The organism is Eisenbergiella massiliensis, assembly GCF_003435485.1.
This window is the reverse complement of sequence record NZ_QVLV01000013.1, coordinates 58,866-143,246: the sequence shown is the minus strand read 5'-3', so window position 1 is coordinate 143,246 and position 84,381 is coordinate 58,866. Positions and strand designations below refer to the sequence as shown.

Annotated in this window: 67 protein-coding genes and 1 other annotated feature (1 of these 68 cut by a window edge); of the genes, 59 read left to right on the top strand and 8 right to left on the bottom strand. The window is 50.2% G+C overall.

Annotation, left to right across the window (positions count from 1 at the left end; all coding sequences use genetic code 11):
- Positions 1–521: 521 nt before the first annotated feature.
- Complete coding sequence (locus tag DXC51_RS30080; protein ID WP_243003227.1) at positions 522–659, bottom strand: hypothetical protein; 138 nt, start codon at positions 657–659, stop codon at positions 522–524.
- Here DXC51_RS30080 and DXC51_RS30770 point away from each other — a divergent pair.
- The 8 genes from DXC51_RS30770 to DXC51_RS18295 all read left to right on the top strand — a co-directional run bounded on the left by DXC51_RS30770 (position 625) and on the right by DXC51_RS18295 (position 10,274).
- Positions 625–999, top strand: coding sequence for a VanZ family protein (locus tag DXC51_RS30770; RefSeq protein ID WP_408608867.1), 375 nt, complete (start codon positions 625–627; stop codon positions 997–999). The two genes, DXC51_RS30080 and DXC51_RS30770, sit on opposite strands and share 35 nt — an antisense overlap.
- Positions 1,000–1,464: 465 nt before the next feature.
- Entirely contained in the window at positions 1,465–2,919 is a 1,455-nt protein-coding gene (locus DXC51_RS18325) for a sugar transferase (protein ID WP_102288719.1), read from the top strand.
- Between the two features lie 109 nt (positions 2,920–3,028).
- On the top strand, positions 3,029–4,141 hold the full coding sequence (locus DXC51_RS18320) for an LCP family protein (RefSeq protein WP_102288720.1): 1,113 nt from the start codon (positions 3,029–3,031) through the stop codon (positions 4,139–4,141).
- Between the two features lie 39 nt (positions 4,142–4,180).
- Positions 4,181–4,891, top strand: coding sequence for a class B sortase (locus DXC51_RS18315; RefSeq protein ID WP_102288721.1), 711 nt, complete (start codon positions 4,181–4,183; stop codon positions 4,889–4,891).
- Positions 4,892–4,914: 23 nt separating this feature from the next.
- Positions 4,915–6,072: an LCP family protein gene (locus tag DXC51_RS18310; RefSeq protein ID WP_180998226.1), complete on the top strand. Its 1,158-nt coding sequence runs from the start codon at positions 4,915–4,917 to the stop codon at positions 6,070–6,072.
- Between the two features lie 80 nt (positions 6,073–6,152).
- On the top strand, positions 6,153–6,854 hold the full coding sequence (locus DXC51_RS18305) for a hypothetical protein (RefSeq protein ID WP_025490139.1): 702 nt from the start codon (positions 6,153–6,155) through the stop codon (positions 6,852–6,854).
- A 601-nt stretch (positions 6,855–7,455) separates the two neighbouring features.
- Positions 7,456–7,722, top strand: a complete 267-nt coding sequence (locus tag DXC51_RS18300) for a helix-turn-helix domain-containing protein (protein ID WP_021636779.1) — start codon at positions 7,456–7,458, stop codon at positions 7,720–7,722.
- Between the two features lie 203 nt (positions 7,723–7,925).
- On the top strand, positions 7,926–10,274 hold the full coding sequence (locus tag DXC51_RS18295) for a type I phosphomannose isomerase catalytic subunit (RefSeq protein WP_025490137.1): 2,349 nt from the start codon (positions 7,926–7,928) through the stop codon (positions 10,272–10,274).
- Between the two features lie 155 nt (positions 10,275–10,429).
- On the opposite strand, the gene DXC51_RS18290 is transcribed toward DXC51_RS18295, so the two are convergent.
- The gene (locus tag DXC51_RS18290) at positions 10,430–11,554 is read right to left on the bottom strand and encodes a prephenate dehydrogenase (RefSeq protein ID WP_102288723.1); all 1,125 of its coding nucleotides are present in this window, start codon (positions 11,552–11,554) and stop codon (positions 10,430–10,432) included.
- 130 nt (positions 11,555–11,684) lie between these two features.
- Positions 11,685–12,701 (bottom strand): 3-deoxy-7-phosphoheptulonate synthase, encoded by a 1,017-nt coding sequence (gene aroF / locus DXC51_RS18285; protein ID WP_021636775.1) that lies wholly within the window; start codon positions 12,699–12,701, stop codon positions 11,685–11,687.
- A 476-nt stretch (positions 12,702–13,177) separates the two neighbouring features.
- On the opposite strand from aroF, the gene DXC51_RS18280 reads away from it, so the two are divergent.
- The 4 genes from DXC51_RS18280 to DXC51_RS18260 all read left to right on the top strand — a co-directional run bounded on the left by DXC51_RS18280 (position 13,178) and on the right by DXC51_RS18260 (position 22,189).
- Entirely contained in the window at positions 13,178–15,268 is a 2,091-nt protein-coding gene (locus tag DXC51_RS18280) for an elongation factor G (protein WP_021636773.1), read from the top strand.
- Between the two features lie 357 nt (positions 15,269–15,625).
- Positions 15,626–16,459 (top strand): rhamnulose-1-phosphate aldolase, encoded by an 834-nt coding sequence (rhaD, locus tag DXC51_RS18275; protein WP_025490135.1) that lies wholly within the window; start codon positions 15,626–15,628, stop codon positions 16,457–16,459.
- A 461-nt stretch (positions 16,460–16,920) separates the two neighbouring features.
- Positions 16,921–18,927 (top strand): beta-galactosidase, encoded by a 2,007-nt coding sequence (locus DXC51_RS18265; protein ID WP_117545114.1) that lies wholly within the window; start codon positions 16,921–16,923, stop codon positions 18,925–18,927.
- Positions 18,928–18,931: 4 nt separating this feature from the next.
- Positions 18,932–22,189 (top strand): glycoside hydrolase family 2 protein, encoded by a 3,258-nt coding sequence (locus DXC51_RS18260; protein ID WP_117545113.1) that lies wholly within the window; start codon positions 18,932–18,934, stop codon positions 22,187–22,189.
- Between the two features lie 30 nt (positions 22,190–22,219).
- Here DXC51_RS18260 and DXC51_RS18255 read toward each other — a convergent pair whose 3' ends face one another.
- Entirely contained in the window at positions 22,220–23,143 is a 924-nt protein-coding gene (locus DXC51_RS18255) for a glycosyltransferase family 2 protein (RefSeq protein ID WP_243003226.1), read from the bottom strand.
- Positions 23,144–23,370: 227 nt separating this feature from the next.
- Here DXC51_RS18255 and DXC51_RS30305 point away from each other — a divergent pair, with 227 nt between their 5' ends.
- The 11 genes from DXC51_RS30305 (at position 23,371) to DXC51_RS18190 (ending at position 38,996) form a co-directional block, all read left to right on the top strand.
- The gene (locus DXC51_RS30305) at positions 23,371–23,493 is read left to right on the top strand and encodes a hypothetical protein (RefSeq protein ID WP_268890977.1); all 123 of its coding nucleotides are present in this window, start codon (positions 23,371–23,373) and stop codon (positions 23,491–23,493) included.
- Entirely contained in the window at positions 23,490–25,121 is a 1,632-nt protein-coding gene (locus DXC51_RS18245) for a hypothetical protein (RefSeq protein ID WP_021636763.1), read from the top strand. Before DXC51_RS30305 ends, DXC51_RS18245 begins: the two co-directional genes overlap by 4 nt.
- Before the next feature lie 121 nt (positions 25,122–25,242).
- Positions 25,243–25,491 (top strand) — a binding site (T-box leader).
- Between the two features lie 121 nt (positions 25,492–25,612).
- Complete coding sequence (gene leuS / locus DXC51_RS18240) at positions 25,613–28,036, top strand: leucine--tRNA ligase (RefSeq protein ID WP_025490129.1); 2,424 nt, start codon at positions 25,613–25,615, stop codon at positions 28,034–28,036.
- 172 nt (positions 28,037–28,208) lie between these two features.
- Complete coding sequence (locus DXC51_RS18235) at positions 28,209–28,880, top strand: response regulator transcription factor (RefSeq protein ID WP_102290237.1); 672 nt, start codon at positions 28,209–28,211, stop codon at positions 28,878–28,880.
- Positions 28,877–29,803 (top strand): sensor histidine kinase, encoded by a 927-nt coding sequence (locus tag DXC51_RS18230; protein ID WP_243003225.1) that lies wholly within the window; start codon positions 28,877–28,879, stop codon positions 29,801–29,803. The genes DXC51_RS18235 and DXC51_RS18230 overlap by 4 nt, the downstream gene beginning before the upstream one ends.
- A gap of 105 nt (positions 29,804–29,908) precedes the next feature.
- Entirely contained in the window at positions 29,909–30,595 is a 687-nt protein-coding gene (locus tag DXC51_RS18225) for an ABC transporter ATP-binding protein (protein ID WP_117545111.1), read from the top strand.
- Complete coding sequence (locus tag DXC51_RS18220; RefSeq protein ID WP_117545110.1) at positions 30,592–33,261, top strand: ABC transporter permease; 2,670 nt, start codon at positions 30,592–30,594, stop codon at positions 33,259–33,261. Before DXC51_RS18225 ends, DXC51_RS18220 begins: the two co-directional genes overlap by 4 nt.
- Before the next feature lie 560 nt (positions 33,262–33,821).
- On the top strand, positions 33,822–34,886 hold the full coding sequence (locus DXC51_RS18210) for an ABC transporter ATP-binding protein (RefSeq protein WP_117545108.1): 1,065 nt from the start codon (positions 33,822–33,824) through the stop codon (positions 34,884–34,886).
- Positions 34,870–36,984: an ABC transporter permease gene (locus DXC51_RS18205; RefSeq protein ID WP_117545107.1), complete on the top strand. Its 2,115-nt coding sequence runs from the start codon at positions 34,870–34,872 to the stop codon at positions 36,982–36,984. The genes DXC51_RS18210 and DXC51_RS18205 overlap by 17 nt, the downstream gene beginning before the upstream one ends.
- Positions 36,984–37,607, top strand: a complete 624-nt coding sequence (locus DXC51_RS18200; RefSeq protein WP_181970135.1) for a DUF4340 domain-containing protein — start codon at positions 36,984–36,986, stop codon at positions 37,605–37,607. The genes DXC51_RS18205 and DXC51_RS18200 overlap by 1 nt, the downstream gene beginning before the upstream one ends.
- Positions 37,608–37,829: 222 nt before the next feature.
- Entirely contained in the window at positions 37,830–38,996 is a 1,167-nt protein-coding gene (locus DXC51_RS18190) for an FprA family A-type flavoprotein (RefSeq protein WP_117545104.1), read from the top strand.
- A gap of 50 nt (positions 38,997–39,046) precedes the next feature.
- Here DXC51_RS18190 and DXC51_RS18185 read toward each other — a convergent pair whose 3' ends face one another.
- The 3 genes from DXC51_RS18185 to DXC51_RS18175 all read right to left on the bottom strand — a co-directional run bounded on the left by DXC51_RS18185 (position 39,047) and on the right by DXC51_RS18175 (position 40,386).
- The gene (locus DXC51_RS18185; RefSeq protein ID WP_021636750.1) at positions 39,047–39,352 is read right to left on the bottom strand and encodes a hypothetical protein; all 306 of its coding nucleotides are present in this window, start codon (positions 39,350–39,352) and stop codon (positions 39,047–39,049) included.
- Positions 39,353–39,354: 2 nt separating this feature from the next.
- The gene (locus tag DXC51_RS18180) at positions 39,355–39,957 is read right to left on the bottom strand and encodes a hypothetical protein (protein WP_102288730.1); all 603 of its coding nucleotides are present in this window, start codon (positions 39,955–39,957) and stop codon (positions 39,355–39,357) included.
- A 120-nt stretch (positions 39,958–40,077) separates the two neighbouring features.
- Positions 40,078–40,386 carry a hypothetical protein gene (locus DXC51_RS18175; protein WP_025490118.1) on the bottom strand — a complete coding sequence of 103 codons (309 nt, stop codon included), beginning with the start codon at positions 40,384–40,386 and terminating at the stop codon, positions 40,078–40,080.
- 265 nt (positions 40,387–40,651) lie between these two features.
- Here DXC51_RS18175 and DXC51_RS18170 point away from each other — a divergent pair, with 265 nt between their 5' ends.
- The 9 genes from DXC51_RS18170 (at position 40,652) to DXC51_RS18130 (ending at position 49,340) form a co-directional block, all read left to right on the top strand.
- The gene (locus DXC51_RS18170) at positions 40,652–41,617 is read left to right on the top strand and encodes a S8 family peptidase (protein ID WP_117545103.1); all 966 of its coding nucleotides are present in this window, start codon (positions 40,652–40,654) and stop codon (positions 41,615–41,617) included.
- A 295-nt stretch (positions 41,618–41,912) separates the two neighbouring features.
- A complete protein-coding gene (locus DXC51_RS18165; protein WP_021636744.1) occupies positions 41,913–43,358 on the top strand; it encodes a hydroxymethylglutaryl-CoA lyase-like TIM-barrel protein in 1,446 nt (481 codons plus the stop codon).
- Positions 43,359–43,360: 2 nt separating this feature from the next.
- On the top strand, positions 43,361–44,086 hold the full coding sequence (locus DXC51_RS18160) for a GntR family transcriptional regulator (RefSeq protein ID WP_021636743.1): 726 nt from the start codon (positions 43,361–43,363) through the stop codon (positions 44,084–44,086).
- Between the two features lie 3 nt (positions 44,087–44,089).
- A complete protein-coding gene (locus tag DXC51_RS18155; protein ID WP_117545102.1) occupies positions 44,090–45,292 on the top strand; it encodes an NADP-dependent isocitrate dehydrogenase in 1,203 nt (400 codons plus the stop codon).
- A gap of 154 nt (positions 45,293–45,446) precedes the next feature.
- Positions 45,447–45,854, top strand: a complete 408-nt coding sequence (locus DXC51_RS18150; RefSeq protein ID WP_025490115.1) for a GtrA family protein — start codon at positions 45,447–45,449, stop codon at positions 45,852–45,854.
- A gap of 211 nt (positions 45,855–46,065) precedes the next feature.
- A complete protein-coding gene (locus DXC51_RS18145) occupies positions 46,066–46,404 on the top strand; it encodes a cysteine hydrolase family protein (protein ID WP_117545101.1) in 339 nt (112 codons plus the stop codon).
- Positions 46,392–47,210 carry a MerR family transcriptional regulator gene (locus DXC51_RS18140; protein ID WP_117545100.1) on the top strand — a complete coding sequence of 273 codons (819 nt, stop codon included), beginning with the start codon at positions 46,392–46,394 and terminating at the stop codon, positions 47,208–47,210. Before DXC51_RS18145 ends, DXC51_RS18140 begins: the two co-directional genes overlap by 13 nt.
- A 117-nt stretch (positions 47,211–47,327) precedes the next feature.
- Positions 47,328–47,804: a tRNA (N6-threonylcarbamoyladenosine(37)-N6)-methyltransferase TrmO gene (gene tsaA, locus DXC51_RS18135; RefSeq protein ID WP_035322078.1), complete on the top strand. Its 477-nt coding sequence runs from the start codon at positions 47,328–47,330 to the stop codon at positions 47,802–47,804.
- Positions 47,805–48,188: 384 nt separating this feature from the next.
- Positions 48,189–49,340, top strand: coding sequence for a glycosyl hydrolase family 18 protein (locus tag DXC51_RS18130; protein WP_117545099.1), 1,152 nt, complete (start codon positions 48,189–48,191; stop codon positions 49,338–49,340).
- Here DXC51_RS18130 and abc-f read toward each other — a convergent pair.
- Positions 49,337–51,277, bottom strand: a complete 1,941-nt coding sequence (gene abc-f / locus DXC51_RS18125; RefSeq protein ID WP_117545098.1) for a ribosomal protection-like ABC-F family protein — start codon at positions 51,275–51,277, stop codon at positions 49,337–49,339. The two genes, DXC51_RS18130 and abc-f, sit on opposite strands and share 4 nt — an antisense overlap.
- Positions 51,278–51,650: 373 nt before the next feature.
- Between abc-f and DXC51_RS18120 the strand changes: the two genes are divergently transcribed.
- The 27 genes from DXC51_RS18120 to DXC51_RS17985 all read left to right on the top strand — a co-directional run.
- Entirely contained in the window at positions 51,651–52,319 is a 669-nt protein-coding gene (locus DXC51_RS18120) for a redox-sensing transcriptional repressor Rex (RefSeq protein WP_025490110.1), read from the top strand.
- A gap of 136 nt (positions 52,320–52,455) precedes the next feature.
- A complete protein-coding gene (locus tag DXC51_RS18115; protein WP_102288735.1) occupies positions 52,456–54,030 on the top strand; it encodes an NAD(P)H-hydrate dehydratase in 1,575 nt (524 codons plus the stop codon).
- Positions 54,031–54,163: 133 nt separating this feature from the next.
- Positions 54,164–55,342 (top strand): alanine racemase, encoded by a 1,179-nt coding sequence (alr, locus tag DXC51_RS18110; RefSeq protein ID WP_044915539.1) that lies wholly within the window; start codon positions 54,164–54,166, stop codon positions 55,340–55,342.
- Positions 55,343–55,496: 154 nt separating this feature from the next.
- Positions 55,497–55,838, top strand: a complete 342-nt coding sequence (locus tag DXC51_RS18105) for a type II toxin-antitoxin system PemK/MazF family toxin (RefSeq protein WP_021636724.1) — start codon at positions 55,497–55,499, stop codon at positions 55,836–55,838.
- A 72-nt stretch (positions 55,839–55,910) separates the two neighbouring features.
- The gene (locus tag DXC51_RS18100; protein WP_102288736.1) at positions 55,911–57,353 is read left to right on the top strand and encodes a hemolysin family protein; all 1,443 of its coding nucleotides are present in this window, start codon (positions 55,911–55,913) and stop codon (positions 57,351–57,353) included.
- 24 nt (positions 57,354–57,377) lie between these two features.
- Positions 57,378–58,106: a YebC/PmpR family DNA-binding transcriptional regulator gene (locus DXC51_RS18095; RefSeq protein ID WP_021636722.1), complete on the top strand. Its 729-nt coding sequence runs from the start codon at positions 57,378–57,380 to the stop codon at positions 58,104–58,106.
- A 20-nt stretch (positions 58,107–58,126) separates the two neighbouring features.
- The gene (locus tag DXC51_RS18090; protein ID WP_021636721.1) at positions 58,127–59,410 is read left to right on the top strand and encodes an O-acetylhomoserine aminocarboxypropyltransferase/cysteine synthase family protein; all 1,284 of its coding nucleotides are present in this window, start codon (positions 58,127–58,129) and stop codon (positions 59,408–59,410) included.
- A 199-nt stretch (positions 59,411–59,609) separates the two neighbouring features.
- Complete coding sequence (locus DXC51_RS18085; protein WP_102288737.1) at positions 59,610–61,139, top strand: hypothetical protein; 1,530 nt, start codon at positions 59,610–59,612, stop codon at positions 61,137–61,139.
- Between the two features lie 269 nt (positions 61,140–61,408).
- The gene (locus DXC51_RS18080) at positions 61,409–62,095 is read left to right on the top strand and encodes a ClpP family protease (protein ID WP_021636717.1); all 687 of its coding nucleotides are present in this window, start codon (positions 61,409–61,411) and stop codon (positions 62,093–62,095) included.
- Between the two features lie 504 nt (positions 62,096–62,599).
- Complete coding sequence (locus DXC51_RS18075) at positions 62,600–65,605, top strand: FtsK/SpoIIIE family DNA translocase (RefSeq protein WP_117545097.1); 3,006 nt, start codon at positions 62,600–62,602, stop codon at positions 65,603–65,605.
- 57 nt (positions 65,606–65,662) lie between these two features.
- Positions 65,663–67,333 (top strand): formate--tetrahydrofolate ligase, encoded by a 1,671-nt coding sequence (locus DXC51_RS18070; RefSeq protein WP_117545096.1) that lies wholly within the window; start codon positions 65,663–65,665, stop codon positions 67,331–67,333.
- A gap of 67 nt (positions 67,334–67,400) precedes the next feature.
- Positions 67,401–68,249, top strand: a complete 849-nt coding sequence (gene folD, locus DXC51_RS18065) for a bifunctional methylenetetrahydrofolate dehydrogenase/methenyltetrahydrofolate cyclohydrolase FolD (RefSeq protein WP_117545095.1) — start codon at positions 67,401–67,403, stop codon at positions 68,247–68,249.
- Positions 68,250–68,264: 15 nt separating this feature from the next.
- On the top strand, positions 68,265–69,872 hold the full coding sequence (locus DXC51_RS18060; RefSeq protein ID WP_117545094.1) for a chitobiase/beta-hexosaminidase C-terminal domain-containing protein: 1,608 nt from the start codon (positions 68,265–68,267) through the stop codon (positions 69,870–69,872).
- A 40-nt stretch (positions 69,873–69,912) separates the two neighbouring features.
- Positions 69,913–70,794, top strand: a complete 882-nt coding sequence (locus DXC51_RS18055) for a sulfide/dihydroorotate dehydrogenase-like FAD/NAD-binding protein (RefSeq protein WP_117545093.1) — start codon at positions 69,913–69,915, stop codon at positions 70,792–70,794.
- 84 nt (positions 70,795–70,878) lie between these two features.
- On the top strand, positions 70,879–72,261 hold the full coding sequence (gene gltA / locus DXC51_RS18050; RefSeq protein ID WP_181970134.1) for an NADPH-dependent glutamate synthase: 1,383 nt from the start codon (positions 70,879–70,881) through the stop codon (positions 72,259–72,261).
- Between the two features lie 166 nt (positions 72,262–72,427).
- Entirely contained in the window at positions 72,428–72,727 is a 300-nt protein-coding gene (locus DXC51_RS18045; protein ID WP_021638968.1) for a Dabb family protein, read from the top strand.
- A gap of 60 nt (positions 72,728–72,787) precedes the next feature.
- Entirely contained in the window at positions 72,788–73,663 is an 876-nt protein-coding gene (locus tag DXC51_RS18040; RefSeq protein ID WP_117545091.1) for a hypothetical protein, read from the top strand.
- Positions 73,664–73,829: 166 nt separating this feature from the next.
- Positions 73,830–74,309, top strand: coding sequence for a 23S rRNA (pseudouridine(1915)-N(3))-methyltransferase RlmH (rlmH, locus tag DXC51_RS18035; protein WP_035323513.1), 480 nt, complete (start codon positions 73,830–73,832; stop codon positions 74,307–74,309).
- A 57-nt stretch (positions 74,310–74,366) separates the two neighbouring features.
- On the top strand, positions 74,367–75,173 hold the full coding sequence (locus DXC51_RS18030; RefSeq protein ID WP_021638971.1) for an MBL fold metallo-hydrolase: 807 nt from the start codon (positions 74,367–74,369) through the stop codon (positions 75,171–75,173).
- On the top strand, positions 75,124–75,537 hold the full coding sequence (locus DXC51_RS18025; protein ID WP_243003224.1) for a YabP/YqfC family sporulation protein: 414 nt from the start codon (positions 75,124–75,126) through the stop codon (positions 75,535–75,537). The genes DXC51_RS18030 and DXC51_RS18025 overlap by 50 nt, the downstream gene beginning before the upstream one ends.
- A gap of 21 nt (positions 75,538–75,558) precedes the next feature.
- Positions 75,559–76,809 (top strand): sporulation protein YqfD, encoded by a 1,251-nt coding sequence (locus DXC51_RS18020; protein ID WP_025490098.1) that lies wholly within the window; start codon positions 75,559–75,561, stop codon positions 76,807–76,809.
- A gap of 4 nt (positions 76,810–76,813) precedes the next feature.
- A complete protein-coding gene (locus DXC51_RS18015; protein ID WP_025490097.1) occupies positions 76,814–77,851 on the top strand; it encodes a PhoH family protein in 1,038 nt (345 codons plus the stop codon).
- Positions 77,848–78,357: an rRNA maturation RNase YbeY gene (gene ybeY, locus DXC51_RS18010; RefSeq protein WP_021638975.1), complete on the top strand. Its 510-nt coding sequence runs from the start codon at positions 77,848–77,850 to the stop codon at positions 78,355–78,357. The genes DXC51_RS18015 and ybeY overlap by 4 nt, the downstream gene beginning before the upstream one ends.
- Before the next feature lie 137 nt (positions 78,358–78,494).
- Positions 78,495–80,159: an oligosaccharide flippase family protein gene (locus DXC51_RS18005; RefSeq protein WP_117545090.1), complete on the top strand. Its 1,665-nt coding sequence runs from the start codon at positions 78,495–78,497 to the stop codon at positions 80,157–80,159.
- Positions 80,160–80,299: 140 nt separating this feature from the next.
- Positions 80,300–82,318 carry a heparinase II/III domain-containing protein gene (locus tag DXC51_RS18000; protein WP_181970133.1) on the top strand — a complete coding sequence of 673 codons (2,019 nt, stop codon included), beginning with the start codon at positions 80,300–80,302 and terminating at the stop codon, positions 82,316–82,318.
- Between the two features lie 525 nt (positions 82,319–82,843).
- Positions 82,844–83,470: a hypothetical protein gene (locus DXC51_RS17990; RefSeq protein WP_117545087.1), complete on the top strand. Its 627-nt coding sequence runs from the start codon at positions 82,844–82,846 to the stop codon at positions 83,468–83,470.
- 125 nt (positions 83,471–83,595) lie between these two features.
- A protein-coding gene (locus tag DXC51_RS17985; RefSeq protein ID WP_181970132.1) for an aminoacetone oxidase family FAD-binding enzyme crosses the window boundary here: on the top strand, positions 83,596–84,381 show its 5' portion. 528 nt of this gene lie beyond the right edge of the window; 786 of the gene's 1,314 nt are visible here — the first part of the coding sequence; its start codon is at positions 83,596–83,598; the stop codon falls past the right edge of the window.

The following is an 84,381-nucleotide window of genomic DNA, read 5'->3' as shown; positions in this document are numbered from 1 at the left end:
AGAGGTGTGTCGAATAATCTGCACGTGATACACAGTTTATTTGACACACCCGAATTGTAATTCCTGATACAGTTTGCTGCCCCTGAGCTGATTTAAAGAAAGATATTCGACTTCCTGTTCTGATATTGTTATTACACTCGTCAACCTGTGGACAGGCCAGTCGGTATTTTTCGGAAAAAAGATGGTGACTATAACATTACCATTCCTTACATTTCCCCAACAATTTTAATCTCCCCCCTAGAATTTTTCTCCCAACTATGCTATAGTATCCAAGATAGAGCAATAAACGTATAAAAAATACCAGTTTTAAAAAACTAAGTAACAACCCTTGTAACATTTACCAATAAAAACCAGTCAAACCACCATTTGATTTGCCGTAAAATCTATTGACATAATAGAACATAACATCATATACTAATAATCAGAAATTTTACATATTTTCGTAATTTCCATATTTGAGCATTACGAAATGTACCTATATATAATAAGGAAGACAATATGAACCAACCCCAAGTCCCAAGTCATACCCCAAGATGGCTGCCACCCACAATGTGGGCCATTTTTACAATAATCCTGCTGGTTACATTAACATTGTCCTTCCAAACCGGCACTGCCACAAAGGCTCTGGAGAAGCCCCTGGTATCCCAGGTAACCAACACAATGACAACCCTTCCTTCCGAGGAAGCAATCCTGACAATCACCTATTACATCAGGCAGATAGGACGTGCTCTGTTATTTTTTTTGCTCGGCCTTACCGGAAGCTGGTCAATCCACCTTACCTTCCGCAAAGCTGCCGCCAGGAACCGGTTCTTTGGAACCGTTCTTATGTTGTTTATGATATCGTATTTCACAGAAAAAATGAAAATATTTATCCCCGGAAGGCACTATTCCTTCCCGGAATGCCTTGAAAGCTTTCTTTTCGGCATACTAGGCTGTATCTGCATAACCTTTCTGCTATACCATTTGCGCCGCATAGCAAGCCGGCCGCCGGAAAAGTAATATAAATAAAACTGCCTAAGGATGTGCGAAATATTATTAATGCATCCGATATTATTTCTGTGTATACTGATTTTAGTTTCTATCACAGAAAACCAGGTACCAGGTTCCACTGGAGACTCATATTCGCAGAGCGGATATGGTATAATATCATCAGAAAGTATGAATTACACAATTAACAAAAACGCCACAGAAAATGCAGCATAAAATTCCTTTATTATTTTTTAGAACAAGAAAAAATTTCCCATCACAGGGAAATAAAAATCAAATACAAAAGCAGGTCACAGCGCATACTTAAATCAAGCACTGATTATATCCAACACACAATTTTCATTAATCTTCATTATGTCGGATTTAACCATACTTTAACTGCAGCACAAATCGCATTACACAAACACACAAAAGGTTCCCAACCTTAACACGGTTTCTAACCCGGCCCCAAACGCGTCGCCTGCCCCCTGGAGGAATATGTACCAGAAAAAGTCCAACCTACAAAATCTCATAATAATATCAATAGACTGCCTTGTCCTTGTACTTAGCTTGGGCATTGCCAATTACATCCGGCATCAGAAGTTCTTCAAAGGTCTAAACAACCCGATGGATATGAAGGTTCTGATTGCCATTTTTTTGGTGGTCTTTCTGATAATCAACCTGTTTAAGAACTGGTACAAGCAGATGCTTCTGCGCGGGCCGTTCCAGGAACTGGTTGAAATTGTAAAGCTCAACCTGGTCACCCTGGCCGGAGCTACCTTTGCCCTGTATTTCACCCGTGTTATCGACGAGTATTCCAGAAAGGTATTATTTTACTTCGTTCTGATAGATGTGGTGCTGATGTTCATCGTCCATCAGCTGTATAAGAAGTACCTGCCGGTATTCTACCGTATGGCCGGCAATGCCAGACAGCTTCTGCTGGTAGCTACCAGCGACGAAGCAGACCTGCTCGTTTCCGAAATGAAAAACAGCAAGGACTACAGTTATGCCATTAAAGGCATCATACTCCTTGACAGCGGAAAGAAAGAAAACAGCAGCAGAAAAAGTAAAGGAACCCCTGACAGAAAAGAAGTAGGCGGCATTCCAGTAGTTGCTTCCAGCAGTGAGCTTGTGGACTACTGCCTGACCGCATCCCTGGATGAAGTAATCATCTGCGCCGACAGGAAAACCCAGGAAGAACGGAAAGACGATATGGAAAATCTTGCAGCCATGGGACTTACCATCCATCTGCAGATTCCCGTTCTGGAGCTGGACGAGGCGCCGCAGCGTATCCTTTCCCAGTTCGGCCAGTTCCATACCGTAACCTATGCCAATAAGGTGGCGCCTTTCGGACAGCTCATGCTGAAGCGCCTTATCGATATTGCAGGAGCGCTGGTGGGAACGATAGTTCTTATTATCCTGACTATTTTTGTCGCTCCGTTAATTAAGCTGGATTCTCCCGGCCCGATATTCTTTGCGCAGAAGAGGGTGGGACGCAACGGTCGTATCTTTAAGATGTACAAGTTCCGTTCTATGTACATTGATGCGGAGGAGCGGAAGAAGGAACTCATGGCCCAGAATGAAATGGACGGCCTGATGTTCAAGATGGAGGATGATCCCCGTATTACGAAGGTAGGAAAATTCCTGCGGAAAACCAGCCTGGATGAGTTCCCACAGTTTATTAACATTTTAAAAGGCGATATGAGTCTTGTTGGGACAAGACCGCCGACGCTGGATGAATTTGAGCATTATCAGTCTTATCATAAGAAGAGACTCAGCTTCCGTCCCGGCCTGACCGGTATGTGGCAGGTAAGCGGCAGAAGCGATATAACGGACTTTGAAGAAATCGTAAGGCTTGACGTTGAGTATATTGATAACTGGTCTGTCGGCCTTGATATTAAAATCCTGATTAAAACCGTTCTGGCCGTTTTTTCCGAAAGCGGAGCTAGATGATTTTTTTGTGCCCTGAACTCCTGTTTTGAACGGATATTAAGTTCTGTTTAAAAATGCCGATAAGCTATAAGGAGACAGGAAAACCAAAATAACGAATGAGGATAATTCTATGGAAAAAATGAGTAAAGCGGATCTGGAGAAAGAAGAGATTCTGAATCCGGAAAAAGCGGAGAAAAGACGGCGCAGAAAGAAAAAAGCCCGTATTATGGCTGTGGTGACTGTAATCTGCATGATTCTGGTGGTATGCTGCACCGGTTTTATCGTAGTCAGGGCCATGGGAAAGAACAGTATTATGAGTAAGGCAACAAGCCCGTCGCCGTCGCTGTCCACGGATTTGAACGTAATGGATAAGGTGGAGCAGTGGCAGGACGGCTGGGTCGGCTACAACGGTAAGGTATATGAGTATAATGACGATATCATGACCTTCCTGGTCATGGGTATTGATAAGAAGAGTACTTCACCGCAGACGGGCAGCGGTATCAGCAACAGCCAGGCGGATGCCATTTATCTGGTAGTGATGAATCCGCATACGAAAAAAGTGGATTTGATTGCGGTTAACCGGGATACGATTGCAGATGTGGATGTATATTCCCAGCCCGGCGCTTATGCGAATACGATTAAAACACAGATCGCCCTGCAGTATACCTATGGCGATGGCAAGGCCAAGAGCGCACAGCTGATGGAAAAAGCAGTTTCTAAGCTGTTTTACCAGCTGCCTATACATGGCTATGTGGCCATCAGTATGGATGCCATCCCTACGATTAATGATACTATCGGAGGGGTAGAGGTGCAGTGTCTGCAGGATTTGACGGAGGTGGATCCCCTGTTGAAGCAGGGAGAGACGCTGAAGCTGGAAGGACAGTCCGCATTCTGGTATGTGAAATATAAAGATATGAATGCTTCCCACGGAAGCAGCGACAGGCTGGAACGTCAGACACAATATATCCAGTCGTTTGTAGGCCAGGCCAAGTCTGCGTTTAAGGCGGATGTTGCCATGCCTCTTACACTGTTTAAGAAGCTCAGCCCTTACATGGTGACGGATATCAAAGCGGACGAGGTAACCTATCTTGTTTCAACAGCCGCTGCTTATAAGTTCAGCGGTGAGGTGCACAATCTGGCGGGAGAATCCAAAACCGAAGAAGGAAACGAAGCCTTTTATGTGGATGATAATGCACTTTATCAGCTGGTAATTGACCTTTTTTACAATGAAGTACCACAATAATATCCCCACAATACATTATATGACAAAGGTAAAGATAAAATGATACGAAAAAAGAACTGCCTGTTGCTAACGACTCTGATTTTGCTTTCAGCCGTACTTGCCGGCTGCGGCAGCACTGCCGCCCAGCCTGAAGAAAGCACGGTGCCGGCTGAGACTGCCTTGGAAGATTTTAAAAGCGCCGGCGATAAAACCGATATAGCTGCCCTGCAGCAAATCAATCCGGAGGCTTATGCCTGGCTGGAAATCACCGGCACGGATATCAGCTTCCCCATACTGCAGTCTGCGGAGGATGAAACTTTTTATCTGACCCATAATATTTACGGGGAAGAGGATGACAACGGAAGCATCTATACGGAGTATTACAATAATACGGATTTTGCCGATCCCAACACGGTTATTTATGGCCGCAACAGGGATGAAATGTTCGGCAAGCTCCATCAGTTCCAGGACAGGGATTTTTTTGATACCCATCGTGAGATAAAGATTTACACGGCGGGAAAAACTTTGACCTATAAAATCTTTGCCGCGTATACCTATGATGACCGGCATTTGATTGCCACCTATGATTTCTGGGATCAGCTTGTTTTCTCCAATTACCTGGAGGATGTATTTGCGATTCGGGCGATGGATGCCTTTATCGATGATTCGGTGGAAGTGACAGCTGAAAACAAGATTATAACCTTATCCACCGGAGTGACGGGGCAGGATGACAAGCGTTACCTTGTGCAGGCTGTGCTGGTAACGGAATAGGCCTGGAAAGGCAGATGGCAGGAATGGAACAGAAGAAAAAAAAGAGAAAAAGAAGAAAAAAGAAAATGTCCGGTGCCGCAAAATTCGGTATTGGCGTACTGATAGCTGCAGGCATTCTGCTCATGCTGGCCCTGATTGTACTCATTGCCTATTTTTGGATGGACAGCCATGGGAAAAGCGCGTTTGCCGAGAAGCAGGAAGCGGTTCCTGAACAGATGCAGCAGGCTGCGTCTGCGTCGGATGTGTCGGGCAATGATGCGGATGAGGCGCTGGAGGCAGGAAGTATCCGCTATAACGGGAAAACATATGCCTATAAAAGCGATGTCCTGACCTTTTTGTGCATGGGAATTGATAAAACGGGGGAAGTAAAGGCCTCCAAGGATTTATACAGAGGCGGGCAGGCAGACGCGCTGTTCCTGGCGGTGCTGGATCCCGGCGATAAGAAAATTAATATCATCGGTATCAACCGTGATACCATGACTGAAATAAAAACCTTCGATCCCAATGGCTTATATGCGGGAAAAGAGGTGGCGCAGATTGCGCTTGCCCATGCTTACGGCGAGGGGCTGGAGGAGAGCTGTGAGAATACGGTGGAGGCTGTGTCCAACCTGTTTTACGGACTGCCGATTCACGGCTACTGCGCACTGAATATGAGCGTAATAAGCACTATCAATGATGCCGTGGGAGGCGTGGAGGTTACCATTCCGGAATCCCTGGCAGGCGTGGGAATGAAAATCAACGGGAAGGGCTATGGCTATAACTGGTCGGCAGGGGACAGAATCCATCTGCAGGGAGAGGAAGCCTATGTCTACATAAAATACAGAGACACCAGGGTAGCCCAGAGCGCGGATGAACGTCTGATCCGCCAGAAGACTTATCTGCAGGGCTTTGTGAATCAGGCCAAGGCGGCGGTGAAGCAGGATATGACGCTTCCGCTGAAGCTATATACGCAGGTTTTGCCATACATGGTAACGGATATTTCTGCCGATGAGGCGGTATATCTGGCCGGACAGGCTTTATCATACAGTTTTGATGAAAATGACATTTATACAATGGAAGGGCATGTGGAAATGGGTGAAGTGTTTGAAGAATTTTACCAGGATGACACCGCCCTGTATGAATTGATTTTAAAGATTTTTTACGATGAGGTGACTCCACCCGGTACTGCGTCAGGCAGTTAAATAATGGTATTAGCGTCCGGGCAGCCGGACGTTGATATATAGAAGCCACACACAAAAACTAAGAAAGGGGGATGATTGACATGAAAAAGAAAGTGGCAATTGTTCTTTCAGTAATTCTCGCATGCTCTATGAGCATGACCGCGATGGCGGCTCCCAGCCCGTCCATCCAGAAAGAGCCCGTTGCGCAGGTAGTAGTTAACCCTACTGTCGGCACAGCAGGCAACAATGTTGCAGTACAGGCTACAACTGTTAACAGTGAAAAGTCAGCAGTTCTTCCTGGTACAACCTTCAAGACCGCTAGCGGACAGGTTGTAGATCCTGCTGCAGTAGCAATGGTGGTAGCACCTTCTACAGCAGAGCAGGCTCAGGCAGCAGCAGCATCTCTGGTTGCCGCACTGGCTTCCAGCAAAATGCAGGTAGTTAACTTTACCGGCAAGAGTGCTCTGTCTCTGACAGACACAAAGGGCAATCTGAATGTTGTTAACAACATTACAATTGGCCTGACAACAGCTTCTGGTGAAGCAGTTGCTCAGAACGGATCTGTTTCCGCAGCATTTGCGCTGACAGAAATCCTTGGCGGCACTGCACTGGCTGAAGGGGAAACCATTCAGGCATTATATCAGAGAGCTGACGGTACATGGGTAGCTGTACCTGTAGTTATTAAGAACGGTACGGTTGCAATCGCACTTCCTGCATTCGGCGGTGCTGTAAATGTAACCTTCGTAGTAGCAAAGGGCGCTTCTCTTGAAGATGTTCCGGCTACAACTTCACCCAGAACCTGATAGTTCCGGGCTGAATATTATTTCCAATCAATAAATCAATTTGTGTGGTTTCAAAAACGTCTGGATACCTGAACATCGGGTCCAGGCGTTTTTCCTTTTCAGGGGTGGATTTGGCGCCTGATGTTTTCCAATGATACTTTTAATGATACTCCGTAACTGTTGTACAATTAGGTTTGCACTTAAAATGAACGAAATAGTAATAGTTTGACACAGAGACGCAGCAGTGGAATGAATTGGCAAAAGATACAGAATAGCGTTTTATTGGATTGGAATTATTAGAAAATATGCGATAATACCAATGCCTTTTCTATAATATAGCATAGATTTTCTTTGAAAAAATTATGTGCATAAAGGTATAAATCAAAATGGATAATCATTTTTTTTGTGCACAATAACGGAACAGGTACATGCTGATTGGCAGATGTGCCATATATGGCACATCATTTTCTTCTTCATCAAATCAGAATCTATCGTCTGTAGTAATAAATTAAAAAGTTCGGTAAAATACTACTACAGTTCAGTGGAAAAAGCAATTCTTGCCTGAGGAATATGCTAAACTGAAAAAAATCGAAGTTTGGTAAATTTTGGGAGCAAGGTGCTAATGATGATGGATTATGTAGTTATTATGCGTGGCTTAAGAGAAGACAACGATGTAAAACAAAGGGAGGTGGCGGAGTATCTGAACATAGACCAAAGAGTCTATTCCAGGTATGAGCGCGGGCAGAATGCCATGCCGGTGCGTTTCATTCCTCTGCTTTGTGACTACTATAATGTATCAGCTGATTATCTCTTGGGCAGGACAAGGGAAAAGGATTTCCCCGGAGCCGACAGAAGCCGCAAGCTGGGGACCACCAGGAAAAACGGGTAAGACAAAACTGAAGAGGGTGCATGAAAGCTGGCTCGCTGTGCAAAGCGGCTTTGATGCAGTAAAAAAGAACGGCGCGCGCCGTTCTTTTTTCTGTGCATCATTCTTTTTTCTTGAGAAAAAACGGATGATCGGATATAGTATTAGATATGACGCTTTCTACAGGCAGCGTCATACAACAATCAGAAAAGCAGGAGCAGATGCATATGAAATGTCTTGTGCTGGCGGGCGGCAGGGGAGACCGGCTGTGGCCGCTGTCCAGGAAAAATTATCCCAAGCAGTTTATCAGTATCCAGAAGGATCATTCCATTTTTCAGGAAACGATTGCCAGGAATATTCCCTTCTGTGATGAATTTATCATAGTGACCAATAAAGAATACCAGTTTATCGTGGAAAACCAGATGAAGGCCTTCCAGGGCATCACCTACCGGCTGGTGCTGGAGGAGGTGGGGCGCAAGACGACGGCGGCCATTGTGCTCTCCTGTCTGCAGTTCCCTTTTTCCGAGCTGATGTTTGTGGTGGCAAGCGATCATCTCATCGACGGCCCTACCTACAAGGATGATGTGACGAAGGCTGCGGAGCTGGCAAAGGAAGGGTGGCTTATTACCTTCGGGATGGATATCCGTAAGCCGGAGACCCGTTTCGGATATATCCGCTGTCAGGGTGAGGATGTGGTGTCCTTCATTGAAAAGCCGGATGCGCAGACAGCGGCCTCTTATTTTCAGGCAGGGGATTATCTGATCAACAGCGGCATGTTTTTATTCCGCGTGGGAACGCTGATTCAGGAAATCAGGAAATTCTACCCGTGGCTGTATAATTCCTGTGAGGCGGCTTTTTATATGCGGAAGGTGAAGGGGCGCCATACCTTTTATCCCGCCGGGGTGCTGGAGGGGATACAGGCCGTTCCCATCGAAAAAAGCGTCTTTGAAAAGACCGGGAAAGGGAAGGTGATTCACAGCTCCTTCCAGTGGCAGGATATCGGCAGCCTGGAGGATTTGTCCCTTACCGGTATCCAGAGGGATGAGAGCAATCAGATCGTATACGAAAGCAGGAATACCACGGTGCTCAATCAGAGCGCCCGTCAGATTGTGGTGGCCAATAACCTGGAGGATATCACCATTATCAATACGGAGGATGCCGTTTATGTGGGCCGGACCGGGGAATCTGAAAAGCTGAAGGATATCATGCGGGAGAATCCGGAGGAGCAGCATTATTTTGACCAGGGGCGGGTGATATACAAGCCCTGGGGGACATATGAGCTTCTGAACGTAAATCCCATGTATGTAGTCCGTAAGGTAGTGGTTACCGAAGGAAAGACCATATACGCCCATCAGCATGCCCACCGGACGGAGCACTGGATCCTTGTATGCGGCCGGGCGCGGATTATCCTGGAGGGCGTGGAAGGGGAATATGGGGCCAATGACAGCATTGAGGTCCCGCGGAATACCACGCACCAGATTTCAAATATCGGGAATGAGCCGTTGGTTTTCATGGAGATTTCCACCGGTACCATGGTAGAGGAGCGGGATTTGATTTCCATCCGTTCCCGGGACCTGACGGAGGCGGAGCTGGGGTATCAGACGGAGCCCTTTGTGCGTCTGCTGCCTGCCTTCAAGGATTACCTCTGGGGCGGCACCAGGCTGCGGGATATCTATGGCAAAAAATGTGATTATGAGATTATCGCTGAAAGCTGGGAGCTGTCGGCGCATAAGGAGGGGCAGAGCATTGTGGCCTCAGGAAGGCATAAGGGCCTTCTTTTCTCAGAATACCTGGATCGCATCGGCAAAGAGGGCTGGGGCTGGAAATGCCAGCCTCTGGAGAGGTTTCCGCTTCTGGTCAAGCTCATTGACGCCAGGGAGAACCTGTCCGTGCAGGTGCATCCTGATGATGCCTATGCGCTGGAAAAGGAAAATGAATACGGTAAAAATGAGATGTGGTATATCCTGCAGTGTGAGCCGGATTCCTGCATTTACTGCGGCTTCCGGCGGGATGTGACCCGGGAGGAGGTGGAGCAGGCCGTCCGGGACGATACCATTCTTTCCCTGCTAAACCGCGTGCCCATCAGACAGGGGGAGGCATTCTTTATCCCGGCGGGAACGGTGCATGCCATCGGCAGGGGAAGCCTGATCTGCGAAATCCAGCAAAGCTCCAACTGCACATACCGTCTGTATGATTATAAACGTAAGGACAAGTATGGAAATTACCGGGAGCTTCATCTGGACAAGGCTCTGGCGGTAATGGATTATAACCGGTATGAGGTACAGCGTTTTGACAGCGAGACGATAGAAACACCTGCATATGTGTGCCATATTTTAAGCCGTTGCAAGTATTTTGAATGCATCAGCTGCAGGCTCCATGGAACCTATCAGCTGGAAGGGGACGGAAACTCCTTCTATTCCGTGTTATGTGTGCAGGGAGAGGCGTCCCTGCGATGCGGGGAAGGCGGAAACGGCGCGGAGCTGGCGATGAAGGCCGGCGACAGTGTCTTTATTCCCGCCGGGGAAAGAAAATTCCTGCTGGAAGGTGACGGAGAGCTGATTATCACTCATATTTAAAAAGCTGTTCCGGCGAACCTGCATGTGCCGGAAATGATACTGGCCGGAAATACATCGGTTGGAAACTGACCAGCCGGAAACCGTAACCGGTCGACCTATCTGTAATCAAAGACTGCGCCGAATCCCTTTCCCTGGATTCGGCGCAGCCTTTCATGTTATTTTTTCAAAAAAACCGTATATCCCCTGCTGTTCAGCAGCTTCGCCGCCTTTTCAATAGCAGCTTCTTCATAAAACTCAATCCTCAGGACACCGTCCTCCGATTCTCTGTTATGTACAATCCCTATATTTTTGATGCTGATGTTGTTGAGGGCCAGCAGCGTGGCCACAGACGCCAGGGAACCGGCTTCGTCGGGAATTTCCACATTTACCGTATAAACCTTCTTAATCGGCCCGCTGGAGGCGTCTATGAAGGAATCCCGGTAATTCCGGGCGCAGTCAAAGAAGTCATACAGATGGCCGGCGTCGTGCCTGTCAATTTCATCCTTTACCTTTTCCAGGGAGCTGATATAGCGTTCCAGCAGCCGGGAGATATTTTCTCCGTTGGTGAGGCAGATCTGCTGCCACATGACGGTGGAGGAGGAAGCGATGCGGGTGATATCCTTAAAGCCTCCTGCCGCAACCAGCTTCATGATGCCGTCCTCATTGTCGCTCGACTTTACCAGATTTACCAGGGAGGAGGCGATTACATGTGGCAGATGGCTGATGGCCGCCGTCACATAATCGTGCTGCCTGTAGTCCAGAATCAGAGGAATGGCGCCCATGGCCTTTACCAGCGCGGCATAGCGTTCCAGCTGCCTGCGGGGGACATCCCGGGTGGGGGTCAGGATATAATAGGCATTTTCAAGAAGAGAAGCTTTGGAGTTCTGGTAGCCAATCCGCTCGCTGCCAGCCATGGGATGCCCGCCGATGAAGCAGGAGGTCAGGCCCAGCTGTTCGATGTGCTCGTGGATCGTGGTTTTTACGCTTCCCACATCGGTGAGGATACAGCCGTTCTCTTCCGCATTCAGAAGAAAAGAACGGATGAGCAGCAGATTACTGTCATTCTGGGAGACGGGGGCGCATAAAAATAAAAAGTCGCAGCTGGTAAATGCAGCGCCGTTGTCTTCTCCGATATGATCTGTGATTTCGTCTGCAGTGCCCTCTGCAAGGGCCAGCTTCAGCGTTGCAGGATCGGTGTCGCAGGCGCGGATAAAGCAGCCGGGATAAGCGGCGCGGATTGCTTTGGCGATGGAGCCGCCGATCAGACCAAGCCCCAAAAAGGCAAAAGTCATTTGTTCCATGGATGTTTACTCCTTCATTTCCGCACAGACAGCGGGCAGGGAGAGTTTCCTCCTTTACCCGTCCGCGCAGGGTATTTGGCTTCTGATGCGCGGGCCCGCAGAAGAGCCGTCACACGAAAGGAAAGCTTTGTTACCGGAAAGTCCGGCCAGCCAGCCTTGCGTAAGGTGTGAGCTCTTCTGTGAGCCGGGCAAATTTTTCAAAGGTCAGTGACTGAGGGCCGTCGGAGAGCGCATGGGCGGGATCATTATGTACCTCGATCATCAGCCCGTCCGCGCCGCAGGCCACGGCAGCCTTGGCGAGAGGTGAAACATATTTGTATACGCCGGTGGCGTGGGAGGGATCTACGATGACAGGAAGGTGGGTCTTTTCCTTCAGTACGGGAACCGCGCTGAGATCCAGTGTGTTCCTGGTAGTGGTCTCAAAGGTACGGATGCCTCTTTCACATAATACTACATTGGGGTTGCCCTCCGCAATAATATATTCTGCGGCGTTGAGCCATTCGTCGATGGTGGCGCTCAGGCCTCTTTTCAGAAGGACGGGAAGACCGGAACGGCCCGCTTCCTTTAAAAGGATGAAGTTCTGCATGTTTCGGGCGCCGATTTGAATCATGTCCACGTACTTTACTGCGGCTTCAATGGCTTCATTGCTCACCACCTCGCATATGGTTGCCAGCCCGGTTTCCTTTTTGGCTTCCTGCATGTAGCGCAGGCCTTCTTCCTCCAGGCCCTGGAAGGAGTAGGGGGAGGTCCTGGGCTTGTAGGCGCCGCCGCGGAGTATGGTGGCGCCGGCGGCCTTCACCGCATGGGCGATGGACATGAGCTGCTCCTGGGTTTCCACGGCGCAGGGACCTGCCATGATGGTCAGGTTGTCAGGGCCGATTACCGTGGGGCCGACCTGGACGACGGACGGTTCGGGATGGAATTTTTTATTGGCCAGCTTGTAGGTTTCCGTTACGGGGACGATTCGGTCCACATCCTTGAAGCTGATGAGGTTTTCGGTGGACAGACGGCTTTTGTCGCCGACAACGCCGATGATGGTTACCTCTGTGCCCTGGGAAAGATGGGCGTTCAGCCCGCTTCCCTCAATATATTCCTTGATTGCCGTGATACTGGACTCGGCGGCCTGGGGTTTCATTACAATAATCATGGGACGGCTTCCTTTCTTTGATAAAATGCAGATGCGAAGGTATCTAACAGCTGCAAATGTTTTTTAGTCAGTAATAATGCATGCAGCTATTAATATAGCACTTTAACGCGCGAAAGTCAACCGGTTGAGGAAACAGATTCTTGTTAAACAGGAACCGGCCGGAGAAACGGATACTTTTTAAATAAAAACGGATGATTTTTATTTAAAAAAAGCGCAGCGGTTTATGCATTCGGCTGAGGCGGCAGCATGGTATAAGTGGCTTTTCCCTGATTTTACGGGCTTTCGCAGGCCCTTGTGAGAGGCTGGAGATGAAAGAGCGGAATGTCCAAAAAATAACTTGTATAAAATGTTGAAAATTGCTTGTAAAATTTTCTGACATTTAGTAAAATATACCCATGGGGTTCTGGAAGAGAATTTAAGTGGATTGGGGACTTTGACAGAAAACCCGGAAATCGCATAATACGGAGGAATTCAGTATGAACATTTACACAACAGACAAGATTCGTAACGTTGTTCTTCTGGGACATGGCGGATCAGGCAAGACTAGTTTAGTAGAAGCAATGGCGTATTTGTCCGGAATCACATCCAGGATGGGAAAGGTGGCCGATGGAAATACGGTCAGCGATTTTGGCAAGGAAGAGCAGAAGAGAAAATTTTCAATCAGCACGTCCGTTGTCCCGATTGAATGGGAGGGTGTGAAGATTAATATATTGGATACCCCCGGTTTCTTTGATTTTGTCGGTGAAGTGGAAGAAGCAGTCAGCGCTGCGGATGCGGCTATCATCGTTATTTCCGGTAAGGCCGGCGTGGAAGTGGGAACCCAGAAGGCATGGGAGCTGTGTGACAGATACAAGCTGCCCCGTATGGTGTTCGTAACGGATATGGATATCGATAACGCTTCCTACCGTCAGATCGTGGAGGATATGACCAATCTTTACGGAAAGAAGATTGCACCGTTCCATCTTCCCATCCGTGAAAATGAGAAATTTGTGGGATACATCAACGTTATTTCCGAGACCGGCTACAGATGGCAGGGCAAGGAGGTTGTGGAATGTGACATTCCTGAATACAATAAGCCGAATCTTCAGATTTGCCGTGATACGCTGATGGAAGCGGTTGCGGAGACCAGTGAAGAATTCATGGAAAGATATTTTGGCGGCGATACCTTCTCCGAAGCGGAGATCAGAGCGGCGCTGCGTACCAATATCAATGACGGAAGCATCGTTCCCATGTCCATGGGCTCCAACATCCTGGGACAGGGCATCTATACGCTGCTGGATGATATCGTAAAATACCTGCCCAGTCCGGAGGGACGTGAAATCGCAGGCATTAATATGAAGACAAAGGATATTTACCAGGCGAATTATGATTTTGCAAAGGCAAAGAGCGCATTTATTTTCAAGACCATCGTAGATCCTTTTATCGGGAAATATTCTCTGATTAAGGTTTGCTCCGGTGTCCTTAAGACGGATGATACGATGCTCAATTACGATAAGGATATAGAAGAAAGAATCGGCAAGCTTTACGTGCTGCAGGGAAGCAAGCCCATTGAGGTGAGTGAGCTTCATGCCGGGGATATCGGCGCTCTGGCCAAGCTGACGGGAGCGAGAACGGGAAATACTCTTTCCACCAAGGCTACTCCCATTGAATTCGGCAAGGCGGAAATCTCCGTCCCTTATACCTCCAAGAGATATAAGGCTAAGAACAAAGCCGATATTGACAAGATTTCACAGTCTCTGACCAAGATGACCCATGAGGATCTGACACTGAAGGTAGTGAATGATTCTGAGAACCACCAGTCACTGCTTTACGGCATGGGCGATCAGCATCTGGATGTTGTGGTGAGCAGGCTCCTGAATGAATATAAGGTGGAAATCGAACTGAGCCAGCCCAAGGTTGCGTTCCGTGAGACTATCCGCAAGAAATCGGATGTGGAATATAAATATAAAAAGCAGACCGGCGGACATGGACAGTACGGCCATGTTAAGATGAAATTTGAGCCGCTGGGAGATCTGGAAAAGCAGTATGAATTTGCCCAGGAGGTAGTAGGCGGCGCTGTGCCGAAGAACTATTATCCCGCAGTGGAAAAGGGACTTCAGGAATCCGTCCAGAAGGGCCCGCTGGCCGCTTATCCGGTGGTAGGCGTGAAGGCTATTCTGTACGATGGCTCCTACCATCCTGTGGACTCTTCCGAAATGGCATTTAAGATGGCCACAATCCAGGCCTTCAAGAAAGGCTTCATGGATGCGGGACCGATTCTTCTTGAGCCGATTGCTTCTTTGAAGGTTACCGTGCCGGATCAGTATACCGGTGATGTTATGGGTGATTTGAACAAGCGCCGCGGCCGTGTCCTGGGAATGACTCCTATTGCAGGCGGAAAGCAGATCGTTGAGGCGGATGTGCCTATGACGGAGCTGTACGGCTATTGTACGGATCTTCGCTCTATGACAGGCGGCAGGGGAGATTACTCCTTCGCATTTGCCCGTTACGAGCAGGCGCCTTCCGATATTCAGGAGAAGGAAGTAGCAGCGAGAGCCGCTAAGGTTGCGGAAGGAAGCGATGAATAAAGTCTTTTTTAGAGAAGAAAAGCAGTAACTGTGAAGGAAGAACAGTTACGAAAAGGATTATAATATTGGGGTAAGGACGCCGAAGCTGTTGGGGGACAGCTTCGGCGTCCTTTTTTAGTAAATCTATACAAATATGACTGATTGATTCCGAAGTTTAATGCAAAACAAATAAAAACAATAAAAACCACAAATATAATGTTGATTTATGAATGATTTGGGTATATGATAGGAAGGTAAAAAGAAACGTAACTGCGAATGTATTTAACAGCTGCAAAGAAATGAACATATGATGCCCGCGGCCGTCAAACCATGGTACGGCGGGAAGCAGTCTTGTATATGACAGGAAAGGAGATTCCCATGAAGGTTTTGGATTCTAAATTTGTAAAGGATTTTATTAAGATGGCGGACGATGGTTATCATGAAGGCTGGCATGAACGAAACGGCGGCAATCTTTCTTACCGGATTCGGCCGGAAGAGGTGGAGACCATCCGCAGCAGGCTGAGCGACCGCGGCGAATGGACGCCAATCGGCGTGAGCGTACCGGATTTGGCAGGAGAATTTTTCCTGGTGACGGGCACCGGAAAATATTTCCGTAACATCATTGTAGATCCGGAGGCCTGCATTACCATTATAGAGATTGATGAAAAGGGTGAAAATTACCGCATCCGCTGGGGCCTGGTGGAGGGCGGCGGCCCTACCAGCGAACTGCCCACCCATCTGATGAACCATGAGGTGAAGAAGCGGGTGAGCAACGGTAAACACCGGGTTATTTACCATGCCCATACCACCAATGTCATCGCCCTCACCTTTGTCCTTCCGCTGAAGGATGAAATCTTCACCAGGGAGCTGTGGGAAATGGCTACGGAATGTCCGGTGGTGTTTCCTGACGGCGTAGGCGTAATCGGCTGGATGGTTCCGGGAGGAAGGGAAATCGCGCTGGAGACAGGAAAGCTGATGGAGAAGTACGATGCGGTTATCTGGGCACACCATGGCATGTTCTGCTCCGGAGAAAACTTTGACCTGACCTTCGGCCTGATGCATACCATAGAAAAATCCGCTGAGATTTTGATCAAGGTATTGTCCATGAAGCCTGACAAGCTTCAGACGATTACGCCTGACAATTTCCGGGATCTGGCCGGGGCCTTCCATTTACAGCTTCCGGAAAGATTCCTTTATGAAAAAGAAGAGTAACTGTAACCGGACGGTTACCAAGAAGCTGAATATGCTGTGATTATTTGGGAAACTGCCTGTAGGCGCAGCCTTTTCCTGCCGTGGGACGGCAGAAAAGAGGCATGCCGTACAGGCGGTTTTTTTATATGGGAAATCCCTGCCCCATTTTGGTAGCGCATCCGATGATTCCGGGGTTATCAACGGAAAGTGGACGGCAGCAGATGGCAGAATGTGAAAAACATCGCTTTTATATAAAAATGGAAATAAAAAAAGTCTGTATTCTTTTCATAAAAACGGAATTGTATAAAAAAACAAGGAATCTCACATTGCATTTCAGACTGATTTTTATATGATAGAAATAGAGGAACTGTGAGTAGCGGACAGTTGCAAAATGCAGGAAAGGGGACGGGCCCGTAAGGTCTGCCCGGTTCTTCGGCTGCAAAAATATAAGCCTGTATATACGGGCGGACAGGAGAGATGGGATGAAGATAGACTGGAGACAGGCAGAGGCCAGGGATGCTGAAATACTGAGTACAGACGGTGACAGCTGTACCGTACTGTTGGGAGCCGGCGGGGGAGGCATTTCCCTCCCTCAGATAAAGGGGACGGAGGAACGTTATCTCACAGGAGATGTGGAGGTGCTGGAGGAGCATTCCACGGCAATGATGTTCCGCTGCTTTCTTCCGGGGCAGGAGAAGGAGAACCTTTTTATGCGCTTCGGAATCCTGCCGCAGTTCAAAACGAGAATCTGCCTGGATCTGGATTTGCTGGATAACAGGACAATATTTACGAACCGCACGCCGGGCACGCTGAAGCTGGTGGTGCATGGGCAGCGCACGCAGCGGGAAGAGGTGGAACGTTTTGAACTGGGCATGGATGAAATGTTCCATGATGTAAAGGTGCGTTTTGAGAACTTTACCATGTCGGATACCATGCCGGAGGAATTCCCGGTGCCTTCAAAAAAGCTGGTGGATGAATTCGGCCAGTGGCTGGGGAAGGAATGGCCGGGAAAAATCCATTCCAGGGAGGAACTGAAGGAAAAGTATCAGGCGCTGGAAGGAAAGGCTGAGTATCCGTTCCCCGAATGGAATGTGTGGGGCGGTGATAAGACGAGGAAGCTGAAAGAGGGAACCGGCTTTTTCTCTACCTGCAAAACACCGGACGGCAGATGGCATCTTACCGATCCGGAGGGCTGCGATTATTTTTCTCTTGGCCCCTGCGGAACGCGGGCAGGTGAGTGGGGAAGGATTGACAGCTTTGAAAACTGCTGCGAATGGCTTCCGGAGGAGGATGCGCAGTATGCGGAATTTTTTGAGGAAGGCAGCAGGAGGAGGACTGCTTATATGCCGGTGGATCATTACAGGATGGCCAATTTCTCCGGCATGAATCTGAAAAAAATCTATGGGGATGACTGGAAGGAAAAATGGGAAGAGATTTCCTGCCATATCCTGATGAATAACGGTATTAATTCCCAGGGGAATTTTCCGGGGATCGCAGTGAATAACGGCAGAAGCAAAATGGCCTATGTGCGGGAGCTTCCTGATTTCCCGGTTACGGATACGCTGATCTTCAGGGATTTCCCGGATGTGCTGTCTCCGGAATATGAGGAAAAATCCCGCATCTATGCAGAGAAGCTGGAGGAATGGAAGCACGACCCCTGGCTGATTGGATATTTCCTGAGAAATGAACCGGAATTTAATTTTGTGGAAAATCTGGCAATTGCGGACGAGGTGCTGCGTAATCCGGCCCAGACCTTCTGCCGGAAGGGGCTGATTGCATTTTTAAAGGAAAGATATGTGACGATAGAGGCGCTCAATCAGGCCTGGAAAACGGATTTTGGCAGCTTTGCCGCGCTGGAGGGGCCTGTTGCGGACTGCTCCGCCCGTTATCCGGGTTCGCGGAAGGATATCCGGGAATTTTCCGGGAAGCTGATTACGGAGTATATCCGTGTACCGTCCGTGGCCTGCCGGAAAGTGGATCCCAACCATCTGAATCTGGGGCTTCGCTGGTCCAAGGCCTATAACGCGGATATGATGAAGGGGTGGGAGTATTTTGATGTGTTTTCCATCAACTGCTATGACTTCGACCCCACAAGGGACATGGATTTTGTGAAAAATGCGGGCGTGGATCTTCCCATCCTTCTGGGTGAGTATCATTGCGGCGCTCTGGATCGGGGGCTGACGGCCACCGGCCTGAAGGGCGTGGCAAATCAGGAGGAGCGCGGCGTGATGTGGCGGTATTTTGTGGAAAAGGTGGCGGCGCATCCTTACGGCGTGGCCGCACACTGGTTCCAGTATAACGATCAATTCTGCCTTGGCAGGTATGACGGGGAAAATTATCAGATTGGCATGGTGGATGTATGTATGCAGCCCTATCCGGAGCTGATGGATGCTGTATATGAAACCTCAAAGGTGCTGTACCAGGTAAAAAACGGGGAAAAACAGCCCTGTGGCAGAAAACCGCAGCCCATCCCCATGATAGGGTATTAAGCTTATGAGAGAAGAACGTATTTGGCGAAGGCCGCAGATAGTGCCGATGCCGCTGCAGACCGGGGAAATCAGTGAGCCGCAGATATGCTTAAACGGAACTGGCTGGAAGCTGTGCAGTGAGCCAGGAGAAGAATTCTGGAACAGGGAAGCGTCCGGGACCGTATGGGAGGATACACAGGTGCCCATGCAGCGGACTCCTTCCGAACGGGAATATGCGTATGCCTTTGAGCTGGAGATCCCGGAGGCGTGGAAGGGACACCGGATTTTCCTGCGTTTTGACGGGGTGAACTGCAGGACGCGCGTTTTTGTTGACGGCAGGCCTGCGGGAGAGCACTACGGCGGTTTTGTAAGCTGGGATTGTGAGATAACGGAGGAAGCCGCATGCGGAGGGCGGCACTGGCTGGTTTTGGGGGTGACGGATGATCCGGGCGGAATCTGTCCGTTCCATTTCGGGGGTATCATCCGGGATGTGACGCTGTTTGCGCTGCCCCGGACGTATCTGTCCCGGCTGCATGCGGATGTTTCCTTCGACGATACTTATACGGATGCCGGGCTTACGGTTTATACGCAGCTGCAGGGCGGCGGGGGATGCATTTCGCTCTCCTTATGTTCTCCTTCCGGTGAAGAAATCCTTCTGGAAAAGCAGGAGCTGCAGGCCGGGCAGGAGCATACGGAAACTTACCGGGCAGCAAGGCCGCTGAAATGGGACAGTGAACATCCCTATTTGTATACGCTGACGGCCAGCGTGTGGGAGGATGGCCTCTGCACGGAAAAAGCTTCCCGCCGTATCGGCTTCCGTGAGATAAAAAGGGTGGGAAACCAGGTGTTCCTCAACGGCGCTCCCCTGAAGCTGCGGGGGATTAACCGGCACGATATCCATCCCGTAACCGGCAGGGCCATAACCCATGAACTGGTGGAAGCGGATGTGCGGCTTTTCCGGGAGGCCAATATCAATTTTATACGCACCAGCCATTATCCGCCGCGGCCGGACTTCCTGGAGCTGTGCGATGAATACGGGATTTATGTGGAGGATGAAACCGCTGTTGCCTTTCTGGGGCAGGAAATTGACTGCAGGGAAAATGATCCGGAATTTACCTCCCGATTTATGGACCAGTTTGCAGAGCTGATCGAACGGGACAGATCACATCCCTGTGTTATTTTGTGGTCCCTGGCCAATGAGAGCTTCTGGGGAACCAATATCGCCATGCAGAATGCATATGCCCATCAGGAGGATCCCTCCCGTCTCACTATCTTCAGCTATCCAATCACCCAGCATGAGGAGGATGATCGGGCGGATATCTGGAGCATGCATTATGCGGCCTGGGATCAGGCATCCGATGCTTTGGTGGACAGCTTTAACCGCAGCTGCCATGAGCCGCTTCCCTGGCCGGTGCTGCATGACGAATCCACGCATATTCCCTGTTATGACAGAACGGATCAAAGGAGAGATCCGGGGGTGCGGGATTTCTGGGGAGAGACTATAAGCCGTTTCTGGGATAAAATCTGGAATACGCAGGGAGCGCTGGGCTGCGCCATCTGGGCCGGCCTGGATGAGGTGTGGCTTGCTTCCGGCCGCCGTAACCACTGGGGAGCCCCCTGGGGGATCCTGGACGGCTGGCGGCGGAAAAAACCGGAGTTCTGGCATGTGCGTAAGGCTTATTCTCCTATCCATATTACGGGGGAGCCGGCGGCAGAGGGGGACTTTGTTTCTCTTGGCATCGAGAACCGGTTCAATCATACTAACCTGCAGGAGGTGGGGATTGCCTGGCGTCTGGGAGATAGCTCAGGCAGGATGCAGGGGCCGGATCTGCCTCCGGGGGGAAAAGGAAGCCTGTTGATCCCGGCGCCCTTTCTTGCAGGAGAGCAGCTGACTCTGGAATTTACAGATCCCTTCGGCAATCTGGTGGATGATGGGTGCTGGCAGCTGGCGGCCCCTGCTTTGACCCTGCCCGCATTTTCCGGAGGCGCGCCGTCCCTTCGGGAAGCCTGCGGCGGACTGCTGGTGGAGGGCAGACGGTTCCGGTTGTATTTTTCAGGGAAAACGGGACTGATTTCTGCAGGCTATGTAAATGATGTACCTGTGGTTACAGGAGGCCCCTTCCTGCAGCTGACCGGCCTGGCGCTTGCGCCCTGGAAGCTGGAAAAGCTGGAATCGGAAACCGCGGAGAGCTGTGCGGCAGTCAGCATTTCCGGCAGCTATGGAAAGGTGAGTGTACGTTTCCGGATTGCCATCGATAATGAAGGGCTGATGGAAACAACATACGAAATCCTGGAGATGCCTTATCCCAGCCCGCGGAAGCTGGCCATGCGGGTGGGGGATGATACGGATTCCGGCGGTTATGAGGAGGTGGGGATCTGCTTTATGGTGCCCCGGGAGATGGATCTGCTCTCCTGGAGCCGCAGGGGCCTGTGGAATACGTATCCTGACTGGCATATCGGCCGTCTGCAGGGCAGCGCTTTAAAGCATAATCCTTACGGCGTATGCCGGACCGGCGTGGCGCCGGAATGGGATTGGCAGCTGGATGAAAAGGATACGGTACTGTTTGGAAAATATGATACAGGGCGCAGGGGGACGAGAGATTTTTGCAGCATGAAGGCGCATGTCATCAGGGCGGCCATGAGCGCGCAAAACGGCGGTCAGGCATTTACAGTGCTGTCGGACGGAACGGATTGTGTACGCGCACAGCTGACCCACAATCCGGAGGCAGTCATTGGAAAAACAGATGGCCTGGTATCCTATCAGGGCAGCTGGCTTTGCCAGAAAACAGGAAATCTGAGCAGGGAAGGAACGGAAATGTGGTCCAACACCGAAGGGGATGCCTGTATCTGCCATTTTACAGGAACAGGCATTGCCTGGATTTCCAGCTATGATATCCTGGGAGGCATGGCTGAAGTCTATGTGGACGGGGAATTGATGGATGATTCCATTTCCCTGGGCGTGCGTCTGCTGACACCGGGAATTGCGCGGGGCTATGAGAAGGATGCCGGACGTCTCGTTTATGCGGCGGAAGGACTTGCGATGGGAGAGCATACCCTGAAAATTGTTGTGAAGGGAGAACGGGCGCCGGGCTCCATGGGAGCCTATGTCTTTATCGATCATTTCCTTGTTTTCGGGGAAAATGATTATGGGGATACACGGTTGATTATAGACAGCGAGTTTAATTATCCCGAGCTTTCCTGGGGATGCTATACGAAAGAGCCGGTCACCGTTTCCACCGGATACTCCCGGAAGGTTTATACGAAGCTGGGCAATGAGGAATAGGTCAAAAAAAGTCGGATATCCCGCAGAATATTACGGGGTATCTGACTTTGTTTTTTTACCGGAATGAAGTCTGGGCGGGGAGGCTTTCTTTTTGGGGATTTTTTCTCCTTTTGATATAAGCGGCGGCTCCGGCAGTACGGGGGATTTGATTTTATCCCGTGCGAATTCCAGGTAGAAGCTCTGAATTTTCAGCTTATTTTCCTCGTACATATCCAGAGCCTGGTAAAGCTCCTTGTAATAGCCGAACAGGATACGTTTAGTGCGGATGGTTTCCCGCAGGTCGATTTTGCTGTCCACCAGACTGCCCTTTGTTTTTACATAGTAATAAATGGGCCTGGTCTCCACGCGGATATTGGAAACGTATTTCAGGTATTCCAGATTGAATTTGAAATCCTCGCACCAGTCCAGCTCACGGGAAAAGAACAATGCGTTGTCCCGTATGATATCCATGCGGTAAAATTTATTCCAGGTGACGCCATAATAGAAATTGGCGGGGGATTTCATCATATATCTGGCAAACTCCGCCCTGCTCATCAGGCTGGACTCTGGGATATGGCCCTTGATCCAGATTTTTCTGCCAATGACGCGGTAATAATCGGTGATTACCATTTCCGAACCGGTCTGCATGGCCTTCAGCAGGATTTCAGTAGCGTCCCGTGTAATCCAGTCGTCCGCATCCACAAACTGTATGTATTCCCCGCGGGCCAGCTGCAGCCCCAGGTTCCGGCTTTCCGACACACCGGAATTTTCTTTGCGTACAACGCGCAGGCGGGAATCCTTTTTCTGGTATTTGTCAAGGATGACGCGACTGTGATCGGTGCTGCCGTCGTCCACAGCGATAATTTCCAGATGGGTATAGGTCTGCCTGAGCACGCTGCACAGACAGCGTTCCAGGGTTTGCTCCCGGTTATATATGGGAATAATAATGGTAATCAGAGGATTTTCCAATTCCATGCTCTGCCTTTCTTAGTTTTATTTTGCTGTTAAAGCCGCAGTTTTGTTCACGTCCCGCTTTGCTGATGCGGTATGGCTTCGTAACTGTTGCGCTGAACGGACAGTTATATGGCCTGAATTAATGCTGTATCTATTTTAGCATGAGGGAGGGGAAGGAAACAAGAAGAAAAGATGTATGCAACAGCGCGGCATCCCGGTGTGGGCTGGCCGGGTGCGGAAGCATTGCTATGGGAGGAAGATTGTGGTACAATGAACTGGTTTACAGGAACCGCACCAGTTCCTGGCAGGAACTGGTGGAAAGTAATTGCCGGCCCTTTGGCTGCCGGCAGGGAGGAGCTTTTATTATATGAAGAAAGGCGTTTTATACACGATTTTAGGAGTGTTGGCGGCTGCTGTAGCGTTCATTTATTATTATGTGACACTGCCGGCCATCAATATTCATTCCAGCGGGTTCTGGTTTTTCATCATGGCGGCGATTGTGGCTGTGATGGTGGTTTATACGATCCGCAAGGCGGGAAAGGATATGGCGGGAACGGGAGGCGTGGCCCTGCGTTTCAGCCTGAAGGAGCATAAGCCTTTAAAATTTTTGGGAATCCTGCTGCTTTTACTGCTGGCTGCTTACGTAATCGGAAGCATTCTGTCTTCCCCTATCGTCAATGCGAAGAAGTACCAGCAGCTTTTAACGTTGGAAACCCGGAATTTTACGGATGATATCAAGGAAGTGGATTACCGCACGATCCCCCTTTTGGATAAGGATTCGGCGGCGCTTCTGGGAGACAGGAAAATGGGCAGCCTGGTGGAGATGGTGTCCCAGTTTGAGGTGGCTGATGACTATACCCAGATTAACGTAAACGGCGTTCCGGTACGTGTGACGCCGCTGGTATATGCCAGCCCTATTAAGTGGCTGACCAACCAGAAGAACGGAATCCCGGCTTATATGCGTATTGATATGACCACTCAGGATACGGAATGTGTGATGCTGGACGAGGGAATTAAATATTCCAAATCCGAATATTTTAACCGCAATCTTTACAGGCATCTTCGCTTCCAGTTCCCGACCTATATTTTCGGTGATCAGATTTTCTTTGAAATCGATGATAACGGCGTGCCATACTGGGTATGCCCCGTGAAGAAATTCAATATCGGGCTGTTTGGCGGCGAGACCGTGGGAAGAGTAGTGCTCTGCAATGCGGTAACCGGCGAATGCACGGATTATGACGTAGAGGATGTTCCACAGTGGATTGATAAGGTGTATTCCGCAGAGCTTCTGATGCAGCTGTATGATTATCATGGCATGTACCAGCATGGCTTCTTCAACAGCGTGCTGGGACAGAAGGACTGCCTAGTGACCACCAATGGCTACAACTATATTGCGCTGGATGACGATGTCTGGGTATATACGGGCATTACCTCCGTAAACGGTGACCAGTCTAATGTAGGCTTTGTGCTCATAAATCAGAGAACCATGGAAACCAGATTTTACAGGGTGGAGGGCGCCACGGAAATGTCCGCCATGTCCTCCGCGGAAGGGCAGGTACAGAACCTGGGCTACCGGGCCACCTTCCCCCTGCTTTTGAACATTGCGGATGAACCCACTTATTTCATGGCTCTGAAGGATGCCGCAGGCCTGGTGAAAAAATACGCCATGGTAAACGTGCAGAAGTACCAGTGGGTGGCCATCGGAGATACTATACAGGCCTGTGAGAAGAGTTACAACGAACTGCTGAGCACCAACGGCATCGTAAGCCAGAATACTGAAGCATATGTGGATGTTTCCGGCATAATTGAATCCATTTCCCCCGTAGTTCTGGAAGGAACCACCCATTATTACATCTGCATCAAGGGAAATGAGAATATTTTTGATGTGGATCTGTCGGATGACAGCCTGATTGGAATCGTCCGCTATAATCCCGGAGACTCTATCAAATTCCAGTATAAAGACGAAGGCGGCCTGAATCCGGTTAAGACCCTGGAGTAAATTGACTGCCAGGCGCCGGATAAGAGTGACAAAGCTATTGACATTTCCCGGGAAAAAGGATAGAATAATCCCTAGTTTCCGGGAAATTTCAGAAGATTTTCACCGGCAGAAGTAAAAAGAGCAAGAGACATGGAAGAGGAGTAATAAGGAACCTGGCCTTTTCAGAGAGCCGCCGGATGGTGTGAGGCGGTAAGGAGAAGTCCCCAACTCGCCTTGGAGTCCTCCGGGGGAAGCCTGTTCATGCAGGAGCAGGAAAGTAGTCCGGAGCGGGAATTCCCGTTACAGAACAATAAGTGCGTACCGGTTTGCAGTCAAAGCAGACGGTACGAATTAGAGTGGTACCACGGAAACAAGCCCTTTCGTCTCTAACCAGGAAGAAAGGGCTTTTGTTATGCGGCGGGACAGCCTGTATGCGGTTATTAATACGAGGTAATTTTAACAGCGCGGCAGTTGCCCGCCAGCTTTTAAACGGCAGTAAAAAGGAGGAAGCTATGGCAGCACCATACAATCACAGAGAGATTGAAGAAAAATGGCGTAAGGAATGGGAGGCCCATCCCATCAACGTCAACGACGGAAAGAAACCCAAATACTACTGTCTGGACATGTTTCCCTATCCTTCAGGAAACGGACTTCATGTAGGGCATTGGAGAGGCTATGTCATTTCCGATGTGTGGAGCCGTTATAAAATGTTAAACGGCGGCCATTATATCATTCATCCCATGGGCTGGGACGCATTCGGCCTTCCCGCAGAAAATTATGCGATTAAAATGGGAGTTCATCCCGCTGTATCCACGGCGGATAACGTATCCAAAATCAAGAGCCAGATCAAGCAGATCGCCGCTCTGTATGACTGGGATATGGAAGTCAATACCACCGATCCGAATTTCTATAAGTGGACCCAGTGGATTTTTGTAAAAATGTTCAAGGCAGGGCTGGCATATGAGAAGGAAATGCCCATCAACTGGTGTCCTTCCTGTAAGACGGGCCTGGCCAACGAAGAAGTGGTAAACGGTAAATGTGAACGCTGCGGCGCCGAGGTTACCAAGAAGAACCTGAAGCAGTGGATGCTGAAAATCACAGCCTATGCGGATCGCCTGCTGAACGATCTGGACAAGCTTGACTGGCCGGAAAAGGTAAAGAAGATGCAGACCGACTGGATCGGTAAATCCTACGGCGCTGAAGTGGACTTCCCGGTAGAGGGCAGCGATGAGAAGATCACCGTTTACACCACAAGGCCGGATACCCTCCATGGGGCGACCTTTATGGTCCTGGCTCCGGAGCATGCGCTGGCGGCAAAGCTTGCCACCCCTGAAAATAAGGAAGCCGTGGAAAAATATATCTACGAGGCATCCATGAAATCCAACGTGGACAGGCTTCAGGATAAGGAAAAAACAGGCGTGTTTACGGGAACCTATGCCATCAATCCTTTAAACGGCGCAAAGGTTCCGATCTGGCTTTCCGATTACGTGCTTGCAGATTATGGCACGGGCGCGATTATGTGCGTTCCCGCCCATGATGACAGAGACTTTGAATTTGCCAGAAAATTCAATATTCCTATAATCCAGGTAATTGCCAAGGATGGTAAGGAAATCGAAAATATGGAAGAAGCCTATACGGATGCTTCCGGCACCATGATCAATTCCGGCGAATGGAACGGCATGGAAAGCGCGGTGCTCAAGAAAGAAGCACCTGTGATGATTGAAAAAATGGGAATTGGCCGCAAAACAGTTAATTATAAGCTGCGTGACTGGGTATTCTCCCGCCAGCGTTACTGGGGCGAGCCTATCCCGATTGTTCACTGCCCGAAGTGCGGCTGCGTACCGGTGCCGGAGGATCAGCTTCCGCTGCTTCTTCCCGAGGTGGAATCCTATCAGCCTACAGGAACGGGAGAATCCCCTCTGGCCGACATTGACTGGTGGGTAAATACCACCTGCCCTGTCTGCGGCGCGCCTGCGAAGCGAGAGACCAATACCATGCCTCAGTGGGCCGGCTCCTCCTGGTACTTCCTCCGCTATGTGGACAATAAAAACGACAAGGAACTGGTGAGCCGCGAGAAAGCGGACAAATATCTGCCGGTTGATATGTATATCGGCGGTGTTGAGCATGCGGTGCTTCATCTGCTGTATTCCCGTTTCTACACCAAGTTCCTGTGTGATATCGGCGTAATCGATTTTGACGAACCTTTTGTCAAGCTGTTCAATCAGGGTATGATTACCGGAAAGAACGGCATCAAGATGAGCAAGTCCAAAGGAAACGTGGTGTCCCCGGATGATCTGGTAAGAGATTACGGCTGTGACTCCCTGCGTATGTACGAACTGTTCGTAGGGCCGCCGGAGCTTGACAGCGAATGGGACGACAGAGGAATCGACGGCGTAAATCGTTTCCTGAACCGTTTCTGGAATCTGGTTATGGACAATAAGGACAGCGGCGTGCAGGCCACGAAGGAAATGGTGAAGGTACGCCACAAAATGATCCATGAAATCACCACCAGACTGGAAAACTTCAGCCTCAATACGGTAATTTCCGGCTTTATGGAATATACCAACAAAATGGTGGATATGGCAAGAAACGGCGGTATCGACAAGGAAACACTGCAGACGGCGGTAATCCTTCTGGCTCCTTTTGCACCGCATATCGGCGAAGAGCTGTGGCGCCAGCTGGGCGGAACCGATTCCGTATTCCATGCGGTATGGCCGGTAGCCGACAAGGCGGCCATGGCGGATGACGAAAAGGAAGTGGCAGTTCAGGTGAACGGCAAAACCAAGCTGGTTGTCACCGTACCCGTTGATATCAGCAAGGAAGACGCCATTGCGGAAGGCAAGAAAGCGCTGGAAGCAGCAGGCAAGCTGAGCGGCACTGTGGTAAAGGAAATTTATGTTCCGGGCAAGATTATTAATATTGTTGTGAAGCCTTAATATGGCTGAATAAAAGGGCTTACCGGAAACTCTCCGGCAGGCCCTTTTGTATCTGCTGAGGAAATAAATACGGCTCATGGACGGCAGAGAGAATGCCGCAAGCCGGAGATTAAGCAGTAAAGGCAGGTTTCGTAAAATGTCGGAGACAGGAGCTGTTATGAAGGGAGCAAAAATGAGTACAGTACTTATAATAGAGGATGATATGGATCTGCAGGAGGGGCTTGCCTACTCCCTGGAAGCAGAAGGCTATTCGATCATTGCGGCTTCGACCATGGAAGAGGGGGAAGGGCAGTTTAGAAAAAACGCCTGTGATCTCATTCTTCTGGACTGCAACCTGCCTGACGGGAGCGGCTTTGAGTTCTGCGAACGGATCCGCCGCCTGGCACAGACGCCTGTGCTGATGCTCACCGCCCGGGATTCCGAGCTGGACGAGGTGAAGGCCCTGAATCTGGGAGCGGACGACTACCTGACCAAGCCCTTTTCCCTTTCGGTGCTGAAAGCGAGAATCCACAGCCTTCTGCGCCGCAGCCCGGAGCCGCAGAAGCTGTATTCCAACGGTATCACACTGGATAAAGCCGCATGCAGGGTATGGAGGGGAGAGGAAGAGCTTGCCTTCAGCTATCAGGAATACCGGCTGCTGCTTTATCTCATGGAAAATAAAGGGCAGGTGCTGAGTAAGGAGCAGATCCTGTCGCAGCTGTGGGACGGCCAGGGTAGATTTGTGGACGAAAATACGGTGTCTGTGAACATACGCAGGCTGCGGCTGAAAATAGAAAAGGATCCGGCCAGCCCTGAAATCATCCGCACGGTACATGGGCTGGGCTATTTCTGGAGGGAAGGATGATGACTATGCTTTGGTGGTGTATCTGCGGCGCACTGGCGGTCGCAGCCTTTTGGTATTACCGGAAATACAACGAACTTTACCGTGCAGCGGACGGAATGCTGGAGCAGGTGCTCTCGGAAGAACGGATAGAAATCAGCGGGCTGGAAGAGGGCAGGCTGTCCGCGCTGGCGGCCAAATGCCTGCGGGTTCAGGAAAAGCTGAATCTGGAAATCGGGAGGGCGCAGGAAGAAAAGGAGCAGGTAAAGCAGCTGATTTCCGATATGTCCCATCAGCTTAAGACACCGCTGGCCAATGTGCTGCTTTATGTGGAAATGCTCTGCAGGCAGGAGCTTCCTGAGGGCAGGCGGCAGGACTTCCTGGAGAAGCTGCGCAGACAGACGGAAAAAATAGACTGGCTGACAGCTTCCCTGTTCAAGATGGTGAAGCTCGAACAGGGCGTGATTTCTTTCCGGGAAGAGAACGCGGACATCTGCGCCGCGGTCCGCATGGCCGTATTCGCTGTTTATGAAAAAGCCGAAAAGAAGGAGATTGCCATAGAAGCGGAAGGCCTGAGAGAAACGATGCTGTGGCATAACCCGGAATGGACGGCGGAGATCCTGGTGAACCTCCTGGAAAATGCGGTCAAATATTCCCCGCCTCATTCCAAAATAAAAATTGGCCTGCAGCGCTATGAAACCTACAGCCGGATTCTGGTGACGGATCAGGGGATAGGTGTGCGAAGGGACGAGCAGTCCCTGGTTTTTCAGCGGTTTTACCGGGGAAAGGAGGTCCGGGCCCGGGAAGGGGCAGGAATCGGCCTGTATCTGTCCCGCCTGATTGCGGAACAGGAAAAGGGCTATCTGACGGTGGAACCTGCGCCCGGCGGAGGAAGCTGTTTTTCCCTGTTCTTGCAAAACTGTAAGAATCCAGCCCCGGCTTTGTAGCATTTCTGCAAGAAATCCCTGTTACAATAAGTTATGTAACAATTGTGAAAAAGAGGTAACAGCTCAGTCCAGCCTGAGCTGTTACAAAAAGAGGGAGAGCCAACCATGAATGCAGTGGAGACAACAGGACTGGGAAAAATCTACGGCCGGGGCGAAAATGCGGTAAGGGCGCTGCAAGATGTAACCTTCAGCGTAAAACAGGGGGAATTTGCCGCGCTGTGCGGTACGTCCGGCTCCGGAAAAACAACGCTTTTAAATCTGCTGGGCGGCCTGGATACGCCCACGGAAGGGAATATTATCATCCGCGGCCATTCCCTGGCGGGTATGTCTTCTGCGCGCAGGACGGTTTTCCGCAGGAGGAATATCGGTTTTGTTTTCCAGAACTACAGCCTGATGCCGGTGCTGAACGTGTATGATAATGTGGCTCTTCCTTTAAGCTTTGATAAAGGGAGGCATATGGATCATGCCTATATCCGGGAACTGCTGGAGGGACTGGGTCTGTGGGAAAAAAGGATGAAGCTTCCGGAGGAGCTTTCCGGCGGGCAGCAGCAGCGGGCTGCAATCGCCAGGGCTCTGGCAAACAGGCCGGCGGTCCTGCTTGCGGATGAGCCCACGGGAAATCTGGATTCCGCCACAGCGGCGGATGTGATAGGCCTTCTGAAGGCAAGCTCCCGGAAATATTCCCAGACGGTGCTTATGGTCACCCACAATGAGGTGATCGCCCAGTCCTGTAACCGGATCTTCAGAATAGAAGACGGCAGACTGTGCCCGGAAGGAGGGATGCTCCTGTGAAAACCATATGCGCCTTCGTCCGGCAGAATATGAGCTATTATAAAAGGGATACCGCGGCCTGCCTTGCCGCCGTTATTTTTGTGGCCGCCCTGCTTTCCGGGACAGGCTCCCTTCTGTACAGCAGCCGTATGGGAAATCTGGAAAACAACCGGCTTATTTACGGCGACTGGAATTATTATACGTTAAAAACCGGGCCTTTGATGCAGGAGCTGCGGGAAGGAGGGCGGCATCCGGATTACGATATTGTTTCCTATGGCTGCGTGGAAATGAAAAAGGTGCTCACTCAGCCCGGCCGGATCACCCTTCTGTATGGAGATGAAAATTACCGGAGCATGCTTCACCGCGAACTGCTGGAGGGCGTCTACCCCCAAGACAGAAACCAGGTGGCAATGGATCGTTATACCCTGCGTAATCTGGGGATTACAGGCGGCCCGGGCACACAGGTGGAGCTGGACGGCAGAACCTATACCCTTACGGGGATTCTGAGGGACAGATGGGCAGCATCCGTGGGAACGATGGAAGCCTTTGTAAGCGAGGACACGCCGGAGGAAACGGGCCGTGCCTTTGTGTTCCTGAAATTCGGGGAAGAAAGAAGGCTGCACTCTCAGTGGGAGGCCTTCTGCGCCCGGTTTGGCCTGCAGCCCGGGCAGATGGGTGAAAATGAGCCTGTCAACCGCTATCTTGGCGGCTCCCAGAAAGCTTCCCTGAAAACGCTTTGGAAGGAAGCCTTTGTGGATCGGGATGCGGATATTACTTATCTGCTTCTGCAATTAAAAAAGCAGTCAGACCCGGCAGGCGGAGGGATCCTTCTGCTCCTTGGCTTTTTCGGCGCCTTTGTTTTATATAGTGTATTCCGTATATCCATACAGAAGCGCCTGCCTCAATATGGCATACTCCGATCCATCGGCGTGGGAGACACCGGAATCTTCCGAATTATTTTCACAGAGCTGGCCGCTTTCCTGCTGCTGGGCTGGATTCCAGGCTTCATTCTGGGCAATCTGGCGGTAAAATCCCTTTATTCCCGGTTCAATACGGTTTTTCTCAGCAAGGGAATGGGAGTTTCCCAGGAAGCGCTTTCCCTCCCGGCAGCAGAGGAACTGCTGCAGCGTACCGCCTCCGCCGCGCGGACCTTTCATGTAAGTCTGTGGACTTCGGCCTCCTGCCTGCTGTCCCTGCTCATTCTTTTACTGCTTATCACCCTCATTTTTATCAGAAGGATACACCGGCAGGAGGCCGTGGAGCTGCGCAGGGAAAACCGCAGCATAAAATATGCCCGGACAACCTGCGCCCTCCGGAATAAAAGCCCGGCCCGCGCGCTTGTTTCCAGACTTCTATATCCGGGAAGGGCGGCATTTTTCAGCCTGCTTGTGTCCCTCGCCATGGGCGGCGTGATTTTCCTGTGCACCGATTATGTGATTATAAACACCAGGCTGCACGATGAACGCGCCCTGAAATCTGACGACGGACTGGGCGCCGGCTATCAGGTGCTCCTGGAGACAGGAGAGCGGATGAACAGCATACCGGAGGAAACCGCCCGGAGCATTGCGGACCTTCCGGGCGTGGAAAGGGTTCACACCGTAAGCGGCCTTCCCTGCCAGATCCTTTTTGCGCCAGGGGAATTCCTGTGGCAGGACTACTTTACGGAAGTCAACAGAGAATATCAGACGTTCTGCCACGGCATATCGGAGAAAACAGAAGACGGCGGCGTTGCGGTCAAATGCAATCTCCTCGGCTATGACGACGATCTGCTCGCCCAGCTGGAAGCTTTCCTTCTGGAAGGGAAAATCGATCCCGGCCAGATGAAGGAAAAAAATACAGTGATTTTGACAGCGATTATGGACGGACAGGGAAATTACGACAGCACCACAAAAAAAGCAGGGGATACCATCCTGCTGAAGGTTCCCAGCGGACAGGCTCCCCTTTCCCAATGCCGCAGCTTCCCGGAAAACCTGGAATATGAAACCAGGGAATTTACCATAGCCGCCATTGTCAGCCGCTCCCTGACCAAAGACCCCAATCTTTATACAGCCAATACCACGGATATCACCTACAGTATCCTTATGACCACACAACAGCTGCAGGAAAATTTTGCTGTCCGCGGCAGCAGCGTGCTGAGCATCATTAAAGAAGAAAAAGCAAAAGCCGCTCCCACGGCCGATTCCATCCGGGAAAAAATCGCCGCCCTGCCTGACTGTGTCCTCAAAGACTACACCCGGGCAATCGAACAAAAGGAACTGTACCTGCGCCAGAAAATGTTCTATTTTTATGCGCTCGCCCTGCTTTTTTTCCTGGCCGGCCTGCTGCACACCGGAAACAGCCTCAGCCACCTTATTTTTTCCAGAAGACATGAAATAGGCATCATCCGTGCCATGGGAATTTCAGACAGAAGACTCCTTACCCTCATCGCCAAAGAAGCCCTCCGCTATGCCCTCCTTTCCTCCCTCCTCATGCTAACGGCCACCGCCGCCGCCACCCGGGCCGCCTCCTATATCCTCAGCCACATTTACCTCTACCTCTCCGCCAAGGCCCCGGTCCCACCTTCCGCCATTACCGCAGCCCTCCTCATCAACCTCGCCGCCGCGCTGCTTGCCGTCACCCTCCCCACCCTCCACGCCCTCAAAACCCCCATACTCACCCAAATCAACCGCCAGAGGAATACCCCGTAACAACGCGGGGCATTCCTCTGGCACTCTTATTCACATTCATTTATCTACGTTTGATTATCTACGTCAATTCGCACCAGAAATTTTCCTTCCTAAATTCCTTTTCCTTCTCACAGCATCGTATCACCCTCCCTTTTCTATACATATTTCACAGAAAAATCACAGTTCCACCAACATTTTTACACATTTTGGGAATACATTTATTTTTAGAGTTGCCGTGCTGCGGCCGTGATGCTTTCCTGCGGGGCTGCGTTTCCGTGGGGGCGTTTCCGGGGGCTTTGGCCTGGCATGCTGGATCCGGCTGGGGCGGCGGGGGTTTTTCCGGATCCCTCTATGCCATGGAGATGAGACTGAAAATTGTGGAAGGCTTTCCTGACACAATTTTTGCCCCAGGCTCATCGCAATGCCCGGCATAACGGGATCCGGAAAAACCCCCGCCGCCCCAGTCGGATCCAGCATGCCAGGCCAAAGCCCCCGGAAACGCCCCCACGGAAACGCAGCCCCGCAGGAAAGCATCACGGCCTCACCCCACCGGCACCCAAAAATAATAGGAGGACAAAAAGATGATAGAAGTCAGTCATCTGGTGAAAAAATACGGCAGCCACTATGCTGTCAACGACCTTTCTTTCCGTGTGGAAAAGGGCCAGATCTATGGATTCCTGGGCCCCAACGGCGCGGGAAAATCGACTACGATGAATATTATTACCGGCTATCTGGCCCCCACCGCAGGCGAGGTAAAGATAAACGGCCATGATATGATGAAGGAGCCGGAGGAGGCCAAACGCTGCATCGGCTACCTGCCGGAAATGCCCCCTGTTTATCCTGATATGACGGTGGGAGAATACCTGCGTTTTGCAGCGCAGCTGAAACGGATTCCTTCCGGGAAACGGGAGGAGAGCATAGAAGAGGTCATGAAAATGACCCGTATCCTGGATATGAAGGACCGTCTGATACGCAACCTGTCCAAGGGCTATAAACAGAGGGTGGGGCTTTCCCAGGCGCTGCTTGGCTCGCCGGAGGTCATTATTCTGGATGAGCCTACCGTTGGCCTGGATCCCAAGCAGATTATTGAAATCCGCGATCTGATTAAAAGCCTGAAGGATAAGCATACGGTCATTTTAAGCTCCCATATCCTGTCCGAGGTCAGCGCGATCTGCGACCAGATCCTGATTATTTCCAAAGGCAGCCTGGCGGCCTGTGATACGCCGGAAGGGCTTACCAGGCTGATAACGGGTGAGGAGGAGCTGGAAATTACCGTAAAGGGCACCCCGGAGGAGCTACAGTCCGTTCTTGACGGCCTGGAAGAGATTGAGGGCAGCAGCCTGGAAAAAATATCGGAAACGCAGACAAAAGCGGTCATTAAAACAGGGGAGGACTGCGATATACGGGAAAAACTTTTTTATCTGCTTGCAGATGCGCGCCTGCCTCTAATGGATATGCATGTTACCGCCAAGTCCCTGGAGGATATTTTCCTGGAACTGACGGATTCGGAAAAAAATACCGGGGAAAAAGCCGGAGAAGCAGGCAGCAGGAAAAAGCTGCGCCTGGGACGTAAAAAAGAAGAAGCGGCAGAAGCGGAAGAATCAGAAGAAGCGCAGGAGGGTACGGACAATGACAGCGATTTATAAAAGAGAATTGAAAGCTTATTTCTGTTCCATGACAGGCTGGCTGTTCCTGGCGGCCAATATTTTCCTGTCAGGCCTGTACTTTTTTGCCCTGAACCTGCGTTTCGGATATTCCAGCATGGCGAACACGGTGTACAGCATTCTTTTTCTGCTGCTGATAACCGTTCCGCTTCTGACGATGCGCATGATGTCTGAGGAACGCAGACAGAAAACGGATCAGCTGATCCTTACCTCCCCGGTATCCGTGGGAAAAGTGGTGCTTGGGAAATATCTGGCGGCGGCCACGATTTTTACCATATCCACCCTTGTGATAGCGGTGTACCCGCTGATTCTTTCCCGGTTCGGGACGGTATCCTTCGGAGAAAGCTATACGGCGCTGCTGGCTTATTATCTGTACGGCTTAAGCTGCATTGCCATCGGCTTATTCATCTCTTCCGTGACGGAAAGCCAGGTCATCGCTGCGGTTCTGAGTTTCGGGGCGCTGTTTTTGGGATATATGATGAACAGCATTACCGGCCTGATTTCTTCCACAGGGAATCTGCTTACCAGAATACTGAATATATATGATATGACCAGCCGCCTGGAAAATATGATGCAGGGGACGCTGGAGCTGAAATCGGTGCTTTACTTTATTACGTTTACCGTGATATTCCTCTTTCTCACGGTTCAATCGGTACAGAAGAGACGTTATCAGGTTTCCGTAAAAAGCCTGCAGATGGGGGCCTACAGCACAGGGATGATCGCCATAGTGCTGGTGGCGGCAGTATTTTTAAATCTGGCGGCAGGAGAGCTGCCGGCCCGTTTTACCTCCATTGACATGACGGCGGAAAAACTTTATTCTCTCACGGATACGTCGGAAGAGCTTGCAAGGAATCTGTCGGAGGATGTGACAATCTACATACTGCAGTCTGAAGAAAAGCAGGATACCACCCTGAAGCAGACGCTGGATCGGTATACGGACCTTTCCGGACATATCAGGGTGGAGTATAAGGATCCGGTGGTAAACCCGAATTTTTATAAAGACTACACGGATGGCAATATCAGCATGAATTCCCTCATTGTGGTCAGTGACAAGCGGTTCAAGGTAATCAATTACAGCGATATTTATGAAACGCAGGTAGATTATACCACCTACAGCAGCACGGTGACGGGTTATGACGGAGAAGGACAGATCACAAGCGCCCTGGCCTATGTGACCAGCGACGACATGCCTGTGCTGTATACGCTGGAGGGGCAGGATGAGCTTACGCTTTCCACCGCATTCCAGAATGGGCTGACAAAGCAGAATGCAGCGCTTCAATCCATCAATCTCCTTACCCTGGAGAGCGTGCCGGAGGATGCCCAGGGAGTGCTGATTATGGCGCCTGTCAGCGATATTTCGTCCGATGATGCGGATAAGCTGATTGCCTATCTGGATAAAGGCGGGAAGATTTTGATGACCACCTCCTATGTGGATGATTTTGCCGCATCCATGCCGAACCTGCAGAAGGTTCTTGATTACTTCGGGCTGTCCGTGGTAAACGGGCTTGTGCTGGAGGGAGATTCCTCCATGTGCTACCAGCAGCCCACCTACCTGCTGCCGGAGGTAGCTTATGATTCCCTCACAAACGGCGTAGCAGGCAAAAAATATATTTTCATGCCTTATGCCCAGGGCATTACATCGCAGGAGACGGAGGGTGTGAGCATAACCCCTCTGCTTACCACCTCAGCGTCCTCCTATTCTAAGACTGATATCAATCAGGCGCAGACGGTAAATATGGAAGACGGCGACGCGGCAGGCCCCTTTGACGTGGGCGTTCATGCGGAAAAGACACTGGAGGAAGGCACAGCGCAGCTGACGCTGTTTACCTCGGAAAATCTGTTTACGGACAATGCAAACACCATGGTGGCGGATGCCAACCTGACGCTGTTTACCAATGTTGTGGCCTCCATGTCCGACAGTGAGGTGAGCGTATCCGTTCCCGTGAAATCCTATGAAGCCTCTGTAATCACGGTGAATGACGGCACGGCCTTTACCATCGGTTCCGTTCTGATGCTGTTCCTGCCTCTGGGGCTGATTATCGCAGGTATTTTTGTATGGGCCGGAAGGAGGAAACGCTGATGAAAAAGAAAAGAATCCAGCTGATTGTTCTGATTATTATCTGCCTGCTCAGCATAGGCGCCTATTTTCTCGTCAAGCATCTTGATTTAAGCGAAACAGAGGAAACGGCGCCGGAAGCTGCTGTGGTTACGGATTTTTCTTCCGGGGAGGTAAAGTCACTTTCCGCAACAGGAGCCCATACCCTGAATTTTGTGAAGGAGGATGACACCTGGTACAATGCGGACGACCGGGAAATGAATCTGGATCAGACAGAGATCAGCGCGCTTATAAACAATATCGATCATATCACCACGGATACAGTGGTGGAAACTCCGGAAAATCTGGCGGAATACGGGCTGGATAATCCGGCAGGTACAATAACCGCCGTCCTGGAAAACGGATCCAGCGTAATTCTTCATGTGGGAAACAAGAATGATATTACCGGGGATTACTATGTCCGCTTGGAAGGAAATTCCCAGGTTTATGCGGTAAGCTCCTATATCGTTACCGCCTTTGACAGGGAACCGGCAGATTTTATTGAGGAGACGCCTGAAACGACAGAAGAAAGCACGGAAGCCCCTGCTGAAACCGGAACGGAAACGCCGGCTGAGAGCGGTGAAGAAACAGCCTCCGCTGAAAATTAAAAATACAGGCTGCAAAGAGCATTTGTCCGTCCGTCACAGCTCCGGCTTTGGCGGGCGGACGTTTTTTGAAGCTATAAAGCTGCCGGTGTTATGGCGCTGTACAAAAATGAATACTTGTCTTCAGAAAGTATACAGGAGGAAAAAATTGGGTTATAATGTTGCTGACTAAAAAGCTCTCTGCGGGAGAGGGATACACAGGAAAAACAAGCAGGAGGAAACGTGATGAATACGACAGAATTAAGACCCGGCATTTATGCGGTAGGCGTGGTGGACTGGAATGTGCGCAGCTTTCATGGCTATACGACCGACAGAGGCGCCACCTATAACGCCTATCTCATCATTGATGAGAAAATCGCCCTGATAGACACGGTGAAAGAGCCCTTTGCCCAGGAGCTTCTTGAGCGTATCAGGGAAATCGTAGATCCGGAAAAGATTGACTATCTGATATCCAACCATGTGGAAATGGATCATTCCGGAGCAATCCCGGCGGTAATGGCAAAGGCGACCCATGCAGTGATTGTCACAAGCGCTCCCAGCGGATACAACGGACTGAAGCTGCATTACGGCGACAGCTATGAATATATGCCGGTAAAGGCGGGAGATATCCTGAGCCTTGGCAGGCATACGCTGCAGTTTGTGCCTACGCCCATGCTTCACTGGCCCGATAATATGGTTACCTACTGCCCGGAGGAAAAGATCCTGTTCTCCAACGATGCCTTCGGCCAGCATTATTCCAGCAGCAGGCGTTATGATGATGAAGTGGATATGGCAGAGGTAATGGCGGAGGCGGAGAAATATTATGCCAACATACTCATGCCCTACGGCATGCAGATGAAGAAAACCATTCCGGTGATTGAGGGGCTGGATATCAGCCTGATCGCACCAAGCCACGGCGTGATGTGGAGAAGCCATATCGGGGACATTGTGAATGCCTATAAGCATTTCAGCGATGATACGCCGGATCATAAGGCAGTGGTGGTATTTGATTCCATGTGGCATTCCACGGAGAAGATGGCGAGAGCCGTTCTTGAGGGCTTTGCAATGAAGGGAGTGCCGGTAAAGCTGTATGACCTCAAGGTTGATCACATTTCCGATATTATGACGGATGTGCTGAAGGCGGAATATGTTGTGGTAGGCTCCCCTACGATCAATAACCAGATGCTTCCCACGGTGGCATCCTTCCTCTGTTATATGAAAGGACTTGCCCCTAAAAATAAAAAAGCATTTGCCTTCGGTTCCTATGGCTGGGGAGGACAGAGCGCCGGCCTTGTCAATGACGGACTGGAAGCATGTAAATTCCAGATTGTCATGGAACCGGTAAAGGTGCAGTACATTCCTTCGGAAGCATTTTTGAAGGAGCTGTCCGAAAAGGTTGCAGCTCTTGACTGAGGCCGTACGCAGCGGATGCTGCCGATGCAGCATTCGCTGCATCGGCAGTGTTATTTACGGCGCTGCATCAGCTTCATTATCTGATTCATTTTCATCAGTTCCTCTGGGGTGCTGTATTTTTTTATCGCTTCGATAATTACCGTCATTTCCTCCTGTGTGAAGGTGATGTTTGCCGAACGGCTTCTCTGGGCGAGAGCCATGAGAAAAGGCATCAGCTCCTTCTGGGAGAGCGTCTTGCTTTCAAACACCATTTTCTGAAGAAAATCCAGCTTATCAACTGGAATATCCTTTAGTGAAGGTTCCCGCATCCATTCCGGTTTATCTGCGGAATTACCCGAACCCATATAATCTGCCATAATTATTGCTCCCTTTCCGGCGGGCTGTCCTGCATATCAGTATTGCCTGTGGAAGCCGCCTCTGTGTTAAAATCCGACTGAAACATCTGGAACATGGACTGCTGGTCCGGTGAAAGCATTCCCATGAGCATATCCATGGGGTTCATGCCTCCGGCGGAAAACGGGTTGTTCCCGGCTTTTTCTCCGTCCTGTCCGGACTCCGGTGCAGAATCCTTTCCGTCTGCGGCACCAGCGGCGCCGTCTGTATCATTCGTACCCATTCCCTGAAAAAGATCCATATACTGTTTCATTTCCTCATACATCTGCATAGCATTCTGTATGGACTGGAACTGCTCCAGCATGGAACGGACCTGGGGTGAGCAGTAATTTTTTATTTTATCACAGATGTCAATTAAGGAAAAAGGAAGGGCTTCCTCCCGGAAGGTTTCCGGATGTGTGCGGGCAAAACGGAGAGTATAATCGAATTCCATGAATTTGATCATGACGGCCAGCCCTCTGCGGCTGTCTGGATTACAGTAAGGCAGAAGGATTTTCATTATCTGTATTTGGTTGGTCGTATACAGAGCATCAAATGTCTGTAAAAAATCTTTATCATGTTTCTCCATATCCCGGTCCTTCTTCCTTTCATAGAAATACTATGTCGGCGCCGGAAACATAAGAACATAAAAATAGGCTCTGAACCAGAGCCTATTTTCATGTATGCGCCGGGGAGAGGCGCGGTTACATTAGCAGAATCCGTTTCCGCCACAGCAGCAAAGCAGGATCAGAATCCAAATCCAGCTTCCACAGCCAGAGTTATTGCCGCCGCATCCGCATCCGCAGGAATCGCCGCAGCCGCCGCCGAATCCGTTGCCGCCGCAGCAGCAAAGCAGGATCAGGATCCAAATCCAGCTTCCGCATCCGCTGTTTCCGCCGCTTACGCCGCATCCACAGTTGTTGTTCCCGCAGTTACTTCCACATCCACAGCCGGTGTTGCTGCCGCCACAACCGGTATTGCCGCCGCATCCGCAGCCGCTTGCTGTTAAATCACTCATGTTTGTTTGCCTCCAAATTGGTTTTTATGGTTTATACTATGCCGTACAGCATGTCAGTGTTTCCTGTGGTTTTGCCATTCTTTAAAATATTTTTTTATTCTTCTTTCAGACAGGGCTGTGCGTACCTGTCCGCCCGGGAGGGGGCCTGGGGCGTTTCCTTACCTTTGGAAACAGTCATTCACCGGAAGGGAAATCAGACATATTTTAATAGAAAAAGGAAGGTAACTGTGGCAACGAAACGGTTACAGAGAAAGAATAATGAGCGATGGACCGGGTTAGAAAACTGATACATGCGGAAAGAAAGGACGTATCCCCTTACACCGGGGCCGGGGTCACGGTGGCAATTCTGGATACGGGAATCGCCATGCACCCTGATTTTGCGGATCGGGTAATCGGCTTCCGGGATTTTGTGGGAACCAGCCGCAGACCTTATGACGATTGCGGACACGGAACCCATGTGGCGGGATGCCTGTGCGGAAGCGGCGCCTGCTCCGGCGGATTATATGCCGGTGTCGCACCCGGATGCCGGATTTTGTCGGGAAAGGTCCTGGATGAAAAGGGCGACGGTACCATTTCGAATATGGCGGCCGGAATTGAATGGATCCTGGATAACCAGGAGCTTTATCAAATAAAGATATTAAATATTTCTGTAAGCATGGAAGCGAAGCGTTCCATGGAAGCAAAGCATTCCATGGAAGCTAAACGTTCCATGGATGAGACGGAACATGTGAGAATGATGCAGTACCTGGTAGCCTGCCTGGAGAGGGTATGGGATGCCGGTATTTTTGTTGTTGTGGCAGCAGGCAACCGGGGACCGGCAGCGGGCAGTATTTCCCCGCTGGGGGCAAGCAGGAAGGTAGTTACGGTAGGCTGCCATGATGGAATTGCATGTCATGGAAGAAAAAACTCCTGTGAGGCATATTCAGGCAGAGGCCCTGCGGGAACGGAACTGAAAAAACCGGATATCGTGGCGCCGGGAACGGATATCATGTCCTGCAGCGCCGGGTTCCGGCAGACGGTGCGGGGCTGCAGGGACGCCTATATCGTAAAAAACGGCACCTCCATGTCCACGCCCCTGGTGGCCGGAGCTGCCGCGCTGTGTCTCCAGAAATATCCGGAATACTCCAACGAACAGATAAAACGCCGGATTCTCTGGTCCGCCGCGGATCTGGGAGAGGCGTGGAGCAAACAGGGCTGGGGGATGCTGGATGTGGAGAGAGCCCTCCGGTAGATGAGATATACAGGATATGGAATATAACCATGTTTTATCAGGCAGATCATTTTGCCTCCCGATGCGGGACGCTGTCCGGCAGCAGGAGGCGGGCGGGTCTGTTTTTTTCTGCCGGACGGCTGAAGCCATAATATTTTTTTCAAATCCCAAGAAAAATATTGACACGAAATGTATAATTGTATACAATTATACATGGATTAAGGGATAATGTATAAGACAGACCCTGTTGGGATACATAAGAGTAAGCCAGGCCGTGTGCCGGCGCGCCTGACAGGCCTGAGAAAAGGAGAAACACATGAATATGAATGAAACTTTTTCCAACCGCCCGGTAACAATGAATGAGAAAAACAACCTTCTTGAAATCGAAGAGCATATGTACATACTGGACGATGTCAAGAAACCTAATGTTTTCAGAAATATGTTTCCGTATTCGGAAATTCCGAAGATTCCCTTTAACGACAGGATTGTGCCCCATAACATGCCGAAGGATATCTGGATTACGGATACCACCTTCCGTGACGGACAGCAGTCCCGTGCGCCTTATACCACAGAACAGATTGTGACGATTTATGATTACCTGCACAGGCTGGGAGGGCCCAATGGCATGGTCCGCGCCTGTGAATTCTTCCTTTACAGCAAGAAGGACAGGGATGCCGTATATAAATGTATGGAGAGAGGATATCAGTTTCCTGAAGTAACCAGCTGGATCCGGGCCAGCAAGGAGGATTTCAGGCTGGTCAAGGAAATCGGCATGAAGGAAACGGGAATTCTGGTTAGCTGCTCAGACTACCATATTTTCATGAAGCTGAAAATGACAAGAAGACAGGCCATGGACCATTATCTGAGCGTCATCAGGGAGTGCCTTGAGGAAGGTATCAGCCCCAGATGCCATCTGGAGGATATTACCAGAGCTGATATTTACGGATATGTGGTTCCCTTCTGCGTGGAGCTGATGAAGCTGATGGAAGAATATAAGATCCCGATCAAAATCCGTGCCTGCGATACTATGGGCTACGGCGTGAATTATCCCGGCGCCGTAATCCCCAGGAGCGTGCCCGGAATCATTTATGCGATCCATACCCATGCAGGCGTGCCCCACTCCCTGATTGAGTGGCACGGACACAATGATTTTTACAAGGCGGTCGCCAATTCCACCACAGCATGGCTGTATGGCTGCTCCGGGGTAAACGCCTCTTTGTTCGGTATCGGGGAGCGTACCGGAAACACGCCTCTGGAGGCCATGGTTTTCGAATATGCACAGCTTAAGGGTGACCTGAACGGTATGGATACCACGGTAATTACAGAGCTTGCGGAGTATTACGAGAAGGAAATCGGCTATCATATTCCGGAGAGGACCCCCTTTGTAGGAAAGAATTTTAATGTGACCAGGGCAGGGATTCATGCGGACGGCCTCTTGAAAAATGAGGAGATTTATAATATATTTGATACGGAGAAGTTTTTGAACAGGCCTGTCATCTGTGCGGTATCCAACACATCCGGACTTGCGGGCATTGCTCACTGGATCAATACCTATTTCCGTCTGAAGGAAGATGAGCAGGTGAGCAAAACCTCCGAGCTGGTACATGAAGTAAAGAAATGGGTGGATGAGGAATATGCCGGCGGACGTGTTACCGTTCTGACGGATGCGGAACTCATAAAAGTAATTGATGACGCCTGCGAAAAACTTGGCATCAGCCTGAAAGGCGGCCAGAGTAAGGCGGCAGGAAAGCTGGACAGGTAAGTATGAGCGATAGAGATGTAAAGAGTGAGGTCACGGATAAATATTCCCTGCGGGGACGTGTCTTTCACAAGCTCCGGGACGACATCCTGAATGGAAAATACAAGGAAAATGAAGAACTGCGGGAGGCGGCCATCGGTGAGGAGATGGGCGTCAGCCGCACGCCGGTCAGAGAAGCCTTCAGACAGCTGGAGCTGGAGGGGCTTCTGCAGATCGTACCCAATAAAGGGGCCTATGTTACCGGCATTACGGTGAAGGATGTGAAGGATATTTACGCCATCCGTTCCCTGCTGGAGGGACTGTGCGCCAGATGGGCCACGGAGAACATCAGCCGGGAGCAGATGGAGGAGATGGAGGAAAATATCTATCTCTCCGAATTCCATGCCGGAAAGGGCCATGCCCAGCAGCTGGCGGAGCTGGATAACCAGTTCCACGAAATCCTTTATGCGGCTTCCAACAGCAAAATGCTGGAGCATGTGCTGCGGGAATTCCATGAATATGTATTGCGCGTCAGGAGAAAGACGCTCTCGGACGATGCCCGGGGCGTACAGTCCAATGCGGAGCACCGCCAGATTATGGAGGCGATCAGACAGAGGGATGCCGATCTGGCGGAACAGCTGGCCAATGCCCATATCCGCAAGGCCTACCGGAACATGGTAAAGAGCGGGTTATATGAGGCTTATGAAGAAACCGAGTCTGCGGACGGCAAGCAGGCGGAACAGGAGAATTAAAATATGAATAAAATCGAAATGAAGACTCCCCTGGTGGAGATGGACGGCGATGAAATGACCAGAATTCTGTGGCAGATGATCAAGGAGGAGCTGATTCTTCCTTTTGTGGATCTGAAAACAGAATATTACGATCTGGGACTGGAACACCGGAATGAAACCAACGATCAGGTTACCGTAGATTCCGCCGAAGCCACAAAGAAATACGGCGTTGCCGTAAAGTGCGCAACCATCACTCCCAATGCGGCCCGTATGGATGAATATAAGCTGAAGGAAATGTGGAAAAGCCCCAACGGAACCATCCGTTCCATTCTGGACGGCACCGTATTCAGGGCGCCCATCGTTGTAAAGGGAATTGAACCCTGTGTCAGGAACTGGGAAAAGCCCATCACCATCGCCCGCCATGCCTACGGCGATGTATATAAAAACGTGGAAATGAAAATCGAAGGCGCCGGTAAGGCCGAGCTTGTTTTCACCGATAAGGACGGGAAGGAATCCAGGGAAACCATACATGATTTCAAGGATGCCGGCATCATCCAGGGCATACATAACACAAAGGCTTCCATCACCAGCTTTGCCCGCGCCTGCTTCCAGTATGCGGTAAGCACAAAGCAGGATCTGTGGTTTGGAAGCAAGGACACCATTTCCAAAAAATACGACCATACCTTCAAGGATATTTTCCAGGAGGTATATGAAGCGGAATTTAAAGAAAAATTTGAAGCGTTTGGGCTGGAATATTTCTACAGCCTGATCGATGATATCGTAGCCCGTATCATGAAAGCAAAGGGCGGCTTCATCTGGGCCTGCAAGAACTATGACGGCGACGTGATGAGCGATATGGTTTCCTCCGCCTTTGGATCCCTGGCCATGATGACCTCCGTACTGGTATCCCCGGACGGCATTTACGAATATGAAGCCGCCCACGGAACCGTACAGAGACATTATTACAAATATCTGAAGGGAGAAGAGACCTCTACCAACCCGGTGGCCACCATCTTCGCATGGACCGGCGCACTGAGAAAACGAGGCGAGCTGGATGGGATTTCCGATCTCTGCGATTTCGCGGACAGGCTGGAAAAGGCAACCCTTTCCACCATTGAAAGCGGCGTTATGACAAAAGATCTGGCCCTGATTACCTCCCTGAAGGAAGTGACTGCGCTGAACAGCAGGGACTTTATCGGAGCTATCAGAAAACAGCTGGAGGCATAGCGGTCCTGCGCCGGAGCGCTTCCTGGAAACGATCGGCAGGCGGTTTTTGAAAATAATGTGCAGGCAGTTTGTGAAAACAGAAGCTTGATTCCTTACGGAAATAGTGTTACAGTATTACGTGCTGATACTAATGAAAGTAAGGGGCACAGGAAAAATGAAAAAATTGATACAACAGATATTAAAGTTCGGCGTAGTAGGATTTCTCTGCTTTTTTATCGACTACGGCATCATGGTGGCTCTCACGGAGCTTTGCGGCATACCGTCGGTAATTTCCAGCGGAATCTCCTTTTCAGTATCGGTAATTGTAAATTATATTCTGAGCATTACCATGGTATTTGATGCTGACAAGGATGCGAATAAGGTAAAGCAGTTTGTTGTTTTCCTCATTCTCAGCATCATTGGCTTAGGCATCAACCAGTTGATAATGTGGGGAGGCACCTCCTGGCTGGATCAGTACATGGAACGCTCCTACATGCTTGTTAAAATCGTGGCGACGGCTGTGGTTATGGTATATAATTTCATTACCAGAAAGATTTTCATCGAGAAAAAACCGGAGAAATAATAGTTACGGAAAAGAAGGACAGCACACGGGACGGCTCAATAAAACAGTATAAGTTGTTTTCGGGAAACGGCGTAGCTTCAAGCTATGCCGTTTCTCCGTTTTGTGTGACGTGCAGTGATTGTTGGTTTTTCTGCGGGAAAACGGGAATGCCTTGATGTGATATCCTCATTCCTGTATAATTAAATCAGCGCGGAATGTGGGAGGTTATCATATGAAACAGCTTAAAACAGCCGTAATCGTGATAGATATGCAGGCAGATTATATTGGAGAAAAGAGCAAAAATAAATATTATCCCCATACGCTTATTGATAAAATCAACGATAGGATAGCCGCGGCCGTAAATCATAATGAGAGTATCATCTATGTAAAAAAAGTAGGGAAACGTAACAAAGAATCTTATATTTCAGATTTTGTGGAGGGCTTATCTGTTATTTTGCCGTTGACTTATATCGGGATAAAAAGCAAGGAACGTTTTTCTGAAACAAGAGAAAAACTGCTGAAAGCGAATGTGCAGATAATTGAGCCACAGGAGGGAAAATGTTTAGGATAGGAGAGTTTTCAAAGCTAACACAAGTAACGATAAGGATGTTAAGATACTATGATGAAATGGGGCTTTTGAAGCCGTCAAAGATTGACCCGCGGACAAACTATCGAATGTACTCTGTAGAGCAAATCCCTACTTTGAATAAGATTATCTATCTGCGCGACAGTGGATTTAATGTTGCAGAAATCGCAATCGCGCTTAACAATGGGGAAGATAACTTTATTGCAGAACAGCTTGATAAAAAACACGAAGAAATTGAACTGGCGATACAAATAGAAAAAGAAAAGCTACGAAAGATTGAGCTTGCTAAAAAAGAACTTCACGGCAGTAAAAATGAAATGCACTATAATGTTTCAATAAAATCCATATCGTCCTGTCAAGTTTTGTCTATAAGACGTGTTATTCCCACTTATTATGCAGAGGGCGAATTATGGAGAGAGTTATCCTCTTTTGCAGCGCAAAATCGTGTAACCATATCAAGCGACACATTTTCCATTTACCACGACGCAGAGTATAAAGAGCAAGATGTTGATGTGGAGTTGTGTACGGCGGTGAAGAAAATTGGTAAGAACATTGGTGAATTTACATACCGAATTACCGAGCCAATACCAATAATGGCCTGTACAATGGTATACGGTGAATTTTCTAATATCGCAGGAGCATATTTAGCTTTTGCGGAATGGCTGCAAAAGAACAGCCAATATCGAATGAAAGGTGCAACCCGTCAAATCGTACACCGTGGGCCGTGGAATGAAAATGACCCGAAAAAGTATTTGATTGAAATTCAAATCCCGTTGGAAAGGGATAACTAAAAGTCTTGCAATTTTAGTCTTGCAATTTTGCAAGGCTTTTTCTTTTTCCATATTGACTCTCACATGATGTGAGGGGGTATACTGCACTTGAAAATAACAATCAAGGAGGAAAACAGCATGATGAATTTTGAGGTATACCCTATCGGAAGAATCCAAAACAACGAAAACGGCACGGTTATTGAAATCGCGCCAAAGTACATCCCTGCTATGAAAGCGTTGGAGGGCTTTAGCCACATCAATGTCATTTGGTGGTTTAGCGACTCTGATAACAATGACGCAAGGAACACGCTTGACGCACCGAAACCGTATAAAAATGCCCCTGATACAATGGGCATTTTCGCCACAAGGTCGCCTATCCGCCCTAATCCGATTGCCCTGACCGCAGTAGAAGTAATACACATTGATTATCAAAAGGGGCTTATCCAGATTGCGTATATTGACGCTAACGACAATACGCCCGTTTTGGATATTAAACCTTATACGCCGAGCCTTGACCGTGTAGAAACGCCGGGTGTGCCGGAGTGGTGCAGTCACTGGCCGAAAAGTTTAGAGCAATCCGCTTATTTTGCATGGGAAGATGAATTTAATTTCTGATACCCCTTAACCGCCCAACGAATAATAAAAAAACCGTTGTTGTGGCGACAGGATAGCTATGCGCCTAAACAAAATACGGTAGCCAAACGACGGTTTTGCTTTGCACCCTGTATGGCAGCTACCCGTTTCAGTGTTTGTGATACTGTCTTATGAGTAGCTGCCTCAACAGGCTGTCCTTTTTTGCGTATCATGTATTTGGGGATTTGTTTCTGCTTTGCCAGCTATATTTTAACTGTTCTTCCAGAATATTTTTCAGCGCAGTGTATTCAGAGGAATGATTACCCTTGCGTATTTTATCTGTGGAAAGCAGCCGATTTAACTGAAACATAGAAATCAAAGCCCTTTCCGGCGCATATGATACAAAAAAGGCTACAGGATACGAATATGCAGATTTATGTTGTAAAACAGGGGGATACTGTCGATACCATTGCCGGAGAATACGGTGTTTCCGTTGAGGATATCATTTACGATAATCAGATTCCCTATCCCTACCGCCTGGCAGTGGGCATGGCGCTGCTTTTGCGGATAACGGGAGAGGAGGGTGCCGGCCTGTACGATGCATATGTGAACGGCTATGCCTATCCGTTTATCAGCAACTATGTGCTCAACCAGACCCTGCCATACCTGTCCTCCTTATCCATTTTTTCTTATGGGTTTACTACGGAAGGGAACCTTATTCCCCCGGCGATTGATGAAAGCTTCATGATTCAGGCGGCGCTCCTGGAGGACGTGGCTCCCATCCTGACCCTGACGCCCTTCGGGGCGGACGGCATGTTTAATAATTACCTGATTTCCGTCCTGGTCAATAACCAGCCGGTCAGGGATACCCTGATTGCACAGCTGCTGTTTACCATGGAACAGAAAGGCTATCAGGGAGTGGATATCGATTTTGAATACATCCTTCCTGAAGACCGGGACGCTTTCACCGCCTTTGTGGCGGAAACGAGGGCGGCGGCCAATGCGGAAGGCTACACCCTTTCTGTCGCGCTCGCGCCCAAGATATCCGATACCCAGACCGGGCTTCTCTATGAAGGAAAGGACTACGAGGGACTGGGAAGAGCGGCGGACAGCGTACTCCTCATGACCTACGAATGGGGGTATACCTACGGTCCGCCGATGGCCGTTGCGCCCCTCAACAAAGTGATCGAGGTGGTGGAATACGCCATAACAAAAATCCCTCCCGAAAAAATCGATCTGGGCATACCCAATTATGGCTACGACTGGACCCTCCCCTACATAAGAGGCGAGAGCAAAGCAGATACCATCGGCAACATAGAAGCCGTCCAGATAGCCATTGAAAACAATGCTGAAATCCTTTTTGACAGCACTGCCATGTCCCCATGGTTCCGCTATACAAGGGACGGGGTGGAACACGAGGTCTGGTTTGAGGATGTCCGCAGCCTGCGCGAAAAATTCCGCCTGGTAAAAAGCTATGGCCTGAGAGGCATGGGCTACTGGCAGATCATGCAGCTTTTCCGGGCCAACTGGCTTCTTCTCGCAGATACCTTTTCCATACAAAAAAGGCCTGCCGGTTAATCCGACAGGCTTTCCCATTCCTCCATTTTAAGCAGAAGCTCTTCCTCAACCTGCTCCTTTTCCCTGGCTAGCGCCTGCAGCCTGGCAACATCCGTGCATACCTCGGGCCGCAGCATTTCCGCATCGATTTCCTGGCTGCGGGTTTCCAGACGTTCGATTTGCTCCTCACACCTTTTCAGGGCGTTTTCCTTCTTCCGCAAAGCGGCCTGCGCTTCCTTCTGCGACTGCCAGTCCTGCTTCAGGCTGGAAGAAGCGGCAGAGGAGGCTTCGGATTTTATCCCGCCGGCAGCAGGAGGGAAGGCTCCGCCGGTCCCTGAAGAAAGCACTGTATTTTCCGCCTTCTTCTCCAGATAGTAATCATAATTCCCAAGATACCCGGTAAACCCGCCGTTGCAGAGCTCCAGAATCCGGGAAGCCGTGCGGTTGATAAAATAACGGTCATGGGACACATAAAGCACCGTGCCGCTGTAGCTGTTGATGGCGTCCTCCAGGATTTCCTTACTCATGATATCCAGATGGTTCGTAGGCTCATCCAGAATCAGGAAATTTGCTTCAGACAGCATCAGCTTGGCCAGAGACACACGTCCCCGTTCCCCGCCGGAAAGCATCTTAATCTGCTTGAACACATCGTCCCCGGTAAAAAGAAACGCTGCCAGAACATTCCTGATTTCCGTATTTGTGAGCGCGGGATACTCATCCGAGATTTCCTCAAACAACGTTTTGTCAGGATGCAGTACATGATGCTCCTGATCATAATATCCGATATGTACCTTTGTCCCCAGCCGGATATTCCCGGCATCCTGTTCCACAAGCCCGTTGATGATTTTTAAAATCGTGGTTTTCCCCGTCCCGTTGTCACCGATAACCGCCACATGCTCCCCGCGCTTTATGGAAAAAGACAGCCCTTCAAACAGCCGTTCCGGCCCGAACGCCTTTGCCAGATTTTCAACATCCAGCACATCGTTCCCGCTCATGATCCTGGGATGCAGCTCCATCCGCATATCCGCCCGCGTTTCCACCGGCTTGTCCAGCACCTCAATCTTCTGAAGCATCTTTTCCCGGCTTTCCGCCCTCCGGATGGATTTTTCACGGTTAAAGGAACGCAGCTTCTCGATTACCGCCTCCTGATGCCTGATTTCCTGCTGCTGATTCATGTAAGCATTCCACCGCGCCGCCCGGACCTGCTCCTTTTTCACTGCATAATCCGAATAATTCCCTGAAAAAACGGAAACCTCCGTACCGTCAAGCTCAATAATTTTCGTTGCGATCTTATCCAGGAAATACCGGTCATGGGACACGATCAAAACGGCCCCCTTATAATTCAGGAGATAGTTTTCCAGCCAGGCGATGGAAGACATGTCCAGATGGTTCGTAGGCTCATCCAGAATGATCAAATCCGGCTTGTCAAGCAGAAGCTTACCCAAAGCCACCCTTGTTTTCTGACCGCCCGACAACGTACAGGCCTTCTTGGAAAACTCCTCCTCCGTAAACCCGAGCCCCTTCAAAACTCCCACGATCTCGCTCCGGTAGCTGTACCCGTCCGCCAGCTCAAACTGATGCGTATAAAGCGCATACTGCTCCATCAAAGCAGCCAGCGCCTCCCCTTCCACATGCTTCATTTCCAGCTCACACTGCCGGATCCGCTCCTCCAGCGCGATCACATCCCGCTTCACCTCAAGAAGCTCATCATAGATCGTATGCTCACTGTCCACCTCAGCGTTCTGCGGAAGATACCCGAAGCTCTTATCCTTCCCGAAGACCACCTGCCCGCTGTCAGCCTCCAGCTCCCCCACAATAATCCGCAGCAAAGTAGTCTTCCCGGCCCCGTTAATCCCCACCACAGCCGCCTTCTCATAATCCTCTATATGAAAAGAACAATTCCTGAACACCTGCTTCTCATGAAAAGCCTTATTCACATTCTGACAAGATAAAACCATCCCAACTCACCTCTATAATTATTTTCTTTTTTGCCCTTAAATCCCTTTTCCCTTCCGCCCTGCTTAGCGTACCCCGCCTGACGTCCTGCGCCGTTCTCAGGCCCACCCACCCCACAAGTTTACCGTTGAAGGGACGGGCTGTCAATTCAAACCTATTTAATTCATTGACATTTTTTTAACATATGTCTATAATAATTAAGTAATGGGTTCAGCCGCAGGACAGGTCTGCGCATTTACTGCACAGACCATACAAAATGCGGCGCCTGGAAGCGGAAATCCGTCGCCAAAAGCAGGCCGGGATGGATTTTTGCCTGTAACTGCGGATACAAAGCAGTTACAATGGGCTTGGAAAAAAGAATGGAGGCGTAACAAATTGGATAAAGAAATTTCACAGGCAGTAATCGCGCGTCTTCCCAGATATTTCCGGTACCTTGGTGAACTGAAGGACAGTGGCGTGGAACGCATTTCCTCTCAGGAGCTGAGCAGGCTGATGCATGTTACCGCATCCCAGATCCGGCAGGATTTCAATAATTTCGGAGGCTTCGGACAACAGGGGTATGGCTATAACGTGGAGTATCTGTATACCGAGATCGGCAAGATACTCGGATTGGATAAAAAGCATCATCTGATAATCATTGGTGCGGGCAATCTTGGCCAGGCGCTGGCTAATTATATGAATTTTGAGCGCCGCGGCTTCATTTTTACAGGCGTATTTGATATCAATGAAAAGCTGCACGGAAAGATGATCCGCGGGATGAAGGTCCGCCCCATGGAAGAAATGCAGGAATTTGTCAGGGAAAACAATATTGATATCGCGGTGCTTACCATACCGAAGGAAGGCGCGGCCGCCGCAGCTGAAAAGCTGGTGGGAATGGGAATCAAGGCCATATGGAATTTCGCCCATGTGGATTTGGATGTGCCTGACAGCGTACAGGTGGAAAACGTACACCTGTCAGACAGCCTCATCAAGCTGTCCTATATGATAAATCAATATGAAAACGAGTTGGAAGAGAAAGAAAAGAACGCTTCCGGTGAGGCGTAAAGACAGGCTTGTATAAAGGGTGCCGTGTTCCCGGACGGGAATGCGGCAGTCTGGTAAATGCGTCAGGGCAGCAGGCTCAGGACGCATTTTTGCATGATTTGGGAATTCGGAAGCTGCGGTTTGCGGGGAGATAAAAATGGAATATCTGGTTACCTCGGCGGAAATGAAACGCTGTGATGGAAATACAATAGAACATTTCGGCATGCCTTCCATGGTGCTGATGGAAAGGGCGGCGCTGGCCTGTGCGGAAGAACTGATTGCACGGGATAAGAAGCTGAAGGAAGCGATGCGCCCCTTTGGGCCAGTGCCTCCTGCCAACAGAACGCTGGTAGCCGCAGGCACCGGCAATAACGGCGGCGACGGGCTGGCCATAGGCAGGCTGCTGAGCCAGGCGGGCTTTCCGGTGGATTTTGTACTGCTGGGCAAGGAAGAAAAGTGTTCCGCGGAAACGGCGGCCCAGCTTAAAATTCTTGAAAACTATGGATACCGGGTCATGCGCAAACTTCCGGAACGGGAATATGATATTATCATAGACTCGATTTTTGGCATTGGACTGACAAGGCCTGTGGAAGGCAGCTTCGCGGAGGCGGTGGAATATATCAACGCACAGGACGCCTATGTCCTTTCCGTAGATATCCCTTCCGGCATCCATGGGGATACCGGGGAGGTGATGGGCTGCGCCGTACAGGCGGATGTAACGGTAACCTTTGAATTCCGCAAGCTGGGACTTGTTTTATATCCGGGCGCCCGGTATGCGGGAAAGGTGATCTGCGCCGATATCGGAATTACACAGGAAGGCTTTCTGGGAGAGTATCCCCGGATTTTTACCTGGAACAAAGAAGACAGGGGATTCCTGCCGGTAAGGCTCCAGGAAGGAAATAAGGGCACCTTCGGTAAGGTGCTCCTGATCGCGGGAAGCCGGGGAATGGCGGGCGCCTGCGAGCTGTCTGCAGCGGCCGTGTTAAAAAGCGGCGCAGGCATGGTGCGGGCGGTGACGCCGGAAAGCAACCGTGTTATTATGCAGACCGCACTGCCGGAAGCCATGCTCACCACCTATGAGGAATGGACGCCGCAGGCGGAAGAAAAGCTGAGAGAGGCCTGTGCCTGGGCGAATGTAATCGCTATCGGCCCGGGGTTTGGAAAAAGCCCGGAAGCACTGCGGATACTGGAGGCGGTGCTAAAGCAGACGATGCAGCCTCTGATAATAGACGCGGACGCGCTGAATCTGCTGGCGGAACACAGAGAGCTTCTGGATGAGCTGATACAAAGGCAGCAGGAGCCGGAAACAAGGCGTGAACTGATCCTTACGCCGCATCCGGGAGAATTCGGCAGGCTTGCGGAAAAGAAAACGGATGAAATCCAAAAAGAAGCGGCTGCGCTGACCCTGGAATGGGCAGCCAGGCTGCAGGCCGCATTTGTCTGTAAGGGCGCACGCACGCTGGTGGGAAGCCCGGAGGGAAGGCTGTATATGAATCTTACCGGCAACAGCGGTATGGCCACGGCGGGCAGCGGCGACGTGCTCACCGGCATTCTGGCCGGACTTTCCGCCCAGGGAATGCATGCCTTTGATGCCGCCTGTGCGGGAGTGTATCTGCATGGTATGGCAGGAGACCGGGCCGCGCATAAAAAAAGCGAATACGGCGTCACTGCCGGCGATTTGACCCTGGAACTGGAATCCCTGTTTCCGGAGCTTTTAAAGAAAACGCCGTAAAGAAAACACTGTAAATAAAGTACTGTAAGAAAAGACTGCAGTGCCGGGTGCGGGAGAAGCTTAAAATTCCTTTCAAACTACTGATTGATGCAGAATCGCAGGCAACCTGCGATATGCGGGAGGTAAAAATAAGATGAATAATTATGACAGAATATGGGCGACGGTGGATCTGGATGCGATAAAACACAATATGGCCGCCATGAAAGCCAATCTCCGGGAGGAGACGAAGATCATTGCCGTGGTGAAAACAGACGGCTATGGCCATGGGGCGGTGCCCATTGCCCATGAAATAGAGGATTTGCCGTACCTGTACGGCTTTGCCGTGGCAACGGTGGAAGAAGCCCTGATATTACGGGGCAGCGGCATACGCAAACCGGTGCTGATTCTGGGCTATACCTTTCCCTACTGCTATGAGAAAATGGCAAGAGAGGAAATCCGCCCGGCCGTGTTCCGTGAGGATATGCTGGAGGAAATGGGAAAAGCGGCCGTTTCCTGCGGTCGCCCTGTGAAAATACATATCAAGGTGGATACGGGAATGAGCCGTATCGGAATCCGTCCGGATGAGAGCGGCCTTGCCTTTGTCAGAAAATGCATGGAAACTCCGGGGATTGAAATCGAAGGGATTTTCACTCATTTTGCCAGGGCTGATGAAACGGATAAGACGCCGGCAAGGCAGCAGCTGGAACAGTTCCTTGATTTTACCGGACGGATCCGCAGGGAGCTGGGCATACATATTCCCGTGCAGCACTGTTCCAACAGCGCCGGCATCGTAGGGCTTGGGGAAGCAAACCTGGATGTGGTCAGGGCAGGAATCACCCTTTACGGCCTGTGGCCGTCGGAGCAGGTGGCAAAGGATATCGTTCCTTTAGAGCCGGTGCTCTCCTTAAGAAGCCGCATCGTATACATAAAAGAACTGGAAGCCGGCAGGGCTGTCAGCTACGGCGGGACCTTCGTGACGCAGGCTCCCACCCGGGTAGCCACCATACCGGCCGGATATGGGGATGGATATCCCAGAGGCCTTTCCAACAAGGGCAGCGTGCTGATCGCGGGAAAACGCGCGCCGATTCTGGGACGGATATGCATGGATCAGTTTATGGTGGATGTCACCGGGATACCCGAAGCGAAGGAAGGCGACGTGGTCACCCTCATAGGACCGGACGGGGACGATGCCATAACCATGGAGGAGCTGGGAGAGCTTTCCGGCCGCTTTAATTATGAGCTGGCCTGCTGTCTGAATAAGCGGGTTCCCAGAGTCTATGTGAGGGACGGGGAAACCGTTTACAGCAAGGACTCCTTCCGGGATTTCCGCTAGAGAGGAAAGCAGTTTTCAAATACGCTCCAAAAATCACCCTACCTGAATACCTTCCGAAAAACAGGCAATAATATTGCAAGACAGCCGGAATACTTAAGACGCTGCGGCTGCCTGTAAGGATGTAACGCTTTCCGGAGAAGAAGGAGATCAGGACATGAGACGCGGAGATATCTATTATGCGGATTTAAGACCGGTAATTGGATCGGAGCAGGGCGGAATCAGGCCGGTATTGATCATACAGAACGATGTGGGAAACAAACACAGCCCTACTGTGATTTGCGCCGCAATTACCTCTAGGATGAATAAAGCGAAGCTCCCCACGCATATTGAGCTTCGCGCAGGGGAGTATGATATTGTAAAGGATTCCGTCATTCTCCTGGAACAGCTGCGGACAATTGACAAGCAGCGTTTAAAGACAAAAGTCTGTCATCTGGATGAATCCACCATGGCCCGTGTAAACCAGGCCCTGAAAATCAGCCTGGAATTAAATACATAAGCTAAGCCAGGTTTCTTGACGTTTTTTTACCAAGATGATATATTAAGATGAGTTTGAAAAGGAGTTGATAGAATGGACGATGGTGGGCCTACTGCCAGTATACTTTTATTTCTGGGGCTTTTGCTCCTGGAAGCATATTGTTACGGCTTCGGCGCTGCGATTCATGGACTGAATGAAAAAGAGGTGGAAAGAAAAGCGATAGAGGAGAATGATAAAAGGTCTCTTCTGCTGAGCAGGCTTGTGGGAAAGCCGTCCCGGTACGTTAATACGGTTCAGCTGGTGGTAACCTTTCTGAACCTGTGCATGGGCGGCATGTATCTGCGTGTCTGGAGCTCCCATATCAGGAAAATGCTCCGGGCGCTTGCGGAAAGGCAGGCAGGGCTGTCTTCTTTTGCGGGAGGGCTGATTACGGCCGCTTCCCTGGTGATTACCGTGATTCTTCTGCTTTACATACTGCTGGTTTTCGGCACACTGATACCGAAGAAGCTGGCTTCCCGGTCACCGGAGAAATGGGCTTACAGGATGATTAAGCCCGTTTCCGCCGTTATGACCATTTTTGCGCCTCTGACGGGACTTTTTTCCGTCACGGCGTACGGGATACTGAAGCTGTTCGGCATGCATCCGGATGAAGACAGCATTGATGTGACGGAGGAAGAGATCATTTCCATGGTAAATGAAGGCCATGAGCAGGGCGTAATCCAGGCCAGCGAAGCGGAGATGATAACCAATATTTTTGAATTCGGGGACAAGCGTGCCGAGGATATCATGACCAACCGCACGAATATCGTGGCCATTGACTGTGAGATGACTTTCGGCGATGCGATCCAGTTCATGCTGAACGGACGCAACAGCAGATACCCGGTGTATGAAGAAAATATTGATCATATCATCGGCATTCTCCATATGAAGGATGCCCTGCGCAGACAGTCTGCGACCGATCCGGGAATGAAGGTCCGGGATATTCCCGGGCTGCTCAGGGATGCCAGGTTCATACCTGAGACGAGGAAGGTGGATTCCCTGTTCAAGACAATGCAGTCCACCAAGTGCCAGATGGTTATTGTCCTGGACGAATACGGGCAGACCGCGGGCATGATAGCCATGGAAGATATACTGGAAGAAATAGTAGGCAATATTCTGGATGAATATGATGTGGATGAATCCTATATCAGGGAAAAGAGCAAGGACGAATACATCATAGAAGGGAAGACTCCTCTGGAGGAGCTGGAGGAGCTGTTTGACATTTCCTTTGATGAAAGCGAGTTTGAGACGTTAAACGGATTCCTGATTGCAAAGCTGGAGCATATCCCCGAGCCGGACGAGCAGTTTGATATCCGGATCGACGGATATGATTTCAAGGTGCTTTCCGTGGAAAACAAAATGATAAAGACGGTCCTTGTGAAAAAGCTCCCCGAAGAAAGCGGCGCCGCCTGTGAAGAGCGGCCCCTTTCCGGGAAAACAGAAGAAGACAGGCGTTCCTCCGGCCAGGATAAGGCGGGAGAAAGCGGAAACAAGTGATGGATAAAAAAGGAGAAAGAAAAAATGTCAGGACATTCAAAATTTGCAAACATTAAACATAAAAAAGAAAAAAATGATGCTGCCAAGGGCAAAATTTTTACCATTCTGGGAAGGGAAATTGCCGTTGCAGTAAAGGAGGGCGGCCCGGATCCGGCCAATAACTTCAAGCTTTCCCAGGTGATTGCCAAAGCAAAGGCCAACAACATGCCCAACGATACCATTGAACGCGGCATCAAGAAGGCCGCCGGCGATGTGGGAAATGTAAATTATGAATATGTAACCTATGAAGGCTACGGCCCCAACGGCATCGCTATCATAGTTGATGCGCTTACCGATAACAAGAACCGTACGGCCGCCAATGTAAGGAGCGCCTTTACCAAGGGCAACGGAAGCATCGGGACACCCGGCTGCGTATCCTTCATGTTTGACAAAAGAGGACAGATCATCATCGACAAGGAAGAATGTGAAATGGAAGCGGATGATCTGATGATGATGGCTCTGGATGCCGGCGCGGAGGATTTTGGCGAAGAGGAAGACAGCTTTGAAATCCTTACGGCTCCCGATGATCTGGAGGCTGTGCAGAAAGCGCTGGAGGAAGCCGGCATTGTCCTGGCAAGCGCCGAAGTGACCATGATCCCCCAGAATTATGTGGAGCTTACCGATGAAACAGCATTAAAGAACCTGCAGCGTACGCTGGATCTGCTGGATGACGATGACGACGTACAGGCGGTATATCATAACTGGGATGAGTAAATCCTAAAGGGAGCATACGAATGAAGAAACCATACGCAAAAGAAACAATATGTATCCAGTCGGGCTGGAAGCCCGGAAACGGGGAACCCAGGGTCCTTCCCATCTATCAGACAACCACTTATAAATACGATACCTCCGAGCAGATGGGACGCCTTTTCGATCTGGAGGAGGACGGCTATTTTTACACCAGGCTCCAGAACCCCACCAATGACTGTGTTGCGCAGAAGATCTGCGAGCTGGAGGGCGGCGTGGCGGCCATGCTCACATCCTCCGGCCAGGCCGCTAACTATTATGCGGTGTTCAATATCTGTGAGGCGGGCAGCCATGTGGTGCTTTCTTCCACCGTTTACGGCGGCACCTTCAACCTCATCGCTGTAACAATGAAGAAAATGGGAATTTCCTGCACTATCGTGGATCCGGATGCGGATTATGAAACCCTCTGCCAGGCTTTTCAGGAAAATACCAGATGTGTGCTGGCAGAAACCATTGCCAACCCCGCACTGGTGGTGCTTGATATTGAAAAATTTGCAAAGGCGGCCCACGCCCATCAGGTGCCTCTGATTGTGGACAATACCTTTGCCACGCCCATTAACTGCAATCCTTTTAAATGGGGGGCGGACATCGTTACCCATTCCACCACCAAGTACATGGACGGACATGCCATGTGCGTAGGCGGCGCCATTGTGGACTCCGGCAATTTTGACTGGAGTCTTTATCCGGAAAAGTTCCCGGGCCTGTGTGAACCCGATGATTCCTATCACGGCATCATATATGCGGAAAAATTCGGAAAGGAAGCGTACATAAGGAAGGCAACGGTACAGCTGATGCGCGATCTTGGTTCCATCCAGTCGCCGCAGAATGCGTTCCTTCTGAACGTGGGGCTGGAAACGCTTCATCTGAGAATGCCCAGACACTGTGAAAACGCCATGAAGGTGGCGAGCTTCCTGGAAAATCATGAAAAGGTGGCCTGGGTGAACTATCCCGGCCTAAAGAGCAGCAAATATTATGAACTGGCATGCAAATATATGCCGAACGGTACCTGCGGCGTGATTTCCTTCGGCCTGAAGGGCGGAAGGCATGCAGCGGAGATAATGATGGATAAGCTGGAGCTGGCGGCTATCGTGACGCACGTTGCGGATGCCAGAACCTGTGTGCTTCATCCTGCCAGCCATACACACAGGCAGATGAACGACGAGCAGCTGAAGGAAGCCGGAGTCAATCCGGATCTTATCCGCTTCTCTGTGGGAATCGAGAATGCGGAAGATATTATAGCGGATTTGGAGCAGGCGCTTGCCGCTATCTAAACTCAGCGGGCCGCGCCGGTTATCCGGTGCGGCCCTGCGTGTTAAAAGAAGGCAGAAGTTCGTACCAAGCTGCGCGGTAAATACGCAGACTGGACAAATATGCGGCGGCAGCAGGCATCCTGTCCATCGCACAACGGTTATAAACGGCAGGATGCCTGTAACAGTTCGTCTATACAAACTGTTCGAATCGGGGGGAAGCATGAGATATCTCAGATGCAGGTTTAATTATATATTGTGGGCATTGTACGGTCTGGTAATCTGTATTTATTTTACTGCGCAGATTTCTCTGATCTGTACTATGCTGGATCTTGGCTGGCCTTATTATTTCCTCGGAACGGCAGGCTGCGCTTTGCTGTTGGTCCTGGCGGTTTATACGCCGGTTCATATGCTGGCGGAAAAACGGGCTGAAGTAAGACCGGAATTAAAGCATGCCCAGCTGTGGGAATGCCTTTTCCTTATTTTTGCCATTGCGGCGGCCCTGCTTCTGCGGCTCTGGATGGCTTCCTCCGGCGGCGCCGGGCTGTACGGCGATAAAAGCCTGTATATAATCGCAGCCGCTACGGCAGGACAGCCTGTGAGGCTGACAGGGCTTCATTTTAACGAAATTTTTCTGTTCCTTCTTACCTGTCTGTTTTCCATGATCGGTGTGTGGGAAAATAACTGTATTCTTTTACAGCTGGCCCTGCAGATTGCAGCCATTGCCCTGCTGTATCCGGCTGTGCGCATGATTGCAGGGAAAATCGCTGCGGTGGCGGCCGTGACGGCGGCGGCCCTGCTTCCGGTATATGTGGAATACTGTCTGTCCGCCACGCCGGAAGGCCTGCGTATGCTCTGTTTTTCCCTGCTTCTGTTAATAGTGGGAGCCATGCTTGGCAAGCTTAAGAAATGCGGAAGGAAATCTGCGGCGGCAGGACTGATTCTTTTTCTGGCCGGCTTTGCGGCGGGGATTTTTTCATTCCTGGATTATTATTTCCTGAGCGTATTTCTTCTGGGACTTCTGGGGATCCTGTATCTGGAACGCCGCGGTGTCCGTGCTAAAACAAGAATTAAAGAAACGGCAGCTTTTTTTATCGCCGCCCTGTGCGGTTTTGCAGGCGCGCTCTGCCTCCGGCTTTTTCTTTTCGGCGGGAGCGTTGCAGAGGTGCTGCAGGAATGGTTTTTGGTAAATATGGAGTCAGGACAGACCGGCTGGGCAAGCCTTGCCGGCAGGGAAGCGCTGTTTTACTTCCTCCCGCTGCTGTTTTCTGCGTTTTTTTATGTATTCGGATTTTTTGAACAAAAGGGAAATCTGGGAATTATCTGGATTCTGCCTTTTGCTTTTCTTCTTATCAGTGATCTGATATTTGGCACCAGCCTGGAAAAGCAGACGATAACGCTGCTTTTCTGGGGCGTATTTGCCGGTATGGGGGTACATAGCATGTGCTGCTTTGAAAAGGATAAAAACAGGAAAAATAAAGAAAAGCCGTCCCTTCCCAAAAAAAGAAGGCATCACCCGGGTGCTTCCGAAAAAGATGCGTCTGCACAGGCTTCCTTTAAGGCTGTGGGAATTGAAGCAAGGCTGGAAGCGCCTGCTGGTTCGCCGCTGCCCGGGGAACCCATTCCCAACCCGCTGCCCGGTCCCAAAAAGCATGTCCCAAGGGAAATGGATTTTGCATATGAGCCGAAGGAAGAGGAGATGTGCTTCGATATTGACCGTTTTGAAGAGGGTGACGATTTCGATCTGCTATAGAATAAGGAAGGGTAAACGTTTAGCAGGCCGGCGCATTTTTCTGCGCTTGCCATATGGTTGGACAGTAACTGAAACTCATATAACCATAAAAAGTTTTTATAAAAGTGTGCCGGAAAATTCCATTATTATTCCGGCGCACTTTTTTCTTCCCGCTTTTTCCTCCCGGAAACAATTGCTTTGGCGCATAAAACCCGCCTGACCTGCAAACAATACGAAAAACAAACGGATAACAGCAAACGCGGTTTTTTCGCGGGACAGGAGCAGACAATATGAGCAGCAATAAAGCAGACGAAGAAAAGCAAAGGGATGAAAGAATCGAGGAAACCGGACAGCTGACGCTGGAGCGTCACGGAGAAAACGACAAAGCCATCCATATGATAACCATCATCGGAGAAATCGAAGGCCATGACAACCTGGGAAGCTCCTCCAAAACAACAAAATACGAGCACATCCTTCCCCAGCTGGCCGCCATAGAGGACAGCAGTAAAATAGAAGGTCTTCTTATCCTTCTGAACACCATGGGCGGCGATGTGGAAGCGGGCCTTGCCATAGCGGAGATGATCGCCTCCCTCAGCAAGCCCACCGTTTCCCTTGTGCTTGGCGGCGGCCATTCCATCGGCGTCCCCATTGCCGTCAGCGCCGACTATTCTTATATCGTTCCCACAGGAACCATGGTCATCCACCCTGTGCGTATGAGCGGCACCGTCATCGGCGCTCCCCAGACCTTTGACTACTTCAAACAGATCCAGAACCGTATCACCGGCTTCGTTTGCTCCCACTGCGACATCACCAGAAGCCGTATGGAAGAGCTCATGATGGAAACCGGAGTCCTCACCAAGGACCTGGGCACCATCCTTGTGGGTGAGGAGGCTGTAAATGCAGGCCTTATCAACGAAGTGGGCGGTATCAAAGAAGCTATCCAAAAGCTCCACACCCTGGCCGGCCGGAAAAAGTAGGGGAGGACGGCTAAAGTCAGCAGCCCCGGCTGCGTACTGGTTTTCCCCGCAGGGTCCCTGGCCGGCCGTCCTTCTTCCCGGATACGGTGGGGGTGTTTCCGGCTCCAGTCTCAAAAACGGGGTATTTCTAACCGTCCCGGGAGGCCGGAATCCTGCCAACGCGGCCAGAACTCCTCACGCAGCGGCTTGCAGCCGGCTGCGTTCGTCAGACAGGCCGCTAAGGGCGGCATGATTCCGGCCTCCCGGGGCGGTAAGAAATATCTCCGTTTTTTCCAATGGAGCCGGAAACACCCCCACCGTATCCGGGAAGAAGGACGGCCGGCCAGAGACCCTGCGGGGAAAACCAGGCGCAGCCGGGGCTGCTGACTTTAGCCTGGGTATATAGGGGTGCCGGAAGGCTATGAGGATGGCTATGAAATATTAAATGATGACAAGTCCCCTGTTTCGTGGTATACTGATTTCGGTTTAGTCTGTGATTCAAACAGATTTCGGAGGCGGTAAACAATGGCATCAGCTTCAGGAAGCAGGTCAGGCGCGGGTAAAAAGAATACAACTTCTTCTTCCAGAACGAGAAGCAATTCCAATACAAAAACTAAAAAAAGCACATCGAATGCACGGAATAAAAGTCAGCAGAAGATTAGAACAGAAGAGGAAAGCGCAATCACCAGTGAGATCATTCTGATTGGTGTCTTTGCGTTAAGTATTCTTCTCTTTTTATGTAATTTTGGGGTGATCGGCCCTGTGGGGAATGCTGTCAGTCATGCGATGTTCGGCATTTTCGGCATGATGGCTTATGTGATTCCGGTGATGATTTTTCTCGGGATTGCTTTTGGTATCTCCAACAGAGGGAATGTGTTCGCTGTAATGAAAATTGTGGCGGCTGTTCTTTTGGTACTTTTAATTGGGGTGGTGCTGGAGCTGATCGGGGGGCAGGTGCCTTCCATGGAGAAGTATTCTGTTGCGTTGCTTTATAAGGTGAGCGCGGATTCCAAGGCCGGGGGCGGGGTGCTGGCTGGTTCCCTTGCCTATCTTCTGAATCATTTCCTGGGCATGGTGGGAGCTGTGCTTCTGGTAATCGTGCTGGCAATTATATGCCTGGTGCTGATTACGGAGAAATCTTTTGTGGGCGGCGTGAAGTCGGGGAGCAGGAAGGTATATGAGTCTGCCCGTGAGGATGCAAGAGTGCGTAAGGAACGCGCCCGGATAAGAAGAGAAGAGCTGGAAGCCAGAAGGGAAGAGGAAGAACGGCTGGCACAGGAGGAGGAGGCGCGCAGGGATGCGGAGCGGATTCTCCGGATGGATAAAAAGGTGTCCGGCGTAATGATTGATACCACCCTGGCGGCGCAGGAGAAAGAGGCCCGTGAGGAAAGCAGGGAACGGCTGAGAAATGATATTCATGAAATAACGGTGGAGGATGCTGCGGCGGAAAAGAAAGAGAGTGTCAAGGTAGCGCCCAAAACAGATAATATTATTGATTTTGATAAAATACAGATACATACCGCCGGGCAGACGGTCCGGGAGGAGGAAGGGGAAGCTGCGGGTGAGCTGCATCCCGTCAAAGAACCTGCCGTTTCGGATCCTCTGGCACAGACCTACAAAAATGCGGATGTATTCAGCGATATGAAGGAAGTGTCACCCGTACATATTACGGCAAAGCCTGTGGGGGAGGCACGTTCTGAGATTTTTGACAGCCAGGTATTCCCGGTGGGGGCGGAGCCTGAAATGGACGTTGTTGCGGCAGGGGAGGAGCTTCCCTGGGACGAGCCGTCAGGAATGCCGGGGGACGGGGTGGTAGAAGATGTCAGCAGCCCTGCGCCTGAAAGGGAGCGGCCGAAGGCCAGGCTTTCGAAAGAGGAACATCCGCTTCCGGGAGGCGGAAAGCAGTTTACCGGCGAAGGGCGCCAGCTTACGCTGAAGGATATAGAACCGGCCGGGAAAGCGGCTGCGGCGGCGGGAACTGCCGGACAGGCGGCCATGGCTGAAATGCGCAGGGAAGGGGCGCCTGCAGTTGCCCAGATACCGAAAAAAGAGCGCCCCTATCATTTCCCTCCGATTTCACTTCTTCAGAAGGTTGGCGGAAACAATTCCGGGGATTCAGTCAGGGAGCTTAAAAATACGGCGGCCAAGCTGCAGCAGACGCTGGCTACCTTCGGCGTTAAGGTGACCATTACAGATATCAGCCAGGGACCGTCCGTAACCAGGTATGAGCTGCAGCCGGAGCAGGGTGTTAAGGTCAGCAAAATCCTGGGACTGGCGGATGATATCAAATTGAACCTGGCGGCAATGGATATCCGTATTGAAGCGCCGATACCCGGAAAAGCAGCGATCGGGATCGAGGTTCCCAATAAGGAAAATACCATGGTTTCGCTTCGTGAGCTGATGGAAAGCAAGGAGTTTAAGGAGTTCCCGTCACGGCTGTCCTTTGCCGTAGGGAAGGACATTGCCGGTAAGGTAGTTGTTTCCGATATTGCCAAGATGCCTCATATGCTCATTGCAGGTTCTACCGGTTCCGGTAAATCGGTCTGTATCAATACATTAATAATGAGTATTTTGTATAAAGCCAAGCCGGATGAGGTCAAGCTGATCCTGGTGGATCCCAAGGTGGTGGAGCTGAGTGTTTATAATGGGATTCCGCATCTGCTCATCCCTGTTGTGACCGATCCGAAGCAGGCTTCTGCGGCCCTGCACTGGGGCGTTGCCGAGATGACGGACCGTTACCAGAAATTTGCGGATATGAACGTCCGTGATTTGAAGGGATATAATAAGAAAGTTGAAGACATGCGGGCGAAGGGAGACACAACGGCTCCCGATAAGCTGCCTCAAATCGTCATTATTGTAGACGAGCTTGCCGATCTGATGATGGTGGCTCCCGGTGAGGTGGAGGAATCCATCTGCCGTCTGGCCCAGCTGGCCAGGGCTGCGGGGATCCATCTGATTATTGCGACCCAGCGTCCTTCCGTGGATGTTATCACGGGCCTGATTAAAGCCAATATGCCCAGCCGTGTGGCTTTTGCCGTATCCAGCGGCGTGGATTCCAGAACCATTCTGGATATGAATGGTGCGGAAAAGCTGTTGGGAAAAGGAGATATGCTTTTCTATCCCCAGGGCTATTCCAAACCGGCGCGTATCCAGGGAGCTTTTGTTTCCGACGGCGAGGTTTCCGATGTGGTTGATTTCCTGAAGAACCAGGTGATTGGAAATGTTTACGATGATCAGATCGTTGAAAAGGTAAAAACGATGGAATCCTCCGGCGGTGGAAGCGGCGGAGGTGCCGGCGGCGGTGGGCCGGAAAGAGACGCCTACTTTGAAGAAGCGGGCAAGTTTATCATCGATAAGGATAAAGCGTCTATCGGCATGCTTCAGAGAGTGTTTAAAATCGGCTTCAACCGTGCGGCGCGCATTATGGATCAGCTTGCGGAAGCGGGTGTTGTGGGAGAAGAGGAAGGCACCAAGCCCAGGAAGGTGCTGATGAGCCCGGAACAATTCGAACAATACATAGAGGAATCGTAACTGTGAAGGTGTTTTTAAAGCAGTTGCCCAAAAACTCTTTAATCAAGGAGGATACAAATGAAAACAGATATTGAAATCGCACAGGAAGCGGTCATGGAGCCAATCGTTAAGGTGGCGCAGAAGCTGGGGATCAAAGAGGATGAGCTGGAGCTTTACGGAAAGTATAAAGCGAAAATATCCGATGAGTACATGAATTCCATCAAAGGAAACCCGGACGGAAAGCTGGTACTGGTGACAGCCATCAATCCCACGCCCGCCGGGGAAGGCAAGACCACAACCAGCGTAGGCCTGGGCGAAGCCTTTGGGAAGCTGGGGAAAAAAGCGGTAATCGCCCTGCGTGAGCCTTCTCTTGGGCCCTGCTTTGGCATTAAGGGCGGAGCGGCCGGCGGCGGCTATGCCCAGGTGGTTCCCATGGAAGATTTGAACCTTCATTTCACAGGGGATTTCCATGCGATTACATCTGCCAATAATTTATGTGCCGCTCTTCTTGATAATCATATTCAACAGGGAAATGAACTGGGTATTGATACCAGACAGGTGGTCTGGAAACGCTGCCTGGATATGAATGACCGTGTGCTGCGCAACATTGTTGTGGGTCTGGGAAATAAAATGGACGGTACGGTAAGGGAGGATCATTTTGTCATTACCGTTGCAACGGAAATTATGGCTGTTCTCTGCCTGGCGGAGGATATGGACGATCTGAAGGAAAGGCTGTCCAGAATGGTAGTGGCTTATACTTTTGACGGAAAGCCCGTTACCGCAGGGGATATCCATGCGGTAGGCTCTATGGCGGCACTGCTGAAGGATGCGCTTAAGCCCAACCTGATTCAGACGCTGGAGCATACGCCGGCGCTGGTTCACGGCGGTCCCTTCGCCAATATCGCCCATGGCTGCAACTCGGTAAGAGCCACCAAGACTGCTTTGAAAATGGCTGATTACGTTATCACAGAGGCTGGCTTTGGCGCAGATCTGGGCGCTGAAAAATTCTTTGATATCAAATGCCGCATGTCCGGACTGAAGCCTGATGCGGTCGTTCTTGTAGCCACGGTCAGAGCGCTGAAATACAACGGCGGTGTACCCAAGGCAGAGCTTGGCAGCGAGAATCTGGAAGCCCTGGAAAAAGGAATTGTCAATCTGGAGAAGCATATTGAAAACCTTCAGAAATACGATGTTCCTGTTGTGGTTACCCTGAATTCCTTCATTTCGGATACGGCAGCGGAAATTGCTTTTGTAAAGAAATTCTGCGAGGACAGAGGCTGTGAGTTCGCCATTTCCCAGGTATGGGAAAAGGGCGGTGAAGGCGGAATTGAGCTGGCGCAGAAGGTTCTGGAAACACTGGAAAAGAAGGAAAGCCATTTCCATGTATTATATGAGGATACTCTCAGCCTGAAAGAAAAGATTGCTGCAGTTTCCAAAGAAATTTACGGGGCGGACGGTGTGGTTTATTCGCCTGCGGCGGAGAAACAGCTGAAGAAGCTGACAGAGCTTGGTTTCGGCGGACTGCCGGTCTGCATGGCAAAAACCCAGTACTCCCTTTCCGATAACCCGGATCTTCTGGGACGGCCGGAAGGCTTTGAAATCAATGTGAGAGAAGCCTATGTATCCGCGGGAGCGGGCTTTGTGGTTGTACTGACCGGAGCGGTCATGACGATGCCGGGGCTTCCCAAGACACCGGCCGCGTTCAGTATTGATGTGGACGAAGGCGGCAGGATAACCGGCCTTTTCTGAGAATTATCAGGAATGCAGGGTATTTTTTGACAGCATATGTACCAGCGCAGGAAGGAGAGAATGACCTATGGCAAAAATTATTGACGGTAAGGCAATATCCAAAGCCATCAAGGATGAAGTAAAGCAGCAGGTGGAGGAATGGAAGCAGCAGGGGATTACAGTTACCCTGGCTGTTATCCAGGTAGGCAGTAACCAGGCCTCTACCGTATATGTGAACAATAAAAAGAAGGCCTGCGAGTACACGGGCATCCGTTCGTTTTCTTATGAGCTGCCGGAGGAAACCACGCAGGAGGAGCTTCTTTCTCTTGTGAGGGAGCTTAATGACAGGGAGGACGTGAACGGCATCCTGGTACAGCTTCCTCTTCCTGCGCATATGGACGAGGATGAGGTGATCAGGACGATTTCACCGAAAAAGGATGTGGACGGCTTTCATCCCCAGAGCGTTGGCGCGTTATGCATAGGCCAGCCGGGGTTTGTATCCTGCACCCCTGCGGGGATTATCGAGCTGCTCAAAAGATCCGGCGTTGAAATCGCAGGCAGGGAATGCGTGGTTATCGGCCGCAGCAATATTGTGGGAAAGCCCATGGCTATCCTTCTTCTGCGTGAAAACGGCACAGTTACCGTGGCTCATTCTAAAACTGCGGATTTGAAGGCGGTAGCCAGAAGGGCAGATATTCTTGTGGTTGCTGTGGGCAAAGCCAAAATGATAACAAGCGAATATGTGAAGCCCGGCGCCGCAGTCATCGATGTGGGGATGGACAGGGATGAAAATAACAGGCTTTGCGGCGATGTGGACTTTGAAGATGTGGAAAAGGTGGCAGGCAGCATCACCCCGGTTCCCGGAGGTGTGGGCCCTATGACGATTGCCATGCTGATGCACAATTGCCTGGAGTCCGTAAAGCTTCAGGGAAAGTAACAGGAAGGATTGTGTATGAAATGTCCCAGATGTGGAAGTGAAATCAAGGACGGAAGGCTGTTTTGCGAGAAATGCGGGGAAGAAATCCGGATAGTGCAGGATTTTGAACCGGAGATGGAAGTGAATATGGAAGGAAATATTTCCATTGAAGATGAAATCTCCATGGAAGAAAACCTCTCCGCAGATGATATTCTGTCTGATGATACGGAAAAATCGGGGACAGAGCCCTGGCGGAGTGGAGTTCTGCAGAAAATAGGGAAACGGGTTTCCCTGCTGACGGTAAGACAGAGAATGATAATGGCTGTCGTACTCGTTCTTCTGCTGAGCGCGGTTTTGGGACTGGCGGTGGCGGGAGTGCAGCATTTCAGCGCAGATTATCAGTATGATAAAGCGCTGGAATACATAAACAAAAAGGATTATGCAAAGGCATGTTCCTATGCGGAAAGAGCTGTGGAGCTGGAACCGGGCAATGTGGAATATCTGGTACGGCTTGCCGGCTGCTTTAGCGCCATGGGCAATGAAGAGGAGACCATTGAGCTGTGTCTTCGTATTATAGGAATGGACGAATCCAATGAAGCGGCCTACAAACGTTTAATATCCATATATGAGAAAAGAAAAGAGTATGATATAATAAATGAGCTGCTTCTTTCCTGTGGAAATGAACAGATAGTAAACCAGTATCCTGGTTTTATAGCCAAACCGCCGGAATTTTCCTTCAAGGGAGGTGTTTACAATGAGACGCTTTCATTGAAAATGCTGGCGAATACCCAGGGCACCATTTATTATACGGTGGACGGCAGCAAACCTGATGAAAGCGGTCTGGTGTATTCCTCCCCGGTTTTTCTGGAATCCGGTCAGTATGATATCCGTGCGGTTTTCATCAATTCCTATGGTGTGGAAAGTGATGAAACACAGGAACATTATTTTGTGGACGTAACCGTGCCGGAGGCTCCGCTGGTAAGCCCTGAGGAAGGGGAATATTCACGCCCCACCATCATTTCGGTAGAGGTGCCCGAGGATTATACGGTATATTATACCACTGACGGAACGCTTCCTACTGCTGACAGCATTCAGTATACCGGGCCGTTTCCCATGCCGGTGGGAGTCAATACCTTCCGGTTTGTCAGCTACAGTGCTGCGGGAGTGGCAGGCGTGGAAACGCAGGTACGCTATTCGCTGAACCTGCATGCGGCGCTGAGTATTGAAGCGGCGAAGAACAAGCTGCTGTTTGAACTGGTCAATGCCGGTATCATCCAGGATATGAGCGGCAGCGTGAAGACAGGGAGCGGACATAACGTTTATGGATATAAATATGCGGTGACGGTAGACGGAACCGATTATTATCTTTACAGGGAATATTATGAAGACGATGCCGGGAACCGTGCCGGAACAGGCACGGATTATGTGGTAAGCATCATGGAAGGACAATGTTATAAAGCAGTGCAGGCTGCGAAGGAAACTTTGGCGGCAGGTGCGGCAGTACAGGGAGACGGCGGCAAACTGCCGGACGAGCCTGAGACTTCTGCGAAGGAAGCCTCTGAGGAAAACGCGGATGCTAAGGACAAAGGCCCCTGGAGCACACTGATACTGCAGGATATAAATTCCGGATCCAATCCGGAGTAAGTCATCAAGACATTATTAAACAAGCAGATGGAGGGAAAAAATGTATCAGATTTTACAGGCAAAGGAACTGACCACAAACATTTTTATGATGGTAGTGGAAGCAAAGAGAGTTGCAAAATCCTGTGAACCGGGACAGTTTGTAATCGTAAGAAGGGATGCTGACAGCGAGAGAATTCCGCTTACTATCTGTGATTATGACAGAGAAGCGGGCACGATCACCATCGTATTCCAGATTGTGGGAGCAGGAACATTGGAAATGTCTACCCTGAAGGCAGGAGATGCCTTCCATGACGTTGTAGGTCCTCTGGGCCGTCCTTCGGAACTGGTGGAGGAAGACATGGAGACTCTTTCCAGGAAAAAAATCCTTTTTGTTGCAGGCGGCGTGGGAACAGCTCCCGTATATCCCCAGGTGAAATGGCTTCATGAGCACGGAATTGCAGCGGATGTTATCGTAGGCGCAAAGACTAAAGATCTGCTGATTCTGGAAGAGGAAATGAAGTCTGTTGCCGGAAATCTCTATGTGACTACGGATGACGGCTCCTACGGAAGAAGCGGTATGGTAACACAGACAATCCAGGATCTGGTGGAGAAAGAAGGCAAGGCCTACGATGTCTGCATTGCTATCGGACCGATGATCATGATGAAATTTACCTGCAAAATGACAGAGTCCCTGAATATTCCCACTATTGTCAGCCTGAATCCCATTATGGTTGACGGAACCGGTATGTGCGGCGCCTGCCGTGTAACCGTAGGCGGCGAAGTGAAATTCGCCTGCGTGGACGGACCGGAATTCGACGGACATAAGGTTAACTTTGATGAAGCAATGAAGCGCCAGCAGATTTATAAGACAGAAGAAGGCAGGGCGTTTTTAAAGGCCAAAGAAGGCGCTACCCACCACGGCGGATGCGGTAACTGCAACTGACAGGTATAATTTGCGGAATGAATGAAGACAGTGACAGTTCAGTCAGCGGAACTGTTACCGAAGACAGTGACAATGGAGGATAATATGGACGTTTTAAAGAAAGTGCCTGTAAGAGAACAGGATGCAAAGGTGAGGGCTACCAATTTTGAAGAGGTGTGCCTTGGATATAATAAAGAAGAGGCTATGGAAGAAGCTGCAAGATGCATTAACTGCAAGAATGCCCAGTGTATCAAAGGCTGTCCGGTATCCATCAACATCCCCGGCTTTATCGAAAAGGTAAAGGAAGGGGATATCGAGGCGGCTTATCAGGTTATCAGTGAGGCTTCCGCGCTTCCTGCCGTATGTGGCCGTGTATGCCCTCAGGAAAGCCAGTGTGAAGGAAAATGCATCAGAGGCATTAAAGGGGAGCCGATTTCCATCGGTAAGCTGGAGCGTTACGTAGCCGACTGGGCAGGGGAAAACAACATCAAACCGGAAGGCGCAAAAGAGAAAAAGGGCAAGAAGGTTGCTGTTATCGGTTCCGGCCCTGCAGGACTGACCTGTGCGGGAGATCTGGCAAAGATGGGCTATGAGGTTACCATTTTTGAAGCGCTGCATGAGCCCGGCGGCGTTCTTGTATACGGAATCCCTGAATTCCGTCTTCCCAAGGAAGCTGTAGTGAAGAAGGAAATTGAAAATGTAAAATCTCTGGGCGTTACAATCGAAACCAATGTAATTGTGGGAAAATCCGTAACCATTGATGAGCTTCTGACAGAAGAAGGATTTTCTGCCGTATTCATTGGCTCCGGCGCGGGGCTTCCCAAGTTTATGGGAATCCCCGGAGAAAATGCGAACGGTGTGTTCTCTGCAAATGAATATCTGACAAGAAGCAACCTGATGAAGGCATTCCGCGAGGATTCCGAGACGCCTATCATGCGCGGCAAAAAGGTAGCGGTAGTCGGCGGCGGAAACGTAGCTATGGATGCGGCAAGAACAGCTCTTCGTCTCGGGGCTGAGGTTCATATTGTTTATAGAAGAAGTGAAGAAGAGCTGCCTGCCCGTGTGGAAGAAGTGCACCATGCAAAGCAGGAAGGAATTATATTCGATCTGCTCACCAATCCCGTTGAAATCCTTGAGGATGAAAACAACTGGGTATGCGGCATGAAATGCGTGAAGATGGAGCTGGGCGAGCCCGATGCTTCCGGAAGAAGGCGTCCTGTGGAGATTCCCGGTTCCGAGTTCGTAATCGACTGCGACACTGTAATCATGTCCCTGGGAACCTCTCCCAACCCGCTGATTTCCTCCACCACCGAAGGGCTGGATACCAACAAGTGGAAATGCATCGTTGCCGATGAAGAATTCGGAAAGACCTCCAAAGAAGGCGTTTACGCCGGCGGTGACGCCGTAACCGGAGCCGCCACAGTAATCCTGGCAATGGGGGCTGGTAAGGCCGGGGCTAAAGGAATCGACGAATACTTATCCAAGTAATACCATTGCCTGCAATGGGGGCAGGCAAGGCTGGCGCTAAGGGAATAGACGAATACTTATCCAAGTAATACCATTGCCTGCAATGGGGGCAGGAAAAGCCGGGGCTAAGGGAATAGACGAATACTTGTCAAAGTAACTGAGTTTGGAAACAGGGAGATGCAGCATCATGGTAAATCATATTGTTTTTTGGAATTTCAAGCCTGAACTGACGGAGCAGGAAAGAGAAGAGGCCGGTAAGATGATCCGGCAGAGTCTGGAAGCGGTCAGGGAAAAAGCGGAAGGGGTCATCAGACTGGAGGTGCGGATTAATGAGCTGGCATCCAGCAATAAGGATATCGCCCTGATTTCCAGCTTTGAAACGGTGGAGGCGCTGAATGCGTACCAGATTCATCCCGACCATGTAAAGGCGGGCAGTTTTGTCAAAACAGTGACCTGTGACAGAGCCTGTTTTGATTATGAAGGCTGAGATTAATTGTAACGATTCCGCCTCTGACAGGGGCGGAGCGCTGAAAGAGGAGGAGTCATTATGCCCTGGTGTCCAAAGTGTAAAAACGAATATGTGGATGGCGTAAAGACGTGTGTTGACTGCGGCTGTGACCTGGTGGGTTCCCTGGAGGAAATGGAAAAGGAAGGCCTGATTTTCGGGACGCAGGAAGAAATGGAAGAACTGCTTTCCTTCCTTTCCTGCAATGGAATCAAAAGCGGGGAACTACGTTTTGACGAAACAGAGGATCTGTATGAATTATTCGTTTCTCCGGAGGAAAAGGGCAGAGCTTCCCGCTATTCCGGCATTTTCCAGAAGGAGAAAAACCTTCGGGAAAAAAAGAAAGCGATAAATAACAATAGTTTTGAAGATATGCAGGAAGAGCTGGCGGAGACGGAGGAAGAGGCTGAAGAAGAAGCTGTGGAAGCTGCACCGGCAGGCCCGGTGTATGAAGCGGCCTCCCAGAAAGCCGAGAATTTCAAGTCGGGTGCTTATACGCTGCTGGGAGCCGGTATTGTGGGCATGATCCTGCTCATCTGCCTTCTGGCGGGCGTCCTGCCGATACAGCTTAACGGAAGCACGAAATATCTTACCGGCGGGGTAATGGGAGCGCTTTTTCTCGTATTTATAGTAATGGGAGTGCTTTCCCTGAAATCCTCCAGGCAGTTTGAGGGAAAAGCAAAGGAAGAATCCGCTCTGAAAGAGGAGCTGCGCCGCTGGTGTGATGAGAATATTACGGCGGAGGCTGTGGACGCTTCAATTCCGGATCTGCCGGATGCGGAGGAGGCACGCTATTTCAGGCGGACGGAACGGATCCGCGCTATGATATCCGAGAATTTCCTGAATCTGGAGGCCGGCTATCTGGAAAATTTTGTGGATGAAATATATCCACAGTTTTTCGGCGGAGACGGACAGTAACTGTGAAGAAACCAGGCAGTTAGGAATGAGTTAAATATGCGGCAGCCTCTGAGTGGGATCAGAGGCTGTTTTCAGGTAATTGTCCCGGGGCCGTGCGCCGCGCACGGGCAGGATATAGGATATGATTGTGATGCGGCGGAATGCCGGACAGGAAAGGGAGCGGTATATGAAAATCTCAATTATCTGCGTTGGGAAAATAAAAGAAAAATTTTACAGAGAGGCCGTTGCCGAATATGCCAAAAGGCTTTCACGCTACTGTAAGCTGGAGGTGCTTGAGGTGGAGGATGAAAAGACGCCGGAACAGCCAAGCCCCGCGCAAAAGGAGCAGATCCTGCGCAGGGAGGCCGAACGCATGGAACGTTATATCAGGCCGGACGCCCATTTAACAGCGCTTGCCATAGAAGGCAGAAAAATGGATTCCGAACAGTTCGCTTCCCGTATAGAAAGCCTGGGCGTCAGAGGAACCAGCCATATCCAGTTCCTGATAGGCGGATCGCTTGGAATCCATCCGTCCCTGCTGGATAAGGCGCATGACAAACTCAGCTTTTCCGATATGACCTTCCCTCACCAGCTGATGCGGGTAATACTGCTGGAACAGATTTACCGGGGATACCGGATCATGAACAAAGAACCGTATCACAAATAAATGTATTTGACTTGCTGTAAAATGAAAAGCGTGTCAGACACGCAGACAGGAGAACTAATGGAACGCAATCTGATTATGCTGGGAACCGGACATGCCATGGTGACCAGATGCTATAATACATGCTTCTGCATACAGAACGCAGAGGACTACCTTCTGGTGGATGCAGGCGGCGGAAACGGAATCCTTTCCCGGCTGGAGGAGGCGCAGATCCCTGTGGAAAAAATACACTGTATGTTCGTCACCCATTCCCACACGGATCATGTGCTGGGCGTGGTCTGGATGATACGGAAGGTGGCCACAATGATGCGCGGCGGCTCCTATGAAGGAAAGTTTAAAATTTACTGCCATGAAGAGCTAGCGGATACGATTACCCAGCTCTGTATGCTCACGCTGGTTAAGAAATTCACCTCGTTTCTGGGAGACCGTATTCTGATTAAGAAGGTGAAGGACGGGGAAGAAAAAAATGCGGCGGGCATGAAGCTGACTTTTTTTGACATCCATTCCACGAAAACAAAACAGTTCGGATTCCGGGCGGGGTTTGAGGACGGGACAAGGCTTACCTGTCTGGGGGATGAACCCTATAAGGAAACGGCCAGACCCTATGCCGAAGGCTGTGACTGGCTGTTGAGCGAAGCCTTCTGTCTGGACAGGGATAAGGAAATTTTCCATCCTTACGAAAAGCATCACAGCACGGCGCTGGATGCCGGACGCCTGGCACAGCAGCTTCATGTGAAGAACCTGGTCCTTTACCATACGGAGGATACCTGTCTTTCGGAAAGAAAGGAGTCCTACACAAAGGAAGCGGCCCGGTGCTTTGACGGAAATATTTTTGTGCCTCTGGACCTGGAAAGAATCCGGTTATGAAGAGGGGAAAATGCTCATATACTGCAATATGAGTAGAAAATCTAATGTATTTAAAAAGAAAAGTATAACCGGAAAGAAAAGCGTACTGGAAAAAAGCTCCGCCCCGGGCAGGAAGGAGCAGCTTGTGGAGTCCCTGAAGCTGCCCAAGGATATGCTTCTTGGGGCTTCCATCCTCACCATGACGGGAAATCACGAGCTGTGGGTGGAAAATTACAAGGGAATTATCGAGTATACCACGGAGTCAATCATACTGCAGGCAAAAACCGGACAGATCGCTATCTGTGGATGCGGGCTGGTCATTGATTATTATACCAACGAGGACATGAAGATAATCGGAAATATACAGTGTATCCGCTATCTTTGACACCATGGAGGGATAATAGGCATGAAGGAATTTTTCCGGTATCTGCGGGGGTATCTGAAGATAAAGGTATGGGGATATTCTCCGGAGCGGTTTATGAATCTGTGCAGCAATCACCACATTCTGCTGTGGGACATTGCCAGGCAGGAGGATTGCTATACCATGTATATCAGCCTGTCCGATTTCTACAAGCTGCGGCCGATTGTAAAAAAGACCGGAACAAGGGCAGCCGTTCTGGAACGATACGGGCTGCCTTTTTTTATACGGAAAATGCGGAAAAGAAAGGTCTTTGCCCTGGGGCTTCCCTGCTGTCTGGCCTTTCTTATCGCCATGTCCCAGTTTGTATGGGCCATTGATTTTGAAGGAAATGTATCTATTACGGATGATGTGCTTCTGGATTTCCTGGCGGAGAACGGCGTGGATTACGGCGTGGCCAAAAACAAGGTGGATATCGAAGCCCTGGAGGCGGGACTTCGGGAAAATTTCGATATAATTACCTGGACATCGGCCAGGATAGAGGGCACCCATTTTATTGTTAAAATCAAGGAAAACGATCTGGCTGTGGAGGAAGAGACGGAGGACGACAAGGAAAACTGGCCCGGAAGCAATCTGGTGGCCACACAGGACGGCGTGGTAGTATCCATCCTCACAAGACAGGGGGTGCCAAAGGTGACGGAAGGCACGAGCGTGCAGAAGGGAGACATCCTGGTTTCCGGGGCAGTGCCGGTCATGGCCGATGACGGGACGGTGCGGGAATACCAGTTCTGCCATGCGGACGCGGACGTGGCCCTGGTTTATGAAATCCCTGTACATGAAGAACAGCCGCTTCTGTATGAATATAAAAACTATACCAACCGGGAAAAGAAGGATTTGTTTTTTTCATTGGGACATAAACGCTACATACTGAAGCTGGGAGAGTGCAGGTTTGTAAAATACGATACCATACTTGACAGCCGCCAGCTGTGCATCTTAAACCAGATCTACCTTCCCTTTTATTATGGCTTTGTAGTACACAGGGAATATCTTCCAGTAGAAGCGGTTTATCAGGAAAAAAAGGCGGAATCCATGCTGAATGAAGCACTTTCAAAAAATATAGTAAGTTTAGAAGAAAAAGGGGTACAAATAATACAAAAAGATGTTAAAATAGAAGCAGTGGGCAATATGCTGGTGATGGACGGCTATATGACCGTGCAGGGAAATGACGGTAAATCACAGCCTGTACAGGAACAGCAGCCTGCGGCTGAAAATGAGACGGAACCCGGGAGCAGTCAGTAAATATATGGAGCAGTTTGAAGAGATAATTGAAATGGAAGCCGGACATATTCTGAATGTGTTCGGCGAATACGATAAATATGTGAAGAAGCTGGAGAAATATCTGTCGGTCACCATAGTTGACAGGGACGGAGGCGTCCGGATTACCGGTTCGAGGAAGCATGTGGAGCAGACCGCAGCCATTCTGAACCAGCTTCTGGAATTATCGAAAAGGGGAAACCAGATTCAGGAACAGAATGTGGATTATGCGATTGAGATGAGTATGGAAAGCAACAATGACGCACTTTTGGAAATAGACGGCGATCTTATCTGCCATACGGTGAGCGGAAAGCCGATTAAGCCGAAAACGCTGGGACAGAAGCAGTATGTGGATGCGATCCGCAGGAATATGATCGTTTTCGGCATGGGCCCTGCCGGCACAGGCAAGACCTATCTGGCCATGGCTATGGCAATTACGGCATTTAAGAACAACGAGGTGGAACGGATTATCCTTACCCGCCCCGCCATTGAAGCGGGAGAGAAGCTGGGATTTCTGCCCGGCGATCTGCAGAGCAAGGTTGACCCGTACCTGCGCCCTCTCTACGATGCCCTCTATCAGATCATGGGCGCGGAAAGCTTTGTGAAAAACATGGAAAAAGGGCTGATCGAGGTGGCGCCTCTTGCCTATATGCGCGGCCGCACGCTGGACAACGCCTATATCATACTGGATGAGGCGCAGAATACCACGCCTGCCCAGATGAAAATGTTCCTGACGAGAATCGGCTTCGGCTCCAAGGTCATTATAACCGGTGATTCCTCACAGAAGGATCTTATGCCCGGTGTGAAATCCGGCCTTGACGTAGCGGAGAAGGTACTGCAGAAAATCGACGATATCGCCTTCTGTACCCTGACCAGCCGTGACGTCGTCAGACATCCCCTGGTGCAGAAAATCGTAAAGGCATACGAAACCTATGAAAACCGCGAGCTTTCCAGGGAACGCACAAAGCCGCAGAGGGAAACGAAGGATAATGCCCGTAAAAAGGGGAAAGGAAGATTTGCCAGATGACCATATTTGTAGAAAATGAAACCGACTATGTCTTTCCCTTCGACCCCGAAAAGGTTGCCGGGCAGGTCGTCCTGGAGGTGCTGGAAGAGGAAAGCTGCCCATATGAAACGGAAGTGAATATCCTCATTACCGATAATGAAGGCATAAGGCTTTACAACCGGGAATACAGAAATATTGACAGGGAAACGGACGTGCTGTCCTTCCCCAACGTCCCCTTTGAAGCCCCGGCAGATTTTAATGCGGCGGAGCAGTACGAAGCAGACTGCTTCCAGCCTGACAGCGGAGAACTGATTCTGGGAGATATTATTCTTTCCCGTGACAGGATACTGGAACAGGCGGAGAGCTTCGGACACAGCATACGCCGTGAATTTGCGTTCCTTGTGGCCCACAGCATGCTTCATCTGTGCGGCTATGACCATATGGAACCACAGGAAGCAGCCGTAATGGAAGAAAAACAGAACCATGTCCTGGACGTGCTGGGAATTACGAGAGATATTACCGACTGATGACGGCAACTGTCCCGCAACAGTACCGTTATCTGAACTGCTGACGCTGTGCTTAATGCACAAAATAAAAACGACAAATAGAAAAGAAAAACAGAAAAGAAAAATAGAAAAGACTTGATGATAGGATTGCGATACGGATGAAGATGGCTGCGAATAACCATAAGAAAAAAAGAAGAAAAAACGACAGACCGGCCGGAGGAGGCGGCGCTTTTCTTGCCGTTTGCAGCGGTCTGGCCGGTCTGATTGCCATGATTAAAAGAATACCTCTGACCAATATGATCGGAGATAACGGAAACGCCTACTACAGCATGGCGTTTGATACCTACACATTTTTCTTTTTACTCTGCGGCTATGCCGCTCCCGCCGTTGTGGCTAAAATGACGGCGGCCCGGTGCTCCAAAGGACAGTTCCGCAATACCAGGCGGGTCTGGAATGTCTCCATGGGCCTGACAGCCGGTTCGGGCCTGATATGCGCACTGTTCATGTTCCTTCTTTCCGATGTGCTTTCACGCAGGGTTCTCGGAGAACCCATGAGCGCCATCGCTATGAAAATTCTTGCGGTAAATCTTATTTTTGCTTCGGTACTGGGACTCTACAGAGGCTTTTTCCAGGGCATGGGTACGATGGTTCCCACGGCGCTTTCCCGCTTCCTGGAAGAAGTGCTCTGTCTTATTGTAATGCTTGTAGCCGCCGGAAAAATGGGAGAGTACGGCAGCAAGGTGGGAGCCCTGCTTCAGAACCCCAATTACGAACAGGCCTTTGGCGCCGCAGGCGGTATCCTTGGCCTTGTTATCGGAAGCCTGGTACCCCTACTGTTTCTCCTGGTGGTATTTTTCATGTTCCAAAGCAGCTTCCGTAAAAAAGAGCGAAAGGACATGGGAAAAGGCACTGAAAGCTACCACCGCCTGATCCGCATCCTCCTTCTTACCTCTTTCCCGGTAATTCTCATTGCGCTGGTAACCCAGGGCAGTGTCATTGCAGATCAGATCATGTTCCTGAAAATGAGCTCCAAATCACAGGATACCATAGTCCAGTGGGGCGTTTATGCCGGAAAATACAGAATCCTGTCAGGAATGCCCATTATCGTGGTTACCTCCATATGCGCATCCCTCGTACCGGCCATGTCCGTTTCTAACGCCAGCATGAACATCGGCCGCCTCAAGGAAAAGGCCCAGCTGCTTCTCCGCCTGGCCGTCCTGCTTGCCCTGCCTGCAGCCGCCTTTTTTGCCATCATGGCAGATACCCTGATGCCGGCCCTGTTTAAAACAGGAAACCTGGAACTTCCCGCCGCGCTTCTGCGCATCGGAAGCATCGCCATCATATTCCAGGCCCTTTCCATGGCCATGGCAGGCATACTCCAGGGACTTGAACGGGAAAGAAACGTTCTCATCAACTCAGCGATCGCCTTCCTCGTCCATATCATCACCCTGTACATCCTTCTTAAAAGTACGAAGCTGGGCATCACCGCCGTCCTCATTTCCACCATCGTCCTGTATGCCCTGCTTTTTATCCTGAACCTGCTTTCCGTACAACGGCGGATATCCCTGCGCATTGACTGGGGCCGCATGATAGGCACCCCTGTCATCTCCGCAGCCGTATCAGGCGTGATTATCCTCCTGATAAACAAGCTCCTCACCGAAAAAATGGGCAGCATGGCCATGACCATCCTCTGCCTCATCCTCGGAACCATCATATACCTCGTTCTTCTCCTTGCCCTCCACGGCATTACAGAACGAGACCTCAAAGATATCCCCGCAGGAGAGATACTGATCACAGCCGCCAGGGCGCTCCATCTGATGTAGCCCCCGACACCTGCGGGTTACAGACCTGTGATAATTATATTTTTACAGAGAAGTCCTTATAAACAGTGCAGGTACACCGTTTATAAGGGCTTACTTTATAAAACAAAAAAAATTTGCCGGAAAGGATGGAAGAACACATAATGATCCAATTTTCAAAAAAAGAAATAGAACAATATCGAAAACGGATACAGAATAATCCTGCGCTTGTCAGGCATTTGCAGGAGGAAGTTAAGGCTGTATTTACCAGCCGGATTCAGGTCCCCGAAAAAGGAATCGGAAACTGGATCCTATATTACTATTGTCCGGACTGTTCGGTAGCGCTGGAATTTAACAGGAACAATGAAAAGGAACACCGATGCCCAAGATGCGGGAAAATTTATCACGGCGAACCCTTCCATGGCGCCTGGTGGAGCCATATCCACAACCAGAATGCGATCCAAAGCGTAAATATGGGCATATTATTCTTCCTTACAAATGAAAAGGAATATTTTGAAAAGGTAAAGCAGATATTACTAACCTATGCAAAATACTATGTAGGCTATGAAATCCATGGAAACATACCATGCAACGGCCCCGGAAAGGCCGAGGCCCAGACGCTGGACGAGGCAATTCTTATACAGCATTTTGTTACTGCATACGATATGATTCAGGACCAGCTGTCTGCAGAAGAAAAGAAAACTATCTGTGAAGGCCTGTTTCTCCCTGCCGCTGAATTTTTACTGAAATACACAGAAAAACAGATTCACAATCACGCCGTTGTAATTGGAGCGGCATTGGGAATGCTGGGCATCATACTGGACAGAAAAGACTGCATAAAAATTGCCGTCTATGACAAATATGGACTGAAGGACCAGCTGGACAGAGGCGTCCTGGAGGATGGAATGTGGTATGAATGCGCTTTCTCATATCATATGTACGCCCTGAAAAGCTTTTTTACCTATGAAAAATTCGCCCGCCGCACACAACATGGGCTGCTGGGACATCCCAACTACCCGAAAATGATCTCCTGTATTCTGCGCTACATACAGGAAGACGGGACACTGCCTGTTATCAATGATGCACAGCTGTCACAGGGCGGAATGGAAGAATATCAGATTTTGGAATTTGCCGCATCAAACTTCCCTGTTGACGGAATACATGACATACTGAAAAAATCATACCAGGGAACCCCCCGCAGCTTAAACACAGAAGCCTTTCTATACGGACCCGAAACATTAGACACAAAGCAGGAAAAGCTAAAAGAAAGCTATATTGCCCAAAACGGCGGCGGACTGACCATGCTGCGTGAAAATGGCAACACATGCCTTTGCTTTCGACACGGACCATATGCCGGAGAACACGAACACTTTGACAAGCTGGCAATTACACTGCGCGCATTTGGCACCGACATTGCCCCTGATCTGGGAACCTGCGGCTACGGCGCCCCCATGCATTATCAATATTACAAAAACACAGCCACACACAATACGGCAGTCATCGATGAAAGCAACCAACCTCCGGTAAACGCAAGACTGGTACGATATGAGCTCAAGGAACAGGGCATATACCTGGAAGCCGAAGCCGACTTTTCAAAAGACACACGCCCCCGTCCCGACAGCAATGCCCCCAGGCTGTGGAAAGAAGAAATATACGACGGCGTATACATGAACCGCAGGCTTTTCTGGAATCCCAAATGGCTGGCGGAAGTATTTGTGGTACAAGCAGACCGCCCGCACCAGATAGACTGGGTGATGCATTTCAACGGCCAGGCCTGCAAAACCCCCGAAACCGCTGCTGTTTCCCCCTTTTCGCAAAACCCGCCCTTTTGCTTCCTGGAAAAAATGAGACCCCTGGCCGCCAGCCAAGAACTCATAAACACATACCAAACCCAGGACATTTACACCACAATCTACACCAGCCAACAGAACCACCACCTTTACCAGGGACTGGGCCCCGGAAATCCGTCAGATGAAAAAATCACTTATCTAATAGAACGTACCTCCGGAAAACAAGCCATATTCTGCCACCTCATTGAAATAAGAAAAGACGCACCAACAATAGAAAACGTAAAATTTGACCTTACCGGAAAAGATGCCACCATCCGCATTAAAGAAAAACAAAAAACAATCCTACTGCAAATGAAAGACCAACTGCCAATTCAAATTACAGAATTAAATTAACCCAAGGAAATGATTCCTATAACATAAAAATCAACGAAACAACACATTACTAAATAAGAAAATTACATCTAACAATACCCCCAGGTTCTTTCTGCCCTCAATTGGTTCCGTGACGCAGGCATGTGGGGTGGGGGTTTGTTCCGGCAGGCGGGGAGGGATGGGGGGAATTTCCAGTTCCATTAGAAAAAACGGTGATGTTTCTTACAGCCCCGACAGACCATTCATCTGCCGCCCTTAGCGGCTTGTCTGACGAACTGCAGCCGGCCGAAGGCCGCTGCAGTGAGGAGTTCAGCCGCGCTGGCAGAAGAATGGCCTGCCGGGACTGTTAGAAACACCCCGTTTTTGAGACTGGAACAGGAAATCCCCCCATCCCTCCCCGCCTGCCGGAACAAACCCCCACCCCACATACCTGCGCCCCACGGAACCAATTGAGGGCAGAAAGAACCGCCTCCCCCCGCCGCTGAATAATTTGGCTTAAATATGCTGATACTTGATACAAAAGGGATATAAGAGCAGGAGGTTCTTATGCGTTTGTGGAAGAAAATCAGCATATTTTTAATTTATCCGCTGCTCATGCTGGCCGCGGGTTTTCTGGCATCCATAAAGCTGCAGGATTTCTTTTACCCCAGCCGGGAACAGCCTCAGATCGTACAGGAGGAAACAGCGGCGCAGGAGCAGGGAAGTCTGGAAGCGGCGGAGCTTGGCGGCTTAATCATTACCTGTGATACACGTTTTGTGGTAAAGAGCCTGGATTTGGCGGATTCCAGCCGGACGGAGGAGGAACTTCCGATTCCGGAACAGTATATCGGCATGGACAGGGAGGCGTTTCTGTCAGCAATGGACAGCTACGAGACGGCGCCGTCTTTAAATGATCTCAATAAAGGCTTTCTTTCCCTGGATGTGCAGCGGTTCTCAGCCGATGAGGTGGTAATCCAGAAAAATTACGAAAGTAAAAAGAAATGTACAGAGTTCTATCTTGCCGTGGAAAATAATTATGTGGTAGTATATGAATCTGATAAAAAGACGAAATATATGTCCACAGGGATTCCGCTGCAGAGCCTTTCCGCAGAGCTGGCGGGGGAAATTCTCCGTTTCAAATATGTGGGAAGCGAGGCGGAGCTTTATAATTTCCTTGAGTCTTACTCCAGTTAGTATTATAATGGATAACAGTTCGGACGGCTGAAATGAGGACAGGAAGCGACACCTGGAGCCGTCTGAAATGTTACGGGAAAGAGCGCGCGGGACATATGCGCTTGTACAGGATAGGAACCGGTTGTATGAGGAGAAGAGAGATTGGAATTATCGGAGGCGGGGCCTCCGGCCTGATGGCGGCCATATCTGCGGCGCAGGCTGACAGCTCTGGCAGCTGTAAAATCACAGTATTGGAAAAAAAAGACAGGGTGGGTAAGAAACTGCTGGCGACAGGCAACGGGAAATGTAATTTAACCAACCTGTCTTTTTCTGTAGAAAATCCGCAGCAATATTACCGCAGCCAAAATCCGGAGGCGCTTTCCGGGCTGTTTGCGCAGTTTGGGGTACAGGATACGCTGAAGCAGTTCCGGCGTATGGGGATGCTGGTCATGGACAGAAACAGTTATGTATATCCCCTTTCCCAGCAGGCGGCCACCGTGCTGGATACACTGCGTTTTACCCTGGAGGAGCAGGAAACGGAGGTGGTTACAGATTGTGCGGTGGAGAAAATAACCGTTTCCCAAAAGGGGCGGGATACGGAATTCCTGGTGCGCGCCGGTGGGGAAGACTGGCTGTTTGGGAAGCTGATTCTTGCCTGCGGAAGCATAGCCGGTGAAAAAAATGCGGATTTTGGCGGGTATGCCCTGGCGAAGGCCTTAGGACATACGATCCTTAAGCCGCTGCCTGCGCTTGTGCAGCTTCGTTGTGCGGGAAGCTTCTGGAAGGGACTGGCAGGGGTACGGTGTGATGCAAGGATACAGCTCCTGATCAGCGGGCGGGGAACAAAGGAAAGCTATGAGGAGCAGGGAGAGCTGCAGCTGACGGACTATGGGATTTCGGGGATTCCGGTTTTCCAGCTCAGCCGTTTTGCC

What these genes read in the sequence shown, in the direction of transcription:
- DXC51_RS17990 (WP_117545087.1), top strand. Translation starts at nt 82,844, where the DNA reads ATGCGTTTGTGGAAGAAAATCAGCATATTTTTAATTTATCCGCTGCTC.
- DXC51_RS18255 (WP_243003226.1), bottom strand. Translation starts at nt 23,143, where the DNA reads ATGGAATTGGAAAATCCTCTGATTACCATTATTATTCCCATATATAAC.
- DXC51_RS18320 (WP_102288720.1), top strand. Translation starts at nt 3,029, where the DNA reads ATGGAAAAAATGAGTAAAGCGGATCTGGAGAAAGAAGAGATTCTGAAT.
- DXC51_RS18200 (WP_181970135.1), top strand. Translation starts at nt 36,984, where the DNA reads ATGAAAAAGAAAAGAATCCAGCTGATTGTTCTGATTATTATCTGCCTG.
- DXC51_RS18170 (WP_117545103.1), top strand. Translation starts at nt 40,652, where the DNA reads ATGGACCGGGTTAGAAAACTGATACATGCGGAAAGAAAGGACGTATCC.
- DXC51_RS18165 (WP_021636744.1), top strand. Translation starts at nt 41,913, where the DNA reads ATGAATATGAATGAAACTTTTTCCAACCGCCCGGTAACAATGAATGAG.
- DXC51_RS18075 (WP_117545097.1), top strand. Translation starts at nt 62,600, where the DNA reads ATGGCATCAGCTTCAGGAAGCAGGTCAGGCGCGGGTAAAAAGAATACA.
- DXC51_RS18045 (WP_021638968.1), top strand. Translation starts at nt 72,428, where the DNA reads ATGGTAAATCATATTGTTTTTTGGAATTTCAAGCCTGAACTGACGGAG.
- DXC51_RS18105 (WP_021636724.1), top strand. Translation starts at nt 55,497, where the DNA reads ATGAGACGCGGAGATATCTATTATGCGGATTTAAGACCGGTAATTGGA.
- DXC51_RS18180 (WP_102288730.1), bottom strand. Translation starts at nt 39,957, where the DNA reads ATGGAGAAACATGATAAAGATTTTTTACAGACATTTGATGCTCTGTAT.
- DXC51_RS18055 (WP_117545093.1), top strand. Translation starts at nt 69,913, where the DNA reads ATGTATCAGATTTTACAGGCAAAGGAACTGACCACAAACATTTTTATG.
- DXC51_RS18115 (WP_102288735.1), top strand. Translation starts at nt 52,456, where the DNA reads ATGGAATATCTGGTTACCTCGGCGGAAATGAAACGCTGTGATGGAAAT.
- DXC51_RS18280 (WP_021636773.1), top strand. Translation starts at nt 13,178, where the DNA reads ATGAACATTTACACAACAGACAAGATTCGTAACGTTGTTCTTCTGGGA.
- DXC51_RS18130 (WP_117545099.1), top strand. Translation starts at nt 48,189, where the DNA reads ATGCAGATTTATGTTGTAAAACAGGGGGATACTGTCGATACCATTGCC.
- DXC51_RS30305 (WP_268890977.1), top strand. Translation starts at nt 23,371, where the DNA reads ATGGGAGGAAGATTGTGGTACAATGAACTGGTTTACAGGAACCGCACC.
- ybeY (WP_021638975.1), top strand. Translation starts at nt 77,848, where the DNA reads ATGACCATATTTGTAGAAAATGAAACCGACTATGTCTTTCCCTTCGAC.
- abc-f (WP_117545098.1), bottom strand. Translation starts at nt 51,277, where the DNA reads ATGGTTTTATCTTGTCAGAATGTGAATAAGGCTTTTCATGAGAAGCAG.
- DXC51_RS18000 (WP_181970133.1), top strand. Translation starts at nt 80,300, where the DNA reads ATGATCCAATTTTCAAAAAAAGAAATAGAACAATATCGAAAACGGATA.
- DXC51_RS18210 (WP_117545108.1), top strand. Translation starts at nt 33,822, where the DNA reads ATGATAGAAGTCAGTCATCTGGTGAAAAAATACGGCAGCCACTATGCT.
- DXC51_RS18095 (WP_021636722.1), top strand. Translation starts at nt 57,378, where the DNA reads ATGTCAGGACATTCAAAATTTGCAAACATTAAACATAAAAAAGAAAAA.
- rhaD (WP_025490135.1), top strand. Translation starts at nt 15,626, where the DNA reads ATGAAGGTTTTGGATTCTAAATTTGTAAAGGATTTTATTAAGATGGCG.
- DXC51_RS18295 (WP_025490137.1), top strand. Translation starts at nt 7,926, where the DNA reads ATGAAATGTCTTGTGCTGGCGGGCGGCAGGGGAGACCGGCTGTGGCCG.
- DXC51_RS18060 (WP_117545094.1), top strand. Translation starts at nt 68,265, where the DNA reads ATGAAATGTCCCAGATGTGGAAGTGAAATCAAGGACGGAAGGCTGTTT.
- DXC51_RS18005 (WP_117545090.1), top strand. Translation starts at nt 78,495, where the DNA reads ATGAAGATGGCTGCGAATAACCATAAGAAAAAAAGAAGAAAAAACGAC.
- DXC51_RS18145 (WP_117545101.1), top strand. Translation starts at nt 46,066, where the DNA reads ATGAAACAGCTTAAAACAGCCGTAATCGTGATAGATATGCAGGCAGAT.
- DXC51_RS18040 (WP_117545091.1), top strand. Translation starts at nt 72,788, where the DNA reads ATGCCCTGGTGTCCAAAGTGTAAAAACGAATATGTGGATGGCGTAAAG.
- DXC51_RS18100 (WP_102288736.1), top strand. Translation starts at nt 55,911, where the DNA reads ATGGACGATGGTGGGCCTACTGCCAGTATACTTTTATTTCTGGGGCTT.
- DXC51_RS18185 (WP_021636750.1), bottom strand. Translation starts at nt 39,352, where the DNA reads ATGGCAGATTATATGGGTTCGGGTAATTCCGCAGATAAACCGGAATGG.
- DXC51_RS18150 (WP_025490115.1), top strand. Translation starts at nt 45,447, where the DNA reads ATGAAAAAATTGATACAACAGATATTAAAGTTCGGCGTAGTAGGATTT.
- DXC51_RS18305 (WP_025490139.1), top strand. Translation starts at nt 6,153, where the DNA reads ATGAAAAAGAAAGTGGCAATTGTTCTTTCAGTAATTCTCGCATGCTCT.
- DXC51_RS18140 (WP_117545100.1), top strand. Translation starts at nt 46,392, where the DNA reads ATGTTTAGGATAGGAGAGTTTTCAAAGCTAACACAAGTAACGATAAGG.
- DXC51_RS18085 (WP_102288737.1), top strand. Translation starts at nt 59,610, where the DNA reads ATGAGATATCTCAGATGCAGGTTTAATTATATATTGTGGGCATTGTAC.
- aroF (WP_021636775.1), bottom strand. Translation starts at nt 12,701, where the DNA reads ATGATTATTGTAATGAAACCCCAGGCCGCCGAGTCCAGTATCACGGCA.
- DXC51_RS18235 (WP_102290237.1), top strand. Translation starts at nt 28,209, where the DNA reads ATGAGTACAGTACTTATAATAGAGGATGATATGGATCTGCAGGAGGGG.
- DXC51_RS18160 (WP_021636743.1), top strand. Translation starts at nt 43,361, where the DNA reads ATGAGCGATAGAGATGTAAAGAGTGAGGTCACGGATAAATATTCCCTG.
- DXC51_RS18310 (WP_180998226.1), top strand. Translation starts at nt 4,915, where the DNA reads ATGGAACAGAAGAAAAAAAAGAGAAAAAGAAGAAAAAAGAAAATGTCC.
- gltA (WP_181970134.1), top strand. Translation starts at nt 70,879, where the DNA reads ATGGACGTTTTAAAGAAAGTGCCTGTAAGAGAACAGGATGCAAAGGTG.
- DXC51_RS18190 (WP_117545104.1), top strand. Translation starts at nt 37,830, where the DNA reads ATGAATACGACAGAATTAAGACCCGGCATTTATGCGGTAGGCGTGGTG.
- DXC51_RS18315 (WP_102288721.1), top strand. Translation starts at nt 4,181, where the DNA reads ATGATACGAAAAAAGAACTGCCTGTTGCTAACGACTCTGATTTTGCTT.
- DXC51_RS18080 (WP_021636717.1), top strand. Translation starts at nt 61,409, where the DNA reads ATGAGCAGCAATAAAGCAGACGAAGAAAAGCAAAGGGATGAAAGAATC.
- DXC51_RS18070 (WP_117545096.1), top strand. Translation starts at nt 65,663, where the DNA reads ATGAAAACAGATATTGAAATCGCACAGGAAGCGGTCATGGAGCCAATC.
- DXC51_RS18260 (WP_117545113.1), top strand. Translation starts at nt 18,932, where the DNA reads ATGAGAGAAGAACGTATTTGGCGAAGGCCGCAGATAGTGCCGATGCCG.
- DXC51_RS18245 (WP_021636763.1), top strand. Translation starts at nt 23,490, where the DNA reads ATGAAGAAAGGCGTTTTATACACGATTTTAGGAGTGTTGGCGGCTGCT.
- DXC51_RS18020 (WP_025490098.1), top strand. Translation starts at nt 75,559, where the DNA reads ATGAAGGAATTTTTCCGGTATCTGCGGGGGTATCTGAAGATAAAGGTA.
- DXC51_RS18225 (WP_117545111.1), top strand. Translation starts at nt 29,909, where the DNA reads ATGAATGCAGTGGAGACAACAGGACTGGGAAAAATCTACGGCCGGGGC.
- DXC51_RS18290 (WP_102288723.1), bottom strand. Translation starts at nt 11,554, where the DNA reads ATGGAACAAATGACTTTTGCCTTTTTGGGGCTTGGTCTGATCGGCGGC.
- folD (WP_117545095.1), top strand. Translation starts at nt 67,401, where the DNA reads ATGGCAAAAATTATTGACGGTAAGGCAATATCCAAAGCCATCAAGGAT.
- DXC51_RS18155 (WP_117545102.1), top strand. Translation starts at nt 44,090, where the DNA reads ATGAATAAAATCGAAATGAAGACTCCCCTGGTGGAGATGGACGGCGAT.
- DXC51_RS18175 (WP_025490118.1), bottom strand. Translation starts at nt 40,386, where the DNA reads ATGAGTGATTTAACAGCAAGCGGCTGCGGATGCGGCGGCAATACCGGT.
- DXC51_RS18030 (WP_021638971.1), top strand. Translation starts at nt 74,367, where the DNA reads ATGGAACGCAATCTGATTATGCTGGGAACCGGACATGCCATGGTGACC.
- tsaA (WP_035322078.1), top strand. Translation starts at nt 47,328, where the DNA reads ATGATGAATTTTGAGGTATACCCTATCGGAAGAATCCAAAACAACGAA.
- DXC51_RS18300 (WP_021636779.1), top strand. Translation starts at nt 7,456, where the DNA reads ATGATGATGGATTATGTAGTTATTATGCGTGGCTTAAGAGAAGACAAC.
- DXC51_RS18205 (WP_117545107.1), top strand. Translation starts at nt 34,870, where the DNA reads ATGACAGCGATTTATAAAAGAGAATTGAAAGCTTATTTCTGTTCCATG.
- DXC51_RS18090 (WP_021636721.1), top strand. Translation starts at nt 58,127, where the DNA reads ATGAAGAAACCATACGCAAAAGAAACAATATGTATCCAGTCGGGCTGG.
- DXC51_RS18265 (WP_117545114.1), top strand. Translation starts at nt 16,921, where the DNA reads ATGAAGATAGACTGGAGACAGGCAGAGGCCAGGGATGCTGAAATACTG.
- leuS (WP_025490129.1), top strand. Translation starts at nt 25,613, where the DNA reads ATGGCAGCACCATACAATCACAGAGAGATTGAAGAAAAATGGCGTAAG.
- rlmH (WP_035323513.1), top strand. Translation starts at nt 73,830, where the DNA reads ATGAAAATCTCAATTATCTGCGTTGGGAAAATAAAAGAAAAATTTTAC.
- DXC51_RS18230 (WP_243003225.1), top strand. Translation starts at nt 28,877, where the DNA reads ATGATGACTATGCTTTGGTGGTGTATCTGCGGCGCACTGGCGGTCGCA.
- DXC51_RS18325 (WP_102288719.1), top strand. Translation starts at nt 1,465, where the DNA reads ATGTACCAGAAAAAGTCCAACCTACAAAATCTCATAATAATATCAATA.
- alr (WP_044915539.1), top strand. Translation starts at nt 54,164, where the DNA reads ATGAATAATTATGACAGAATATGGGCGACGGTGGATCTGGATGCGATA.
- DXC51_RS18015 (WP_025490097.1), top strand. Translation starts at nt 76,814, where the DNA reads ATGGAGCAGTTTGAAGAGATAATTGAAATGGAAGCCGGACATATTCTG.